Source organism: Paenibacillus sp. FSL R5-0701 (assembly GCF_037973995.1).
Lineage (GTDB): Bacteria > Bacillota > Bacilli > Paenibacillales > Paenibacillaceae > Paenibacillus.
The window spans coordinates 4,150,123-4,265,465 of the sequence record NZ_CP150230.1; the positions used below are offsets into that span (position 1 = coordinate 4,150,123).

The window sequence follows — 115,343 nt, forward strand, 5'->3', positions numbered from 1 at the left end:
AATTGGTTGGGACTTGTTTTGGTGCAGCCCATTCCTGCAGGTGTTCTAATGCAAAATCCAGTTCACCCAAAACAATGCGAATCTCGGAACCGTAAGCTTCCGCCTCAGATTTGTTCAGATCCGCCCGAAGTGCATCTTGAATCCGTTGCTGATACTTTTCAATTCCTTTTCTAAGCTGTTGAAGCGCATTAATCCGATATTCGATATTTTTAGTTTGTCCTGTATAAAAAAATGTACGTTGTTCTGTCACAAGTTGTTTTGCCTGATCCATATTAACATCTCCAATTAATTATTTAAAATTAAATTGCTCAAAATTTAATTAAAGTATACCTCTTCTATATGAAACTTTCAACATACTAATGAAACATCCATTTGTATGTATTTGAACGATGGTTGCAATTTTAAATGAGTGAAAGCTAGTATTCCTTTCTATTTCGTGGCTATCAAGTTGCCTTATGAGGGTGCTATGTAAGTCTTTCGTTCTCTAGACAGTATCAGCTTACTGCGATAGTAGGGGAATTCTGGCTTCCAACTAAACATTCTCATGGAATACATCTATTATCGTAGCAGGTTATTCTAATTTCTGAGTAAAGGATGAATGGCTAAGGAGAAATGACTAAATGTTCAGTCGTTGCCTGATAAGAACAACTGAGATGCCTAAAGATAAGGTGCCGCAAGAAGTTAGAAGTTCGCGACCATCTAGGACAGACTGACTGATACAATGACCTTTATTAAGGTTTATGAGAGGCTATCCCTTACTAGTTGCGACTCCACATGTATTAGCTTTTCCTTATCCACTCATTTACATAGAAAAATATACCTAGGTCTGATAGACTATATGCAGAATACATATATTGGAGGAATCATCTTGAAAAAAGCATCACTTTTATTGTCAGCCTTAATGTTAACAATAGCAATAACAGCATGTGGAAGTGAGACAGAAAAAACAGCCAATACAGTGCCTGTGAAATCAACTGAAACAGAACTAGTTGAAACGAATGTATTAGTAGACACTGAGCAGGCAAAAGAAGAAACTAAGCAAGAGGAAGTAGCAGAAACAGTTGAAGCAATCGAATATGAACTTGATGGTTTAAAAATATCGGAAGTGTCCGTCAAAGATGATAATGGGATGTGGTCTTTAATAGCCTCTATTGAAAACACTGATAAAGAATTCGAAGTTGCTTTGCTCAAAGCGACCATTAACGACAAAGACGGAAAACAAATCGGTACAGCAGACGGTACGGTAGACTTCCTGGGAAAAGGTGAAAGCAAAACGGTTGAGTTTTACTCAATGGATGATCTTACGGGTTACGATTCTTTCAAATTTCAGATTGACAGTAAAATGTAATGAAGATCGGATTGTGAAGCCCAGCCTGAAAGAGCATTTTCCAGCTCAAACCTATATAAATAAGTCATCGTTCATCAAACTGGGATATGGATAACTATGAAATCCGAAATGGGCATTTAATAACTAAGTCTACCATCAGACGATATTCGACATTGTTAAGAAAAGTCTGAATAAATAAAATAAGGCCCTGTCAGCTAAGTGCTGATAAGGCCTTATTTTATTTCTATACGCCTGGAAATATATCGCTTATAAAAATTATCTACATTTAGCGATAAAAGTAGCAATCTTAGCTTTTCAATTACAGAGTAAATCACTCTGAAAAATCTCTTTAATTGACCTTGTTAATAACTATTTTTACCCACTTATTTCGCACAAATAGAAAATTTTGTGGGGATTTTGTGGGCCTTTGGTTTTTCATTAAGTATGTGGAGAGTTACCCACAAAAAGAAAACCTCCTCAGCGCTAGAGCACCCTGGGATTGAGCTATTAGTACAACGTGATATATTGACGCGTTTCCAATGGTAGACTGGGGTGCGGTTTATGTACGATCACTTCATATTATTGTTTCTTTCAATATTTATGCGCTATTTACGCAATCGAATAGGAACTAAAGTTAGTAGTCGATCATACCTTTTTTCGACTTGGGTGATGCCCCACGAACTTTAAATGAACCGTCAGGACAGCTCCAATGGATTATAAATCAAATGTCAGAAACACCCTTATATAATAGTACAACAGCGGTCAGGAGATACCGATTGACACACACAAAAGCATCGACCCAAAAGATTAGCGAGTTTTCTTATTCACTAAAAACCAAAATAGAAACTAAACAACTTAAATTTTTAATTATTGTTTATATTTTCCATATGAGGTATGATAAATTTACCGATCGGGATAAAATAACTAAAGGGAGAATAGATTAAATGAAAAAGAAATTACTTGCTGGATTATTAGCTGTATCTGCATGTTTTTCAATTGGATCCACGTCCTTCGCTGATGCCAATATTTCAACACCTAATTCTTCACCATCGGAAATGTCCCAGGTGATAGCACCTCATGCTTTTTTTGAGCGCGATATTTACCTAAAAGTAGGCCAACCTGGACAATGGTATAGCGGCTACACTTATGATGTGATCTATAGCGATGGCGCTTGTGATATTGGCCCTGACTTTTTAGTTACTCCTATTCAACCTGGACTTACAGTTGTAAGTGCAAACCACGGTACTTATACGATACTTTTCAAATTCCATGTTAGCTATTAGTATCAATGAACAATGACAAAATTTAGTGCACGAATGCCAGGTGCACTAAAATAACAGGCGCTGTCAGGAGTCCCTCCGACAGCGCCTGTTTTAAATCGAACTGGGCCTGCGGTTTAACAATGGCCTTCAGCTCCTCCAACTGTTTCATCCCTTCTATCGTCATAGGCTTCTCCCCTTTCACGGATTTAGTCTTCAGTCCCAGGTATGCCACAACACCATGAACATGACCGTCCATAATCGCATCATCACCGAAGCCTGCTTGAGATGATCCAAAAAGGAAGTCCACTTTATTGATTCCGATGATATACCATTGTTTATGCAAAATTCTCGTCAATATGGTTATGTATACTGGATATTTTCCCAGTGTTAATTGAAACTGGAATGCGAAAAGGCGAAGCAGCTGCTCTAAAATGGATCGATATTGATTTGGATAATCATTTTATTACAATTGATGAAAATCTAGATTTTACAGCGAAAAACAAAGAAGAATTATACAATGACACCAAGACAGAAAAACCAGGAAGAAAAATTAAAATTACTATGAACCTAGTAAATCACATTAAATTTCACAGAGAGTGGCAGGAACATAACAAAGGGATACTTGGGGATAGATACCACCATGACCTTGATCTGGTTCTATGTAGGGAAGATGGAAACTTCATGCCTAAATCATCATTGTTCAATGCCTTCTGCCGCATATTACAACGTTGTGATCTCCCATCCCTCCCCATTCACCCTTTCCGACATACCTGCGCGGTTCTTTTACTTGAGTCCGGGGCAGATATGAAATTCGTTCAAGAACAATTAAGTCACGGAAGTATTCAGATCACATCAGATGTATATGCCCACATCTCTGGCAAGATCCAGAAAAGCAATATAGATAGATTTGAGAAATTCACTGAAGAAATTTTCGAATAAAAAAATATTTTGTGGGCATTTTGATTTTTCTTTAAATATATAGGTACTTGACCACAAAAAGAAAAACCCCTCAGCGCTAGAGCGCCAAGGGATTGAGCTATTAGTACAACGTAATATATTGATCGCGTTCCCATTGGTGGACTTGTGTGCGGTACATATCCCACTCAATTTCTTTCAGCTCATAGAAGTGAGCCAAGGCGTGGTCGCCGAGAGCGTCACAGATGACTTCGCTGCGGATCAATTCATTCAATGCTTCTTTCAGGTCAGCTGGCAAGCTTGGAATGCCTTCTTCCACACGCTCTTCTTCTGACATGATGTAGATGTTACGGTCAATTGGAGCTGGTAAGGAAAGCTCACGTTTGATTCCGTCCAGACCTGCTTTCAACAGAACAGACAGAGCCAGGTAAGGGTTAGCAGCCGGATCCGGGTTACGAACCTCAACACGTGTACTCAGACCACGGGAAGCTGGAATACGAATCATTGGGCTACGGTTACTAGCAGACCATGCTACATAACAAGGTGCTTCATAACCTGGTACAAGACGTTTGTATGAGTTCACAGTTGGGTTAGTAATTGCTGCAAACGCACGTGCGTGCTTCAGAGTTCCAGCCATGAAGTGACGAGCAGTTTTGCTCAGACCCAACTCGTCCGACTCATCAACAAATGCGTTCTCATTGCCTTTAAACAAGGATTGGTTACAGTGCATACCGGATCCGTTCATACCAAACAGCGGTTTCGGCATGAATGTCGCATGTAAACCATGCTGACGTGCAATCGTTTTAACAACGAGTTTGAACGTTTGGATCTGGTCAGCCGCTTTCAGAGCATCAGCATATTTGAAGTCGATCTCATGCTGACCTGGAGCTACCTCATGGTGGGAAGCTTCGATCTCAAAGCCCATTTCTTCAAGTGTGATAACGATGTCACGACGACAGTTTTCACCAAGATCCGTAGGCGCAAGGTCGAAATAACCACCTTGGTCATTCAGTTCGTTAGTTGGGTTTCCTTTTTCGTCTGTTTTGAACAAGAAGAACTCGGGTTCAGGACCAACGTTAAAGGAAGTGAATCCCATATCTTGGGCTTCCTTCAGGTTTCGTTTCAAGATGCCACGTGGATCTCCTGGGAACGGATTACCATCCGGAAGATATACGTCGCAAATCAGACGTGCAACACGGTTCTCTGCAACCCATGGGAAAATAAGCCAAGAATCTAGATCTGGATAGAGGTACATGTCAGACTCTTCAATACGTACATAACCTTCAATGGAAGATCCATCAAACATCATTTTGTTATCCAGAGCTTTAGTCAACTGACTCACAGGAATCTCAACGTTTTTGATAGCTCCAAGCAAATCAGTAAATTGCAATCGAATGAATCGTACGTTTTCTTCTTTCGAAATGCGGAGAATGTCTTCTTTTGTATAACTCACTATAACCTCTCCCTTTCTTATCTGCGTATTTGGCTTGCCTGTTATATTTGTACATTAGAAAGTTCCACGGGTCAAGGAGTCTCACACCAAAAGTGCATGTTTTCCCCTCACTCGCCAAGTTATGCGAATTTAGTTTTTATTAAAGAATCGGGAAAGCTCTCCCTGAATGAGAGATACTTGTCCTGGTCTCTTACCTGATACAAGCTGTTGCTTCAGCAAGCGGTGCAACTGCGTATCGGACAGCTCTCTGCGTTTAACTTCAGTATCCGGCGTGATAACTGTAGCTTCCTCGGATTCTTTTGAAACAGGATTCATCACTTGTTTGATCCCCGCGATGTTAACTCCTTTTTCAATCAAAGCCTTGATCTCTAGCAATCTCTCTACGTCATTAAAAGAGAATAACCGTTGATTACCTGACGTTCTCGCAGGAACGATCAAGCTGTGCTGCTCATAGTAACGAATCTGACGTGCAGACAGATCCGTAAGTTTCATTACAATACCAATCGGGAATAAGGCCATATTTCTGCGGATTTCATCACCCATGTTCATCAACCTTCCAGTCATCTATTCTTCACCCTATTGTACATTTAGTTATTACCAAGTGTCAATGACGTGTTAGATAAACTCACAATAATTTACGATCTTTCATAGTCTGTAACGCCATCAAAACGCCATATTTGACATGAGAGTACGTTAATCCGCCTTGCATATACCCGATATACGGCTCCCGAATAGGCGCATCGGCTGATAATTCCAGACTTCCACCCTGAATGAACGTACCTGCCGCCATAATGACAGGGTGCTCATAACCAGGCATATCCCAGGGTTCAGGAACCACATGACTATCCACAGCTGCTGCACGCTGAATCCCCTGCACGAAGGCGATCAGATGCTCAGCAGAGCTAAACTTAACAGCCTGGATCAGATCTGTGCGAGCTTCATTCCAGGCGGGTTTGGTTACAAATCCGGATTCAGCAAACATCGCAGCAGCAAACGTACTTCCTTTGATAGCTTGTCCTACAATTGTCGGTGCCATGTAAAGTCCTTGGTAGATGCCACGTGTTGTGCCCAGCATTGCTCCAACCTCTCCCCCAATTCCAGGGGCTGTCAGACGATAAGCTGCCAGCTGTACGTATTGTTCCTTCCCACATATGTATCCACCGGTTTCCGCAATACCTCCACCAGGATTCTTGATCAGTGACCCGGCCATCAGATCAACTCCGACTTCTGTCGGTTCATGTTCCTCTGTGAATTCACCGTAACAATTATCTACGAATACGATAACATCTTCCTTCAGTGCTTTAACACGCGTAACCATCTCAGCAATCTCAGCAACACAGAAGGAGGAGCGCCAGTCATAACCACGTGAACGTTGAATCCCAATGACTTTTGTAGCCGGTGTAATGTTTTTTTCAACTGCTGCCCAGTCCACTCCACCTTCATCAGTTAAGGCCGTCTCACGGTAACCGATACCAAAATCGCGTAATGAACCTGTGCCATCACCGGGTTTGCCAATAACTTTATGCAATGTGTCATAAGGCTTACCCGTGATGTACAATAATTCGTCCCCTGGGCGCAGCACTCCAAAAAGAGCTGTACTAATCGTATGTGTACCTGAAGCAAAATGAGGACGTACCAACGCGGCTTCCGCGCCGAAAACATCAGCATATACTTCATCAAGCACTTCACGCCCACGATCGTTATAGGCATAACCTGTTGAACCTGCAAAGTGAAAATCACTTACTTTTCGCTGTTGGAAAGCATTAATCACCTTCCATTGATTGTGATCTGTAATCCGATCAATCTGTTGCAGTTTTCCTTCAATCTGACGCTCCACTTGATGTTGAAGTTCAGATATTTCTGAATCAAAGCTTACCATCTTACTTCATTCCCCTTCATAGCACGAATCTGACGTTAAATATCTATTATCGTGTCAACTTATCACATCAATATGTCATGAGTATTACAATTCGATGAAATCTTCAAGCATATGACCAAATTTCTCATATTCACCTTTTTGTAATTCCACTTCATAAATTACATCATTTTCTTCAAAGCTGGTATCTACTACATCACCAATTTTGTAGAGGACGGACGTAAGATCACCACGTTCTGCCGGAATCCGGAAGCGCTTCGTGTCACCTGTAAGCTCTGTCTGGATCAATTCACGGATTTTAAGCAAATCGTCTGCGTCTAATGCGCTTACTTTGATATGGTCTTTATCCAATGGAAGCATCTCAAGCTGCTCTGGTGTGCACGCATCTTTTTTGTTATACAGGACTAACTGCGGCTTGTCCCCTGAACCAAGTTCTTGCAAAATTGTATTAACCGTCCGCATCTGATCTTCACGCATAGCTGATGAGGCGTCTACAACATGCAGGATCAGGTCTGCTTCATTCACTTCCTCCAGCGTTGCACGGAACGCTGCAATCAGATCATGCGGTAGATTTTGAATAAATCCAACCGTGTCGGTAAGGACGATTTCTTTTCCACTTGGAAGTTCCATCGTACGTGATGTTGGATCCAGAGTAGCGAATAGCTGATCTTGAATATACACATCTGCAGCCGTCAACTGCTTGAGTAAGGTTGATTTGCCAGCATTGGTATAACCAACAAGGGCCACCTGAACAATACCTGTTTTTTTACGGCGTTCACGATGCAACTTGCGATGACGAGTCAATTCTTCCAGATGACGCTTCAGATCATCGATACGACCACGAATGTGACGGCGGTCTGTCTCCAGCTTGCTTTCACCTGGACCCCTTGTTCCGATTCCGCCACCAAGTCTGGACAGGTTCTTGCCATGACCCGACAAACGTGGCAGCAAGTAGCTATGTTGAGCCAATTCCACTTGAATGATACCTTCTCTAGTGTTGGCACGTTGTGCAAAGATGTCCAAAATTAATTGGGTACGGTCAATAATTTTGAGATCGAGGGTTTCTTCCAGATTCCGAACCTGTGCCCCTGACAATTCCTGATCAAAAATAGCTGTAGTTGCTCCGAGTTCCTCTGCAATCGCACGGAGCTCTTCCACCTTACCTTTACCAATGAACCATTTGGTATCACGTTTTTCCCTGTTCTGAGAAAGTACACTTAGCACTTCCACTCCAGCTGTCTCGGCAAGTTTCACCAGTTCCTCTAAAGAGTACTCAGGATTGATACCTGTACGTTTTACATCATCCGTAACAAGACTAACCAAGACGGCGCGATCTTTTTTGACCATATCTGTATCATGTGTGCCATTTGTCATGTATATGTTCACTCCTTCTAATTACTAATCCATTAGTATTCATTACCACGAATATGCCATGGCATGCCTTAAGCCGAACCGGTTGGCCCGGCCGGCTGTTGTAAAAACTATATTATCGCTTACTTTCGCTCAAAGTTCAAATCCTCTGTACGGATTGTCATCAGCTCCAGTTTTCCTGGACTGCCTTCCGAATATTGTTCCAACAAACGAACCGCCTGATGCCTGATCGAACGCTCAATGGCATTACGAACGTATCTGGCGTTACTGAACGCATGCAGCGAATCATTTTTTTCCTGAAGCAAATGCTGCTTTAGTTTGAGTATGGTCTGAGGCATTAAAATATAATCACGCTCTTTGGCCATAATCTCAGAGATTTGAATCAACTGATCAATACTGTAGTCTGGAAACTCCACTTGAATGGGAAAGCGGGAAGGTAATCCAGGGTTCGTCTGAAGAAAAAAATCAATCTCATCTGAATAACCAGCCAATATGAGGATAAATTGGTTTTTATTATCTTCCATTGATTTTACAAGCGTATCAATGGCTTCCTTTCCAAAATCCTTCTCTCCACCGCGGGCCAAACTGTAAGCTTCGTCAATGAACAATATTCCACCGAGTGCCTTCTTGACCAGATCTCTTGTTTTCTGCGCCGTGTGACCAATATATTCTCCAACCAGATCCGCACGCTCTACTTCAATAAGATGCCCTTTACTTAACACACCCATCTTCTGAAAGAGTTTGGCAACGATTCTCGCAACGGTGGTCTTACCAGTCCCCGGATTGCCTTTGAAGATCATATGATACACGTGCGCACCACTAAGTAAACCTGCTTCAGTGCGCATCTGAGCAATCTGTAGGAAAGCATAAATCTCAAATACCAAGTCTTTGATATTTTCAAGTCCAACCAGTTGCTCCAGTTCACCCTGTATCTCCTGGAAGTGAGCATGTTTGGTTATACTCTTGGCTGCCTGTACTGCCGCTGCTTCATCTTTGACCAACATCTGAGGTTCCTGGTTACGCAACACAATATTAATTTGTCTGGATGGTCTGCCTCCTGGTTGCTCTCCTGCAGCCATGACCCGTCCGTTCATTCGCCATCACCTCTATTTTATCGGGCTGAACTCTCCTGATTATTAATGTATTCTATCAGGTGCTCCAATATTAGAAGGATCATGAAGAAGAATTCTACGGCGAAGTACATGCCTCAAATCTGAATGTTTTTTCGAAACTCTCCGTTCTCAAACAAACTCTGCCTATGCTTCAGCGATAACTGAAAGTATGGAAATACATGTGCATCAATGGCATGCAGCAATTCCTTTGCCGTCTTGTTAGCCAAGTCATAATCACCTGTAGTAATATGCTTCCGTGACAATGCATCTTCAAGCTCATCTTCATCCAGCAAAAATACTTCTCCATCTTTCAGCACAACGACATCCAGATACAGGTCATCAAACCAAGGAACACCCTGATCGGTTATCCCCTGACTACGACATGTATCAATGTACCACTCTACAATCCGTTCCTGATCGTCAAACATCGCTGTAACAACAAAATGCTCTCCCTTCGGATAGTATTGCAGCCAGGAATACCCTTTATCTGCGATACAGAAGGTACTGCCTCCATAAGTTTTCCACAGAGGTTCTTTCAAATCCTGTATGGTGTACAACGTAATATAACCTGTGAAAATTTTGGATTGAACGAACCGGCATGTGAATTGTCGGTTCGTAATCCGGCGCCAGTTCGCGCGGTCCCCGAATTTCCGTTTCATACGAACCCCTCTTTGCCGACTACAGGTCCGTGACCTGCTCTGATGTTATTGTGAACAATGTAATAACGTCCGCCTGATGGATTCCAGCGCTCTGGGCCCGCCCTTGCACAACGTATTACGAATAGTTACAGCTTACCATATTTAAGGTTTACACTCAAAATCAAGCTTTGTCCCACCTATTCATCAAATCAGCTTCCATTACAGTTGGTTCCGTATACCAAAAAACTGCTTCACCGGTTTTCCGGGAAGCAGTTTTTTCAATGTAGCTATTTAGTGATTCATTGGCTTAGCCGCCGGTTCCAGCTTGAGAATCTGCAGGTGCATCTGTCCCTCCAGTATCCCCACTTGTTCCGCTGTCCGGAGTTACTACCTCACCTGGCGTTGTTACGGCTCCATCATCGGAACCTTCACCGGTACCGCCCGGATCTGTTGTCCCCTGACCAGGCGGGGTCGTATTTCCTTCCCCAGGTTGACCGTTTCCTTGGCCAGCTCCGCCGTTGTTACCGTTGTTTCCGTTGTTACCATTGTTTCCGTTATTACCATTACCATTTCCGTTGTTGCCATTTTCATTCCCATTACCATTATTACCGTTCGAGTTGCCATTATCCGGTGAACCAATGTCCGGATTCTCTGTACCTGGCTGCTCAGGATCTATCTCTGTTCCAGGGTCTATACCAGGATCAGGTTCCTCCGGCGGCATTTCCTGCGCTTCAATCATCAAGGAAATGGTGTTGGAAGGATCCGTCTCAAGTCCTGATGCCAAGTCGTAAGCTGTCACATAGTACTCATAAGTTAGACCAGGCAACGCACTTAAATCTTGTGCATTGGTCGCTCCTATTGCATCAATAAGATGAGTGAACTGGGCTTCCGATGTTTCTTTCCGATAAATCCGATATTGCGTACTCGCGTCACCCGTTCCAGTCCAACTCAGTGAGACGGTTTGTGCATTTGGATCGTATGATCCACTCAGCCCACTAACGGACAGAGCCGGCTTTTCTGGTTCTTCTACTGGCGGAGGTGCCTGCCCTCCAGCTGGTGCTTTGAATTGCTTCACTGGAACGCCTTTTAAAGCATCTCCCATGACTTTGGCAAAGAAAGCTGCCGACAGCTTACTGCTGTTCTTAAGCATATGATTGGCATCCGGATTGTCATAGCCCATCCAGACTGCGGCAGTCCATTCCGGTGTGTATCCAACAAACCATACATCACGGTTGGCACTGTTGCCAGAGATACCACTTTGAACTGTTCCTGTTTTACCCGCAACCGGACGGTCCAGACGCGCTGAACGTCCCGTACCGTCATTAACGACATTCTGCAGCATCTGTGTAAGCTGATACGCATTTTGCTCACTCATGACACGCGTTGTGTCCGAATTATCGTGTTTGTAGGTGGTTTTGCCTGCGCTATCCTTGATTTCTTTAATCGCATAGGCTTGTCGGTATTCTCCGAGGTTGGCAAATGCACTATAGGCTTGCGCCATCTCCAGTGTATTTGTACCTTTACTTAGACCACCAAGGGCAATCGCCAGGTTTTTGTCTTCATCCGTCAGCTGTATGCCTACACTTTTGGCAAAATTAATGCCTGTGTTAACACCTATTTTATCAAGTAGCCAAACGGCCGGAATATTTTCCGATTTCGTAATGGCTTCCGTCATACTGATCGTTGAAGAATATCCATGCAAGTTACCAGGACAGTAGTTACCAAAACATTGCTTCGCATTACTCAGCGAGGAATTGGCACTGTAATTTCCTGATTCAAGCGCCGGTGCATAAGACACAATCGGTTTAAAAGCTGAACCTGGTTGTCTTCGACTCTGCGTTACACGGCTATAACCTTTAGTCTGATAATCCCGTCCACCCAAGAGGGCAACGAGGCTACCATTCTCATGATTCATGATGACCATGGAGCCTTGGACCTGTTGATCATCTTTGCTTGCCTCGAACAAACTGTCATCTGTGAAGGCCGTTTCCATGGCTGTTTGAGCCTGAGCATCCATGGTTGTATAGATTTTGTATCCGCCGATATTCAGATCATCTTCCGTTTTGCCTGTTACTCGCTCAGCTTCACGAAGTACATAATCTATAAAACCTTGATACTTCCTGTCTTTCTCTGGTCGCTTATAGTTATAGTTAATCTCTTTTGCTTCGTCCATCTCCGCCTTGGTAATGTAGCCTTGTTCATACATCAGCTGCAATACCACACCTCGACGTGCTTTTGAGTCGTTTGGATTGCTCACCGGATTATAGGCAGAAGGCCCTTTCGGCATAGCTGCCAATGTAGCAATTTGCCACAACTTCAACCTCTTGAGATCAGTAACTCCAAAGTAAAATTCAGATGCCGCTTTAATCCCGTAACGCTGATGTCCGAAGAAAATCCGGTTCAGATACATCGTCAGGATTTCGTCTTTTGTGTACTTGCGCTCTAATGCCATGGCAATCGATACTTCCGTTGCTTTACGAAAGAACGTTTTGTCACGGGACAAGAACATGTTCTTGGCAAGCTGTTGGGTTAGTGTACTACCACCTTCCACCATGGAACGAGCCATGACATCCTTAACGGCTGCACGCCCAATGGACCAGATATCCACGCCTTGATGATCGTAGAATCGCTTATCCTCCGTTGCAACAAAGGCTTGCTTCACCAGTTCAGGAATATCATCTTCTTTGACGGGTTCCAGCTTCTGAATGGATAGCTCCCCCATTAATTGGCCATTGCGATCATATACTTTTGAAGTTTCATTAATTGTGGTTTTGTCCTTGTTGGCTTTGAGCAGATTTTCACCACTCACCATAATAAATAAATATCCGCCAAGTGCACAGAATATGGCGATTGCCATCGTGAAAAACAGTGTCCATCCAACGCGTTTACCCGTAATTTTTTTCTTTTTAGAGGTCTTTGGCTTCGCTTTTTTGGGTGACTTGTTATTGTTGTTGCGATTGTTAGACCTCGACAACGGATCGTTTGGCATGTTAACCTCCTGACTCCCTTTCGGTTGCATAATTTCTATTCGTCTATAGGCTCAGGCATATATTAAACATATTTTGCCCGGAATGAAAAGAACAACCCTTTATTCAGGTTGCTCTGTTTCAATACCTATACTTGTAGACGAAATGGTTGGTGAAAAGGTTTCGTAATTTTTTTAAGCTTCGCCGCTGTTATCTTGCTGCATCAGCGATACGCTGCGTTGCGGCGTGAACGTGGAGATGGCATGCTTGTAGACCATTTGCTGGCGTCCGTCGCTGTCAATGACGATCGTAAAATTGTCAAATGCCTTGATCGTCCCGCGGATTTGGAAGCCGTTGGTCAGATAGACCGTAGCAGGAATATTTTCTTTCCGCAGTTGGTTCAAGAACGTATCTTGGATGTTGATGGACTTGTTCATTAGCCGTACCCCCATTGGTTCATTTGAATTCGTGTTCAAGTAATATTCAATATCGCTGAGTAGCTTTCGTGCTATTATATCATGAACAGTTTCATATAATCCACAAAAACCCCTTGTCTGCTATTTTCCCCCCAATCTTGGCGAGGTGAACAAATAGAAGACTTATCCATTATACACCGCTTGTCTGTTTTGCAAAAGAGGGACAAAATTTTCATTTTAAAGCACAGTTATTCGTTGTTTGGAGAATGATTAATCTCTACCATCTGTTCTAGTGATAAATAAAAACCTCTATCCTTTTGATGACTAAAAGGTAGAGGTTTACATATCTTGATCTAATCGATGCCTGTCAGAAGAATACTAATAATCGCTCAAATTAATCAAATTTTCGTGTAATCAATTCACTTATCTGCTTGTATTTCCCTTCAAAATCCTGGGTATCCGTCATGTCAACCCATTCAATATCCTTCATATGGCGGAACCAGGAAAGCTGCCGTTTGGCAAACCGACGTGTATCCCTCTTCAACCACTCAACCGCAGCTTCCCAACTCACTTCCCCTTGCAGGAACGCTGCAATCTCCTTATACCCCAGTCCTTGCATGGAAATATGACCTCTGGCCACTCCGCGTTCCAACAGGGACTTCACTTCATCCACCAGACCTTGTTCGATCATCAGATCAATCCGCTCTTCTACCCGGGCGTACAACTTCTGCCGATCCATTGTCAAACCAACAATAAGAAGGTCATAAGGCGACTCTTTCTTCTGTACTGCCAGCTGATCAGACCACTTCTCGCCTGTGAGATGATGGATCTCAAGCGCACGTACAATTCGCCGCTGGTCATTCGGATGCAGACGATCCGCACTAACGGGGTCAACTTCCCTCAATCGATCATGTAGGGCCTGTGCTCCGTGTTGCTCCGCATAGCTGAATTGTTCCTCTCTGAACGCTTCATCTGAACCACTATCCGAAAATTGGAAGCCGTAACATACTGATTCCACATATAGACCAGTGCCACCTACAATAAAAGGCATTTTACCGCGTTCATGGATTTCACTAATCAATCGTGTACAACTCTCCTGAAACTCGGCCACAGAATACGGATACTCCGGTTCATGGATATCAATGAGATGATGAGGTACACCCTTCATTTCTTCAGAGGTAATCTTGGCAGTTCCGATATCCATTTCACGATATACCTGCATCGAATCGCCTGAGATAATCTCACAATTGAAAGCTTGGGCAAGCTCGATGCTCATTCTTGTTTTGCCTACTGCTGTTGGTCCAACCAGCACAAGCAGTTTAGGTTTTGGTTTAACTTCCACTTTCAACATTAATCACTCCGTACAGGGTTTTTGCATTCGCCCGATCAAGTATTTCAAATCCGAGCCTGTCAAACTCCGCGCTGCCGCGCTTTTCTTTCATGACTACCCGTTTACGGGCGACACGTTTCGCTTCCATAATGCTCTGTTCATTCAGTGCGTGAGCATTTGCATAATCTCTCAAGGGCTGTATAGCACTTGAATCCATCATCGGTTCACGGAACATGGGGTCAAAATATACGGTATCACAGCTTCGATCCGGCATGGAGCGAAGCAACTCAAGATGATCCACATGCCGCAGATCTATGCGCCGGAAAGCCTCATCCACCAAGGGCTGGTTGCTTTTATAATGGGACATGCCCTCCAGCAGCAGGGTATAGAGCGGTTGAGAACTTTCACATGCGATGACTTGTCCACTCTTCCCAGCCGCAACCGAAAATACCAGCGCATCTGAACCGAGTCCAGCGGTACAATCAACAATGGTGTCTCCTTCGATTACCGCACCAGCTTCCAGCATGGGATCGGCTTCCCCTCTTAGAACACGTTTAGCGCGAACAAATCCCATACTGGGGTGAAACTCAAGCTCCGTTGCATCCTTGCGAAACAAGCGTGCTCTGCCATTGAGCACGACCAGTATTTCGTTGATACCATAATGTTCAATCAGTTTGGGTAAAGACGTTCTATTGCGCGGTACGTAGGTACCTCCTGTCGTTTCGGCGAGCTTACGCGCACGCTCCACCTGAGAGGCAATCTCCTTTTCACCGGTTGTAATGTACATAATGTCCCCCTAAATAGCTACATCACTCGTTTAAATAATTTTTCCAGATCATACGTTGAAAATGAAACCACAATCGGCCGCCCATGTGGACAAGTGTAGGGCTGACGACATGAACCCAGACGCTGAATTAACACTTCTGCTTCCTGATCCGTCAGCTTCTGGTTCGCTTTGATGGACGCCTTGCAGGAGCACATAATGGATGCAGCTTCTCGCATCTTGGCCACATCTATGCTGCGTTCACTAAGAACCCACTCGGACATTTCTTCGATAATGTCTTTCTCGTCCCCTTTGGGGAACCAGAACGGGTGGGAACGCACACGAAACGTCTGTCCACCAAAATGCTCCAAATATACACCCGCCTGCTCGAACCAGGCCAGTCTTGTTTTCAGCTTTTCCGTCTCCGAAGGTGTAAATTCGAGCGTAATAGGCAGCAGTAACTCTTGTGAGGCCTGGGCAGGGTTACCAAATTTCTCGTAATAGTATTCATAATTCACGCGTTCATGAGCAGCATGCTGATCAATCAAATATAAACCTTGGTCATTTTGCGCGATTAAATACGTACCATGATGCTGTCCGATCAGACTCAGCTCCGGAAATGCGGGCATGGATGCATCTGATTTGATGGCAGCAGCAAGTTTAGTGGCATCAGGCAGACCTGAAGTTTTCCACGTCCGTTCACTTCTCGGAACTGAAGACGGATTGTAGGTTGACCGAGCTTCCCTAACGGGTGAATTTACGGATTCGAAGCGATACGTAGCCGATTTGACTTCTTCCAGCGGTTTTTCTATTGCTACACGACCTCCACCATCTTGAGAAGACAGGTCAGTTTTGGGAAAAGCCTCGGTAGAACTAGCACTTACATCCTTAGTACCTTCCTGCACGTCAGCGGATGTCTGCACCCCGTCATGACTAGCAATCTTCTGCAAAATATCTCTGTTCCAACTTTCTAACTGCTCCGGGGGGAGTGTAATCTCAGGTGGAGCTTCGGGTAATGGCACTGAGTGACCCTGTTCAGATACCGGCTGTCCTGTGGCCACATCCGCCGGAGCATCCAAATCCAGATCATCATCTTCCGTAGTCAACTTCAGCGATGCACTAGCAGGTTTCCCGAGTGGACCTTGTTGTCCATATCCTTCTGCATCAGATGCATCTTTCAGCGGACCACGTGGAAAGAGGAATTGCTCCTGAATAAAGGAGCTATCGTCCCCACGTCGAATCTGCTGTTTTTTGACCTGTGGAATCAATACCTCCTGCCGGAGTATCCCCCGCAACGTCGTCTCTATGAATTCATATAGTTCTGGTTCCTTGCTGAAGCGAACCTCCAACTTGGCCGGATGCACGTTCACATCCACGAGAGAGGGGTGCATCTCCAACTGCACCACGACAAGTGGGAAGCGATTGATGGGCAGCAAGGTATGGTAGGCTTTGAGAATCGCCTGATTGAGACCGTAATTGCGAACAAATCGCCCATTAACAATCGTCGACATACCACCACGGTTCGCTCGTGTCCATTCTGGCAGGCTGATCAGCCCACTCACCCGGTAATCCAGACTTTCTCCCTGAATGGGAAGCATCGCTTTGGCAGCACTTGTACCATAGATCGCTGCAACCACTTGCAGCAGATCACCGTTGCCCAACGTCTGAAGCAACACATTCTCATTATGGCGCAGTCGGAACGAAATGTTTGGATGAGACATCGCCATCCGGTATAGGACATCTGATATATGTCCCAGTTCCGTCTGGATCGTTTTCATATATTTGAGTCTGGCTGGTGTATTGTAAAATAGTTCTCTCACTGCAAAATCTGTACCTTGGGGTGAGGTTGCATCTTCATGAGAGACAAGGTTCCCGCCTTCAATCACGATGCGGCGCCCCCGCCCATCATTGTCACTTGCCGACAGTACCTCTACCTTGGATACTGCAGCAATACTCGCCAAGGCTTCTCCACGGAATCCAAGACTTGTGATCTGGAACAGATCTCGGCCATGGGCTATTTTGCTGGTCGCATGACGATAAAAGGCCGTTTCCATATCCTCTGGCTCGATACCTGAACCATTGTCTTTGACACGAATACTGAGGAGTCCGCCCTCTTCCACCGTCACTTCAATCTTGGTGGCGCCTGCATCCACCGAGTTTTCGAGCAACTCCTTGACAACTGAAGCAGGCCGTTCGACCACTTCACCCGCCGCGATCTGGTTGGCAATATGTTCATCAAGCACATGTATTTTCGCCACAGGTTTTCCCCTCCCTTATACTCAGGATAATTGCTGTGCCTTCAATTTGAGATCATTCAATATCTGCATCGCCTGAAGAGGCGTCATATTCATGACATCGATATCTTTCATCGTACGGATGAATTCTCGCGCTGGTTTATCCACCGCAACTACATCCGGTTTCGTTGCCACATTCGGCTCATCATCCCCAAAGATGGACAGTTGAACCACATCCGATTGGCTTGCACTGGACTGTGCTTTGCTGTTTGCTTTCTTGGCATGTTGCTTCCCTGCCGAATCTTCAATAGAAGGTGTGTACTCTGCAATATCCACAATCTCGTGTTCCCGGATCAATGGTGCTGAATCCGTGTGCTGGAATTCTTCACCTTTTACATTCAGGCCTGTTTCCTGCTTTTCGCTTCCGATATATTCACTGCCTACAGCTACTTGTGCAGCCGCATGTTCGAACCCATGCAATAGTCCATTCGCCCGCTCAATAATGCTATCAGGCAGACCTGCAAGGCGTGCACAATAGATACCATAACTGCTGCTGGCTGCCCCGGCAATCAATTTGCGCAGGAAATTAACTTTGTCACCACTCTCCTGTACCGCCATCGAGTAGTTGGCCAGCTTGTCCAGACTCTCCTCCAGATGAGCAAGCTCATGGAAATGAGTTGATACAAGAGCTTTACAGCCGATAATATCATGTACATATTCAATAACAGACTGAGCAATCGCCATACCTTCGCTGGTTGATGTCCCACGTCCCAATTCATCGATAATAATCAGACTGCGTGGTGTGGCTTTGTCCGTCATGACCTGAATGTCGGCCATCTCCACCATGAATGTGCTTTGTCCGCCAATGAGATCATCCGCGGCACCGATCCGTGTGAAAATGCGATCCATGATCGGCACTTCCGCCTGACCCGCAGGTACAAAACAACCCACTTGCGCCAAAATGGAGATTAAAGCGACCTGTCGCATATACGTACTCTTACCAGCCATATTTGGACCGGTAATCAGCAGAATACGTGCCTCTTCCTTGGTCATTGCCGTGTGATTGGCAATAAATGCGCCATCTCGCATAACCGCCTCAACGACCGGATGGCGTCCTTCTTCCACAACCAGATCATAGCCGTCGGTCAACGTAGGACGTACAAAGTTTCGCTCAGCACTAATCACCGCAAAAGATTGATACACATCAATTTCGGCTACCTGTTCGGCCAGCTTCTGCAATCTTGCAATCTCTTTGTTCAGCCGCTCGCGCAGCTCTGCGAACAGCCCATACTCAATATCAACCATTTTGTCCTGAGCTTCGAGAATCAGCGTCTCTTTTTCCTTCAACTCCGGCGTAATGTAACGTTCTGCATTGGCAAGTGTCTGTTTACGTTCATAACGTCCCTCTGGCAGCGCGGACAGATTGGACTTGGTGATCTCGATATAATAACCAAATACTTTGTTATATCCAATCTTCAGCGATCGAATGCCTGTCGCCTCACGCTCTCTCGCTTCCAGCTCGGCAATCCACTGTTTCCCGTTAACCGAAGCCTCACGCAATTCATCCAGACGTTCATGGTACCCTTCACGAATCAGACCTCCGTCCCTTACCGATACCGGCGGCTCGTCCACAATAGCTTGCCCGATGGCTTCACGCAGATCATTGCAATCATCCATCGTTTCGGCAATATGCTGCAATGTTGCGGAAGATGATCCTGCGCAATGTTGACGAAGTCCTGGAATTTTCTCCAGCGATGACTTGAGCGCATTCAGGTCACGACCATTGGCATTACCAAACGCGATCCGACCTACCAAACGTTCCAGATCGTAGATGTCTTTGAGTTCTGCCCGAAGGTCCTCACGCAATATAAACTGGTTGTACAGCGTATCCACTGCTTCAAGGCGCTCATTAATCTTCCCTTTTTGCAATAATGGCTTATCGACCCAGCGACGCAACATCCTTGCACCCATGGACGTCTCGGTCCGATCAAGCAACCAGAGTAATGAACCTTTTTTGGAGCGTTCACGCACAGTTTCCACCAATTCCAGGTTTCGGCGGGTAAACGGGTCCAAGATCATATAATGATCTGGTTCATACGTTGAGATTTGTGTTAATTGTCCTAGAGAACGTTTCTGTGTCTCACTCAGATAGGAGAAAAGACGTGCAATGCACGCTTGACGTTCAGGCTCTAATCTGGCCCACACAGCCTCGCCAAACTGCTGACGGACCAGATCTTCCTTATTCTTTGTCCAGGACGTGTAGACCACAGGGCGACCGATTGGAGACGCCTCGGCTTCTACCGTTTCAAGCAGCGCTGCATCCCCCACCAGCTCCGATGGTTCGTAGATGCCGATTTCATCTTTAAGCCACTCCTTGGAATAGGGCACCGATGTCACATACAACTCACCCGTTGACAGATCACAGGCCGCCAGCGCCAACGTATTTTGATTACCTGTAAGACAGACCATGTAGTTGTTGGACTTATCCCCCAGCGTTTTGCCTTCCATCACCGTTCCGGGTGTAACCACACGTACAATTTCACGTCGTACCATGCCTTTCGTTACACTTGCATCTTCCATCTGTTCACATATCGCAACTTTATATCCTTTTTCAATCAGACGCTGTATGTAATTGTCAGCCGAATGATAAGGTACACCGCACATCGGAATTTTATCATCCGTGCCTCCGTTACGTGCGGTCAGCGTGATCTCTAGTTCACGGGAAGCATTAATTGCATCCTCAAAGAACAGTTCATAGAAGTCACCCAGTCTAAAAAATAGAAAAGCATCCTGTGCTTCGGCCTTCACTTGCAAATATTGTTGAATCATTGGCGTATACTGAGCCATGATGAATATCCTCCATCCCGTTCCTATAATGTCAGGAAGAAACGCGTCCTGGAAGGACAATAAGACGGTCAGGCACTGTGTTTGCGCCTCCGCCTTATGTGTTGGCTATTCGCCACTTCCTTCAAGGGTTGCTGCTCCATATCTTCCGTAGCTATCACTTATAAAGGTTGTTCAAAAAGTCCGCTTTTGATTACGAAAAATGCCTAGTGGCATCATCAGCGTCGAATATGGCATTCAGCCGAAATGTCCGTTGCTCACGTAGTTTTCCTACGCTCCGATACTCCATTTCTAGCTTCATCCCATCTTCTCGGTACTGAAAACCGTTCTTTTTGAACACGTACTTAAAAAGACTTGCTTCTTATTATATCAAAAAAACGTCCGTACTTCATGAACCTGCCCGAATATTCCAGAGTTTGCGAATATCGCGGCTCTCATCCCATGTTCTTCCCAGTTTTAATTGAAGGATTAACGGAGACGCATACCGTTCATAACGTGCATATCCATCCAACTTCTTCAGATCATCTACGAGGGCTGGGATGTGTTCCTTAATCATTTCCCGCTTTCCTTCATAAAAAGCGGCATGAACCTCAGCTTTCGCCAACGGTCGCTGCCGTAATTGAGTATACCCGCTCGCGATCAGACCTGCCAAGGCCACAACACCTTTCGCAACAAGGGGTGACACAAGAAAGCTGGGTAACGTACGATACTCAAACCCACCATAGGATTTCAGACGAAAATCACCAAGTGCTCCATAACGGGGTCGCCTTCCCGATCCACGGGGGTCTTGAAGAAATGCCAGTGGCAATGCCAGATAATTGTCCAGTGCACGAAGCAGTTCCCCGGTAAGATTCACCCCGCTAAAATGAATATGACCACCCAAAGGTAACCCCCGTTGTGGCATCCCTCCTGCCTGCCAGATGAGCGAGTGATCACTGATGCTGCGGGAAGCGGCTGCAAATGCCCTCATCAGATGGGCCAGCAGTTCTCGTGGTTCGGAGCTGGGAGCCGGTCTCAGTTCGGCAACCGGATATATGCGCCGTCCACCAATCGTCACGGAATCACAGCCTGCCATTCCTGTACGTTCAAGAAATTTGGAGGCGGGTACGATTTTGGATTCCGGCATCTGCACCAGAAGAAACTCCGGGTCCATGCCGAGTATCGGAGTGGGTCTGTGATTCGCCTCCTCATCCAGTAGTTCCTGATGCTGCTTCCAGCTTTCCCTATAGGTAGCAGCAAGGTTGGTCACCCCTTTCCAGGGACACGAGTCGATCGAAATCACTGCACATCCGCCATTCTCTGAAGATTCCATTCGAACAGCTCCATGATCCAGTCCTAGCGTATACAGCGTTTTGATCGCAAGTCGTTCTATGCGCTTGAACAAGGTTGAACTCGCTTCACGCTCCAACAGAGTTTCCTGTGCCCCTCCCATGCCACTAGTATCCTTGCGCTTGATCCGGATTGCCTGCAGACAACTTATCTCTACGTCATAGCGTACACGCAAGCCTGGTTCACGTTTGCGCCGATCGTGCAGTGACAGTACTTCAATGCCTGCCTGTTTCAGCCGTTCTGCACGTTCTCCGGCAGTCATCCTTTCATATCGGCGCAGCGCTTCCTCCGCTTGTTCCATCACATTCATCACGTCCCCCCTCCCAGATCATGCAACTAAAATAAAAATAACCCCGCAATGCGGAGCCTTCCCGTGAAAGGTATTCCAGGCACATTGCGAGGCTCGTTACCACCCATTTTTCAATATTTAAGAAGAAAGAGGGCTTACGCCCTCTTCACCGCGCCTTCTGGCGCATATGCTACCTTAGGTTATCAAATACAGGCGTCAATCTCACAGCTCATCGTCGAGCAGATCGGGATCGAGATCGTCATAATCTCCATCGCCACTGCCAAAGTCATAGTCCTTGTCTTCGTAATCACCGCATCCATCTGTGCAGACCTTCACACAAACTTTAGTCTCGGCAACGAGTTCCACAGCGAATTCCCGTTCTACCCGGATAATTACACTGCTTCCACCTGCTGATACTGTGGCTTCCACACAGCTAGGTTCCTGCGTTGCATCCGCAGATACCTCTACTGTGGAAGTCCGGTGTTTCGGGTCCAGATAGGACAAAGGCACATGTTCTACATACGAGACCGTTTCTTTGGCTACATCCGTCTGAGAATTTTTGTCGTAGGAATACCAAATGTTGATATCGTAAGTACCAATAACTTCAATTCCGTCACCCGCTGATACGGCTTCATATTGGTGGTTGATAATCCAAGCCCCCAAAATACTTGTCGGACCATTTGGCGGAGTCACGGTATGTGTTACGGTAGAGAACTTACGACCTTTGCCGCAGATCGCCTTCGTGATAATCTCTCTACATTGATGTTTATGACTCAATGACATCTTTAAACCTCCTCCATACAATCATTCACTACAAGTGTATGCAGGGCATTCGTCTAGGGTGACAACTATTTTCTATTATTCGTTTGTAGATTGGGACCGGTCCGAGATTGGGGACGGCGCTTTGTCCTTCTTCGCGACTTTCAGATACAGCGCGAGTTCACGGCACAGCTGGAGAATTGCAGAACGAATCTCGAATTCTTCCCTTGTATCCGGCAGCTCCATACGTTTGAATTCTTCTTGCACATCCGCAAGAAGTTTTTCAGTTCGTCCGGTGTAAGATTCAGTAAGTACATCCTGACTAAGCTGATCGAACAGCTCCGATACCATTTCCGCATGTGGCATCTTCTGATAGATCTGGGACACCAGATGCATCATGTGCTGGATGGAGTCCAGCTGCGTTTTGCGCATATAGAAGTAGACACTCCATTCCTCATTCGGATGAATCACCTGATTCTCCAGAGACCGCTTGGCAGCATCAATACCGCCCAGAATCGCTTGATCTGCTTCAATCAGCTCTCTCCCCGCCCATGCTTCATTGGGATTACGCAGCGTGGCCGCAAATTCCTTGAAAATCTTCGAGAAGAGTTCATCGATTCGTTTCCGAATGCGCAGCATCTGTGGATCTGCTGCCGGCATATAGGCCAGGTTAACCGCCATTGCGGAACCAAGACCAATTAACAGCAAAGCAATTTGTACAAGGACGACATGCACGTCCATCTCCCCGCCGCCGAACACCCGAAACACCACAACAGAACCTGTAACAATACCTTCTTTGAAGCCTACCCGGACAATAGCCGGGAATGCGATCAATATGTATACCCCCAGCACCCAATAATGGAAGCCTAGAAAGTGAAAAAGTACACTTGCAAATAAAAGTCCAACTACGGAAGCAAAGAACCGCGCCGATATGGTGCGAATACTTCGTTTTCTCGTTACATCCACGCCAAGAATGGCAAGCAATCCCGCTGATGTTGGTCCCGGCAAGCGACACCAGTCTGCAATCAATACAGCCATTAATGCGGCAATTGCAGTTTTAATTACTCTAAAACCCATTTAATATTCCATCTCCTCTAAGCTGCAAAAAAATTCTTAGCCAGCTCGTCGCCTCTTTCATTATCATGACTAGTATGTCTCATCCAAAAGTAAACTAGACGACATCAACCGACATGCGCATGCATGCCGGTCACAGCAACACGCCCCGAATGAGGGACGCTGGCAAGTTAGATCGTTGCGACAGAACCTCAAGGCCCTCTTCTCCAATCATCGCATTCATTCCGGATCTGCGCGGAATAATCATACTAAATATGGTACTTGATTTTACGGTATCGGGCAACGTGACACCCCTTGTGAAATTGTATACATATCATCCCCGGTCACATTACGAGTAAAACACTCCGTATCACCTGCGGCCAGCCAGCATTTTGCGTTCTGCATAGACAACAAGTTGGTACATGGCTGTTGCAACTGCAGCAATAATTAACAGACTTGATAATACAAGTGTGAAGTTGAATACCTGGAATCCGTAGATAATCAGATAACCGAGCCCTTGTTTGGCGACCAGAAACTCACCTACAATTACACCAACCCAAGCCATGCCAACGTTCACTTTCAAGGTCGATACAATCGCCGGAAAAGAAGCAGGTAATACAACTTTCGTAAAAATCTCGGAACGGTCTCCACCAAACGTACGAATGACTTTAATATAATTGGGATCCACTTCATTGAAGCTGTTATACACGACCAATGTCGTGATAATGACCGTGATGGACAATGTGGTCATAACAATCGCTGTAAAACCCGCGCCGAACATCACAATAAAGATTGGGCCAAGTGCTACCTTTGGCATACTGTTGAACACAACCATATAGGGGTCCAACACTTTTGACAAAAAAGGAGACCACCAAATTAAAACCGCAAGCAAGGTTCCCACCAGTGTTCCCAGTAAAAAACCAACTGCCGTTTCCCCTACGGTTACCCCGACATGTGCCCACAACTCGCCACTAGCGATGTCCTTGCCAATCTGGGCAAAAACCTTACTCGGATAACTGAATAACAGTACATCAATCCAACGGAGTCTGCCTGCCACTTCCCATAGCAAAAACATACATACTAACATAGATAACTGTACGGCAAGCACTTGATGTCGCCATCTGGCCACCTGCTGAATATGATTCCGATGCAGCTGCCCCATCCATTCGTCACGCTTTTCCTGCTTCGGATTCATTGGATTCACGCGTCTTCCTCACCTCCCCCGGGCTGATCCAGTTCACTCCATAACGCCTGAAACAACGCATTGAATCCTTCTTGTTCCCTGGCATGAAACGGTTGAGCCTTCCGAATTCCATCGGGGATGATAAACTCACGACGGATGCGGCCGGGATTGCGATCAAGCACAATGACGCGGTCACTGACCGCAATGGCTTCAGACAAATCATGGGTGACGAGAACGGATGTTTTGCCAAACTGTTTTAACGTGTCCGAGACCAGATCCTCCAATTGCAGCTTGGTTTGATAATCAAGTGCTGAGAATGGTTCATCCAACAATAAAATCCCTGGGTCGGTTGCCAGCGTGCGCACCAGGGCTACTCGCTGTCTCATGCCTCCTGAAAGCTCTGAAGGGTACTGATTCTCCGTTCCGGCCAACCCCATACTTACCAGCAGTTCCCGTACACGCTCACGGCTCCGTTCATCCAGTCTGCCTGTTAGTTCAAGACCGATCAAAGCATTATCCAGAATGGTCCGCCATGGAAACAGATAGTCCTGTTGAAGCATATAACCAATCTGTGCTGAGGGGCCGCCAACAAGTTTGCCTTTAACCTTAACCTCTCCTCGGGTGGGTGTGAGCAGACCGGCAATGATCGACAACAATGTCGTTTTACCGCATCCACTCGGTCCAACCAGACTGACGAACTCTCCTTTTTGGATCTCCAGACTCAAGTCCTCAATCACCAAGGAAGCTTCCCGCTCGCTGACGTATACTTGAGAGATCCCCTCCAGTCGGATCACACTTTCGGATTCAGGCATTCTGCTCACTTCCTTTCCTGAATACCCCATTACTTTGATTTCGTAGCTTCTTCCGCATAGGCATTATCCACAATGGCATTCAAATCCACGCGTTCTTTCAACTCTCCGGCGGCACTCATGACATCAAGCAGATTGTTCCACTCTTCCTCATCAATGATTGGATCCGTTGCATAGCTGCCCTGTTCCCTATAACGGTTCACACTGCTTACCAAAATGGCTGGATCGATGTCTTTGAAAAAAGGAGAAATGACTTCAGCGATCTCTTCAGCCGTATGGGAATCCACCCATGCCTGCGCTTTGTGTAGACCATTCGTAAACTTCTGTACGATATCCTTATTGTCGTTAAGATAACTCTGTTTCGTCATGAAGACGGTATAAGGCAGAAGACCACCTTCTGTGCCAAAAGATGCAACAACCTTGCCCCGACCTTCTTGTTCAAAGATCGATGCCTGGGGTTCAAACAGTTGAACATAATCACCCGTGCCTGAGGCAAAAGCAGACGCAATGTTGGCAAAGTCCACATTTTGAATCAGCTCCAGATCACTTTGCGGATCAATGCCATGTTTGTTCAGTGCGAACTCCCCTGCCATTTGCGGCATGCCGCCTTTGCGTTGACCGAGAAATGTGGAATCCCTCAGTTGCTCCCAATCGAAGCTATCTTCTGTGTTACGAGCGAACAGAAATGTACCATCCATCTGGGTGAGCTGGGCAAAGTTAATGACCGGATCTTCCGCTCCCTGCTGATAGACATATATGGACGTCTCCGCCCCTACCAGTGCGATATCCACCGAACCTGCGAGTAATGCCGCCATCGTTTTGTCACCACCAGCAGTCGTTTGAATATCCACCTCAAGTCCCTGCTCTTCAAAAAAACCTTGAGCCACAGCGACATACTCCGGTGCGTAAAATACCGAACGAGTCACTTCGCCAATCGTAATCTTGGCTTCATTCTCTTCCTTATTACAGCTGGTGAGTGCCACAATGATAATCAGCAGAATAACGATGCCCCGGACGAACCATGGCGTGTATTTCATGTTGTTTCCCTCCTTCACTGGTTTCAGCAGTTTCTCTCTATTATGGATATGCCGATGCCCAACAAAAGGTTAAGAACTTAAATGCAAAAAAGAGCCGGGCAATGATGCCCGACTCTTCAGCTCTTCGAAATGTTATTCAATATGGTATATATGGGATACCTACAGCTTGTAAATCTCGGCGTATTTGGCTTCCAGATAATCGGCCAGATAATCCGGGTTCAATTCTTCACCCGTTACGGCGACAATCAATTCGGAAGGTGTGCGACTTTTCCCATAACGGTAGATCTTGTCTGTAAGCCATTCCTTAATTGGAATCAGATTACCTTCGGCAATGAAGGTATCAAACTCCGGCATTTCCTTGCGCAATGTATGTAGAATTTGAGCTGCATACATATTACCCAGAGAATACGAAGCAAAGTAACCAAAGTCACCACCAGACCAGTGAACATCCTGAAGAACGCCGTCTCCATCATTCGTTGGCATAATACCGAGGTATTCCTTGTATTTTGCATTCCAGGTCTCCGGCAGGTCTTTCACTTCCAGACCATCGTTGAATAACATTTTCTCAATCTCATATCGGATAATAATATGCAGGTTATAGGTCAGTTCATCCGCTTCAATCCGAATGAGTGAACTCTCCACCCGGTTGATTGCACGATAGAAATCTTCCAGTGCAACATCGCTCAGTTGTGGGAAATGCTGCTGCAAATCTTTGTAATAACGTGTCCAGAATGGCAGGCTGCGCCCAATCATGTTTTCCCAAAGACGGGACTGGGACTCATGAATCCCCATGGACGTACCTTCGGCAAGGAGGGTACCCGCCAGACTGTCATCAATATTTTGCTCGTACAGGGCATGCCCGCCCTCATGCAGGGAACTGAAGACTGCGCTTGCTACATCATCTTGCAGATAATGTGTTGTGATCCGCACATCACCCGGGTTAAGGCCCGTTGCAAAAGGATGAACACTCTCGTCCAATCGTCCAGCTTCAAAGTCATAGCCCATTTGTTCCAAGATGAACAGACTGAATTTTTCCTGCTGTTCGGTGTCAAACAACTGATTCAGGAACTCTGTATTTGGCTTGTTTTCTGAAGCATTAATCTTCTCTTGCAGAGGCACCAAACGTGCTTTGAGGCGGGCGAACACAGCATCCACTTTCTCAACCGTCAGATCCGGTTCATACATGTCAAGCAACGTATCATAACGTGTATCCTTCACACCCCAATAATCAATAAACTCCTGTTTGAGCTTAACGATATCTGTCAGATATGGGGAGAACCCTGCAAAATCACTGTTATGTTTCGCATCTTCCCATGCGGTTTCGGACTTGGCCGTGAGCACGGTATATGCTTGTACTTTTTCCGGTGGTACGGATTGACTGCGATCATATTCTTTCTTGCAATCTTCAACCAGACGACGATCTATATCTTCGAGCTGTTCCAATACCGCCGGAGTCGTTAATGCATCCAGGTAAGTCTTCATGTCAGCCGAGGTTTGCAACTTGAATGCTTCGGTGGACAACATACCCAGCGTCTCCGAACGAGTCGGAACGCCTTTTTTCGGCGCACCTGTGCGCAGATCCCAGTGAAGCAAACCAATGGCTTCATGATAGCTCTTAATTTTACGAGCCAGATTACGGAAGGATTCCAAATGTTCCTGTGTTTGTTTATCCATTGTTATCGTTCACCTCTTCAAAAAAAATGTTATACCCTATTGATGATACTTTTTGCATTGCGTATAATCAACTTTTAACAGATGAAAATTGCATTATTCTCCTTAAGATACGTGTTCAAAAAGTCTGATTTTCATTACCGAGAAGATAGAAATGGCGTTCAACTTCGATGCTGATGATGCCCTCAGGCATGATTCGTAATCAAAAGTGGACTTTTTGAACAACCTCTAAAGGGTTGGAGTAATGCCATCTGCTGACCGTGAAATACTATTAAAGCAAAGGCGCGTAGGACAAGCTGCATCATATGCAAGTGGCCGTGCTCGTCGTATTGGATAACAGGAGGCAATGGACATGAACAACATTCAAGAGATTTTGACTTACAACAAATCATTTGTCGAGACCAAAGAATACGAAAAGTATACGGCTGGCAAGTTTCCAACCAAAAAGATGGTTATCATCACTTGTATGGATACACGTCTGGTGGAATTGCTGCCCAAGGCTATGAACTTGAAAAACGGCGATGTGAAAATCATCAAAAACGCAGGCGCAATTATCTCTCAGCCTTTCGGGAGTGTAATGCGTAGTGTACTTGTCGCCATCTATGAATTGGGTGCAGATGAAGTCCTGGTAGTGGGACATACGGAATGTGGTATGGCTTCCCTTCACGCTGAGACCATGATTGGACATATGGTTGAGCGTGGCGTATCGGAAGAAGTCATGACTACTCTGGAGAATTCGGGCATCCGTTTACAAAAATGGTTGCGTGGGTTTGACAGCGTTGAAGAAGGGGTAAAACATACTGTGGAAGTGATCAAAAAGCATCCATTACTTCCTCCCAATGTACCCGTCCACGGCATGGTTATCGATTCTGCTACAGGTGAACTTGATCTTGTCGCTGAGGGGTATGGACAACAGGCATCTCTCTAAATGGTTTGGAGTGCGGACCTTATGGTTCGCACTTTTTTTGTCTAAATTAAGGCAGTTGTTCTGTCAGGTTGTCAAACCATACAGTTTCAGTGTACACTTTTTATGAAAGCGGTCAAAGAAAGTAAAAACGATTGTTCTCTCTGACCTAGCCCTAATATTAAGGAGACATGTGCATGAACATACTTTCCTACGGATTGCTCGGGCTGCTTACCCGCGAGGAGTCATCGGGCTACGATCTGATGCTGAAAATCCAGCCTCATTGGCAGGCGAAACACAGCCAGATCTACCCACTCCTGTCCAAGATGGAAAACGATGAGTTATTGGCCTCCCGCTGGGTACAACAGTCTGACAAACCGGACAAGAAAATGTACGCAGTTACGGAAAAAGGCATTGAAAAGCTCTTGGAATGGATGATTACTCCTGTTACCGCACCTGTTACACGCGATGAATTTAATTTGCGTATTTTGTGTGTTGGCATAGCGGAAGACGGAAGCATGAGACGCATTCTTAACGAGCGTAAAAGCTGGTTTATGGAACGCATACGTTATTTCGAGGATCTGAAGTCACGTATACCTCAGGATAATCTTCGTGTAGGCAACCGAGATTTTGGAAGCTACATCCTGGTACAAAAAGGGTTAATGCACGCACAAACAGGCCTGGAATGGTGTCATTGGGTTACCCAATTACTTGATGGCCAAGCTGCAATTCAAGACCCAAGTCCAAGCGTTTCAGAAATTTAATAAAATTTGAAACGTTCCTGCAAGTTGACCGTATTACATGAGTAAGGCCCATTTTTGGGCGATTCAAACAAATTAATCGGGGGGTTACGATCTTTACAATGAAGAAAAAATTCGGAGTTAAACATCTAATGATGGTATTTATGGCCTTTACATTATTGTTCGCAACAGTGGGAGTAGCGAATCCGGATTCTGCAGATGCAAGACGCGGTGGCGGATTCAAATCCGGTACGAAAAGTTATAGCAATACACCTAAGAAATCCGACAGCAATGTAAGCAAATCGAATACGAATAACAATTCCAGCAATGGAGCAGCTACAACGAACCGTGGCGGATTCTTCGGCGGTGGCGGCGGATTCATGAAAGGCATGATGCTTGGTGGTCTTGCTGGTATGATGTTTGGCGGATTGTTCGGTGGCATGGGCGCTCTGGGTAACATCCTTGGATTGCTCGTGAACGTTGCAGCAATTATGTTGATTGTTATGCTGGCTATGGCACTCTTCAGAGCCATCTCCAATCGTCGCAAACCTGCAGCGGATGGTCGTTATGACCGTCGCAATGATCGTGATGATGACCGTAACAGAAACGGACGGTACTAATCTCTATGGTTCTGAGCATGGATGAAATTGTGAATGCAATCTGTATTCATATGGCAGAACGTAAGGGTGTACGTCCAACCGATGTAAATGTAGAACTGAGCTGGGAAGAAGATACAGGTTATTCCGCTGAAGTTTGGATTCAAGGCCGTAGTCAATATCTGGTGGAGTCCAATATGATTGAAGCGATTCTTCGTTACCTGCACAGTGAATACAACATCCGGGCGTACCGTGAGAATGTACGACTTGATCTGGATGAAGAAATCACAGCGATCGTTAATCAATAAGATAGGTCACTCACTGGCCTGATATACGAAAGGCCGCCTCACCTCTGTCGCCTGACAGAGATGGAAGGCGGTCTTTTTGTTTCTGTATTTGTAGCTCTATTTGTGCGTCTATTGTAGTCTCTATACGTCTCTGTGTTACGTTCTAATTCTTGGAAACTACGATTGAAGTTTAACCAGGCTGTAGTTCTTCTTACCTTTACGGATAATGATGAATTTACCGCCAATGGCATGCTCTGCCGACACTGTGAATTCAAGCTCCGTGATTTTCTCACCGTTCATGGAGATAGCGCCTTTAGTGACATCCTCACGCGCCTGGCGTTTGGATGGCTCCAACCCCAGATCTACGAGCCAGTCGACGATATTTTTCGCTTCCCCGTCCGTTTCAAATGTTGGCATTTCCTTGAAACCCTGCTCGATTTCATCTGCTGTCAGGGAACGGATATCACCACTGAACAGCGCCGCTGTAATACGCTTAGCCTGTTCGAGCATTTCTTCGCCGTGAACGAATTTTGTCATTTCTTCCGCGAGTGCTTTCTGTGCTTCACGTCTGTGCGGCTCTGTCTCTACCTTTTCAGCCAAAGCTTCGATTTGTTCTTTGCTGAGGAAAGTAAAGTATTTCAAGTATTTAATGACATCACGGTCATCTGTATTCGCCCAGAACTGGTAGAACTCAAATGGTGTTGTTTTGTTCGGGTCAAGCCAGATTGCGCCGCCAGCTGTTTTACCAAATTTGGTACCGTCGGATTTGAGCATGAGTGGAATGGTCAGACCGTACGCCTTCGCTTCAGATCCTTCTTTTTTACGAATCAGATCAAGACCACTTGTGATGTTACCCCATTGATCCGAACCACCGATTTGAAGCTGTACATCTTCGTTCTGGAACAGGTGCAGGTAGTCGAGTGATTGAAGGATCTGGTAGGAAAACTCGGTGAACGAGATTCCGCCTTCCAATCTGCTCGCAACCACATCCTTAGCCAACATTGTGTTAAGGTTAAAGTTTTTGCCGTAGTCACGCAAGAATTCAATCACATTGATTTTGTGTGTCCAATCGTAGTTGTTCACCATGCGAACCTGATTATCACCGTCTGTTACGAACAACTTCTTCATCTGCGCTGTCAGTGCATCCACATTCTCCTGCACTTGCTCCATCGTTTGCAAAGAACGCTCAGCCTGCCGACCACTTGGATCACCAATCGTTCCTGTAGCTCCACCAATCAGAATGACTGGACGGTGTCCTGCCAGTTGAAAACGTTTCAGCATCATGAATGGAATGAGATGTCCGATATGCATGCTGTCCCCCGTAGGGTCAACGCCGCAGTACAATGAGATTGATTTGGTTTCGGTCAACTCACGCAGTCCCTCTGCATCTGTCTGCTGGTTAATGGCGTCACGCCACTGTAGTTCATCAATAATATTCATGTGTATAACCCCTTTTCTATCCTCAAGATTCAGTCATGATCTACGTTAAAATACGAAATTACACGCTGGAACGGCTTTTTTGGACACAAAAAAATCGCCTCCTTGTCTTCATTAGACACAGGGACGATTATCATAACCGTGGTACCACCCAAATTGCATGGACAACACGTGAGCTTAACACGTTATCCATACCACTTTTGGCAATATATCGTTTGCCCATCCGCTTGGCATTACCCAAGTACTCCAGAGTGTAATTCGCAGCCCTTGTATGTATCAGGTTCCATCAACCCCTGACTTTCTGTAACAGGGACAAAGCCGCTACTGCGCTCTATCAACGTGATTCATGTATTCAATTTATAGCAAGTATAGCCGAACGTTTCAGTCATTGCAAGACCAAGTATACAATCTTTGAACTGAACCACGGATGCACAGTTGAAACCAGATTATATAATCATCATGTTCAATTTTCCGTGATAATAACCATACGCTTTCTCCGCGACCTGATCCTCATTGTTCCAAAACTGCAGATCTAACGCATCTAACTGCTGCTCTTGTTCCTTTGTCAGGAATTTAGGTATATCCCATAGTTCAGTAAGCCTTTCATCCTCTTTCAAGTGCTCAATGCAGCCATATGCTGACGTTATAATCTCCACGACTTGAGTCGCATCAATGATATGTAATGCCCGCAACGCGTAACGGTATACCTCTTCCCCCCAGTTGCAGAAAAACTGTATAAAACCGCCATTAAAGACATCCGCCTCTAACAGCCATAAAGCAGCAATGTCCTGCTCGTTCGAAGTCAACGAAGCCCAGCCCTGTTCAAATTCATTCTTTTTTTCGACAAATAACACAGCAAAGTCATACCATACATCATTAATATCTTGCTCGCTCATGTAACACACCTCACTTTTCTTTATGCATGCTCTCCAACTCCTGACGTTTACCCGCCTGATGCCAATGTGAATACGGATCACCGATCTGCTGGAAGGCTTCCTGAACACCCCTGTTCAGGTCCTTCATCACTTCATTTGTATAGTTCAAATGCGTCTCTTTATTATCCACGCCATTTCGTTCCAACAATCCTACATGCGTCGCGGTGAAAATAATATCCTCCAGCACCCAATAGATGACTTCATCCGGCTGTTTCACCCGTTTCTCCAATGAAACGAGACCACGTTCGTATATTCGAACGATATACGCATCTTCTTCAGCCTCTACATAAGGCACCCCATCCCACTTAAAGCTCTCAAACAAGCGGTTAACATAGTTCTGCATCTGTTCCCTAGGGAAAGATGTACGCTCTAAAAGCTGTAAAAGGATGTCTGCCAATTGTTGTTTGCTTAACATGTTGGACATGAATGCACCTGCCTCTATAAAGTAACGTCGATGACAGAATGAAAAAATGAAAAAGCTGCCCAAGGCAGCCTCTTCATTCCATACTGTTCAATCAGGTCCCACAAAAAGTCTGATACGAAGTATTGCATTGTGCAGGTAGTTCGGCATATTCAGCCTGCTCAGGTGAGTGCGCAAACGGATCTGAAAGAACTGCCAAAAGCTTCTGCATCACGCTAAGATCTCCGTGGTTCTCCGCTTGCTCAAGGGCTTCCTCAACCCGATGATTGCGGGGAATGACGGCTGGATTGTTCGTTCTCATCAACTCCCGAGAGACTTCCTTCGCCCCTTGCTGTCTGTCCAATCTTGCTTGCCACCGCTCATTCCATTCAGCAAATTCTGCCGTGCCAAACAAAGCTGTCCCTTCCAACCTATCAAAGGTCAATGCCAGGAACGTATTGGTGTAATCTGCACTATGCTTTTCCATGAGTTCAAGAAGCTCCTTGATCAACGCTTCATCTTCGGCCTCTTCATCGGACAAGCCCAGTTTGGCACGCATTCCCTTGAGCCAATGATGATGGTACAATTCAGAAAATTGTGCGATAGCATCCTGAGCGAGTTGCACGGCCTGTTCTTCATCTTCATGCAGCAACGGCAGAAGCGTCTCGGCAAAACGAGCCAAATTCCACCCCGCAATATACGGTTGATTACCATAAGCATAGCGACCTTGCCTGTCAATGGAGCTAAATACGGTTGAAGGATTGTAAGCATCCATAAAGGCGCACGGACCATAATCGATGGTCTCACCACTGATCGCCATGTTATCCGTGTTCATCACGCCATGAATGAAACCAACACGCTGCCATTGGGCAATGAGTGCCGCCTGCCGTTTAATTACTTCCTGAAGGAGCAAAAGATAGCGATTCTCAGCTTGGGCAACATCAGGAAAATGTCGATGCAACGTATAATCAGCCAACGCCCGAAGATCGTCGATAGATCCCCATCTGGCTGCATACTGGAAGGTTGCTACCCGGATATGACTGGAAGCCACCCGGGTTAAAATGGCACCCGGCCGCTCTGTTTCACGGATAATGTTTTCTCCTGTTGATACCACCGCCAGACTGCGTGTCGTTGGAATACCCAGTGCATACATCGCTTCACTAATAATATACTCACGCAACATGGGCCCTACAGCAGCACGTCCATCTCCCCCACGGGAGTAGGGTGTTCTTCCTGATCCTTTGAGCTGGATATCCACTCGCTCGCCCTGTGGCGTAATCTGTTCACCCAGCAGCAAAGCACGTCCATCTCCAAGCATGTTAAAATTGCCAAATTGATGTCCTGCATAGGCCTGAGCCAAAGGCTCGGCTCCTTCCGGAATCGAATTACCTGCAAAAATTTGCGCTCCTTCATCACTGTCAAGAGACTCCACATCCAGTCCTAGGCTGGATGCAAGCAGTCGATTGAAAATGATCAGCTTTGGTGATTCAACAGGCACTGCGCCCTGACTTGTAAAAAAGGGTTGCGGTAACTTCGCATAACTATTCTCCAAGTTCCACCCTTTGTTCAATGTTTCTTGTTGCATGGTGATCACAACTCCTTTTCTGTACCCCAGGGATATCCCTTGGTTATATTGTAGCCTTGTGAACCAATGCTCATTTATGTAGTCGCATGGAAATTCAATGTAAGATGTTGTTGACTTAAACGAACATCTAAAATGTTCTTGATGAAACTTTAGCATATTTGCATGCCTTTTGCATTCCTCATGAATCGTAAGCACAAAAAAATCCAAGAGATTTCTTTGCCAAGTGGAATCAGTGTCTTTCACTCCACTTCCCAGAAAACCCTCTTGGATCTATTCCTCTTACTACCAGATGACACATCAGTTATTACAAAGATTACGTGTGTGCTTCTTGAGCCTGTACAGGCTGTACTGGCAAGCTCTCTTTTTTCAAAGCAAGGTTAAAGAAGACATTAAGCAGGATCGCTGACAGGCTTCCCGTGATAATACCATCGCTAACAATAATCCGAATACTTTGAGGAAGCTGGGCAAACAGGTCGGGTACAGCAGTAACGCCGAGCCCAAGTGAAACGGAGCAAGCCACGATCAATAGATTGGATTGTTTGCCAAAGTCGACGTTTTGCAGCATTTTGATCCCGGATGAGACGACCATTCCAAACAGGACAACAGTCGCTCCTCCGAGGACAGCACTTGGAATAATGGTTGCAAAAGCAGCTACCTTCGGAATGAGTCCCAGAAAGATTAGAATACCTCCGGCTGCAACCACCACATTGGTCGTTTTCACCTTGGAGAGCTGAACCAAACCGACATTCTGAGCAAATGTATTGTATGGAAAGGCATTGAATATGCCACCTAGAACAAACGCGAGACCTTCTGCGCGATATCCCCGTGCCAGATCTTTTTCGTTGATCGGTTGATCACAGATTTTGCTCAAAGCCATAAATACACCTGTTGATTCGATGATAACCACCGTACCTACAATAATCATTGTTATGATTGGGCCTATTTCGAAGGTAGGCCATCCAAAGTAAAAGGGTTGAGGCAAATGGAACCAGGAGGCTTCCTGTACAGAGGCAAAATTCACTTTTCCCATGATAGCTGCGATGAGGGTTCCCACAATAATACCAAGGAGAACAGCCAGGGATTTAACAAAACCACGAGCATATCGATTCAGGATTAGAATGAACAGTAATACACCAAATGAAAGCGCCAAATTGTCCAAACTTCCGAAATTCTCGCTGTTTGCTCCACCCGCCATGTTTTTAATGCCGGTTGGGATTAGCGCAAGACCGATAATGGTTACCACTGTACCGATCACAACTGGCGGAAACAATTTGACGATTTTGCTAAAAAATACGGCAAAGATGACGATAAACAACCCCGTTGCGATGATCGACCCATATATGGCAGGAATTCCGTATTGCGATCCTATCGCAATCATGGGTGTCACTGCTACAAAAGAACTTCCGAGCACCGCTGGCAAACCAATACCCAAATACTTCCCTTTTCGAGCCTGAAGCCATGTTGCAATCCCACACGTTAACAGATCAATGGATACCAGATACGCCAACTGCTCTGCAGTCAGATTTAGTGCTCTGCCCACAAGCAAAGGCACCAGAATTGCTCCCGCATACATCGCGAGTACGTGCTGAATTCCCAGTGAAAAAACTCTCATCTTTTTGGTTTCTTTCATCCCACGTTGCCCCCCTGAAATTAGAATCAACAGAACCGTTGCAAAATCATGTTATGTTGATTCACATTATATAAACTATTCAGGGAAGTTCCATGATTCATAACATAGAATTGTGATAAGAGACAAAGAGCCCAACTAAAATTGGGCGTGTTATACAAAAGGTACTCTCAGACCGTTTATATTGTGTTATATTAGTTGACGTGGAAAATTTAAATAATTCTTTACACTCAGAAGCAATGAAACATGAACTTTGGATATAACTTCAGTGATTCATGTAAATTCATGTTAATGCATAATGTCAGAACATCATTTCTTTCATATTCTCAGCTTGTCGTGTTAAGAGGTTTGATGTTAAAACGTTGCTCCATTACCTCTCCGTTCTGGTGAACCCTCTCCGTAAAAAACACTTCTTCTCTGTTCATCAGAACAACGGATGAAGCTCTGGTCCCATAGTCGAATTTCTCACTTCTAACAAAGATGGGAGAAAGCAAACGTTCCCATTCCAATGGAACACCTGTATGGGGTAAAAGCTCATCCACTGAAGGGTCTGCCACTTGCAGCAAACCTAATATTTGTTCTGTCAGGGTTGCTTCGTCCTTCCCTTGGATGATTTTCTCCAGTCCTTCTTTCCCACGTTTCACCTTGGGCCAATCTGTATTAATCAAGTGATTACTAATCCCGTATATTCCAGGTTTCAACTTCATCACAACATTACCCTCATTAGAATAATAATAGAGGTCGTCAGGATCACCCACTAACAAATTGTAGCCAGGATAATCATTGCGACTTCTCTCCGCGTGTTGTATATATTGCTCAGGTGTGGACGTTCCCTTTAAAAAATCAGCAACCAGATCTCCTCTTGAGCCCTTGGCATGTATATCTTCATTTGGATCACGATAATTCGTAACAGCAGCCAGACGCCCACCTTTGGTTACGCCCATCCAGGTTCCCATTTTCGACAAATCCCGGCCAGCCAATATATGAGGATGGTCTTCCCAATAGTGTGCTTGAGCCGTAGGTCTGTGATAGAATTCATCCCTATTTGATCCCAATATAAGCGGATACTTTGGATGCATGTTGTAAGCAAATAAAATTAAACACATGGGAATCTTCAACTCCTATATTCGTTAAACCTCTGATTTCGCGCCTTTAAATGGCATAATCAACCACAATTACATCTTTCACCCAACCATCGAGGGAAGCTACAAATGCCTGATGAGCAGGATGTGGACCATAGGCGCGTAATGCCCCCTGATCTTCAAACGTCACTCTCAATCCAATCGTGTAACCTTGAATACGGTCCGTTTCTTCCGTTGCATTAATTCCTGCGGTCAGCCCGACAATCCCCGGGATTTGTTCCTGTAACGCGAGTAATTGATCCACCAATTCCTGCTGTTTGGCTAACGTGGTTTTATCGTTAAATTTAAAAACAACCAAATGTTCAAACATCTTGTTATTCCTCCCATGTCCATTCGAATAGTCATGCACTTTCGTTAAATGAAGTTAATTCAACAATTCCAATCCGCCCATCATATAGGGTACCACTCTGTTGGCTAATTCAGCCGGGGATTCCTGCCCGCCTTCAATATTCCATCGATATGTCATCCCATAGATCGACCAGCTTAGCATGGTTGCCGTAATTTTCAGTGTTTTGGGATCTACATCTCCCGCTACTTTGCTCATTAATTCAAGAAGGAATTGCTCCAGCTGTGTCTTGATGTTTTCTTCAATAATTGGCGCAACTATCTCATATTTTTTGATGCAACCATTACTTGAGACGTGATAATCACATAATGAAAATATAAGCTGCTGTATGGTTTCGGCTGATAACCGGGCATCCGGTTCCACCCTTTTCGTTACATATTCCATAAAAGCATCCGATAACAAGGCTTCAAGCAATGCATATTTATCCTGAAAATGGGCGTAGAATGTAGCCCTGTTAATTGTGGCTTGTTCCGTAATGTTTTGAATCGTAATGCTGTTGAAATTTTTAAGATTCAATTGGTTTAAAAACGCATCAAGAATTAATTGACGCGTGCGGATTACACGCGGATCATTCGAGTTTGGAGACAATACACCAGACATGCCCCAATCCTCCTTTGTACACAAAATATTTGGCTAGACTCCTTCATTATAGATAAGTGTTATTTGTTCAACAAGTGAAAGTAAGTGCACAGACACCATACAATAATCAGTGTCTTTCGCTTAAGCAACAAAATGCTCCGATTGTTGGTTGAGCATGCCTATAGACCTTGTTAAGATTGCACTCGTACCCGCTTGAAGGTGCAACATAATGGAGGTGCTTAGTTTGAGTGATCAACAACATAACGTTATTTCTACGGAGTTTCTGTTTCAACCATACACCGTTTCAAAGTTAACCCTGTCCTCGCGCATCGTCATGTCCCCCATGGCTCGTGCCTTCTCCCCGGATGGTATCCCGGGCCCCGATGTAGCTGCATATTATCGTCGGCGTGCCGAGCATGGTGTTGGACTCATTATTACCGAAGGTGCGACCATTGAGCATCCATCTGCATCAAGTGAGCCTAGAATCCCTCATATGTATGGAGAAGCAGCTCTTCAAGGCTGGGCTGAAGTGGTCGAACATGTCCATGAAGCGGGCGGCAAGATTTTTCCGCAGATTTTACACATGGGAATCGTTCGTCCTTCAGGATCTAACCCACACCCGGAAGCTGCCTCACTGAGTCCATCGGGAGTTGATATGGAAGGTACTCAAGTAGGTGAGCCAATGACGGAGGCGGAGATCGCAACTGTGATTCAAGCTTATGCAGATGCAGCAGCCAATGCGCAAAGTATTGGTTTTGACGGAATTGAACTTCACGGTGCACATGGTTTTCTAATCGATCAGTTTTTCTGGAAAACAACGAATAGGAGAACGGACCGCTATGGTGGTGACCTTCAGAAACGAACTCAATTCGCGGTTGAACTTGTAATGGCAGTTCGGGCTGCGGTAGGTCCTGATTTCCCTATTGCGATGCGGATCTCCCAATGGAAGATGAATGATTATCAAGCCAGACTGTTCGACACACCCGAACAACTGGGACAATTCCTCAGCTTGTTGGTTGACGCAGGTGTAGATATCTTCCACTGCTCGACACGACGCTTCTGGGAGCCCGAGTTCGAAGGATCTAATCTTGGATTTGCAGGTTGGGTAAGAAAACTGAGTGGCCAAACCACAATTACCGTTGGTTCTGTGGGTATGCCAGATGAGTCTGAAGCAGGAGCAGATAAAGCAACACATCCAGGTATGGGCGAACTCATGAAGCGATATGAGCAACAGGAATTTGATCTGGTAGCTGTGGGACGTGCACTCCTTGGTGATCCGGCATGGGCTGCCAAAATACGCGAAGGACGTGTATCCGAGATACAGGCTTTTACACCTGAAGCACTCGCTACGTTACACTAAGAACAATTACTAATTGTTCAAGACATTTTTTCTCCCATATATATAGGCTTGAACTCATGAATCAACTTTTAGCAAAGGGCTCGCTTTCCTTCCGGGATTGCGGGTATTTTGTTTTTAGAGATATCTGTCTGTTCAAACACTTCGAGCAATAGCAATATCGTTCAAGAAAATTCCTTCTTTGCAACCTATAATGATCTTAACTTACCAGAAAGAAGGTGCATCATGACACGGGAAGTCCGGACTGTAGTATTTGATACCGACTTACAGCTAGAAGCTTATCAATTTGAAGGCATTATGCAGAAGTTTCCCAATCATTTTCATGACTATTACGTCATTGGATTCATTGAACAAGGCAAGCGACACCTCGTCTGCAACAACGAAGAATACATTCTGAATAGCGGAGACATGATTGTTTTTAATCCACATGATCCTCATGCCTGCGAACAGGTGGATGGAAGAACCCTCGATTATCGCTGTATCAATGTCCAGCCTGAGGTTATGCGAGAGTATGTGAGAGAGATTACTGGACAAGCTTACTTGCCACGGTTTACAACCCCCGTTCTCTACCAAAGTGAACTTGTAGGTTCCCTGCACGAGCTGCATCAGATGATTCTGGAAGAGCAATCGGATTTCTGCAAAGAAGAATTGTTACTCTTACTACTGGATCAATTGCTGCGAGATTATTCGGATGCTGAACCACCTGTTTCCACACAGGATGTTACCTTGGAGATCAGACGCATATGTGATTACATAGAAGCTCATTACATGGAAAGCATCTCGCTGAACGAGTTAGCCGACTTGACGGAGATCAGTAAATACCACCTGCTGCGTTTATTCACTCGCCAGAAAGGGATATCACCTTACCGCTACCTGGAAACGATTCGCATTAATCAAGCCAAACGGCTGTTGGAACAAGGTCTGCTTCCAATTGAAGTAGCTGCACAGACAGGATTCAGTGACCAGAGCCACTTCACGAATTTTTTCAAAAAACTGATCGGCCTGACACCCAAGCAATATAGACGTATCTTCAATCATGATTCGGAGTTGAAACGAATCACCACTAACATCGTATGACACGTCATCTTGGTCATCAAAACACTAAAGCATCTACCGGACATTTACTCGCTTTGTTTACTATACTGATCTGGGGAACTACCTTTGTCTCGACGAAGGTTCTACTGATTGACTTTACTCCAGTGGAGATTCTATTTTTCCGTTTCATGATCGGGTATTTGGTACTGTTATTGATCTATCCACGTTCACTGCGGATCGCCTCATTCAGAGAAGAATGGTTATTTATCGGAGCAGGTTTATGCGGGGTGACGTTATATTTTCTCATTGAAAACATTGCTCTGGTGTACACCACTGCTTCCAATGTGGGTGTTATTGTCTCCATTGCCCCTTTCTTCACTGCCGTACTCGCACACTTCTTCTTAGATGGTGAGAAGTTAACTCGCCGCTTCATTATCGGATTCGGGATTGCCTTGAGCGGCATCCTACTCATCGCACTGAACGGCAGTTTCATTCTGCAACTGAATCCGATAGGTGATCTGCTTGCTTTCATAGCACCTGCGGTATGGGCGATCTACTCTGTGTTAATGCGGAAAATTGGTGAGCTTCGTTATCACACCATTAGCGCGACTCGCAAAGTATTCTTCTATGGCTTGATCTTTATGCTGCCAGCTCTTTTCCTGTTTGAATTCCATTGGGAACTCGGGCGCTTCACGAGCGTGACCAATCTTTCCAATTTTCTATACCTCGGTCTGGGTGCCTCCGCGCTGTGTTTCGTGACCTGGAACCGGGCTGTGAATCTTCTCGGAGCTATCCAAACGAGCGTATATATCTATCTGGTGCCTGTCATTACTGTTGTGTCATCTGCACTGATTCTTCAAGAGCAGATAACCTGGGTGATTGTACTCGGTGCGTTCTTAACCCTATTTGGCTCTTACATTTCAGAACGAAAAGGACACAAGCTTAACAACAAAAACACTAATCCACATAGGGGTTAGTGTTTGCTTCATTTTTTACTGATATGACTGGACATCATGGTTGACCACCGTTGACATGCAGCAGAAGTCATTCATTTTATCTCATTTAATTGAGACAGCAGAATCTCCAGTTCCTCTTGCTCCAGATGACGCCATTGCCCCCGCTCCAGTTGATCCAGCGTAATATTCATAATTCGCACACGCTCCAGCTTGAGGACTCGGTACCCCAAGGCTTTGCACATTCTCCGGATTTGCAGGTTGAGACCTTGTGTCAGAATAATACGAAATACATTGTCACTTTGCTTATACACTTCGCAGGGCTTGGTCACCACGTCCAGAATTTCAACGCCATCCGACATGGACTTTACGAATTCGTCAGTTATGGGTTTGTCTACAGTCACTACATATTCTTTATCATGATTATGCTCCGAACGCATCATCTTGTTCACAATACCTCCGTCATTCGTAAGCAAAATCAACCCCTCAGATGCCTTATCCAGCCTGCCTATCGCAAATATGCGAGAAGGATAATTCATATATTGAATGATGTTCCCCTTCACATGTTCTGCTGCTGTGCAGACAATACCGATGGGTTTGTTCAAAGCAATATAGACAGGTTCGCTGTCATTACGAGGGATCTCCTTCCCATCAATGAGTACCACATCGCGAGTTTCAATTTCCGCCCCTTTTTCACATACCCTGCCATTGATCGTTATGCGCCCAGCTGCAATTAAACGGTTCGTTTCTCTGCGGGAGCAGAATCCCGTTTCACTTATGTATTTGTTAATTAGCATATGTCACCACTTCTCATCTATAGTATTGCCACTGGTTCTTAGAGTGCTGGTACGTTCATTCGCATCGTGCAATGAGTTAGTACCTTGTACTGATTTTCATTCCACATCATCTCATTTATACTGAAACGAAGCAATGAATGGTTATATAAAAACACATACACCGTTACATAGGAAAGCCCAAATACACTCTGGAAGGAGTTTCTCATGTACAAAGTTACTCGATTTACAGTTGACCCCGATGATCCCAACCAAGACTCTGGCATGTGGATTGGTGGAGAAACTGCATACGTTTCCGACTGGCCACTCAACCCTGATGGTCAGCCTTTATTGCATCTGTTCTCCATCAATTGTAATACACTTTCACAGCAGGTCCATATCCCATCTTTACCACAAGATAAATATATCTCGGTCTTCTCGACCTACTCCGCCTCCGAATATTTTCTGGATCAGGTAATCTATACGGGAGATGAGCTGGAATGGAACGAGAATATTCTTGCCGGAAGCACTTATGTCTCGGTATCTTCGCATCCACTTACTTCCGTATGTCCCGTTCCACCCATTCCGTTAAGCGGCGTACGTTTGATTGAAACGGAGTTAGACGATGAGGCGTTCCCTGCATTTTCATTTTTCTCTCCCACTTTACCAAACGGTGTGAAAGGAATTGACCATTTGCTAGAGGAACATCAACTGGTGTGTCAAATATATTCCGGAGATTTTCCTGAGCCTTATCGGGATATATTGGGTCTTCCCGATGCAAATGGTTATTTATTTTTGCGAAAGGGTCCCGCGTCTGCTTACGCACCATTCGATGGAATTTTCTTTGTACAGACTGCTTAATAGCGATACGTGGAAGTCAGGTATCATCATATAAAACGGTTAATCAGAACGTTTCCCGTCTACTCAGACAGGGAACTTTTTTTATATATGCACGTTTTACTATTCTCGATCAATACAGATGCCAAACCCTGTTAAACGGTCATATGAATTGGATCATATTTATCCTTTCGACACGAAATCGTTTTACATGAAACTTAGCACGAGAAATATTTCTCTTCATCAAAATTTAACATTATTTTACAACAAAAAGCATGTACATTTGTGCATTTATGGTATAAGTTATATATGAAATAAACATTAATTACATAATATAAAATTTTTATCCAACTAGGAGGCGAGCTTTTGAAAAGAATATTCGCTCTAAGCTGCGGTTTTTATCTGTTAATCGGCATAACCAGCGTTGTGCTCGGTGCACTTCTCCCTGTTTTATTGTCACATTATGAGCGCGGTTACAGTGATGGCGGATTTTTGTTATTTCTGCAGTTTCTTGGATTTCTTGTCGGTGTAATCGCAGCTCCTGCCCTGACAGCCCGTATCGGAAGAAAAGCGATGCTGACCCTTGCACTGATCTGTATTGTAGCCGCCTATATATTACTCGGTTTTCTGCCATCCTGGTCTGTAGTTCTTCTTCTAACGATTATCGTAGGTTTCGGTTCAGGTATCATCGAACCCTCTGTAGGTGCTTTCACGATCGAATTCACTGAGAATCAGAAGGCGGTCGCCATGTCCAAGCTGGATGTCTTCTTTGCTCTTGGAGCACTTCTCATCCCGGCTGTTGCTGCTTTATTCATCTGGATGGAGCTGTGGCATCTTACTTTTTATACGGTCGCCGTGTTGTCACTGATTCTCATGCTGCTGTGGATCACAATGCCCCGGCCAGCCGCACTGTATCTGGAACAGGCTGGCGAGAATACAGTGGCACATGCAGCAGGTAAAGCCCAATATTCGAGAAAACATCTGGGTCTGCTGACAATCTTCGTCATCTTCTTTTTCATCTACATGGGATTGGAACTGGGATTGATGAACTTCCTGCCCTCCATTCTCGTAGAACGACTGCACCTTCAGGAATCTGTTGCATCGCTGAGTGTCTCCATCCTGTGGATTGCGATGATCATCGGTCGTCTTTTCTCCGGAAAAATAGCGGAAGCCGTCAACTATATGCCTTTCCTGATCTGGAGTACGGTTGGCACGCTTTTGTTTACGGTCGCTATGGTATTTGTAACTGGACAGTGGGCAACGTATGTGCTCATCTTCGGAACCGGTCTGTTCATGTCAGGGCTGTTCTGTATCGCACTTGTCTATGCAAATGTTCTGATTCCCGGCATGACCGAGCGGACAACCAGTATCCTGATCGCATCGGGGGGGATTGGAGGTGCCATCTTGCAGTATGTGACTGGATGGAGTATGAGCACAGGTCCTGTCGTGAATACGATCTGGATTTTGGCCGGATTCTGTCTGATCTTGCTTGTTACTTTGATGGTCTCTCATCTATGGACTGTAAAAAATAATGCAGTACGTGCTGCTCTCGCACAACATAGCAAGGAAATGTAAACATCGTTTCTTAAGGGAGGTGATGCCCGCATCATCCGGGATTTTTTGAGCTTCGTTCGAGCTAGTACACCATTACAATTGGAGGAAATCGTATGCAAACTTTAACCAACAACCGCTTCATAGCCGGAAAAGGGATTAAGTTGATTGACGATTCAGGTGTTGAATACCTGGACGGCGTGTCGGGAACATTCAATCTGTCACTGGGCTATAATCACCCACATGTAGTCAGCAAAATTCAGGAACAAGTCGGCAATCTGACGCATATGTCTTCCTCCTTCACTGAACCGTACGTAAATGAAGTACTTGATCACTTAATCGAATATGCTCCAAACGACATTAATGCCGGATGGATGCGGGATATCACTGGTTCAACTGCCAACGAATGTGCAACCAAAATTGCACAGAAGTATACCGAATCGACAGACATCATCAGCCTGTATCTATCCCATCATGGGCAGACCCAATTTGCCACCGGGATTTCAGGGAATGCCTTCCGGCGGAAACGCTTCCCCAATTCGGCTGTGGCTAACGCGGTCCATGTACCTGCCCCATACTGTTTTCGTTGCCCATTCAAATCCTCAAATGGAGACTGCGCCTATCAATGCGTTGAAGCTATATCTGATGCGATAGAATATGCAAGTTCCGGCTCAGTCGCCTGCATGATCATCGAGCCCATTCTCGGGAATGGCGGCAATATCATTCCTCCTGCCGGATATTTCAAACGTCTGCGTAAACTGTGTGATGAGTACAATATTATTCTTATTGCCGACGAAGTGCAGACAGGAATCGGTCGTACCGGAACCATGTTTGCCAGCGAACTGTTTGATATCCAGCCTGACATGATTACCCTTGCGAAAGGTCTTGGCGGGATCGGCGTACCTGTTGCTGCGGTGTTAATGCAATCCCGGCTGAACGTGCTCGAAAAGCACGAACACTCCTTCACCTCAGGAAGCAATCTGATCTCCGTAACCGCTGCCAAATCCACATTGGAAGTGGTATCCGAACCCGGCTTCCTGGATGCGGTGAAACGCAAAGGTGAAATTTTGGGTGAATTGCTGCATGAATTGGCTATGAAATACCCAAGTATCGGTGAAGCTCGTGGTGTCGGGTTAATGTGGGGGCTCGAGATTGTAGGTGACGGTAATGAACCGGATACGCTCAAAACCAATGCCATTGTTGACCGTGCTTTTACAGATGAGCATCTAATCTTGAGAAGTTCAAGATATGGATTTGGCAACGTTGTTAAGGTCCGGCCTTCCCTTACTACAACCGAAGACGAACTGGTAGAGATCGTGGAGCGACTGGATTCAGTGCTCGCCAGCGTTAATTAAAACATTTCAATGCAACTGTTCGAAGTGGTCGTTTCGGTTACGAATCGTTCTTATGATCGCTGTTATCCACGGATTTTCTTGATTTCCCTTTCCCAAGGGAAAAATCCGTTGATAGCGTATGCTTTCGAAGCAGCTTTCTTTCAGAAAACTTTGAGGCGAACGCTTCGCTTCTCCAGAATCGATTTCGTCCCCTTCACTACTTTCGTATCTTGAAAAAACTGTTTAAGATGAATCGCTATATTTATATTTTATATAATTATAAGGAGGTTATATCATGCTTGCATTGGTATACAAATCGGCTTGGGATGTGGCGCTTGAGGAACGGCCTGTCCCGGAAATTACAAGAGATAATCAGGTGTTGGTTCGTATTCGGGCGACAGGTGTATGTGGTACCGATCTCGGTATTGTCAGCGGCAAATATCATGCAGTTCCTTCTGTCATTCTCGGTCATGAGTCTGCCGGGGAAGTCATTGATGTTGGCTCTGCGGTAACGACATTACAACCGGGCGACCGTGTTGTGATCGATCCTACCTACTATTGCGGACAATGTGACATGTGCAGAACAGGCAGACAAAATCATTGCACACACAAGTCTGTTACCGAGACAGGTGTGAGTGCTGACGGAACATTTACAGATTATTATGTGACCGAGGATCGTTTTTTGTACAAATTGAAGGACCATGTGAGCTATGAAGAAGCAACTTTGACGGAACCACTCAGCTGTATGCTGACGGGGATTAATCAGATTCATCTACTGCCGAATTTCAGAACAATCATCCTCGGCGCAGGCCCGATTGGCATTCTGTACAGCTACGCGCTCGCTTCCAAAGGGGTCACCGGCTGTCTCGTCGACATCTCCGAAGAACGCTTAGCCATTGCTGGCTCCATTGCACCTGATCGTTGGGAAGTTCATTCATCCTTCGAAAATGCAATAGAATCACTGTCACCCGCAACCCAACAGGTCGATATGATTGTGGATACAACTGGCGTTGTGGGCACACAAGTGCTATCCCAGCTCGCCAGCGGCGGTTACCTGATGCTGGTTGGTCTGAGAGATGGAAACACATCCTTCAATCCCAAGGAAGTTGTGGACCGCAGTCTAAAAATTATTGGTTCCATTGATTCTCTGGGAACATTTGCAACCGCACATTATATGATTGAACAAGGGATTATTCCGGCAAAAAAAATCATCACCCACTCCTTCCCGTTGGAGGATTACGAAGAAGCATTCCGCACACTTGGCTGCGATATTCAGGGACGCACACTTCAAGCCTCTTCACATGCCATTAAAGTTGTGCTGCAATCCAGCGGTTCCAGTTTCTAAAGTGGAACGTCAACCATGAATGGACTACATTAGAGATATATGTATACACAATCCTGGAGGAGGAATACACATGGCAGCGAACAAAGAATCTAACGGACTGGGAGCCCCCAATGATGACATCATTCAAGCGGTCATTTTTGACATGGATGGTGTACTGATTGACAGCGAACCGATTTATTTTGAGATTGAGCGCAGCTCCTTTGCCCATTTTGGAGCAAAGGTGACTGATGAAGAACATCATACCTATGTTGGAGTTACACTGGAATCCATGTGGCAGCAGGTATTGGACAAACATCAGCTGACAGCTACGCTGGAAGAAATATATGCTTATCATCAGCATAATGTGATGCAAACCATGCTTGCCCATCCGAATCTGACGGCGATGCCTTCCGTGGAACGCTGGTTAAGCTGGTTACATGAACAACATGTACCCATAGCCGTTGCTTCTTCCTCTCCACGTGCACTGATTGATTTGATCATGGACAAAACCGGACTTGGACAATACTTTGAGGTGCGAATGACAGGTGAGGAAGTTACAAACGGCAAGCCGGCACCAGACATTTTCCTGACCACAGCTGAGATGATCGGTGCATCCCCTTCGAATTGTCTGGTGATCGAGGACTCGCTTAATGGTGTTCAGGCCGCCAAAAGTGCAGGCATGCGCTGTATCGGATATCGCAATCCGGGATCAGGCAATCAGGACTTGTCCAAAGCCGATCTTCAGATTTCCAGTTACGATGAGTTATGGACATTGAAGAATACACTGCCCTTTGAAGGCCGATTGCCAAGCTTGTCAAAGCTTCGCTGAGAAGATCGTAATAAAAAGATCGTAATTTCGGAATGAATATTCAGAAAAAAAACGACCCAAACGGCTTCAATTCATTCGAATTGGAGCTGTTTGGGTTTTGCTTGCTGCAATGGGTGTTACATGAGGACACATGCTGTAATTTCAACTAAACCGAAAGATCGAGACTTCCACCCAGATTGGGGTGAGGAGCAGGCACTGACTTCAACATTTCCGCCATCTGCTGGCCTTGCTGCTGTGCCATGTCTTTTGTAATCGACATCACTTGCAAGCTTGCCGACTGCACTACTGAAGCTTGGCTCATCGCCATTGATAATGCTGCAATATCCATGTTCTACACTCCTTTCACTTTCTGGTTACATAGATGTACTTATTATATATTCGTCAGAAGGGAGGAAATGTTGAACAACTCGGATCAAGCAAATAATTACCTGTTATGGCTGTTAGCTTCATGCTATAGTTTTAAGGTAAAAAAATAAAAGGAGAATCTGTAATGAAAAGTCTTAAGAGATTAATCTGTATTTTTATTAGTTTTAGTTTACTGTTCGTATTACTTCCGCCTCACATGTTTGCGGCTAGTAATCCTCTAGCTGAGTCTTACCGAGATATTGAATACACTATATTCATTGATGGAAAGCTTGCGAGTTTCAACGATCAAGCATACCTAGCGGATAACGGTACCGTCTACATTCCTATCAAAATGTTCAAACAAATCGGTTCACTTATTGCTGTAGGAAATGGATTTGAAGTCAAAACCAAATTAAATAAAGAACAAGTAAGTAAGAAAGACACCATTTTGTACAAAGGAATAACCTACATATCATTCGAGAAGTTTCTAAAGGTTTCCGGTTACTCAGGCAGGAATGAAGATAATTTAATGGTAGCATTTATATGGGGAGACGAGGACGGAGCAACACGGACTAAGAAATTAATGAACGGAGTCCTTAGTGTTCCCAAAGCATATCGTTCCGCTTTTGGATCAAAAGTATACTCTTATGCACTAGATCAACCTGGCTGGATCGTCAGCATGACCCAACTTTATCAACTCACGGAAGTAACTATACAATCAGCAAATGGAAAGACCGTCACAGAATACATATATAAGGACATTGGATTTTCGAATTTTTGTTATTATTTTGATTACGAATATTTCATACATATCGCTTTTAAGGGGGGCGAATATTGGGCTAACAAAAATAGTTTACCTTCTTCAAATCCGCTTTATCATTTAGAAAAAATAAAAATTATTTCCGTTGATATTAAGAAAAATAATGTAATTGTGAAAGCCAAAAGAGCTAGTGGGAAGTCGATTACGTTCAAGTTGCCTGTTACAGACGATCCAAATGAATTTATTAATGGGTTGTTCTATGACAGTGACCCTAAAAAAGATTACCCAGGCTGGTCTTCAAACGTCTGGAAACTTATTAGTCAGCAAAAGATCAAATTAGGGATGACGTTTAATCAAGTGTTACTTTCTTGGGGGAGTCCAAATAGCACCAGTAACTCTACTAGTTCATTAGGTTCTATTGATATTTGGGTCTATGGAAATACCTACGTAACCTTCTACAATGGACAGATATATTCATGGTCCGATTACTAAAATTCGAGAGCAACTAGGTTGCTCTCTTTTTATTAGCTGTTCATTAGTGAATCAACTTACCCTTCAATCAATCCATACTTCACAAAACTATGATACAATCCATCTTCCTCTACTGTTCCAGTAATAACATCTGCAATAGCTTTCAGTCCAGGCTTTGCATTCCCCATGGCAATTCCGATATTACAAAATTCCAACATCTCGGCATCATTCATGCCATCACCGATGGCGCATGTATCTTCTTGGGACATGCCTAAATGCTTCAGCAGATCGGCGATCGCAAATCGCTTTGTGAATGCCAGGGATCATTAGTTCACCACTTCCTTCACCAAAGATCGGCACAGTGCACTGAATGACTTCGAATTTTCCTTCAAACTCTTGCTTGATCCGCTCAAACGGGATGGCTGAGCTCTCCAAGAAACATACCTTGTTCACATCATCCTTATACAGGTCGGCCTCTCCATACGTTAATCCGGCAATAAACGGGTGCGATTTCAGCTCCTTCTTCTCTCTGGCTACAGGGTCATTCTCCACATCACCATAGATGCGGCTTTCCAGGTGAGGTTGAAGATTGCTACTCGCATACAGAGCCGAATTGGATTCAAGGTAGAAGTCAATGCCGTTTTTATTTCGAGATTGAGCGCAGCTCTTTTACCCATTTTGGAGCCAGGGTGACTGATGAAGAACATCATTCCTATGTTGGAGTTACGCTGGAATCCATGTGGCAGCAAGTACTGGACAAACATCAGCTGACAGCTACGCTGGAAGAAATATTTGCTTATCATCAGCACAATGTGATGCAAACCATGCTTGCCCATTCGAATCTGACGGCGATGCCTTCCGTGGAACGCTGGTTAAGCTGGCTCCATGAGCAACACATTCCCATAGCGGTAGCTTCTTCCTCTCCACGTGCACTGATTGATCTGATCATGGACAAAACCGGACTTGGGCTATACTTTGAGGTGCGAATGACAGGTGAGGAAGTTACGAACGGCAAGCCGGCACCAGATATTTTCCTGACCACCGCTGAGATGATCGGTGCATCCCCTTCGAATTGTCTGGTGATCGAGGACTCGCGTAATGGTGTTCAGGCCGCCAAAAGTGCAGGCATGCGCTGTATCGGATATCGCAATCCGGGATCAGGCAACCAGGACTTGTCCAAAGCCGATCTTCAGATTTCCAGTTACGATGAGTTATGGACATTGAAGAATACACTGCCCTTTGAAGGCCGATTGCCAAGCTTGTCAAAGCTTCGCTGAGAAGATCGTAATAAAAAGATCGTAATTTAGGAATGAGTATTCAGAAAAAAACAACCCAAACGGCTTCAATTCATTCGAATTGGAGCTGTTTGGGTTTTGCTTGCTGCAATGGGTGTTACATAAGAATACATGCTGTAATTTCAACTAAACCGAAAGATCGAGACTTCTCCCCAGATTGGGATGAGGAGCAGGCATTGACTTCAACATTTCCGCCATCTGCTGGCCTTGCTGCTGTGCCATGTCTTTTGTAATCGACATCACTTGCAAGCTTGCCGACTGCACTACTGAAGCTTGGCTCATCGCCATTGATAATGCTGCAATATCCATGTTCTACACTCCTTTCACTTTCTGGTTACATAGATGTACTTATTATATATCGGTTAGAAGGGAGCAAATGTTAAAAGGTCGATCAAAATGAATAGGGGAATCCATTCCATTCAATCATAACCGCCCTCAGCTTGGGGTAGTTCTTTGTAGACTTCTACCGTTTCCACGATCTGTTGAATGAACATCCGCAATTTCAATAGCTGATATGCAACGTTGGTGACATCACAATGTTGATCCGATCACGTAAAAAGCTTTTTTCTCCATCTACAGTAATTTTCCAGCTATCATCATTAACGGAGCATAAAAAGGGGATGCCTTAAGTCATTAGCATGACTGAGGACACCCCTTATTAAGGTTTATTTTAATCTAATGAACCTGGCACACGCTATTCGCTCTGATTTGCACAGGTCTGTGGTGTAACGAATCACAGAGACGTTATTTCGTCGATTGGGTCGTTTTTTAGGTTCTGACACCCTGATATGATGAAATAACGTTACTGAGGTTTGTTTAAGTTTGCCTTTCACGTCGATCTACCTCTTAAGACGCGTCAGATTCGTTAGCGCTTTGAGTGAGGAGGAAACTCACTTCTGGAGCGGCCCCTTACTTGTGCATTAATAACTGTTCGACGTACTCAACGCAAGTTCGTTTATTTTAACTTCCGGGTTACTTACCACCTGTTGAATCATGGAAATAAAGTGTTTTTGAATCTGTTCTACGGTAGATGGGTCATACACATTGGCATTGTACATCAAAATGATCTTCATATTTTCATGGGGTTTGACAATCAAGGTAAAATCAAAACTATTATGTTCTGTACCCCCAACATTCATAATTTCAAGCGGTGTTTCACCTTTCTGACCCAGACTCTCCATTCGGTTCTCTACCGGGAAGTTCTGATACACAACAACATGATTAATCAGAGATTGTTTTTGCTTGGTCAGATTTTGAATATCGTATAACGAATACGTATCATACGCATGTGAATCCACAGCTTGTGCTTGATTCCTTTTCATTAAAGATATAAATGACTCATCGGCCTGAGCCTGGATACGAACAGGAATTGCATTAATAAATAATCCGATCATACTTTCGATCCCAGGAATGACAGGTGGTCTGCCCGATACCACACTTCCGAATACTACATCATTGCTTTCATTGTATTGCTGCAACAATACACCCCAAGCAGTCTGCACTAACGTATGGAGAGTTACACGCTGCTGTTCTGCAATCTGTTTCATTTGTTCGACCAGTACATCATCCAAATAACAGTTTAGCGTTCTGGAATCCTGTCTTTCATGCTTCGATTTGATTTTTTCTCCAGGCAATTTCGTTTGTCCTTCATAACCCTCTAGGTAATGACTCCAGTAGGTTATGGCACCTTGATGATCTTGCTGTTCCAGCCATTCAATGAATTGACTATAAGGTGTTAATAGAGTCACTTGAGGCTTTCTATTCTCCCGAATCGCAAAGTAATTCTCGAATATTTCCTTGCTTACCAGAGACATACACCAGCCATCCATCAAAATATGGTGAAAACTCCATATGACGCGGTATTCATCTTTCTTTGTTCGTAAAACAGACATACGTATTAGTGAATCTCGTTGTAAGTCAAATCCTCTTGCCTTGTCCTGCTCGATATACTCGTCAACATACGTTTTACGTTGCAGCTCACTTGTGCCAGCTACAACTTCATAGTTAAATTCAAATTTCTTCTCTTGATACACGATTTGAAGAGGGATATCCACGAAATCACTGTAAAAATTAGTTCTTAATATCGCATGCCTTTGCATTAATTGATCCAAACTTTGCGCAAAAGAGGTAGCATCCAAATCTCCACGCATGTCAAACATGATTTGTACAAAGTAAGCGCCCGAAATTGGATTCCGTTCACTTTCGTACAGCATTTCCTTCTGTAATGGTGTAAGTGGGTACACATTTTCGATTCGACCGATGTGCCCAGTTTGTTCCACGATTTGATCCAATTGATCAATGGTTAATGACTTGCATGAAATATCACTTGGCGTCAGCTCGGTTTGTTCCTTCGTTACACAATGTTCAACGACTCTATTAAGACCTTCCTTATAGAGACAAGCCAATTGCTCCATCGTTTCCCGGCGATATTGTTTTAAACTATAGTTGATGGACAGCGACAACCGCCCCTCTGTAACAATGCCATTGATATTCAGCACAAATGGTCTCTTGTTGTTTTCACTTACGGATGGCCCGCTGGAATAAGACGAGAATTTAATGCCATCCTGGCCCGAATCCTGATTCACCTGTCCCATATAGTTGAAACTAATTTCGGGGTTTTTCTCTAACTTGAATCCTTCATTTCCATGTGACAAATACCTCGAAATCCCGTAACCAATGCCCTTGGTTGGGATCTGGCGTAGTTCTTCCTTGACCGTCTTAATCTTCCTTGATAAGTCAGCCCCGGACTCCATCGTAATCATAACGGGGTACATGCTCGTAAACCATCCCACTGTACGCGTAATGTCCAGCTCTGGCAGGATGTCTTCTCTACCATGCCCTTCCAGATTCACGAGGATTTCTCCCATGCCTGTCCAATCGTGAACAGCCATTCCTAATGCCGTTAGCAATATATCATTAATTTCCGTATGGTACGCATGATGTGTTCGCTTTAATAATTGCTCGGTTTCCTCTGCTGTCCAATGAATGGTGATCGTTTCACTATCTTTGCCAATCGTCTCATCACAATCCATATCTTTAGGCAGCGGGCTTAGCTGGGCCTGCTCCACACGACTCCAGTATGGATTCTCTTGCTTCATCGCCGGGCTGTCTGCAAACGTAGACAATTGTTCTGCCCATTGTTTAAACGAGGTCGTTTTTTGAGGAAGCCGAATTTCTTCACCTCTCAAGAACTGGTCTTGCCCTGTCTGAATATCTTCATATAAAATACGCCATGATACCCCGTCTACCAACAAATGATGAATGGCAATAAGCAGGTGGTCCCCTTCAGCACATTGGAACAACCCAAGTTTGATCAAAGGTCCGTGAGACAGATCCATACCACTCTGAATTTCTTTTGCTTTATTTTCAATGAACGATGCAGGATCTGCTTCTGTTTTGAGGTCAACGATTTCAAGACTGTATAATCCATCTTCGTCTGCCCCTCGATTCCACGCTTCATATCCGCCTTCAGGCGCTTGTCGATAAAGGATGCGGAGAGCATCATGCTGATTCACGATCTTATCCATGATGATGTGAATGAAGCGGACATCAAACCCTTTTTCACGAAAGAACATCATTTCCTGATTGTAATGATGTGCGTCCACCATATTTTGATCAAAGAACCAGCGCTGAACAGGTGTCAGCATCACTTGTCCCTTAACTTCCCCTTGGTCAGAAATAGTGCTCACGGAAGTAACGTGTTCACTCAACTCTGCTACTGTCGGATAGGTGAAGAAATGCTTCATTTCCACTTTATACCCCGCTTGAAGCAGTCGTGAGGAAACTTGAATACATTTAATCGAATCGCCCCCGAGTTCAAAGAAATGATCTGATGTGCTAATCTTTTGAACACCAAGCACAGCTTCCCAGGAAGAGACGATCGCTTGTTCTACAGCGTTCTGCGGCGCCATATACTCGGTCCCTTTTTGCATATGTTCTTGTGGAGATGGTAATGCCTTACGGTCAACCTTCCCATTGGAAGTTAACGGTATATGCTCTAATTGAACAAAATAAGACGGGATCATATAATCCGGAATTTCATGAGATAATGCCATTCTGATTTTCTTCGCTGTCAGTGAGCTGTCGCCTTTCCAATACGCACACAACTGCTTCGAACCATCCTCATGCTCACGGGCAATAACGACCGCTTCCTGAATGGAGTCTATTTGCAAAAGCGCAGTTTCCACTTCGCCCAGCTCAATTCGGTAACCTCGAATTTTCACTTGATGATCGATTCGTCCCAAATATTCAATATTTCCATCCGGCAGCCATCTTGCGGCATCTCCTGTGCGATACATTTTCCCTTTTGTAATCCAGGGATGATCAACAAATTTCTCTGCGGTTAAATCAGGCCGGTTCAGATAACCTCTGGCAAGGCCCTCACCTGCTACAACTAATTCTCCCTGAACACCGATCGGTTGAATGCGTTGGTGTTTATCCAGAATATAGGTCTGCAACGTCGGGATTGGTTTTCCAATATTGCTCTTTCCAGCATGTATTTCAATGTCGGTTATTTCCTTATACGTTACATGAACCGTTGTTTCGGTTATCCCATACATATTAATTAACTGGGTAAATGGATATTTCAGCTTCCATTCCTTCAATAACACGGGATTGAGGGCTTCTCCGCCAAAAATCACTTTTCTTAATTTCAGATCTGCTGCATGACCCGCCAGTTCTTCCTGAAGAAGATGATAGAAATACGTTGGCGTTTGATTCAATATCGTCACTTGCTCGTTTTTTAACAATTGTAGAAATTGTTCCGGACTTTTTGCCGTCATTTGAGGTACGATAACCAGTTTTCCGCCATAGAGCAATGCTCCGTACATTTCCCATACCGAAAAATCAAAACAAAAGGAATGGAATAAGGTCCATGTATCTGATGCATTAAAATCAAACAAATTTTTACTGTTGAACAACAATCGCACCACATTTTTATGTTCAATACATGTCCCTTTTGGTTTACCTGTCGTTCCTGAGGTATAAATTACATATGCCAGGCCTGTTGGTGCAGCAGTCATTCCCAAATTGGAATGATCTTCATGATAGGACTCAGGTAGATCCAGGCAAACGACCTCTCCTCCAAAAGAGATGCGTTCTTGCAAATGACTTTGCATTAATAATACATGTACACCCGAATCCTCAAGCATGTAGTTTATACGATCCTCCGGATATTCAGGATCAATCGGCACGTATGCGCCACCCGCTTTCAAAATCGCCAGGATTCCTACAACCATGTCTAGCGAACGATCAGCGATGATCCCGATTAACTGATCATTTTGAATGCCTTTAGCCTTCAGCGTTCTTGCCAATTGGTTGGCTTTCTCGTTCAGCCCTTGATAGGTCAAAAGTTGAGCCTCAAATACAACCGCAACGTGTTCAGGAGTCCTTGCCGCCTGTTCCTCAAACAGTCCATGAATCGTCTTGTTCATTGGATATTCAGCCATGGAATCATTAAACTGTTCCAAAATTTGCGTTTTCTCCTGTGTTGTCGTCAAGTCAATGTCATGGATCGGAATATTCGGATTGTTGACCACTTGCTCCAACATCTGAATCAAGTGACCTTGAATGCGTTCTACGCTTGCCCGATCATAGACGTTAGCATTGTAATAGAACATACATTTCATGGATTGGCCTGGTTTAATAATCAGGTTAAAGTCATAGTTCGTTTGTTCATCTGCTTCTACATTCGTAATCCGAAGAGCTGTCTCCTCCTGATCCCCAAACTGTTCCATAATGCCCTGTACAGGATAATTCTCGAATATCAGGATATGGTCAATCAAATGTTGCTTTTGCGATGTTTCCGCTTGAATCTCGTATAACGGATACGTGTCATGTGGATGCGAAGCGACAGCATGTTCCTGATTCCGCTTCATAACCGCTGCAAATGTCTCGTTACCTTGAGTCTGAATGCGTACAGGAATGGTATTGATGAATAAACCAATGATTCGCTCAACTCCAACAATCGCCGCAGGTCTGCCCGACACCACGCTTCCGAATACAACATCCTCACTGCCGTTATATATCTGTAGCAACATTCCCCAGGCTGTCTGCATGAACGTATTCAGTGTCACCTGATTCTGACTGGCCACTTGTGCGATTTGTCCGGTTAATTCCTGACTGAGTGTACAAATTATATGCTCTGAATGATATTCATCACTCTTCGTAATTGAATGTTCTTTTGGCAAAGTGGTCTGCTCATCATAACCTTGCAAATAGTCACGCCAGTATTTCAGGGACTCTTCATGATCTTGGTTGTCCAGCCATTCAATATAGTGTTTGTATGGAATCGTACTCTTTGCCTCCGGTTTTCGTTGTTCCTGAATAGCAAAGTATCCATCAAACAACTCCTGGATTACAAGAGACAGGCACCAGCCATCCATCAAAATATGATGATAATTCCAAATGAAACGATAGGTTTGGTCATGCGTTTGCAAGATCGAAATACGCATTAACACATCCTGAGACAGGTCGAAACCTTTTATTTTATCTGCTCTTGTATATTCTGCCACGTATGCTTCACGATCTTTTTCATTCATCTCACGCAAATCTTCGTATATTAGCCCATTCCGTTTATGACGGTATACCACTTGCAGAGGTCCATTATTCCATTTGCTATGAAAATTTGTTCTGAGAATCGAATTACGCTGCATCAACTGATCCAGACTCTTCGTAAATGCTTCCACGTCTAACGGACCATGAAGATCCAGCGTAGTTTGAAGGAAATACGCTTCAGATTTTGAATGAAGCAAATGATGAAAGAACATTCCATTTTGCATCGGTGACAAAGCATATATATCTTCGATTTCACCAATGTGTTCCGATTCTTGAACAAATCCTTCTAATTCTTCAATGGTAATTCCTTTTAACGTTAGATCACTTGGTGTACATTCCGGCTTCTCTTTTGTCACACAATGCATCACGATTTCTTGCAGATGATCTCTAAAATATGTTGCCACTCGCTCTATCGTTTCTTTTTGATATTGTGTGCGACTATACCGAAGTGACAACGTCAATTTGCCTTCTACAATTAAGGCATTCATATCGATAAGAACATTTCTTCTGTGATTGTCGCTTGCTGTTGCTCCGCCTGGATAGGGAGAGATCTGCATCCCGCTATTCTGAAGATCCTGATCAAATTGACCCAAATAGTTAAAACTAATTTCAGGATTCAAGGTAAAGGGCGTTTCTTGCTGATGTGCACTTAAATATCGTAAAATTCCATAACCAATCCCTTTTTTAGGGATTTGACGAATCATTTCTTTGTTTGTTTTGATGAAAAGAGACATATTTGAACTTGCTTCCATATCAAGTACAACCGGATACTGGCTCGTAAACCATCCGATCGTTCGTGTAATATCGAGATCCGGTAAAATTTGTTCTCTTCCATGTCCCTCCAGATTGACCAGCACTTTATCCATGCCCGTCCATTGGTGAATAGACATGCCTAATGCATGGAGCAGCAAATCGCTAATCTCCGTTTTATACGCACGATTCGCTTGTTTTAATAATTGCTCCGTTTCTGCCGCTGACCATTCCATCGTGATTTCTTCACTGTCTTTTTCCAGTGCATGATCCGCTTCGAAATCTGTAGGTAACGGCTTATAGCTTGCTTGTTCAATTTCATTCCAATATGCAATTTCTTTCGTTACCGCATCACTGTTCGCATACAACTGAAGCTGTTCTGCCCATAATTGGAATGAAGCCGTTTTTTGCGGTAGTTGAATCGATTCTCCATCACTTAATTGTTTATATCCCCTTGATAGGTCTTCAATCAAAATTCGCCATGAAACCCCGTCGATGACGAGGTGATGAATAACGATGAGTAGATGATCTCCATCTGCACATTGAAACACGCCCAGCTTCAACAAAGGTCCACGATCCAAAGTGAACGTGCTTTGCATTTCATTTGCCTTCTTCTCGATTTCTTGAGACGGATCTGCTAATGACTTGAAGTCCATCACTTCAAGTGTATATAAGGATTCCCTTGCCAACCCTTCATTCCACGCTTCATAACCCTGTTCTGTAAGGCGATATACCGTACGAAGTGCATCATGATGCTCACTCAGTTTATCGAATACACCGCGAAGTGTGGCTTCGTGAAAACCTTCTTTCCGATACAACATCACGGACTGATTATAATGATGGGCGTCCACCTTGTATTGCTCAAAAAACCAATGCTGGATTGGAGTCAGCATCACTTTTCCAGTGATGATTCCCTGTTCTGACAGGGTACTTATGGGTTGAACATAGGGAATCAAGCTTGCTATGGTTGGATTTTTAAACAGATGATCCATCTGCACCTGGTAACCTGCTTGATATAACCTCGAAGAAACTTGAATGGATTTAATCGAATCTCCTCCAAGCTCGAAGAAATTATCCAAAATCCCAATGTTCTCTACCCCAAGTACCTCTTCCCAGATCGATACAAGTTGTTGTTCCACCATCGTTCGGGGTGCTTCGTACTCCATGCCCTTCAACATATGTTCTTTGGGAGCAGGCAAAGCTTTGCGATCGATTTTCCCGTTAGACGTGAGCGGCATCTGATCCAGCTGTACAAAATAGGACGGAATCATGTAGTTTGGTAGCTGCTGGGACAGCGTCTCCCGCAGTTCCCCGATCGTGATTGCATCCTCTCCTACCAGGTACGCACATAATTGTTTGGTTCCCGTTTCATCTTCTCTGGCTATGACGATGGCCTCTTTTATCTGGGTACTATTTAGAAGAGCCGTCTCCACTTCACCAAGTTCAATCCGGTGTCCACGAATTTTCTCTTGATGATCTACCCTTCCTATATACTCTATGTTCCCATCGGGCAGCCATCTTGCGAAGTCACCTGTCTTGTACATTTTTGCTCCCGAAACAAATGGATCATCCACGAATTTCTCCGCAGTCAGATCTGGACGGTTCAAGTAACCTCTGGATAGCCCTGCTCCGGCTACACATAATTCTCCCTGAACTCCAATAGGCTGTAATTCATTCCTTTCTCCTAAAATGTAGACTCTATTGTTCGCAATAGGCTTCCCGATTGAGATATTTTGATCTGCCGACTTGATCGACAGAACTGTGGATACAACACTATTTTCAGTTGGACCGTATTCATTACACACTTCGATGCGTGGATTGATGCGCTGCAATTTGTGTATTAAGGCAGGAACAATCTTCTCTCCCGCAGCCACCACATTTTTCATGGATGTCCAATCTTCCGCGCTTACTTGTTCCAACAGTGTCATCAAGAAACTTGGTGGACTTTGGATATGAGTGATTTGCTGTTTTTTGACCATCGTATTGATGGCTATAGCATCTTTACACTGTTGCTGGTTTAACAAATACACTGTCGAGCCAGATATCATCGGACCAAAGAAATGAGTAATAAATGAATCAAAAACGAAAGGATTCAGCATTAATACCCGATCATCTCCGGTAAAATGATAAAAATCCGATTTCCATTGCAGGGAATTCACAATGCTGGCATGTTCAATCATTACGCCTTTGGGATGACCTGTTGTTCCAGACGTGTAGATCATGTATGCCAAATCACTGGAGATCGCTCCATCTACCCAATTTAAATGATCATCATGGTGATTTATTTCAGAATCCAGAATGACACATGTCCCTGCATAATGTTCCGGCTTCTGTATATGACTTTGATGCAGCAACCAAGCCACTTTTGAATCCTCAAGGATATAGTGAATACGATCTGCCGGATATTCCGGATCGATTGGGACATATGCCCCGCCAGCTTTTAGAATACCGAATAAACCTATGATCATCTCAAGTGAGCGCTCTGCCATAATGCCAACGAACTGACCCGCCTGCACCCCCTTAGCTTGAAGCAATCGGGCCAATTGGTTGGATTTTTGATTTAACTCTCTGTACGTTAACTGTCTATTCTCAAATACGACTGCCGGATGGTCCGGTGTTCGTTCCACCTGTTCTTCAAATAATTGATGCATCGTTTTGTTCTGTGGATACCCAACCCTTGTATCGTTAAAGTCATATAACAGCTTGTTTCGATGAAACTCTGATAACATATCAACTTGACTTAACTCCAGATCAGGCTGGTTTAGAACTACGGAAAACAATTGGTCAAGATGCTCTACAATCTGAACCATATAATCGCGATCATAACGATCATCATCATAAACTAATCTTAATTGAATGGAGTCGTTCTCCAGATCAAAGTGGAACATCGTCGCCACTTTTACGTTATTTTCATCAAGGGCAGGATGAATTTCATTCAACGAAACCAAGGTATGAATCAGAGGTACATGGTTCGAATCATACTGAACATTTAAACGTTCAACCATTTTTCTGAAAGGGATTCGTTGATGCTGAATGGCTTCGGTTAAACTGGTCTTCACTTGATTAAATAAGGATTTGAATGGCATCGCATGATTGATATTATTTTTTAAGACAAGTACCTTATTCGAGAGCGATAGATCATTGTTCTTTTCTTCCATCGTTGGTATACCAATAATCATCTTGGTTTCATTCGTGTATTTATATAACAGACACTGAACTCCCGTTAATAAGATCGTATATATCGCCATAGGAGCATTTCGCGACATGGACTTGATTTTATATGAAACATCGGCTGACAAAGACTTATATATATCATTCTGGTGCTGCGTATCGTCTGGGTGTTTGGAGGTTGTCTTGCAATAAGGCAAATGAACAAGATGATCATCATCTTCAAATCGGCTTGCCCAATACGATTCCTGTTTCTTAAAAATAGACATACGGCACCCCGATCACTTTATATTTTTAGGTTAGCTTAGAAGAAATCTACTTCAATTAGATCAGCCAGTGTGTCCCCATCTATTAATTCTTCAATCAATTGAATCTTCTTGATTTCAATATGAGGGTCGTTGGCAATGGTTGTTAATATGACCAATAGATTTTGTGACATCGCTTCAATCGTTGTTTTCTCAAATAAAATCGTACTGTATTCAAAGGCCACTTCTAACTTGTGTTGCAATTCGGTAACATACAGCGTTAAATCGAATTTGGATACTCTCGTATTTGGAGCATAAGGCTTGCAGGTTACTCCATCCATCTGAATCTCTGAAGCATCTGTATTCTGCAATACAAACATGGTGTCAAACAACGGATTCCGCCGAGCATCTTTGGTTATATTTACTTTCTCAATCAATTCTTCAAACGGATAATCCTGATTCTCATAAGCGTTCAACATATTTTCTTTCACTTCCAGCAGATACTCCGTGAATGTTTTATCCGCGGCAGGATAATTTCGAATAGCCAGTGTATTCACAAACATCCCCATGACCGGCTCCAGCTCAGCATGTGTCCTGCCTGCAATCGGCGTGCCTACAATGATATCTTCTTGCCCGCTGTATTCAGATAATAGAATCGTATAGGCGGCTAATAGAATCATATATAACGTTGTTCCTGTCCGTGCTTCCATGTTCCTTAAGCCTGGAAGGATGTCTTCCTGCAAAACAATGTCCAATACATCTCCCGCATAGCTTAGCGTTTCAGGTCTTTCGTAGTCTGTTGGCAGATCCAATAGCGGGATACTCTCACCAAACACAGTAAGCCAATACTTCTCCTGCTTTTTCATCCGCTCACTATGAAGCTGCATTTGCTGCCATTCAGCATAGTCCTTATACTGAATTCGAAGAGGAGATAGCTCCTCTCCCTTATAGAACTGGCTAAGTTCAGTCATCAGAAGATGCACGGATAGTCCGTCTGCAATGATATGGTGGAGATCTACCAGCAATACATGACGCTCCTGCTGAAGTTCAATAAGTCCCACCCTCATAAGAGGTGCTTGCCCGAGATCAAATGTGTGAACAAACTGTTCAATTCGATCTTCGATCTCTTCTTCCGTTGAATCGATCAATTCAATTCCAAAGTTCACTTTAGGGTATACGATCTGTTTCGGTTCTCCGTGTATGACTTTGAATCCAGTCCGAAGCGATTCATGACGATGAATCAATTGTTGGAATGCTTCTTCCAATCTGATCCGATCGAGCGATCCTTCCAACATAAACATACCTGACATGTTGTACATGAGTTCCTTGCCAGCTTTGATGCTCATAATGAACATTCTCATTTGCGCCGAAGAAATAGGATAATATTCTTTTTCCTCCACTTGAGGAATGGACACTGATACTTCCTGTTCCATTTGTTCAATAGATTGAGCCATCTGTTCAATGGTCTGCCATTCAAAAACGTTTCTTACCGATATGTGGATATTCAGCTTTTGATTGATTTTGGCGGCCAGCTTGGTCGCACGTAAAGAGTTGCCTCCTACATCAAAAAAACTGTCTTTTACACTGATTTTTTTCACGGCAAGCACATCTTGCCAAATAGGCAGCAACTGTTTTTCCACCCCAGTTTGGGGTTCTATATATTCACTTCCCGTTTGTATGTTTTCTTCTGGACTCGGAAGCGATTTGCGATCGATTTTCCCGTTCGATGTCAGAGGCATGTGATCCAATTGTATAAAGTAGGCTGGAACCATGTAATTCGGCAACACCTTAGAGAGGTTTTGTTTTAACTCTCCCACCGTCAGCGTGGAATCCGCTGTAAAGTATGCACATAACGATTTGTCCCCGTGGTCATCCTTATGTGCAATGACGATAACTTCTTTCACACACTCTAGATCTAACAGTGCTGCTTCGACTTCTCCTACTTCGATCCGGTATCCGCGAATTTTAATCTGGTGATCCATTCTTCCCAAATACTCGATATGGCCATCGGGAAGCCATTTCACCAAATCTCCCGTTTTGTACATTGTCGCTCCCTGGACATACGGATCACTTACAAATTTTTCTGCTGTCAGCTCAGGTAAATTCAAGTATCCCCTACCAACCCCATCGCCAGAGATACATAATTCCCCTACGACGCCTACAGGCTGAACTTTGCCATGTTTGTTCAATACATACAGGCGATTATTTCCTAATGTTCGACCAATCGGTAGGTGAGCTCGTTGATTCGCTGTATCCAGGTGTTCTGGAAGTACACGGTATGTCGCAACATCCACACAACATTCTGTTGGACCGTACACATTAACTATGGCTGGCGGCGTGATCTGATTGAGAGCAAATAATGATGTGATTTCATTTACACTTTGCTGAGAAAGAGCTTCACCGCCAATGAGCATATATTTTAGCGATATGCCTTGAACGTTTTTTGCCTTCGATAGTAATTTCAGGTGTGCAGGCGTACCGTCTGTCAAATCAATGTGGTGATGCTGATAATAATTCATTAAATCTTGTCCATCCACTACCGTTTCCTTGTCCACAATAAACAAGGCATGTCCTGAAAGCAGTGCGCCAAAAATCTGCTTCACAGATGCATCGAAATAGTAAGGTGCAAGTAGAGCAACATGTAAACCGCTACGCTGATCATCTATAACCTGGCTATACAACGATTTAACCAAGTGATGAACCTGCCGATGTTCGATCATCACACCTTTTGGCATGCCTGTTGTACCTGAAGTATAGATCACATAAGCCAACTGCTCGGAATTCCCTGCGGGTTCCAGATTCGACAGATTAGCTGCATAGGTTTCTTCATCGTTCAAATCCATGATTTGGCCATTGAATGATATCAACTGCTTGAGATGGGTTTGCGTGACTAATAGTGTTGCCCCCGAATCATGCAGGATGTACCGGATACGCTCTTCAGGAGAATCCGGATCAATCGGTACATACGCCCCACCTGCTTTTAGAATGCCAAAGATGCCAACGATCATATCAATCGAACGATCTGTCAGAATACCTACAAATTGATCCTGCTGCACTCCCTCAGCTCTAAGCGTATATGCCAACTGATTCGCCCGTTCATTCAATTGACGATACGTCCATTGCTCATCTCCAAAAGCCACGGCTAATTGATCGGGTGTACGTTCCACCTGTGCTTCGAATAACTCCTGGATGGTCTGATCCCGGGAATATTCTATGTTGGTATCATTAAAGTCATATAAAAGAACGTTCTGCTCATGTTCAGACAGCATTTGAATATCGGACAAGGCTATATCAGGTTCGATCACAATGTCTCTGAGGATGTTGAACAGATGTGTTTTCATCCTGTCGATGGTATCCCGTTCAAACAGCTCCGTCTTGTAATTAAAGTGCATTTCCAGACACTCGTTATCATCCTCAACGATGAACATCAGATCATACAACGATACACCGACATTTAATTCTCTAACTTTAAAGCTGCAATCCTGTTCTTGCCGTTGATTTAACGCGGTATTTAAAAAGATATACATTGTATTAAAAAGTGCTGTCCCGGTGGTATCCCGATGTGTGTTTAATTTCTCTACAAGATTGTCAAAAAGATAGTCCTGGTTATCCAATGCATCCAGGGATTGTTTTTTTATTTCCTCGAGATAGGATCGAAATGACTTATTCCCCACCGGCTGTGATCGAATCGCTACCGTCTGGATAAAGACTCCTATCATATTCTCGACATCCGGATGGTTTCTTCCTGATGTTGGCGTGCCTACAATCATATCTTCTTGATCCGTATATTGATGAAGCAGCACATTATACGCTGCCAATAACACCATAAACATCGTAGTTCCCGTTTGTTTCGCAAGCTTCTCCAGCGACTGCTTCAAGTGCGCGTCCAACACAAATGACAATCTTGAACCTGCCGAAGTCAAATGAGGTGTCCGAACAAAATCAGTAGGCAGATTAAGGTTCGGGAGTTCTCCTTTGAATTGATCCAGCCAATATTTTTCTTGCTGCTTATAAAACTCTCCCGCCAGAAATTCTTTCTGCCAAGCTGCAAAGTCTTTGTACTCAACCTCAATTTCTGACATGCTTCTTCCGTCATACGCATCAATCAGTTCATTCGCAAGAATGCCAACGGAATATCCGTCCGATATAATATGATGCATCTCAATGAGGATCTCTGCATGATCATCGCCTATACGAATGAATTCGGCACGTATTAACGGCGCTTTGGAGCAATCAAATGGTTTGGCAAACGTCTTAACATGTTGTTCGAATGAATCAGGGCTTTTCTGAGTTCGTTTCACTTCAAAATCAATCGTTGGGGCGATACTTTGGTACAGCTCTCCATCTATGAGTTGGAAACTGGTGCGAAAAGCTTCGTGACGGTGCACGATTTGTTCCAATGACGAAATCAATTTAGCTTCATCGATATATCCTGTGACCGTGATATGACCGCACATGTTCTGAAACACACTATTCGGCTCAAATTGATCCAGAAAGTAGATCCGTTGTTGTGCAGATGACGTCTCATAAAATTCCTTGACGTCCAATGCCTTAATCGGAATGAATGTTTCCTCGTTCTCGCCTGTAATCAGACTGGCAAGCTGCTTCATACGTTGGTTTTGGAAGAACTGAACGATTGAAATTTTATGGTTAAGCTGCTCATGTACCTTGGAAAGCATGACTGTCGCCTTGAGCGAGTTTCCTCCGAGATCAAAGAAGTGATCATTTCTCCCCACTTGATCGAGGGATAATACGTCCTCCCAGATCAAGGCCAGCTTTTTCTCCACGTCATTGACTGGAGACTCGAATATGGCTGCATGATTAACGTGAGGAAGACGCTCCGTAACATACCGATTGTACATCTCTTGTAATTGATCCTGTTGCTCGGATGAGAACAACGTCAAAGACGAGATTTCAGCCTCTGGATGACTCACCATATGTTGCAGCAAACCTTTAAATCCTTCAGACCACAGTTTCATCATCTCAGGTCCAATGAGATCGGTATTGTAATCAAAATCCAGGTACAATTCATGGCTAACATCCGTAATATTAAGAAACAAATCGTAAGAAATATGTTTGATCGGATACGACATGAATTCAGTCTTGATATTTTCAAATTGAAGATGATGAATCGTTCTGTCCATATTGAATAAAATCCGGGTATCCGGTGCAGTCATATGAGCAAGCTGTTCGGATACGAGGGTCAATGGAACATGCTGATGCTTCATGACAAGAGCCAGCGTTTCCTTGAGCTGAAGAACATGCTCTACAACGGACTGCTTCGTTAACAAAGCATGATGAACAGGTACAATGTTGACACAGTTGCCAATCAGCGCATTTTTTCGCATGTGAGACTGACCCGCTGTAGGCACGCCGATGACAAGGTGACACTGCCCTGTTAGTTGATGCAAATATAAATGAAACGCTGCAAACATCGTTACAAACAAACTGCTCTTATTATTGATGCTTAACGTTCGCAAAGACTCTGTTAATTGATGATCCAGCTTGATGGAATATCTTTCACCGTCATATCCCTTGGGCACATCATCGGACGGTGCCGTTGGAAGTGTAATGTTGGGATAGGATAAGGAAAATTGTTCTTTCCAGAACTGGACTCCTTCGGTAAATGACCCTTTTTCATGTTCAAGTCGTTGCCAGCTTAAATACTCACGGAATGGAGTGGCTTCAGGTAATTGAACCGGAACTCCTCGGACCAGAGCAGAATAGGTATGTTCCAACTCTTGAATGAATACAGCAATCGACCAGCCATCTACAACAATATGATGAAATGTCAGCACCATAAGGTATTGATCAGTTGCCTTTTTAAGCAAGGTGATTCTAAATAGAGGTTCCCCAGACTGTAAATTGAAGGCTTCATTTGCATCGGCAGATAACCAATTGGAAATTTCCCGTTCTTGATCCTCACCCGCATATGCCGAGAAATCCAACCATGTACATTGAAATTCCATTACGGATCTGATTTGTTGTGTTTCACGATCGGCATGAATGACTGTTCTCAGGGCTTCATGACGCTGTGCGATTTGATTCACGGCCTGATCTAGTGCAGAAAGCTTTATGTCGCCTGTCATTTTTAAAATAACACTCTGGTTTAATGCAGCATTCGCATCTTTCCCATGTAATGAAGTTAACAATAATTGTTTTTGCTCTAAAGAGAGCGGATATTCCGACATGGGCGATTCACCAGGGATAAAACCCCACTCGCGAAGTTCATGGATCGTCTCTTTCACAATTCTGATTATCGTATCCATGTCACCTATGGAATGCACCGTTGATATAAAACAGTTACGACCTTCCCAAATATATAAACCTTTATAAATTAAATGGTAGAAGAATAATTCCATATCTCCAAATGATATAAATCGAAATAAAGATCCATAGTTCACCATTTGCATCGGTACATTCGCTGTTTTGAAAAACGTATTTAATTCTTTAACAAGATAATCTGTTTTTTCATTTAGTTCCTTATATAAAGTTCCTGTTTCGGATTGAAGATACTGCAGTACCGTTAACATCACTCTCATCGTAAGAGGGTGTGTACAGAAGGTTCCACCGACAAACGTTTTCTTATCTGCATCGGAAGGGTAAGAATCATCACCAAAGTTCCAGGTTCCACCATCTACCGGATTCATAAATTCAGCTTTACCCGCGACTATGCCAATAGGCAGCCCGCCACCGACCACTTTTCCATACGTAACCAAATCTGCTTGAACCCCAAACCAATCCTGTGCTCCACCCAGACCAATTCTAAATCCAGTGATGACTTCATCGAAAATAAGTGCAGTCCCAGTTTGATTTGTTATTTCTCTAAGTTTCCGTAAGAATTGTGTTGGCTGTACATCAGGTCTTCGACTTTGCACCGGCTCTACAAGCACAGCAGCCAATTCATCACCCAGGTTCTGAATCATATCCAGGGATTGCGGATGGTTATAATTAAGAATAATCAAATCTTCCATAGCGCTATTTACAATACCAGGAGCCATAGGCAGTGCAGACGATAAAGCATCCCCAGGATTCGCTACACCCAACACGCCGTCATGTGTACCATGATACGATCCGGAAAATAATACAACTTTCGAACGCCCCGTTGCCGCCCGCGCTAAACGAAGTGCAACCATGACAGCTTCTGTTCCTGAATTATAAAATGCGACACGTTCTACACCTGTTAGCTCGGAAATTTTAGCTGCAACATCTCCTGCCAAGTCTGACATAGGGCCCAATGGAGGCAATTGTTCCTTGAGGCTGTCTGCTATTACATTTTGAATAAACGCTGGATTATGGCCAAATAGATTTACACCAAATCCCATCGTCAGATCCAAATACTCGTTCCCATCCAGATCCCATAACTTAGCTCCCTCTGCACGCGTTGAAATAACGGGATATACCATTTCCTTCCAATACGAACGAAATCCGGACACATTGCGATTATTCGCATGAACCAAACGTGTTTGGCCTGTTTTTAATTTGGAGCCTTTGGTTCTTGCGGTATACTTGGCTATAAATTGTTCAACATACTGGTTCTGAAGCGGTGATAATCCGCTCTCTTCATGAATCTTCAACGATTGATACGGTATAAAAGGTTTTTTTTCTTCCTTCGATTCCGAATAGGGTTGGATCTCTTGGGTTGGTTTGGTTTCATGATGTTTCATCTCCAAAAGAGGCGATTGAACAGTATTCATTTGCTCGCCTAACAGCACATTCAAACTTTTTAATTGGGACTCCATAAGCTGAATTGCAGACATCACAATTTGTTCCGACACATTCCCTGAGGATTTTGCCGTGTTTATATTGTTCACAGATGCCAGATTTTGTTGTTCAGCATGCTCCTGAACTGTTTGATTATTTATATTTTCAGATACATCATGATGCTTTATATTCTCTGACACATATTTAACTAAGGAATTAATATTAGTAAGGGTTTCAAAAAACATTTCCATCGGGATATCCAAACGGAACAGCTCTGAGATCTCCTTCTGAATTTGCACAAGAATGATGGAATCCAATCCCATCTGGAGAAAATGAGCTTGATGATCCAGCTCTTCCAACTTCAAACCAGATGCACGACTGATGCTTGTTTTAATCTTTAATTCAATATCGTTTGTATTCATCTCTATTTGAACCTCATTCCTCTCTGAACTATGTCCCGCTGGTATCGTATGTTTGACTTCAATCCAACACCGCTTCTGCTCAAATGGATATAGAGGCAATGGAATTTTCCGAATGACTTCATGATTATAAAATCTTTCCCAATCCATCACTGCCCCCAGTGTATATAACTGACCGAGTTCATTTAAAGATTCTGCCTTTCCCTGAACATAGAGATGATCGGTATCCAGCGTCTTGTCCTTCTTGGCGTAACCAAAATAGACATTGGGCAGCTTGTCCTTTCCCATTGCAATGTGATGCAATTTTTCATGTAATTCTTGTGTACTCGTTATTACAATGGCAAGTCGATAATCCAGATTAGCCCTTCCCGTACTGGCTGTATAACAGATTTGTTGAATGGAAACATCCGTGTGATCGGTTAGATATTCATGGTACGTTCTGACCAATTCATCCAGCGCCCGTTCCGTAGCAGCAGACAGAACAAATAGATGAGGTTCATGGGACACCCTTTTATCTACTGTTTTGGCAGGAACATATTCTTCGAGAACCACATGCGCATTGGTACCACTGAAACCAAAAGAACTAACCCCGCATCGTAAGGGACTCTCTTTTTCACCAAAAGTCATTAATTCCTGATTCACATAAAAAGGTGAAGCTTCAAACTTAAGCAGGGGATTAGGCTTGTCAAAGTGAACCAACGGTGGGATCTTTCTATGTTGAAACATAAGAATAGATTTAATTAATCCAGCGATCCCCGCCGCTTCAAAGCCATGTCCAATGTTAGCTTTGGCAGATCCGATTGCACAAAATTGTTTCCGATCCGTATATTTCTCAAAAGCTTTACGCAAAGCATTGAACTCAACCGGATCACCTAATTTGGTCCCTGTTCCATGTGCTTCAATAAAGTTAAGCGTATCAGGAGAAATGCCGGCTTCTTTCCATGCCTGTTCGATCACATTGGTCTGTGACTCCGGGCTAGGTGCTGTAATTCCTACCGTCTTGCCATCCTGATTAATCGCACTTCCCTTAATCACACCATAGATATGATCCCCGTCCTTAATCGCTTGCTGCATTGGCTTCAACATGACCGACCCAACACCTTCGCCAAATCCCGTGCCGTTGGCATCTTCGCTAAATGTTCTCGTGAATGCATCTGGAGATTCCATATCCAGTCCGATACTTATCGGTAATAATGCCGTTCGAATGCCTCCTGCGATTGCCATTTCACAGTCTCCAGCGAGCAATCCTTTACATGCCATGTGAACAGCAACAAGTGAGGAGGAACAAGCGGTATCAATTGTTAAGGCCGGGCCTTTTAAATTCAGGAAATATGCAATTCTGCTCGCCAGTACAGATGGTAAATTTCCAATGATATAATTTTTGAGTTCTGCGGGGTAACTCGCCGTCACGAGCCGTTCGTAATCATACCCAACTTTGGAATACCCCACGTACACGCCCACATTTCTTCCATTGATTCCTTCCCCTGCATACCCAGCATCTTCAATCGTATGCCATGCCGTTTGCAAAAACATCCTTTGATTCGGGTCCATAAATTGTGCAGTTTTTGGGGTTATGCCAAAGAAAGAATAGTCGAATTGATCAATCTGATCCAAGTAACCACCTTTGATCCATTGAACTTCGCTCAATTCACTTCGCATGGATTGTATATAATCCGCAGCGTCTTTCATCCGACTTTCAGGGTAGTCCCGAATGTTATGCGTTCCATTTTCCAAAACACGCCAAAAATCGCTTGCATTTGATGCACCAGGGAGATTCAAAGACATACCGATAATAGCAATATCTTTGGATGGCGTATGATCCTCTTGAGTTTTGTTGACTTGCATGGTCTCGCTGTAACCTCTAGCCAGATATGCTGCCAATTCAGTTATTGAGGGATAGGTAAAGAGATCCGTAACAACAAGCTCTTCTCCGTATTTTTGTTCTATACGTTCAGCAATTTGGGCCAGCTGTAATGAAGTTGCACCCATGTCAAAATAGCTATCCTCAAGTTCAACCTTTTTCCCAACCAGCACTTCAGAAAATAGTGAAGTTAATTCACGTTCTATGACTCGAACCGAAACAGCAACCTCTTCTTTTGCCTTGTCATTGTCATTCTTGATCCAGTCATGGATGAATGCAGATTCTGTTGAGAATTTGCCTGCTTCATACTGCTTGGCTAACTGATACCGCTGGATTTTCCCACTTGTTGTTTTGGGTAATTTTTTGATGGGCAGTACCTCTTTGACACTCCATCCCCCATGTTTATATAGGTGTTTTTTGATTTCTTTAACAAGCGGCAGGAAGTGTTCGATCTTTTTTTTGTACACAACAAACACAATAATTTCTTCACTTTGACTATTCGAATTATACACACCACAAGCAGCAACTCTTCCAAGTTCAATATCATCTAATTGGATGGCGACACGTTCGATGTCATGGGGATATACATTTTTACCATTGATAAATATAATGTCTTTTTCCCGCCCTGTTACAACCAGTTTTCCGTTCATGATGAAACCCAGATCTCCTGTATTCACCCATCCGTCGTGCTTCAATAACTTCTCCGTTGCTAGTGAATTGTTATAATAACCTTGGGTGACGTTATCCCCCTTGATTTGAATTTTTCCAATAACCAAATCGGGAACACTGTTCATTTCCTCATCGCAAATTCTAACATGGCAATAATCAATTGCTTCGCCAACGGCAACAAATGATGCCACATGTTCAGCATGTTTTTCGACTTCGATGACACGCTCCCCTAAGTTCAGATGATCCCGGTGAACGTACACCGCAGTAAACTCTTCTTCTACCTTGGGAAAGGAGACGGCAACAGAGGCCTCTGCTAATCCATATACGGTAAACATGGCTGTTTTCTTTAAGTGATATGCTGACAATACATTTAGGAATTCATCACACACTTCGGGTAATATAGGTTCCGCCCCATTATAGATAACTCGGACAGATGACAGATCCCATCCCTCCGCTTTGTCTTCGCGAAAGAAATTCAGAAAGTATTTATAACCAAAGTTAGGGGAAGACAGTATGGTTGCTTTGTGTTCATTTACTTTTTTCATCCATAGAATCGGTTTGCGAATAAATAGTTCCGTTGGGAGCAAATATTGATGAATTCCTGCCACGAGGGGTACGAGATGAAATCCAATCAAACCCATATCATGGGTAAGGGGCATCCAGGAGAGAAAACTATCGTTTGAACTAATTTGTGTGCCATTAATAGCAGCACAAGTATTATAAATCAGGTTTCGATGGGTGAGCATCACGCCTTTGGGATCACCGGTTGATCCAGAAGAGAATTGAATAAATGCCAAGTCATCAGACTGAGGTTCAACTATATTATTAATAGATTCATAATTGTATATGGTGTCTTGGATCAGATCTGTTCTGACTTCTAATTGATGATGGAAATCAAGCATGTCATGTTCCAAAACAAATCTCTTCATTTTATCCAGCACCTTCTCAGATGCAATCATGAAAGGGTTATTTAGCAAATTCCAAATACGGCATACTTTCAAGTTTTGTTCTTCATCTTCACCAATACTTACAGGGATAGGGATCATTCCACCGAGTATACAAGCCCAGAATGCGACTAAAAACCGTTTGTTTTCTTGGATCTGAAAAATAATTTCTTGTTTAGGTTTAATTCTGATGGCTTGTAGATAACCTAAATACCCTTGTGCCTCAGTAAATAATTGATGATAAGATATAAAAGTTTCTCGTTTGTCCGCATCGATAAAACGAATACCGCGGTCCGTTATTTTACCTCTGTCACGGATAACATCCACTAGTGTTTGAAACTGATTAGTATACATATCTCTCCTCCAAATGAATCATCTCTAACATGCTTATCTAATTATTTACACATATTTCAAGCAAAATTTTACCATAGAAATATATGTAAAATCAATCAATTTATTGTTACTATATGGTAAAAAATAGAGATTGATTCGTGAGTTATTGACATATTTAATACCAAACATCTGAAGTTTCAACAAGTTTAGATGCATTAAAAGACAAAAAGACTACCTTATAAAAAGGCAGTCTGTCGCTGTAATATAGATCTTGCAAAAGAACAGTTCGGGTACTAGATTGTATCAATCAACGCGGTTCCATCCAATGGAATTTTTTTTGCTATAATAATGGAATGACATACCTGTAGAGCATCATTTATCTCTTCTTCACCGAGTTCGTATCCATTCTTGTGTATTTGTTCCTGTACCCGTTGTAAATGATGAAATAATGGCTCAACCATTTTGGCATATGATATCGAATCTTGGTTATAATTCCGTGAAGTGAGTGCGGTTACCATTAGTTCTGATAACAACTTTTTACGAATCGTTAACCGTTTATTTTTCCTTTCTTGTATATTTGTAAGCATTAGTAAATCGGAAGGTTGACTTAGCGAGTAAGGTACAATACGCTTCGTTATTTTACTCATAAGACTAACTAACACATGTTTAGAACCCAACTCTATAACTTCACTAACCCCATTTGCAACCAGATAGCGCATAGACTCTGACCATCTTACAGGCATCGTCATCTGCATGTTTAAGTAATCCACGACAGATCGATCAGACTCATAGGCTGCTGCTGTAACATTGGAAATAATCGGGTATTTTGCATGAGCATATTGATGTTGATCCAATTCAACTTTGAATTGTTCTGCTGCGGTTTGCATCATGGGTGAATGATAGGGACCACTTACATTGATATAAGAATGTTTCGTTCCCAGGGTTTCTGTCCTTTTAATAATTTCTTGTATAGAGTGCCGGTGTCCCGAAATGACAAACTGCTGGTTAGCGTTCATACAAGCCACACAGGCAGGGCGTTCTTTTGTTGAAACTTCTTTGCATATGTTTTGAAGTGTATCTAAATGAACACCTGAAATGGCGGCCATGATACCTTTCTGATCCGGGTCTGCATTGTGCATAATGATCCCTCGTTGTCTCACAAGTTTAATAGCTTCACGAAAAGATAGAACACCAGCGCATACCAGAGCCGAATATTCTCCCAAACTATGCCCAGCCAAATAAGCGGGTTCCATCCCTATTTCTTGCATATACACCTGATATGCTATGACACTAACAGTCAAAAGTGCAGGCTGAGTATTCATCGTCATTGTCAAATCAGCCATGCTACCTTCAAAACATAACTTTCTCAAATCGAAAGAAATGGCATCACTGGCTTCTTCAAATAACTTCTTAGCCACATCAAAGTTATTCCAAAAGTCTCTACCCATCCCAACCATCTGAGAACCTTGTCCAGGAAACAACAGAGCTACATTACTCATCCAGCATCCTCCATGTATCAACTTTATATTTTATGCACTTCGATAACTGAAAACCAATAAATTCCTTGTTTTCAAAATTTATAATAAACTTTCATTGGGAGTTATGCAAATAAAGCCAAAAGGAGGGTCATCTATTTCTATGAACGGAAAAAAATACGTGATTCTTTTTGACTTCTTTTTGGACTCTGTGTCGGGGCATTTAGTGTAGTTCTATACTGGATATTAACTGAAGCCTGAACATGACAAATAGACATCTCCAATACGGAGATGCCTGTTTTGTTCTGATCTGATCATTCGATTCTTATTATTCCTCATTATCTTAAGTATCTGAATACACTAATTTCAAGTTCAACGACAATTCCTTCAGATATGTGTGTTACCATCTTTTTCGTGTGAATCGGATTATCTTACCCCTCAATCAATCCATACTTCACAAAACTATGATACAATCCATCTTCCTCAACTGTTCCAGTAATATCATCTGCAATGGCTTTGAGACCTGGCTTTGCATTACCCATGGCAATTCCGATGTTACAATATTCCAACATCTCGGCATCATTCATGCCATCACCGATGGCAAAAGTATCTTCTTGGGACATGCCCAGATGCTTCAGCAGATCGGCGATCGCAATGGCTTTGTGAATGCCAGGGATCATCAGTTCACCACTTCCTTCACCAAAGATCGGCACAGTGCACTGAATGACTTCGAATTTCCCTTCAAACTCTTGCTTGATCCGCTCAAACGGGATGGCTGAGCTCTCCAAGAAACATACCTTGTTCACATCTTCCTTATACAGGTCGGCCTCTCCATACGTTAATCCGGCAATAAACGGGTGCGGTTTCAGCTCCTTCTTCTCTCTGGCTACAGGGTCATTCTCCACATCGCCATAGATACGGCGTTCCAGGTGAGGTTGAAGATTGTTACTCGCATACAATGCCGAATTGGATTCAAGGTAGAAGTCAATGCCGTTTTCATTGAAAAAATCGACCATATGTCGAACATCTTCCGCTGTTACCCTTTTGTGATATAACACGTCCTTGCCAAACTCCACATAACCCCCACCTGCACCAATCAGACCATCGAATCCGACATCCCAGATGGAATCATAAATTTCTGCTTTGGATCGGCCTGTACATAAATAGAGCAGATGTCCGTTCTCTCTGGCCTGTTTACAAGCCTTCTGTGCTGACAACGGAATGTTTCCATCATCGTCAACCAATGTGCCATCAATATCAATAAAAACAATCTTTCGCTTCGTTTCGTTCATCTGCCTAGCCCCCATCATGTATGTTGTCTATGTCTAACCGAGCGAGTGCCGACAGGCATTTTCCTTATACAAAATTACCTATTCCGTGGTGTTCGCTGATCGATCAACTTCTCCAAAAATTCGGCAAAAGAATCCGCGTATCAAAATAGTAATATTCATCCTCGTCCGGTACAAACAGCTCCAGCTTCCCATTATCATCGCAATGTCATTTTCCTTCAATAAATTCCAAAGGTCACTTACAAGCCAACTTGTCCATATGTACAGTTTGCCAGTCATCATCCTGCTCAGCAATAACCGTAAACCCTTGGCGTTTCCAGAAATCTACGGCACCTGGCAAGAAGCGATGTGTATGCAAATACAGCGTCGTATAGTGCATATCCTTTACCACGCTCTCCAGTTCCTTTAACATCATCGAACCAATGCCGTATCTGCGATACGCAGGATCTACATAACATTTTACTATTTCGGCTGCAGACTGGGCTGCATATCGACCATCCACAGCTTCAATACGTCCATCATATGGTAATATCCCAATAGAACCGACGATCCCCGCATCCCCCATCATTGCAACAAGAAAGATCGAACCATCGGAGTCCAGATAATGTTCTTTGAACTGCTCGAAGTCCACAGGCAATTTCGTATGATCCATCATCGGAAACACTTCTCTGCGCACACGCATGGCAAAATCAATGGCATCATGAATCTGGTGTGCCTGAACTGGTGTGACTGTCGGTATACCCTGAAGTTGTGTCAATAAATCCACATTCCTTATCCTCTGTATTAGGAGCTGCTTCTTGCCCCTTCCTTAAAGCTTGTTCATGCCAATATCTGCTCTCTTCATCTCATCTTACCGAACTTATCCCTTCCTATCAACCTATCTACACTACTAACCAAATTGCAAGAGTGCCCACGCCGTCTGATAGAGTTCGCATACGATAAGGCGTGTCACAATTCATATTGGAGGGATAAACGCTCATGTGGTTATGGTTAGGTGTTTTTGCTTTCATTTTGCTAGCAATCGTGTTCGTCTATCGTTATCTGGACCAACTTGCTGAGAGCAGGTTTCACCCTCACGCTCCCAAGCAGCTCTTAGTCCAATTCAAGGAGGGTACAACAGATGATGAGATGCACACACTTCACAAAAAAGGGAGATGTAAGGTCGCTGAGACCTATGAAGATTTAGGATGGTACCGTGTGGAATCCCGCAAAAAAATGCACCGGATGCTGGAACATTACAAAGATCATGAGCTTATTGAACATGCAGAGCCGAATTACCTCGTTGAGGCATCCTTCACTCCCAATGATCCTTTCTTTCCTTATCAGTATAACCTGTCCAAAATCAATGCACCCGCTGCATGGGATATTACACAGAGTAACAGCTCTGTCAAAATCGCCATTATCGATACTGGTGTACAGTTGAACCATCCAGAATTGGCCTCCAAGCTCCTCCCCGGTTATGATTATGTTGATTATGATAACATCCCTGAGGACGGGAACGGCCACGGCACCCATGTAGCCGGAATCGCTGCCTCCGTAACCAACAATGGTGTGGGCATCGCCGGCGCTGCACCACTCGCATCCATCGTTCCGCTCCGGGTACTGGATAACAACGGGCAAGGAACGATAGGTAATGTCGGTAACGGGCTTGTCTTTGCTGCCAACAACGGTGTACAGGTTGTTAACCTGAGCCTTGGTGGGCCAATGGGAAATGCTTTCCTTCAAGCTGCCGTACAGTATGCTTGGGATCGAGGAGCTGTGATTATTGCCGCAGCCGGTAACGACAACACTTCATTCCCAATCGTACCCGCATCGTATCCCAATGTGATTGCTGTCGCTTCAACCAACCCTTCCGATCTCAAATCCAATTTCTCCAACTACGGTTCCTGGGTCGATATGGCTGCACCGGGTGATACCATTCTATCCACATACCTGGGAGGTTCCTATGCCTACCTTAGCGGGACGTCCATGGCTGCCCCACATGTGGCTGGAGTGGCTGCACTTCTCGCTGCACAAGGGAAAACAAATGCCCAGATTCGGGATGCGCTGTGTTTCGCTTCTGATCCGGTATCAGGCTCCGGGATCTACTGGACATATGGTCGACTGAATGCTTATCAGAGCTTGCAGGTGCCATAATACACCTACTATCGCTCATGATTGCACACAGGGCATATCCTTTCCATTTTTCACAAATTAAAAAACGAAGGGGCATCTGTAAGTTAGATGCTCCTTCGTTTGGTTAAAAAGTATTCGATGTTACACTTTTGCTGCCCAAAGCTCTATTTCAATTTTAATCTCTGGTAGACCTAACGCCGTAATGTATCCAATCGTCATTGCAGGATAATCCGTACTAAATAATTGTCCCCACTCGGCATATAAGAAATCCCAATCGATTTCCTCGGTTGCCCATACGTTCACTTTGATAATATGTTCAGCATCTAAGCGCTCAGATTCGAGCACTGTTTTAATATTATTAAATGTATTAGTGACTTGCTCATTCAAACTCTCTGGAAAGAGTCCATTATGATCTGCTCCAATTTGCCCTGAAGTCACAAATAACTCTGCATTTCTCGGGATTCTTGTAATATGCGTGTACTGACCTACAGGAGCTGGCATATTTGCTGGATTTTTTCTAGTAATTTTGTCAATATTCATTTGGATTACCTCGTCATTCTTAAGATTTTTCTGCGATATTTTCTAGTTTTCTTCCGATTTTGGGCAGACTTCACCCTTGGAATAGATTCTAGAAAAAGACAGCAGTGGAGTATCCATATCCCGAAGATATAAACGCAAGTGATTTTTTCTTCATGAGTGGATGCTCCCCTTTCTTAAGTGACAAGATTCTCTTCATTTCTTTATTATATCTGAAAGCCACATCATGGGTCAAATTCATCCCCTCATAAACAAAGAGCAATCCCGTAATAACGAGACTGCTCTTTGTTTATTCTATAGCATTGGACACCTTGTATCAGAAATATTGTGCGCCATTACTCGCAATGACATCTTGGTACCAGTGAAAACTCTTCTTTTTCACTCTGCGAAGTGTGCCCGTACCATCATTATTTCTATCTACATAGATATAGCCATAACGTTTCTTCATCTCTCCAGTACCCGCACTGACCAGGTCAATCGGTCCCCAGCTTGTGTAACCTATGAGCTCTACACCATCTTGAATCGCTTCAGCCATCTCGGCAAAATGACTATTCAAATATTCGATGCGATAGTCATCTTCTACGGAGTCATTGTCTAACAACACATCGGTTGCTCCAAGTCCATTTTCTACGATAAACAAAGGTTTGCCATAGCGGTCATGCAGCTGATTAAGCGTAATTCGAAGCCCCTTAGGATCAATGGTCCACCCCCACTCGGAAGCTTGCAGATAAGGGTTCTTCACCGAACCAAATACATTGCCTTCTGTCGAATCTTTCAAAATCTCAGGGTCTGTACTGGTGCATCGGCTTGCGTAATAGCTAAAACCGATATAATCGACCGTGTTCTGCATCAAGATCTCTGCGTCTTCCGGTTGCATGTCAATCCGAATGTCATTTTCCCTGAAAAATCTTTTTGTATAACCCGGATATGCTCCCTTCGATTGCACGTCGATGAAGAAGAATGATTCGCGATCTTTCTCCATGGCTTTCCATACATCATCTGGATTAGAGCTGTATGGATACACCATTCCAGCGGCTAACATACATCCAATCTGTGCATCCGGAATGATCTCATGACAAGCCTTAACAGCAAGTGCACTCGCTACCAATTCATGATGTGCTGCCTGATACAGAACCTGATCTTTGTTTTCACCATCCTGAAGGACAATGCCCGCTCCAATATACGGAAGATGCAGCAACATGTTGATCTCGTTAAACGTCATCCAGTATTTCACTTTATTCTTATATCGATTGAACAAAGTCGTCGCATATTTCTCAAAGAAACCAATCATCTTACGATTCTTCCAGCCGCCGTAAGTCTCGACCAGATGTACAGGTACATCGAAATGGCAGATCGTCACCACAGGTTCAATGTTGTATTTTAATAACTCATCAAAGACATCATCATAAAATTGCAAGCCTGCTTCGTTTGGCTCCGCTTCATCACCTTTAGGGAAAATCCGTGCCCAGGCTATAGAAAGCCTGAAGCACTTAAATCCCATTTCTGCAAATAACGCAATATCTTCCTTATATCGATGATAGAAGTCAATAGCTTCATGCGAAGGATAGAATTCCCCTGTTTTGGGCTCATACGAACCCAGGTTACCCAGAGCGATATTCCATCGATTGGCACCAATCGGAATGAGATCTACCGTTGTTAAACCTTTGCCACCTTCCAGATAAGCACCTTCCAATTGATTCGCTGCGGTTGCTCCTCCCCAGAGAAAATTCTCCGGGAAGGCTGTAAACTTTTCATTCATTGAGGAGCCCCTCCTAAACAATCTGTAATTTCAATTAGCTTAATACCGTGATCAATTTATCTTTCTCATGAACGGATGCATCTTTTGTTCCTACAACGTCCAGATAATTTGAAGTATTAGTAACAATGATCGGTGTAACCGTCTCATACCCTGCATCTTTAATCGCTTGCAGATCAAACTCAACAATCAGGTCACCTGCGTTAACACGGTCTCCGTCTTTCACATGAGTTGTAAAATGTTCACCTTTCAGCTTGACCGTATCCTGTCCAATATGGATCAGCATCTCTACACCATCATCGCTGACAAGACCAATGGCGTGTTTGGTACGATATACGGTTTGAACAACACCGGTGATTGGAGATACCACTCTACCACTTGTTGGACGAATTGCAATCCCTTTACCCATGTGCTCACCTGCAAACGTTACGTCATTAATTTCGTTCAATGCAACGACTTCACCAGCCATTGGGCTTACAATTTCGTATCTGCTGTTCGGATTTGGATCAAGTACTGGTGCTGGAGTAGCCACTTTTTCCACCGGATCTTTGAATCCAACCACATACGTCAATACGAAACCAAGAACGAATGCAATCAATGAAGCAACTATAGCCATGTAGAACGCGAAGTCTAATCCTGTTTCTTTATTAATAAAAGTTGGATAACCGAATACGCCAAGTCCGCCAATCATGTATATCTTCGAACCTGCATAACCGAGAATACCGCCTCCGATCCCCCCAGCAATACAACTCATAATAAACGGTTTTTTCAATGGAAGCGTAACACCATAGATCGCAGGCTCTGTTACTCCAAATATACCGGAGATAAATGCTGGTACACTGAGTGTTTTTATTTTCGTATTTTTTGTTTTGAGTAATACGGCAAGTACAGCACCGATTTGAGCAAAAGAAGCAGCAAATGACATTGCGATAACCGGATCAGCGCCTGACGTACTAAGATTCAATAATGCAACCGGAACCAGTCCCCAGTGAAGTCCGAATAATACAAACACTTGCCATAGTCCACCGATAATCAATCCTGTAACAATAGGACTTAATTCATAAATATTAGTAGCTCCCGCGCCAATCAATTGTCCTGCCCATGTGGAGATTGGACCAATGACCAAAAAAGTCGCTGGAACAATTACAAGCAAGGTGAAAAAGGGAACAAGGAATGTGCTTACCACTTTCGGAATAACGTTCTTGAAGAATCTTTCTAATTTTACAGCTACAAATGTCGCTATAATGATTGGGATAACCGATGAAGCGTAGTCCATCAAGATAACCGGCATACCCAGGAACGTAATGTGGATAGGTGATTCAAACAATGTACCTGTAAACAAGGTGTACAGTGGATCTCCTGCCTTAAGACCGCCCAATGTCGGATAAACAAGAGATGCACCTATCGCCATACCCAGGAACGGTGAACCGCCAAACTTCTTGATTGCAGTGTAACCCAGGAAGATCGGGAAGAAGTAGAACAGACAGTCCCCCGTTGCTTTCAATAATTGATACGTACCGGAATCCTGAGTTATCCAGCCAAAGGCTACAAACATCTCATTAAAACCCTTGATCATCCCTGTTGCAGCTAACAGTCCCAACAATGGAGTGAACACACCGGAGATCATATCGATAAATCGGCTGAACAACCCTACTTTTTTGCCTGAGTTATCCGTTTCCTCTTCAACTTGTCCTTCACTTGGGAAATTCCCTACCTTAACCACTGCTTTATATACATCCGGCACTTCGTTGCCGATAACAACTTGATATTGTCCACCACTTTGCATGACGGTAATAACACCTGGCAGATTTTTAAGTTCTTCCGTTTTGGCTACGCTTTCATCTTTCAGTTTAAACCGCAGTCTTGTTACGCAATGGAATACACTGTTTACGTTCTCGCGACCACCTACACGTGACAGAATGTCCTTAGCTAATTGATCGTAGTTGCTCATTGTAATTCTCCCTCTCTAAGTAGACTCCCCATGACTTTTGAAACAAATAAAACCTGAACCACTGAACATACACAACATACCGGATCGTCCGGAAATCAGTCGTGTTATTCAGCAATTCAGGTTTTGCCCTTAACGGTTGCAACCCTGTAAGGCTGTACACATTGGTATTTAATTATTTGGATAACGAGAGTAAGTTACATTCCATACCCTCTGAACTGAGGATGGTCGGCATTGCCTGATTGAACAGTTACAATCCGATTGATGTATGCGCTTACTTCTTGAACTCATCATAGTACATCTGAACTACGTTTGCAACACTTATTTTTATTAATTTCACAAATACATTGGAGTGACCGAAAATAAAAAAAAGTGACCACTTCGAAAACATCAAAGTGGTCTCTATAGAGCTAATGCCCAGATTAATAAAATACGCACTAAAGCAGAATTAACCTATAACCGTAACCAATTTATCCTTTTCTTTCACTTCACGACTTGTTGTAGCAACCACGTCCAAATAATCAGCCGTATTCGTTACAATAATCGGTGTTACGGTCTCATATCCCGCCTCAATAATGGCCTGCAGATCGAATTCAACGATCAGATCGCCAACACTCACACGATCTCCATCTTTCACATGTGCAGTGAAATGTTGACCTTTGAGCTGTACTGTATCCTGACCGATATGGATCAGAATCTCTACACCTTGATCATCTACCAGACCAATTGCATGTTTGGTACGGTATATCGTCTGTACCACACCATTAATCGGGGATACAACTCTCCCACTGGTTGGGCGAATAGCAATCCCTTTACCCATATGTTCACCAGCAAATGTAGCATCATTAATTTCTTGCAAAGGAACCACCTCACCCGTCATCGGGCTGGCAATTTCGTAGCGATTGTTTGGATTGGGCTCAAGCGTAGCCTTCTCTTCTTTTACTGGCTCTGGAGCCTGTTTGGCAGTCTCTGGATTAGCAGGATCTTTGAATCCTACAAAATAAACGAGAACAAAACCTAATACAAAAGCAATGATAGTTGCAATCATGGCCATCCAGAATTCATAGTTGATCCCCTCTGTGGGACTAATCAGCGCTGGAACACCAAAGATTCCTGAAGCAAATACAAACATTTTGGAACCTGCAAATCCAATAATACCCCCAGCGGTTGCAGAAGCAATACAACTCATAATAAATGGTTTTTTCAGTGGTAAAGTAAGACCATAAATAGCAGGCTCAGTTACACCAAAAATCCCGGACACAAAGGCAGGAACACCCAGTGATTTGAGTTTGGTATTTTTCGTTCTAAGCATAACGCCAAGAACAGCACCAATCTGAGCAAAGGAAGCAGCAAACATCATCGCCAGAATCGGATCTGCTTTCAGTGTGGACAGATTAAGCAGCATGATTGGTACGATACCCCAGTGTAACCCGAAGATGACCAATACTTGCCACAATCCACCAACAACAATACCGGTTACCAACGGACTCAAGTCATAGATGCCCGATACCCCGGCACCAATCAGTTGACTTGCCCATGTCGCGATTGGACCAATCAAGAGGAATGTTACAGGGACAACAATCAGAATTGTAAAGAATGGCGTGAGGAACGTTCTCACAACAGAAGGAATGATCTTTTTGAAGAATGCTTCTACCTTTGCTCCAAAATAAGCAGCAATAATAATCGGAATGACGGATGAGGAATAACTCATCAAGATAACGGGAATACCCAGGAACGTGATATGAATCGGTGATTCGAACAATGTGCCTGCAAACAGCGTATAGAGCGGTTCCCCACCACTAAGACCGGATAAGGTCGGATATACTAGTGATGCTCCGATGGCCATCCCGAGGAATGGAGATCCACCGAATTTTTTCATAGCTGTGTAACCCAGGAAGATCGGGAAGAAGTAGAACAGACAGTCACCTGCAGCATTCAACAATTGATATGTTCCTGAAGACGGGTCCAGCCATTCGAGAGAAGTGAACATGGACAGGAAACCTTTGATCATCCCTGTTGCAGCAAGCAATCCGAGAATGGGTGTAAATACACCTGAGATCAAGTCGATAAACTGACCCAAGAGACTCTCTTTTTTACCGGAAGATTCTGACTCATCACTTGAGACCGGTTCATCCGCATTCATATTACCCACATGTAACAAGGCTTTATACACATCAGACACTTCGTTACCCACAACTACCTGGTATTGTCCCCCGCTTTGCATTACCGTTATGACTCCAGGCAGATTTTTGAGTTCGTCTGTTTTGGCATTATTGTCATTTTTTAATTTGAAACGAAGTCTGGTCGCGCAGTGCACCACGCTGTTAATGTTCTGTTTACCACCAACACCAGACAGAATGTCTTTGGCTAATTGCTCGTGTTTCATGAAGTCTTTTCTTCCTTTCTGGCTAGACACGGATTCGGAGCATATTGGAGAGAATAAAAAAACCTGAACATCTGAATGTATGGAACATCCGGTTAACGGTATGTTCTGTCATTCAAGCGTTCAGGTTTTGCCCTAGTGGTTGCAACCCTGCAAGCTGATCTATGGGATTATTCAGAAGTTGCATTCACAACTCTCTCAATATGAATCGTTAAGTACATCAATTCTTCGTCAGTTAGTTGATACGTGTAGTTGCTTTCAATGAATTTCTTGATTTTCTCCGAGCACTTGTGCGCTGCCGGATACTTTTTCTGAATCATCAGGAACAGTTCATCGTCGTTGTTGCTCTTGTAATGTTTTCCCTTCACCAAACGTTGGGCGAAAAACTTCAAATGTGTCACAAAGCGATAAAATGTCAGTGAGTTCTCATCAAAATCAATCTTGAAATGATACTTGATGATTGTCAAGATTTCCTGCATGACCTGCGTCATACTCTTGATGTTCGGCATTTCCTCGTTCAAAGCTGCATTGACAAAGTGAAGTGCCATAAAACCGGCTTCGTCCTCGGGCAAGATTACACCAAACTGATCACAGATCATATTGAGCGCTTCCATTCCGACTTCATATTCCTCTTTGTATAACTGCTTTGTCTCCCAGATTAAACCGTTGCGTATGGGCAGATTCTTGCGATACCGCTCAATGGCAAAGTGAATATGGTCTGTGAGATGTAAGTAAATGCTCTCATTTAATTTCTTGCCAAGTTTTAATTTGGCGTAAGCGATGATTTCCTCGGATACTTTCATGTATTCCAGAGGAATGCTTGAGATTAATGCCTTGAAGTTTTCCTGAATATCTTCATTCTGTAAAGTAAATATCTTGTCGATATGCTGCTCGGAAACCATATCACCCGCCCGCTTCTGATAAGCAATCCCCCGGCCAATGATAATAACTTCCTGTTCGTCATTCATTGCAACTACAGCATTATTGTTCAGCACCTTCTCGATTTTCACTTTATCACTCCAATATACAGAAAAAGACAAACCAATCCCTTTTCTCAAGGTATACGGCTTTGCCTGATTCAACAGTTACAACCCGATATGTTGTACGCGCTTCCCTCATAATATTACAAACTTCTACACAGTGCAACAAAAAGTTAATATCGAATTAGCATGACTCCCGATCTAGGTAAATATACTCACAGGAGTAAGCAAATCAAGAATTTTTTTACAAGGATTTACGGTTTATTGTTTTTTGCTGTCTTTCTCCAGTTCCGCTTCAATTCTTCGATTAATCATGTTCATTTCTTCTGAGCTCAATTGATCAACTTGCGTATATTCTTTATCCAACTCGTACTCTTTTGCCTCATTATTGTTCATTAGGCCCAGATGATTCTTGATATCCCGGATATCTTCACGCATATGCATCGTCTGACGGTATTGGTCTACAACAAGTGCAAAAATAATGCCCCCGGCCACTATTGGACCAAATGGGATCAGAAAACATAAAACAAGTCCTATGAGCAAAAATATAACAAAGTACATGATGTAGTGCCCCTCTCATAGAAAGCATCTACTTTGCTAAAATAGATGTTTCTCAGATTACAAATTAAATCGTTCCTGAATTAACTTTGCCACCTCGTCCGGGCTCTTGTGTGTGTTATCAATCCTTATGTAGTGTTCATGCGTGATTTCTCCCGCTTCCGAGTTCACTCGGTATTGCTTCATCGTATCAAGTAAATCTCGCTCAGACCACGCGATGTTACGCTTTGTTGGTTTATGTAACAGGCGATGCGGACTTTTATTGCGCTCTAGTCTCTCCGATGCATCCGCTTCCAATTCCACATAACAGACCTGACCTCCATTAGATGCAAACAATTCGCTAACCTTACGGATGTATTCTCCATCTTGCTCCTGATCAAACGCCCATACAAAAGTAAAAATCAGACCCGGCAGATCACTCTTTGCCACTTCTTCAAAAATCTCCTGACGGAACAGATTAACCAGTCGTTTGCCTTGTGGTGTACCATAGCTGAAATAAGGAGACACCAATTCAATGGTCATATGGTTATGAAACAATTTAAGCTTTGTTATCTTCTCCAGTTCTTGCCCAACCGTCATTTTGCCCACAGCCTGCGGACCAAAAATAATCACCAATTTCATTTGATCACTCCTGACGAGGTAGTCTCATTCCATTAATTCAATTTTATGGACATTAAACTCTATGATACCTTCTTTAGGGCAAATAAAAAAGAGGTTTCAAGTGATTCCCTCAACACGTGAGGGCTTGAAAACTCTTATCTTAAATGGCATATGTTTAATTTAATTTAACGTCCAATCAGTACCCATCCCCACTTCATCCGGCGCAATCCCATTGCGCAGATCCATGAGAATAGGAGCGCCACAACATAAGATAGAATGATGCCTACGCTAAAGTGCCGAGCCAGTTCATCTGTGAATTCACGTCTCCAGAAGAGCAGTACAAGTGGATGCATTAAAAATACTCCGAACGCAACTGTACCCAAGGAGTCCAGAATACGTGTAGCTTTTCGAACCTCGGTATGTTTTCCTGTGCCGATTCGTTCACTAAAGATCAGCAGAAGCAGGCAGGCTGACAAGGTAAACTGATTTCGGAACAGGAACAGCACGGTATAGGTAATAACCGGGTATGCAGCAAAAGCGGTTTTGATATAAGCATTACCATAAATAAAAATGGCACCTCCACCTAACAACGCAGCTATGAGCATATAACGGTGAGTATACAGTTTGTTCAATGCCCACTCAAAGTTCAACCCAACCCATGCGCCAAATCCAATCACGATCAGATAACTGGGTAACAAACTTCCTGTCCGTTCGAAGTGAAACTGCAAATGTAGTGCATAGAAGATCGCTTGGCCCGCAATAAAGAATAATGGCAAGTACCGATTAAACAAACGATGGCGTGTAAGGGACAGAAGCCATGGAAAAACGATATAGAATTGAAGAATAATCAGAAAAAAGTACAAGTGCGTATGAGCGGTTCCCATCACTAATTGTTTGGCAAATTGAACACTATGGGTCAAAGGTTCTTTGCCCGCAAGCAATTGTTTAATGGCAAAGTAAATAAGGGACCACACCAAATAAGGTACAAATACATTAAATAAGCGCTTCTTATAAAAAGCGAGCATCCAACCCTTCTCATTCACCTTGGAGCTGTAGTTGTAGAACAAGACCAGGGATGACAGGAACAGAAACGCTGGAACGGCAAATTGCAAAAACGTGTTCCAGAAGTAATACACATCATGATCTAATGTATTCTTGGGGTAATGCGCAACTGCTGTTGAAGTTGCATGAATAGCTACCACTGCCATGATGGCAAAAGCACGAAAGAGATCCAGATACTCAATTCGCCGGGGCCGATTAACCGGTTGATTCATAAAGATAACCTCACTTGTGCCTGATATGGGATGATAGTTTCCGGCCGCAATCCAGATTCTATGCTTCATTTTAATCAGCACACGAGAGTAATACAATCATAATCCATATTATTTTCGTTATATTACATCATTATTCTGCATTATTCGACATTTTTCATCCAGAATCGTTCAACAACGTTGCCATTGGACTCCACATAGTCTTCATCCCGAATGCCACCATTTCGAAGGATAACCCTTCTGGAAGGATCATTAACCGCATCACATACGACCAATACTTTGGAAATTCCAAGCTCTCTCGTTTTCTCCAAAGAAAGCCTGAGAATTTCGGAACCATAGCCATTGTGCCGCTCGCCCGGACGAATACCATAACCAATATGTCCTCCACTATTGAACAATTTATCGTTAAGCTCATGCCTTATATTCACAGCACCCACGATTTGTTGACTCTCCGTGACCAGCCAGTATGTACTGTCTTTGACCCAGCCCTCCGGGATGTCGATCCCTTGTTCATTACGCTGCAAAAACGCCAACATCTCATCAAACGCATAAGGATCTTTGGAAATGACCCAAGGTACCATCAATTCTCCACTTCTGACCCAGTCTTCATAAAATGCCAAATACGCATCCTTATAGGCTTTTGATGGTTTAATTAATCTAACTTGTTCTTTCCCCATGATCATTACATCCTCCCAACAGATATTGATATTGCCACGTTCTCTCTTCCATGACACGACGTTCTTGCTCTTCCTTCAAAGAGTCATAAAAGATAGCTTTCACTGCATACGTTGCGGCATGAACCGCATGGTCTTTCACATGGGCCGTTGCAGCTGCGTGTCCCGCCGCACGAGATGCAGCAGAGGCAGCGACATTGTCGGCTTCCCTTGCAGCAGCATGAGCTGCAAAAGCTGCCTTTCGAGCGTCAACCATGGAAATCTCTCCACGAATCCAACCTCTTCCTGCATCAATGGCATCACGGGCGCGGATATCCTCCGTCTTCTTCTCAGATATATACAAGACACGTGCCGCACACTCCGCAGCCCAACAGGCCAATGTATGGTGATCCTTTTGCTTAGCCAGATCCTCAATCTCACGACGTAAAGGTGCATCTTTGAATGCAGGTTTTGCCATGGTCATGCTCCTTTCATTGTTCAAATACTACAAATTCACTTTCAGACAAGTTCGAAAAAGGACCTGCGTGTGTGCAGATCCTCTTCAAGTGTACCTCTTACAGCTTATTCTATCATTATACGGACTCTGTCAATGCAGCCTCCTGAACATCCCGATCCTTTTTCGCATCCGTGTCTTTGTACGTGAATTGGTAACTCCCAGATCCAAGTGTGACTTCAACATCGCCTCCAATGTTTTGAATATCCTGAACTCCACTTATCTGATCCAACTGATCCAACGGTTTCCCTTGCTCCAGAACGATCTGTGCACCTGCTCCAGGAAGAAGTACCGTACCTCTCGTGTTGGCGGGAATATGCACCCGAATCTCCATTTCACCCTCCGCCAGCCGGTGCCAGCTTGAAGCAACTTGACCATACATCGTCTCCAGACTCGCTTCCACCCAATCCAGTCCAGGTCCGGGTTGCGGCTCGATATGCACCATTCGGAATCCTGGCTGATGTTCATCGGACCGAATGCCAGCAACATAACGATACAACCATTCTCCAATCGCCCCGTACGCATAGTGGTTAAATGAGTTCATATCAGCACTCCAGAGACTGCCATCCTCTTTTATCCCATCCCAATGTTCCCAGACGGTCGTTGCGCCTTGAGTCACCTGATATAGCCAGGACGGATAATCCTCTTGAAAAAGTAATGTATAAGCCAGGTCGTGAAGACCTGCATCACTCAATACCGGATTCAGATAAGGTGTGCCCACGAAACCTGTAGTAAGATGATTTCCCGCCTCTTTCACGAGTTTCGCCAATTGTTCAACAGCACGAGATCGGGCAGTCGCTTCCAGCAGGTCAAATTGGAGCGCAAGAACATGTGCTGTTTGCGTCGGAACAGCAATTTTGCCGGCTAGAGTCACGAATTCATTTCGAAACGCATGAACAATGTTTGTATGCAACTGCTTGTAATATTCAGCATCATCTGTCTTTCCAAGTGCCTCAGCTGCCTTTTGAGTTAACGACACCGAATAGGCATAAAATGCAGTTGCCACATACTCCGTGTCCGTTGCACCGACATAACTATCGGGCTTGGAGTCCAGTCCCAGCCAATCGCCAAAATGGAATCCCGTGTTCCACAGATACGGATTCTCACCCTGCACGTGAATGTATTCAACCCACCGCTTCATACTCTCATATTGCTCGGCCAGTAATCTGGCATCCCCATACATCTCATAGATGGTCCAAGGACAGATGACTGCAGCATCCCCCCAAGCGGCGGAGGAATGACTGGTATCTCCCCATCCTTCTGACGTGGAACTTCTCAGATCCGGAACGAAGAATGGAATACCTCCATCTTCTCCCTGATCCGCTTCCAGATCCCGCAGCCATTTGGTGTAGAAGGGAGCCGTATTCATCAGGTAGGAGGACGTTCGGACAAACATCTGTGCATCCCCGGTCCACCCGAGCCGTTCATCCCTCTGTGGACAGTCTGTCGGCACATCAAGGAAATTCCCCTTTTGCCCCCACAATATATTGTGATGCAGTTGGTTCACCAGTGGACTGGAGCATGAGAACTGACCTGTTGGCTCCATATTCGAGTGCAGCACTATTCCGGTGAATTCATCCAGACAAACGTGTTCCGGGAAGTTAACCAGCTTCACATAGCGGAACCCTTGGAACGTAAAATGCGGTTCAAATGTTTCCACTCCATCCCCCTTGCAGGTGTAGCGAATACACTGCTTGGCGGCGCGAAGATTATCGGTGTAGAAGTTGCCTTCATGATCCAATATCTCAGCGTGGTGCAGCTCAACCGTATGACCCGCCTCACCTTGAATGCTGAATCTCACCCATCCCACCATATTCTGCCCCATGTCTATTACACGATCTCCCTGTGGGGTTGTTAACAATGCGATTGGCTGTAGCTGTTCGACTTGGGTAACGGGTACGTTCTCCTGCGCAACGATGATATCTTTGGGATGCTCCAGTACGTTCACGGGTGACCAATTCGTCTGAGATGAATCCAACCAATCGGACTCCATTCGTGCATCATACGTCTCCCCCATATAGATGTCCGACATGCGAATGGCACTAGGAGCAGCCGTCCACTCCCCATTGGATAGAATACATTCCTCCGAACCATCTGCATATTTCATATGCAGTTCCAGCAGCAATGCGGACGTTGGACCAAATATCTCCCGCTCTTTGTTCCAGCCGAGATACCCTCGATACCAGCCATCACCCAGATAAGCGCCTAATATGTTCTGCCCATCCTGAAGTAGATGAGTTACATCATAGGTTTGATATTGTAATCGCTTACGATAAGAGGTCCAACCAGGTGTAAAATAATCTTCTCCTACTCTTGTGTTGTTCATATGCAACTCGTATAATCCAAGTGCTGTCACATATATTCTGGCAGACGTAACAGGTTGTTTCACATTAAAATGCTTGCGCATACGTGGGCATGACGTATCTCCATCATCTGATGGTTGAGCTGTGATCCATACTGCTTGCCACTTGTTATGACTATCCATAAGTCCCATCTCGAAATAAGCCGTTTCGGACCAACCGGAATCACTTCCTGCATCATCCCATGCCTGAATTCGGTAGTAGTATCGCGTTTGCGGAGAAGGCTGAAAATGGTTTAATTCCACATGTATGGACTGATCCGTGCTTATCTTGCCAGAATCCCATTCAATCCCATCAAAATCTTCTGAAATGGACAGCTGGATCTGGTATGCGGATTGCACGCAGTTCCGACGATCAGACTGTAACTGCCAGCTTAATCTCGGTGATTGGACATCAAGGCCTATCGGATTGATTCTATACTCACAGCGAAGGTGACTCACGTTGAACATTAGCAGATCGTCCTTTCCATCTTGGCTTCCCATTCGGGGTTACGATATAATTATATCGATCCTGTTGCCCTAAATACCCGGTAATCAGGACTATTTCATCCGGTGATCCAGCCATCTGTGCGAGGAGGTTGCTTGTGAATTCATCTGTACAACTCATGAAAAGCGAATACTTTCTGCATAATCATCTGCAACTTTTTGTCAATCGTTGCTCTGAAGATTTTGTACTCCCTTTTCACGCACATGATTTTATTGAGTATAGTTATGTCGCCGAAGGAAAGGGCTTTCATCATATCGGTGAAGATGTCATTCCGGTGAGGAAGGGGATGCTGTTTGTCATTCCTGTCGGCGTTCCTCATGTATTTCGTCCTGTCAGCACCAACGTAACCGAGCATCCGTTAATTATATATAATTGCTTATTTAATGCTGAATTGATCCACACGCTGACAGCAATCATTCAGGAAAAAGAAATCATTCAACATCTGATGGATCTGGCACAAAATCAGGTTCCTTATATTTCCGTTGTGGATCACAACGACCGGATTGAAGAAGTAATGGTGAAGCTATATCGTGAATCATCCGTTCAGGGAATCGGTTCGTCTACCATGTTATACACCCTGGTGAGCCAGTTGGTATTGATGACCTACAGACAACTTTATCAAAAGGATCATGATGAAGAGAATCATTCCACCGGTCTTGATTACATCCTTCACTATATCAAGGAACACTTAGGCAATCGTATTCGGATGTCTGATCTGGTACGTGTATCGGGCTTTAGCGAAAAACAGATTGGCCGAATGTTTCTGCGACATACCGGTCAGACCTTTAGCAGCTACCTGCAACACCTCCGTATACAAAAAAGCTGCGAACTTCTAAAGAGTTCACAGCACAAAGTCAGTCTGATTGCCGAGCTGGTCGGATATCGGGATATGGATTCATTCTATGCTGCATTCAAAAAAATAACAGGTGAAACACCTCTCGCCTATCGCAAAAAATCCAGAGCACAGCACTCTGGACAATAAGGTTAACTTTCAGACACCAACAACCTGTAACACTTCATCTATGTATGCCTTGGCCTCTTTCCATGAAGACATTAACGGAAAGTTGTATTGCTCACGCTCCTGTATATTCCATGGATGCGGGATACAGATGACCTTTTTGCCATCCTCATGCGCTGGAATCAAATTATGTGCCCCATCATCAATAAGCAAATCAAAAGCGAGCAGGTTTTTTCTTTTGCATGTAATAAACTGTTCTGCAGTTATAAAAGGCATGTGCTGCTGAAGCCAGTTCCACTTCTCAACAACTGTTCTTGGTTCCGCTGCCGTTACAACAATAACATCATAAGCATCGTTCAGCTTTCGCATCTCATCTACTACATACTCGTCGTATAATTCCAATTCCTCGAACAGACCCGGCCGACCATAAAATACATCGTGCGTGCTCTCTGGATGACGCAAATGGGACGTATCCCAATGAATCATATCCTCATAGCGAAGCGGATGGGTCGGGAAGTTGAGGTTGTTGTGATATATAGCCCGCTTGACCAGATGACATATCGTGTCATCCATATCTACAGCAATAATAGGCTTCTTCATGGTTACCCCTCCCCCAATACGATCACAGTATACCATCCAGAATGTTATGTAGTCATCTTTTTTACCTTGAAATGCCAATAGCGTTGATGAGAATACTACAGGATCATATAAAAAAGGCGCCCCGGCGCCGTAATACCAGCTACGCTCGGGGTGCCTATATAGATTAATCTATTCCAAGTTCTCGCCATTCGAGGCAATGACTTTTTGGTACCAGCCAAAGCTTTTTTTCTTATACCGATTCAATGTGCCTTGTCCGTTGTCATCCTGATCCACGTAGATTACGCCATAACGCTTGGACATTTCCGAAGTGGATGCACTGATGATATCAATCGCTCCCCAGTTGGTATATCCCATCAGGTCCACACCATCCATAACGGCTTCTTTCATTTGTGTGATATGTTTTCTCAGGTAATCAATACGGTAATCATCGTTGATAGAACCGTCTGCTTCAACGGTATCTTTGGCACCAAGGCCATTCTCTACCACAAACAATGGCAGTTGATAACGGTCATACAGTTCTTTCAATGCCACGCGCAGGCCGATCGGATCAAGCTGCCAGCCCCACTCTGTACGCTCCAGATTCGGGTTCTTGATCGTACTGTACAGGTTACCACCCGTCACTCCATATTCCTCTGGGTTCACTGCGGACACCAAGGATGTGTAATAACTGAACGAAATGAAATCAACCGTGTGCTCACGCAGGATCTGCTCATCTCCCGGTTCCATGACAATTGTAATCCCGTTCTCTGCCCAGTACCGAGCCATGAACGTTGGATAACTGCCACGAACTTGTACATCCGTATGCAGCAGGTTCAGCTGATTATCGATCTGTGCTTGCAGCACATCCTCTGGCTTCGATGTCGCCGGGTAGTGAATCATACGCGCAAGCATACATCCGATCTGGAAGTTCGGGTTAATCTGACGTGCCTTTTCTGTTACCAGGCTGCTGGCTACAAATTGATGATGAAGTGCCTGATAAGAAGCCTGCATCGTGTTCTCAACTCGGTCTTCAATAATACCGCCGCCTGTGAACGGTTCAATGATGGTTGTGTTAATCTCATTAAACGTCAACCAGTACTTGACCTTGTCCTTGTATCGGTTCATCACGGTTTCCGCATATCTTACAAAATGTCCAATCACTTCGCGACCAGCCCAGCCATTATATTTCAGGACAAGTGCCATAGGCATCTCATAATGCGAGAGGGTTACAAGTGGTTCGATATCGTATTTCCGGAGTTCATCGAACACTTCGTCATAGAAACGCAGTCCCTCTTCATTGGGCTCGGCATCATAACCATTCGGGAAAATACGCGGCCAGTTGATGGACAGACGGAATGTCTTGAAGCCCAGTTCTGCGAACAGCGCAATATCTTCTTTGAAACGATGGTAAAAATCAATCCCGTAACGCTTCGGATAACCTTCTGCACTGTGATGTGCCATTGCTTTCTCAACCGTTGCACTGGTGACATGCATCAGTTCTCTAAGGTTGGTGTAGTCCTTTTTCTCAAAATAAGGAACCATGTCGGCTGTCGACCATCCTTTGCCGCCAGCGTCGAATCCACCTTCAGCCTGGTTGGCAGCAATAGCGCCGCCCCATAGAAAACCTTCCGGGAACCCTTGTCGATTAATCATTCGAATCTCTCCTTCTTTGGTTGATATTGTTAGTCCTAAGAGAACAGTTTAGATCTCAGCTTTCAAGACGTATTCACCCATCGTGATTTCGCCCAATCTCACTGGTAGAACCTGCTTGTAATCAGCCGTATTGGTAACAACCATAGCGGTTGTGATATCGTATTCTTTTGCAATCTCGGCCAGTTCAAACGTGAGTAACTTGTCTCCAGCCTGTACACGTGCTCCAGTAGCAACATGTGCATCAAAATACTGTCCACGCAGCTTCACCGTGTTAATTCCAACATGAATCAACAATTCCATTCCGTTATCACTGCGGACAACGATCGCATGTTTTGTTTTGAACACATTCATGATGGTACCTGTCACTGGAGAAACCAATTCGCCCACCGTTGGAACAAATGCCACACCTTTACCCATCAATTCATCACCAAATGTTGGATCGTTGACTTCTTTGAGTGGGATGGATTTACCTGTCATCGGTGCAACTGCTATTGCATCACTCGTTGGTGTTGGATCGCCCATGTCGTCCACATTTACGGTTGCAGCGTCATTGGAAGTTACTTTCGCTGGTGCAGTAGAAGCACCCGGTGAGAATTGAGCTAACGCCTCTGCGTCTCCCTCTTCTTCCTTGATACCAAATATCGTAGACATGATCGCACCCACGATAAAGGCCAAAATCATACCCCCAAAGGAATACCAGAAGGTCTGTCCAATCAGGGAAGGAAGTCCTGGGAGACCCCCATTACCCGCAAGTACATACGCTTTCGCGCCAAAAGCAAGGGCGAATCCGCCACCCACTGCGCTACCAATCATGGCTGCGGCAAATGGTTTTTTGTATTTCATATTTACACCGTACATAGCTGGCTCCGTTACACCCATCAGCGCTGTAAAGCTCGTGGACAATGCCACGGTTTTGAGTTTTTTATCTTTTGCCCGGAAGAATACGCCGAGTGTTGCACCCGCCTGACCCATATTGGAGATAAAGGTCAACGGCAAGAATTTATCAAAGCCCAGTGTAGCGATATTACTCAGGATGATCGGCACAAGTGCATAGTGCATTCCTGTCATAATAATGAGCGCCATCGCGCCGCCAAGAACAATACCTGCAACCAATCCGCCTTCATTCAGCAGCCAGTTGATACCACCAGACAATCCGCTACCTACAAATGTACCCAAAGGACCGATCGCAATCAGTGTCACCGGAACCATAACAAGCAAGGTAATCAGCGGCACAAGCAGCAGCTTGAGTGCAGCAGGGATAACGCGGTCAACCCATTTCTCAACATAGGACATCAACCATACTGCAAGAAGAATCGGGATAACCGATGAAGCATAACTTACAGCCGTAACCGGGATTCCCAAGAATCCAACCGATTCACCGCTAGATAACAATGCTGTCATGTCTGGATACATGAGTGCCGTACCTAGTGCAATCGCAACAAACGGGTTACTGCCGAATTTACGAGCAGCGCTAACTGCAATCAGTAAAGGCAGGTAATGGAATACGCCGTCACCGATGGCTGAAAGAATACGATACGTATCCGTTCCGGCAGACATCCAACCTACGGACACGAATAGTGCAAGTAATCCTTTGAGCATACCTGCCGCAGTAATCGCTGGAAGCATCGGAGCAAAGACACCTGCGATTGTTTCAAAAATTTTCAGCACAACATTTTGTTTTTTATCCGACTTTGGCTCTTTGTTTTCTGTACTTTGCTGGATTGCCGGATTTTCCTTCACCATGGCATCAAATACTTTTGCCACATCATTACCGATAATGACTTGGAATTGATCCCCGGAAATATTCGTTCCCATGACCTTATCCAGTTTCTTGAGTGAGCCGTTGTCAACTTTCTCGTTATCTTTCAGATCAAAGCGCAAACGTGTGACGCAGTGATAAACTGAGTTAATATTGTTTGTTCCCCCAACGGCTTTAATGATTTCCTGCGCCGTTTCCTGATGTTTCATGATGTTTTCCTCCTCATTTTTCCAATAAAAAATACCCGAACGAATCTAGCGCATATGGATGGCGCCATCTCATTCGGGTATTGCCTGATTGAACAGTAACAAGCCCATAGGATATCCAGTTGTGATTTGATTCTATTGCGTGGACTTCTCGTCCCGCTTGGTTTTCATCAAACGTTCCAGATGGAGCGTTAGATATAACTGCTCAGAGTGAGTCATGTCATACTGATAGTTTTTATGGATAAAAGTCTCGATCTTGCCAATACATTTGAATGTCTCCGGATAGTTTTTCCGAACCACTTCATATAAATACTCCTCAGCATCATCATGTGAAGAATGTGTAATGACACGCTGACAGAAATATTTCAAATGGGTGATGAAGCGGAAATAATTGACGCTATCTTCATCCAATTCGACGTTGAAGTGATATTTGATGATATTCATAATCTCCTGCAACAGCTGCATCAGATGGGTGACATCGTTCATGGAATCATTGACTTCCGCATTGATGAAATGTAAGGCAATATTACAGATTTCATCTTTGGGAAACTCAATATCCAGTCTTTCCTTCAGCAAGGTCAGTGCTTCTCTGGCCACATCATACTCCGCCTTATAGAAATGCTGAACTTCCCAAGAAAGTGGATTACGAGTAATCATTCCTTTTTCCAAGCGTTGAACAGCAAAGTGAATGTGATCAGACAGCGAGACATAGATCCCGTCACTGATGGTTTTGTTCAATTGTGTTCGTGCGAGTGTCACAATATCATCTGTTGCCTGCAAAATCTCAATCGGCACTTCAGCTACGATGGATTTGAATTTCTCATAAATCGATGCATCCTGAAGACGAAATACCTTCTCAATCCGCTCTTCATCAATCTCATCGCCAGCTTTGAACTTAAATCCGATACCCCGGCCGAGGATCAGTAGTTCCTGATTTTTGTCATCCACGGTACTGACAATATTGTTATTAAATATCTGTTTAATAATCATTATGGACCCACCTGGTTTTTTTTGAGGAATAAAAAAGGGCAAAACCAAAACAGAAATAATAAAATCATTTCCATCGTGGTTTTGCCCGCATTACCGGTAACAAGCCTCGGAACTAATTTATCATAACCTGAAAACGGTGTCAACCAAAAAAATAGTAATGCTGCTATCCGGTTCTTTCCCTTATACTGAGTCATTTCCCTACGCTTCCACGTTTAAGGGGTTCATATGTTTTAATATTCACATTTTGATGCAGATTCAAACGGCGTCACCACCAATTTATCACTTGCTTCAAACAAACTAAAGGCCCTTCTTTCGAAGGGCCTTTCATCATTGCTGGAACGTCACATTAATCTGTACAATCTCCGAACGACTGCTTGTGCGAATCGGAGGTCCCCAGAATCCAAATCCTGACGTTACGATGGAGTGCATGGAGCCTTTTTGCAGATAACCCCAATCATTCTCGTATATCGCCTGTGTGATGAACTGAGCAGGCGCAATCTGACCACGGTGGGTGTGGCCGGATACCACCAGATCTATATTGTTTTGCTGCGCAATATCCAGATCATACGGCTGGTGATCCATCATAAGTACAGGTTGGCTCAAGTCCGTATCTTGCATTAGTGCAGCTACTTCTGCCCGATCCTTCTCTGTCCGGTCTTTCCGTCCAATCAGGGTAATCTTGTCATCCAAAACGATCTTGTCATCGTACAAAACTTGCATGTTGCTCTTCTCCAGTGCAGCAATCAGATCTTCAATGGGACCATCGAACTTGTCGTGATTCCCGAGAGAAGCATAGACACCATATGGAGCCTGAATGTCACTGATAATATCGGCAATTCCGCTATTGAGGTACATATCCAGATTGTCATCAATAATATCTCCAGGATACAGCACCAGATCCGGCTTCAGTGCATTAATTTCCTCCACCATGCGTTTGGCATGTGCAGGGCCAGATAGAAGTCCGAAGTGCATATCAGCAGCCATGACAATGTTGAGCTTGTCTACACCTTCTACTTTTTTATCAATCTGAATATTATATGTTCTCACTACCGGGCTATAGGCGTTGAAAATTCCGTAACCCATTGTGGACACTAACAGCACCAGCGTAACGACCCCCGCCCATTTCTGGGTGTGATGTCTAGGAATACGGGTTAATCTCAGCAACCACATCGTGAGGTGAACGACGGGCAGGATCAACAATAACAACGAGAAGATCGCTAGCCAGTAAGAACCGATAATACCGAGGAACGAAATGCTTCCAAATAATCGTGCCAATATGAAGGAAATGGCAAGGAATACAAGCCCTATAATATACAACCACCGAAATCTGGCGGACACGACAGGTTTCATCCAACTCCAACCGCTCCAGCCTATGTAGAACACTAATAAACCATATACAACCAAAAACAATATACCCGCTAATACAAACATGCCCGGTCTAACCTCCACGTCAATAAGTTGTATTCTGAATTTTCATCACGGACACAAGTCCGTCTGAACAAGTATAACGTAGTTGAAGGGTCAGATCACCTGTTTGCAAAAGCCAGATAGGTACATTTTATTACAATTTGATGATATTCAAATTCGTACCATAAACCAGAAAAAGCATTCCTGCAGTCGCCCTGAATAGTTAAATTCAAAGACAACCGCAGGAATGCTTTATTTTCGGAATTAAAATTACTCGTTTGTGTCCATCCACTGGAAGTGGAATGAACCTTCTTTGTCCACACGTTTGAATGTGTGAGCACCGAAGTAGTCACGTTGAGCTTGCAGCAAGTTTGCTGGCAAACGCTCTGTACGGTAGCTGTCGTAGTAAGACAGTGCACTGGAGAAGCCAGGTACTGGAATACCTTGTTTTACAGCAGCCGCTATAACTTCACGCCATGCGCCTTGATAAGATTCAACGATGTTTTGGAAGTAAGGATCCAAGAGCAGGTTTTTGAGTTCTGCATCTTTGTCATATGCTTCTTTAATGTTTTGCAAGAACTGCGAACGGATGATGCAGCCGCCACGGAAGATCATGGCAATGTTACCATATTTCAGATCCCAGCCGTATTCATCGGAAGCTGCACGCATTTGTGCAAATCCTTGTGCATAAGATACGATTTTACTTGCAAACAATGCTTTACGCACGTTCTCGATAAACGCTTTTTTGTCGCCAGAGAATGCTTCAGTTGCTGGTCCACTTAGGATTTTGCTAGCTGCTATACGCTCGTCCTTCATCGCAGAGAGGAAACGGGAGAATACGGATTCCGTAATCATGGACAATGGAACGCCGAGATCCAGCGCACTTTGGCTTGTCCATTTCCCTGTTCCTTTTTGTCCAGCTGCGTCCAGAATAACGTCAACCATTGGTTTGCCTGTTTCTGGATCGTATTTGGAGAAGATATCTGCCGTGATTTCGATCAGGTAACTGTCCAATTCCCCTTGATTCCACTCAGTGAAGATCTCATGCAACTCTTCAACGGAAACGTTCAATACGGATTTGAGCAAGTGATAAGCTTCACCAATCAACTGCATATCTCCGTACTCGATACCGTTATGCACCATTTTTACATAGTGTCCGGCCCCGTCTGGTCCGATATATGTGCTGCAAGCGTCATCGCCAACTTTAGCGGAGATCGCTGTCAGGATCGGTTCTACCAACTGATAAGCACTTTCCTGACCGCCTGGCATGATTGCCGGGCCTTTCAGTGCGCCTTCTTCACCACCGGATACACCTGCTCCGATGAAGCGGAAACCTTTTTCTTCCAGTTCTTTACTGCGACGTTGTGTGTCAGGGAAGTAAGCATTACCTCCATCGATAATAATGTCGCCTTGATCCAGATGAGGAAGCAGTTGCTCGATCGTTGCATCTGTTGCTTTACCTGCTTGCACCATGATCAGAATTTTACGCGGAGACTCCAGGGATTCCACGAATTCTTCAATGGTGAACGCACCTGTCAGGTTTTTACCTTCTGCTTCTTTCAGAAGATCGTTCGTTTTCTCCGGGGAACGGTTAAATACCGATACCGAGAAACCTTTGCTTTCAATATTCAAAGCCAGGTTTTTACCCATTACTGCCAATCCAATAACACCAATCTGTTGTTTACTCATTATGTCCTCCCAATACTCCATTATTTATATAGTAAGTTGAAACGAATGAATGGTTATAGATTATTGTACTGTTTTTTTCCAGTCCGCTGCAAATTTGTCCATACCTTGATCTGTCAGCGGGTGTTTGGAGATTTGTTCAATGACGGAGAATGGAACAGTAGCAATATGTGCTCCAGCCATCGCAACACGTGTAACGTGATCCGGATGTCTTACAGAAGCAGCAATAATCTGTGCATCCAGGTTATGTGTACGGAACAATTCGGCAACTTTGGCAACCAATTGTACGCCATCTTCGGAGATATCATCAAGACGTCCCAGGAATGGGGATACATATGTCGCACCAGCACGAGCAGCCAAAAGCGCCTGGTTCACAGTGAAGATCAACGTTACGTTGGTTTTCACGCCTTTTTTGGTCAAGTAACGGCAAGCTTCCAGTCCTGCAAGTGTCATTGGCAATTTGATCGTAATGTTTTTGTCGCTGTTGTTTATTTTGATCAATTCGTCTGCTTGCGCGATCATTTCTTCAGCAGTAAGGGCATCTGGTGTCACTTCCGCAGAAACGGACTCCACTTCAGGTACCAAACGCAAGATTTCTTCAATACGATCTTCGAATTTCACGCCTTCTTTGGCTACCAAAGATGGGTTTGTTGTTACACCAGACAATACGCCGATTTTGTATGCTTTTTGGATATCTTCCACGTTAGCTGTATCGATAAAAAATTTCATGATTTAATTACCTCCAGATATATTTTTTATTTTGGTTTAGAGATTTGCATTAACTGCCAAGGGGATGTTATCTGTAACTACAGACTCCTGATCCGTCGGCTCATCAAACCACCAGTGGTGGCCTTCTTCTTCAAGCATAATATCTGATTCAGCCGGTCCATAGCTACCCGCAGGATACAGGTGAAGTGGTAACAGATTTTCCTGGAATGCATCCAGAATTGGCTGCACCCACGCCCATGACAATTCTACTTCATCCCAGTGGGCAAAGAAAGTTGGATCACCCAGCAAGGCATCACGAATCAGATTCTCGTAAGCTTCCGCGAGGTCACCTTTATCCGGAGAAAGATCGATATGAACCGGTTTGAATTCACCTTTATTCTCAGGATCACTTGCATTCAGTTGCAATGTCATGCTCTGATCTGGACTCATCTCAATGACGAGCAGGTTTGGCTTGGAACCCTTGTTTTTCAGCACATTTGTCTGTCCTGAAGGTTCTTTGAATTCAATCACGATACGTGTTGATTTCTCCTTCATTCTTTTACCCGTGCGAATGTAAAACGGAACACCGCGCCAGAAGAAATCATCAATTTGCAATTTGGCAGCAATGAATGTGTCATTCATCGTATTCTCGGCTACACCCGGTTCAGCAGCATACGCATTTACCGGTTTACCTTGAATGTTGCCTTCTGCATACTGTCCACGGATGATGTTTGCACCCACAGTTTGTTTTTGTAACGGCTGAATTGACTCCATAATGTGTTTTTTCTTCAATCCAACTTTTTCGGAAGTACTGTTGTATGGAAGCTGAATCGCCATCATCATGAGCAATTGCAACATATGATTCTGGAACATGTCTCGCACTGCACCAACATGATCGTAATAGGATGCACGTTCTTCAACACCTACAGTCTCATTCGCTGTAATTTGCACATTGGAGATGTAACGGTTGTTCCATAATGCCTTCATGATTGGGTTACTCTGATGCAACGTCTCCAGACGCTGTACCATCGGTTTGCCCAAATAGTGGTCAATCCGATAAATCTCTTCCTCCGTGAACGATTCGCTTAATTTGCGATTAAGGTCTCTGGCAGACTGCAGGTCGTGACCAAATGGCTTCTCGATGACGAGACGTTTCCAGCCCTCTGTGGAACCCAGTCCACTTTCTTGAATATTCTCGGCAATCGGTTCGAAAAATTCCGGACCAACCGAGAGATAAAACAAGCGATTGGACGGAATGCCAAGCTCAGCTTCTCTTTGTTCAACTAATCCCAACAGCTTTATATAATCTTCCTTATGGCTTATATTCAATACACTGTAGCGGAAAGCTTTCACAAATGACTTCACAACTTCAGGATCAGCCTGGCGTCTGGAAAATTCATTTAATGATTTTTCCACTTGTGCCTGAAAGAATTCATCAGACCACTCTCTACGCCCCAGACCAATCAATGAGAAGGTTTCAGGAAGCTTCTGCTCAAGATATAAGTTATATAAGGCAGGATATATTTTTCTTTTGGCTAAATCGCCAGTAGCACCAAATAAAACAATGGTAGTTGGTTCCATCTTACCGTTCTCCTTCCAAGTAACTCTGGTTTCTTTGTTGTAGTTACACTATAATACGTTTTATAGTCATACAAGTAATTAATATATTTCACAGGAGCTATAGACCACATCTATGACGACAAATTACGAACTATATAAAGTCTTTTATTGGGCCGCCAAAACGGGAAGTTTGACACAGGCTGCGAAAGCACTGTATATCACTCAACCCAGCGTCAGTCATGCCATTAAGCAATTGGAAGAGAGCTTTGGTCTTACCTTGTTTTATCGAAATTCCAAGGGTGTAGCATTAACACAGGAAGGTGCCAGTCTATACTCCTATATTGAACAATCCCAGATTCTGATCTCACTTGCGGAAGAAAAAATGGCCGCACTGAAGAATCTCGACAATGGTGAACTCCGGATTGGTGGCAGTGACTCCCTGTTCAAGCATTACATGCTGGCATATCTAGAGGAATTCCACACCTTGTACCCTAACATCAAGCTACATCTGAGTCATGGAACCACACCGGAAGTCATTACGTTTCTGAAAGAAGGCAAGATCGACCTTGGTGTAGTTCGGATGCCCATTGTTGATCCACAGCTAGAAGTCAGGGAAAGTATTCAGTTGAAGGACTGTTTTGTAGCTGGGGAACGTTATGCTCAGTTGAAGGGTAAAGTCATGACACTTGAGATGCTTCTGGAGCATCAACTGATCCTCTTCTCCCGGAACAGCCGGGTTCGGATGGCTATTACCGAGTTGTTTAACAGCTATAATTACACGTTGAAACCTGAGATTGAGGTTGGTAGCGTTGATCTGTTGATTGAGTTTGCGCGTCGAGGACTGGGGATCTCCTATGTCACACGTGAGTTCATCTCCAAAGAGCTGGAGGAAGGTTCTCTCTTCGAAATTCAGCTTGATGTCCCGCTCCCCCCTTCCCATGTGGGGATTATGACCAAACGTAATATGCCAATTTCTCTGGCTGCCAACCGGTTTATGGATCTCATTTTCAAATCCTGAGTGATCACAATGTCAAAAGGTACAACAAAGAGCCCCACCGTCCAGTTATGGATGATGAGGCTCTTTGGCTTGCATAATGTATGTGTTTATCTAACGATTAAAGACTCACCAGATAGGACGCGTCCAATATAAGGGCAACCTTACCATTACCGAGAATCGTTGCGCCAGATAGATGGTTCATTGCTCCCAGATACGTACCTAGCGTCTTAATAACGACTTCCTGATTTCCTATAATCTCATCTACTGCGTAAGCTGCAATTTTATCAACGGAACGCACGATCACCAGTGGAATGGTTTTGGATTTACGGTCCGTTCGTGGATAGTTGAGCCTGTCGCACAATCGGTGAAAAGGTACAATTCGTCCATGATTCAGGATCGCTTGCTGTCCCTGGATCATCTGAATATCTTCAGGTGAAATTCGAACAATCTCAGCAACATTATACATCGGCAAGATCAGAACACGACCCGACACTTTGACTAACAGACCTTTAATAATCGCCAAAGTAAGTGGTAGACGAATCGTAAACGTGGTGCCAACACCAACCTCCGTATCAATATCAATGATACCGTTGAGCCGCCCGATCTGGCTACGCACGATGTCCATTCCAACGCCGCGCCCCGATACTTCACTGACAGAAGAAGCTGTGGAGAAACCGGGCTCAAATATGAGATGGACAGCTTCCTGTGTTGTTAGACGTGCAGCCTGTTCCTCACTAATGATACCTTTGCCCAAAGCGGAAGCTTTGATCTTCTCACCATCGATACCTTTGCCATCATCCGAATAACGAATGACAACATGATTTTCTTCATGAAACGAAGTTAATGTAATACGTCCTTTGAACGGTTTACCGTTCTCCGCCCGAATCTCTGCACTTTCAATGCCATGATCTGCACTGTTGCGGATGAGATGGATCAGCGGGTCACTCAATTCTTCAATAATCATCCGGTCAAGCTCAGTCTCTCCACCTTGGATAACCAGTTCCAGATCCTTACCCAGCTTCTGAGAAAGGTCACGAACCAATCTCGGGAAGCGACTGAATAGTTGATCAATGGGTAACATCCGTGTCTTCATTACACCTTCTTGAAGTTCCTTGATCACCCTGCCCATATGATCGGATACACCACTAATACTCTGTATGAGTGTTGCAGACTCCTTACGCGCACCCGATCCACTCAGATCCGCAAGGGATGTTTGATCAATTAACAGTTCACCGACCAAATTCATCAAATGGTCCAGACGCTCAACATTCACACGAACTGTAGGTTGAGCAGCTTTCACTTTCTCATCCGGGCCAGTTGTATTCACGGTAGGCAAGCTTGGTTTCGTTTGCTCTGTTTCAGAGATTAATTCAAGTGGTGCAGAAGTCGCTGCAACCTCATTGGATTCCAGCAGATATGGATCAATCTCCAGCCTATGAATATCCGAGTCTGAAGACAGCTCTGTCTTAAGCTGCTGTGGGTCCTTCGATGTTGCTACGATGATGATGAACTGACCATAATGATCATCTTCATTCTGCGCGCCCGGTTGGCTCTCCATGAGCGAAGTAGCGACAACCGTACCACAGATGTCCTCAATACGTTGTCGCAAAATATGATATCTGGCCGCTTTCATCATGCACTTCTGCTCCAGCACAATATGAAGGGACAATAACTGCTTGCCTGATACAATAGCCACCTGTGCCATAACCGATTCTGCTGGTTGCAATTGAGGTACTTTAAGTTGCCCGACTACTGCCGGGGTCTGAATTAAATCCTTTATTTCTCGTACTACCGCTCGAAAGTCCGCATAGGCTTCCCCACGGATATACTGATCACGAAGCACCTTCATGGCGTCCAAAGAGCGGAACAACGTATCAATCAGCTCCGAAGTCATCTCCGGTTTTTTCTCCCGGACCCATTCAAGAGCATACTCCACTTCATGCGTGAGGTCGCTTAATTCACGAAAATCCATTGTGGATGCCGATCCCTTGATGGTATGGGCTGCCCGAAACAGCGTCTGAACCAGCTCTACAGAAGGCGTAAGCTCCAATGCCAATAAAGACTGATCCATACGTTCCAGTTGATCATTCAGTTCTTCGATAAAGATGTCACGGTAGGCAGACAAATCCATCATTCGTATATACCTCCCTAACCGCCCAATATTTCGTCCAGTTTCAAAATGCCCACAAGCTTGTCTTCCTGTTGACCCACACCATGGAATAAATCTTCACGGTTACGACCATATCCGCCAGTTGGCGGATGTATGTCCGAATATGTGGTTACCTTGTTCACGCGATCCACGATCAAGCCAATATATTCTTCCTGATGTCGAACCACGATAATACGTGTGGCTCTGGTGTCCGGTTCATCCGGCATACCCAGCAAGTTCCGCAGACTCATCACACATACAACCTTGCCACGCAGGTTTACTACCCCTTTGATCTCTGGGCGGCTGAATGGGATATCTGTAATGCTGAGCATTTTAATAATTTCGTGAATTTCTTCAATTCGAATGGCACAGGTCTCTGCACCTACAGACAGTTCAATATATTGTTCCTTCTGAAGTGAAGACATCAATTCACCCTCAATTCAATTTTATTAATTTGTTTTGAAGGCCGCTGCCGAATCTGCCAGCTCTTCCGCCAGATGTGCCAAAGACTGGCACGTTGCCGCAGTCTCTTCCGATGCAGCCGCAGATTCTTCACTGGAAGCCGAGATGGATTCAACAGAGCTCATCACCTCTGCGGCTTGGGCTGCTTCTTCTTCACATGCAGCAGCAATTTCGTTTACTTTCTGTGAAGAGTTATTGACCATATCAATGATCTGATCAAAAGCCTGTCCAGTCATGGAAGACTGCTCAACACTGGCTGCTACGGCTTGCACACTTTGTCTCGTATTTTCCTGCATTGCTTTGATGATGGCTGTAATTTCTTTGGTCGCCTCTCCGCTTCGTTCGGCAAGCTTCCGGACTTCATCTGCGACTACAGCGAATCCTCGTCCTTGTTCTCCGGCACGTGCCGCTTCAATAGCAGCATTCAGCGCGAGCAGATTGGTCTGCTCAGCGATATCGTCAATCACTTCAATGATGTCACCGATTTTACGAGAATCATCTTCAAGTTTGGTCATTTTTGTATTAACAGCTTGCATACCTTCCAATGAAGTCTGTACAACAAGTCCACCTTCACGAGCAGTCTTCACCGTATCGTTGGACAGTTCAGCCGCTTCTTCCGCACTTGCAGCGACGGAGTTAATGGCAAGTGAAAGCTCCTTGAACAATTCGGAGATATTTCCTGCCTCACTGGATTGGCTTGTGCTGGTACTCGCAATTTCCTGTGTGCTTGCTGAGATCTGTTCCGAAGAAGCGGCAACGCTTTGGGAGTTCATCACGATATTGTTGACTAACCCTTTCAGATTGTCGACCATACGATTCAGAGCTGCGGCCAGTTGACCCACTTCATCTTTGCTGGAGATGTCTGACTGGAGAGTCAGATTTCCGTTAGCGACTTCCGTTGCCAGACCCAACATGGCCATGAGTGGCTTGGAAATGGAACGAGAGATAATGTAACCGATCAGAATACTGAAGAGTACAGATGCAACAACCATAACAATTGTAACGGTAAAGGCCGTTGTGTAGGCTTCTTCAGACTTCGTGTTAGCCTGATCTGCCAACGTTACATTAAGATTCACCAGGTCCGCGAGTGTTTTTACAATCTCATCACCAGGTGATTTCAATGTCGATTTCAGGAATTCAATAAAAGCTGCATCATCCTCTGATAGCGCCATAGTGACGCCTTGATCATAAAGTTTCATATAGCTACTGTATTGGGTATCTAACTTACGAAGCAATTCCGTTTCTTCCGGGGTAGTCGCAAGAGGACGGTACGTAGCAAGTCGCTCCTCCATGGATTGACGAATCGTGGCAATATTTTCTGTAATTCTGGTCTGTTCTGCTGCTACAGTTTCGAAATTCAAATCACGTACGTTAACTCGTAATCTCTGATAATCAACCTGAGCTGAAGAGAGCTCACGAACTGAGATTAGATTGTTGTTATACATCTCTTGCATTCGTTCATTCGTACTTCTCAATGTTACTACAGAGTAGACGCCAAGCGCCGCAAGGATTATCGACACAATTAAAAACGCTGAGATAATCTTTGTTGCTGTTTTCAAATTCCCAAACCACTTCATGTAATCTCCTCCTAGGCATCGTAGTGTCCAGTTATGTATATAACGCTTGGTAAACCCTTCTCTAGGTCGCGCTCCAGACAACTTACGATCTATTTCGACATAAATATATTAAAACTGAATAGGAGATTTTTATTTCTATAAATTTGCACTATTATGAATTTTTATTTCAGATATAAAGAATCTTCTTTTTAATATAAATTATACTTTTTACCTATTAAATTTCATTTTTTATTTACATATATACGTATAATCCAAATTCTGCATCGACTTACACATACATCTCCATACAAAATTTCATGTGATATGATCTTCTTATATTTACATAAGAAGTTATATAGTTCATACGTATAACAAATATCATTTTCCATGCAAAAAAATGATGTATTTCTCTGTACACACTCAATACTTCAAGACTTAAGTCTAATAATAGCTCACCCATTCTGAGTCTATTTTCCCATAAAAAAAACCAAACCCGAATCAACAAAGTTTGGTTTTGAAGCGAAAAAAATATACTTTAAATTAATATAAAACCCGTTTAAAATTAATTACTTATGTGTTATATAACTGCTCCAGTTCAATTAAGCGGTCCTTGATCCTGTGCGGAATAATACCAAACAGATTATCCCACGTCATAAACATCTCCGGTTTTAGTAGATATTCTTCGAACTCCATGGTAGGTACAAATGCTTTGGTCGACAGATAACGCTCTACCTGAGCATTGATCTGTTCATTCGTTTCAAAATAATCTTGAAACAACTCATTCACAAGTAGCCCATCACATCCAGCTTCGGCACCTGCTGCACTATACAGGTTTGGCAGTAACTCAAATACAACCGGAAGTGGCGAGAAAGCATGTTTGCCAGGCTGCGAGTACAGACATACATGACGTCCAATCACATTGACCCGTTCCTTCAACAATCCGCGCAGCACCTTCCCATGAAAGCTGGCTTCACAGTCTACTACCTCTCCGTCATGACCCACATAAACCCATACATGTTCCATTTCATACAGATGTCCAATCTCATAATCCCACCAGATTGCATATTCAATTACATATTGTACTGCCTCGGTCGGAAACTTAATGTCTCTTCTGAACGATGGTGAAGGCCCAGATTGATGCAACACAGAAATGCCAACAAAATCAGGATAAAAGGGTTCGGCTCTGTCAAACATCAAAATCGGTGCATAACTCATTGCAGTTTCAAGCGTATTCAGTTCTGATATGTTCATTCATGAGTCCTCCGTTTTGTTGGATGTTCATACTATATTAACAGAGAACGTAACACACTGACTCAGGCTTTTAAATTATTTTCTAATATAATGTCAATCCCCTGGACTTCATACAATTATTACATCGACACATCAAAAAGCCTGCAACTGTTATTCTCCAGTTACAGGCTTTGTACTTTGATCATGAATAAGGAAGCTTGAATTAAGACTCCTGTTTATTGGATGGTGACACGGACGTCTTGGAGGGTGAAGTCGATTGATCAGAAACCTGCGTATCACACCCTATTGGAGGGCCCAGAATCGCATCATTTTTAATAGAAGCAACAGCTCTCGCATATGCCTCCTCATCCAAACAGTACGCACGGTGAGCCACCTCCGGCGGTGTAGCTGCCAAGAAATCCGCTCCAAACACAATATCAGGCGTTGGTTGATCGAAGATTGTTAATAAATATACATCATCTGTCTCAGCGACAAACCAGTGAAACCAGCCTTTCGGAAATACCACAACCTGCCCTGGTTTCAGACGATATGTCAATCGTTCACGCGTAAACGGATTAAAGACTGATGCTGTAACTTCACCGGTGATGACAACAACCATCTCCGTGACATTGGTGTGCCAGTGCGGCTGCACGATGATTCCTTTGCTTAAGTACACGTTGAAGAACCCATTCGCAATGGTCGGCAGCTGTTCTCCAAACAACTGGGTTACATAGTTGCGTGAATCCCTCTGATAATTGACAACCGCATTGGAATCGGCTGCCAGCGGAACATTCGGGGCTTGCAAAATCGGATTTATCATACGATCATTTCTCCTCCTTGGGCATACATCTCATTGTTGTACTGTATGCCGGAGAATAGAAAGATAATACCGTTGACACATGTTATATAGTGTTTTAATCCTGAACTTTAGGTTGCTTGGCATCATGTATAAACAAACTAGACTTGACCAGGGAATCTGCCTCCAGCTGCAATGCCCTGAGGTGATATGTGATCGATCTGGTTCATCTCATCATCCGTAAGCGAAACCTGCAGCGCTCCTAAGTTCTCATGAACTCTATCCAGGTTGCGAGTCCCCGGGATCGGAACGATATGTTCTCCCTTTCCAAGCAACCAGGCCAGAGCAAGTTGAGAGACTGTACATCCTTTTTGCTTAGCCATCTCTTGAATCAAGCCAACTACCTCCAGGTTTTTCTGAAAGTTCTCACCTTGGAAACGCGGATAGTGACGACGATAATCATCTTCCGGCAGATCTTCTATTGAACGGATCTGACCTGTCAGGAAGCCACGTCCCAATGGGCTGTATGGAACCAAGCCAATGTTCAATTCATGCAGGATAGGCATAATCTCATCCTCAAGCTCTCGACTCCATAATGAATATTCGGTCTGCAACGCTGTAATCGGATGAACAGCATGTGCACGCCGAATGATCTCTACTGGCGCTTCGGACAAACCAATATATCGAATCTTCCCCTGTTGAACCAGATCAGAAAGTGTGCCTACCGTCTCTTCAATGGGTGTATTCGGATCAGGACGATGTTGATAATACAGATCGATATAATCCATTCCCAGATTGTAGAGACTCGCATCTACTGATTTTTTGATGTAGGCTGGATCTCCCTTGGGGCCCTGCGTGTGTGTTATACCAAATTTGGTGGCAACGATTGCCTTGGATCTTCGACCTTGAAGCGCGCGCCCAAGCAGTTTTTCATTCCCTCCAAATTGCTGTTTTTCATACGCTCCGTACAGATCCGCCGTATCAAACATGGTAACTCCTGCATCTAGCGCGCCCTGAATGGTATGTACCGATTCGTCATTATCTGGCATCATCATCACACCCAGGCCGAGCGAAGATATTTGTAATTTATCATTTCCCAGTGTTCTTGTTTTGAGCATGTGGCTCCCTCTTTTCATCTTGAAATAGAAACGTCAACTAGATACGTATGAACTTGAGTTCATTCTATTTCACTCCCGAGATCCCAACCACACTCTGTTTATGCTAGTAAAGAAATTACCAGTTTGATCAATTTTCTATATGGCAACAGGAACGTAAATACAACAATGAATGCCTGATTGACTGTTCAGATTATTCATGGAAAAGATATCGTATGCATGCACAACGCCATCTGCCCGATCTGTCGTTTCAAGCAGCACACGATTGACTTGTTTGAACTCAACTTGGTGCAGGTTCCAGATCGTTCGGAAGTCCACGCTTTCTTCACTTAATTGTTTCACGATTCTGCTAAATTCGGGGTCGCTCGTATACTTGTCATAATAAGTACGGAATACCGCTACCGAGTGCCGCGCGAATTCCTCCCAGTTGTGCATACGCTCCCTGAGCGCTGTATCCAGAAATAAAATCCGCATCATTAAACGCTCATTCACATTCATCGACGAGAAGTTGAAGAGGTTCGTATCTGCAGCTTCATTCCAGGCAAGTACCTCAGAACGTTCATTGGTAATAAAGGAAGGATGGGTCAACTGACCAATAATACTCTGCCAACCTGGCTCCAGTTGCGAATACGAAGCAAGGAATTCATGTTCCGTATTAGGGTCCCATAAGTCAAACAGATGACTCTTCTCTTCCAGGGTTAAACGGAGCGCATCCGCTATACTCTGCATCACTTCACGTGAAGCCGCCAACTCCCTACCCTGTTCGAGCCACGTGTAATACGTCGCACTGACACCAGCCAATACCGCTACTTCTTCCCGCCGTAGACCGGGTGTTCTTCGCTGTCCATAAGATCCTGACAATCCAACTTGTTCCGGTTGAATGCGGCTTCTCCGTGATTTCAAAAACTCACCCAGTTTTTTGTTACGGCTCATACCTGTATCCATAGACATCGTTCCTTTTTATAAAAGTATTCAAGCCTTTTCGACTCTATCCCAAAATGGCAGTCTCTGAATGACTTTGATATAATTCATCTATTATTAGTTCTACAGAGTACTTGGTTTACAAGTAGCTTATCATCGAATGGTGCAGCACGAAAGGAGCATCCATGATCCCCGAAGTTGGTGATGTGTACTGTGTGGACGGTCACGGAGCAGGAATGCGAACATTTGCTGTTTATTTACCTCTCCAATCCGTATTGTCTTCAAGTTTTGATGACTATTTCATCAAGTGAATGGCAAGCCATTGCGCTATGATTGTCCAATTAACTTTAAAAAGGCCCGATGGTCGACAAATGCAAATGGAACGAAGCAGAAAACACGCTGCTTCGTTCCATTTGAACAATCGGTATGACAAGTTCTCCTCTCCTTCATTGGATGGAAAACACTTCCTTTTTCAATAATTCTTCTGGCGTCTGCCCTATCACATCACTGTGAAAATAATCGCGGATAACGCCATCTTGAAGATAATTGGCGATCGACACCATAATCATCCCTTGATCCAGTGCCAGATAAGCTTTTGCAAGTTCTCCCGTTTCAACATTGACTGAGTCATAGAACCCATGTTTGCCAAACATTTTGAAGCTCTTTAAAGCTTTAATGTTCTTTCGAACAGCTTCAGGGGCATAATCCAGGGCAAGGAATGTTGCGTGTGCTGTTACCGTTGCTCCATCTTTATAACCCGAGGTACCTAACGGCGTTGCTGCAAACTCACTGTAACCTGTCGGAGTTGCAGAAGGTGAGAAGCCCCATGCGGCATACCCTTTTTCTTTGGCATATTCGATTTGCAATTCGACATGACGCTCGTTGTTCAATCCCAAAGCTTGAGTACCCAACTCTTTTTCCTTTATAACCATACCGGGCATAAGAGCTTCAAACATGCT

General features: G+C 44.1%; 84 protein-coding genes, 1 pseudogene and 1 other annotated feature (2 of these 86 only partly in view). Of the genes and pseudogenes, 20 read left to right on the plus strand and 65 right to left on the minus strand.

What is annotated here, in order from left to right:
* On the minus strand, positions 1-271 hold the start of the coding sequence (locus MKZ13_RS18255) for an aldehyde dehydrogenase (protein ID WP_339177167.1). 1,031 nt of this gene lie to the left of the window's left edge; only the first 271 of its 1,302 coding nucleotides appear in the window; the start codon lies at positions 269-271; the stop codon falls past the left edge of the window.
* 597 nt (positions 272-868) lie between these two features.
* Between MKZ13_RS18255 and MKZ13_RS18260 the strand changes: the two genes are divergently transcribed.
* Positions 869-1,348 carry a hypothetical protein gene (locus tag MKZ13_RS18260; protein WP_339177168.1) on the plus strand — a complete coding sequence of 160 codons (480 nt, stop codon included), beginning with the start codon at positions 869-871 and terminating at the stop codon, positions 1,346-1,348.
* Between the two features lie 923 nt (positions 1,349-2,271).
* On the plus strand, positions 2,272-2,610 hold the full coding sequence (locus tag MKZ13_RS18265) for a hypothetical protein (RefSeq protein WP_047843403.1): 339 nt from the start codon (positions 2,272-2,274) through the stop codon (positions 2,608-2,610).
* Positions 2,611-2,632: 22 nt separating this feature from the next.
* On the opposite strand, the gene MKZ13_RS18270 is transcribed toward MKZ13_RS18265, so the two are convergent.
* Positions 2,633-2,932 carry a hypothetical protein gene (locus tag MKZ13_RS18270; protein ID WP_339177169.1) on the minus strand — a complete coding sequence of 100 codons (300 nt, stop codon included), beginning with the start codon at positions 2,930-2,932 and terminating at the stop codon, positions 2,633-2,635.
* Between the two features lie 41 nt (positions 2,933-2,973).
* Here MKZ13_RS18270 and MKZ13_RS18275 point away from each other — a divergent pair, with 41 nt between their 5' ends.
* Positions 2,974-3,528: a site-specific integrase gene (locus MKZ13_RS18275; RefSeq protein ID WP_339177172.1), complete on the plus strand. Its 555-nt coding sequence runs from the start codon at positions 2,974-2,976 to the stop codon at positions 3,526-3,528.
* Between the two features lie 100 nt (positions 3,529-3,628).
* On the opposite strand, the gene glnA is transcribed toward MKZ13_RS18275, so the two are convergent.
* The 19 genes from glnA to MKZ13_RS18370 form a co-directional block, all read right to left on the minus strand.
* Positions 3,629-4,957 carry a type I glutamate--ammonia ligase gene (gene glnA, locus MKZ13_RS18280; RefSeq protein ID WP_076210082.1) on the minus strand — a complete coding sequence of 443 codons (1,329 nt, stop codon included), beginning with the start codon at positions 4,955-4,957 and terminating at the stop codon, positions 3,629-3,631.
* A 129-nt stretch (positions 4,958-5,086) separates the two neighbouring features.
* Positions 5,087-5,500, minus strand: a complete 414-nt coding sequence (locus MKZ13_RS18285; protein WP_017687924.1) for a MerR family transcriptional regulator — start codon at positions 5,498-5,500, stop codon at positions 5,087-5,089.
* Positions 5,501-5,582: 82 nt separating this feature from the next.
* Positions 5,583-6,836: a methionine gamma-lyase family protein gene (locus tag MKZ13_RS18290; protein ID WP_339177174.1), complete on the minus strand. Its 1,254-nt coding sequence runs from the start codon at positions 6,834-6,836 to the stop codon at positions 5,583-5,585.
* An 84-nt stretch (positions 6,837-6,920) separates the two neighbouring features.
* On the minus strand, positions 6,921-8,207 hold the full coding sequence (hflX, locus tag MKZ13_RS18295) for a GTPase HflX (RefSeq protein ID WP_076210080.1): 1,287 nt from the start codon (positions 8,205-8,207) through the stop codon (positions 6,921-6,923).
* Positions 8,208-8,326: 119 nt separating this feature from the next.
* Entirely contained in the window at positions 8,327-9,298 is a 972-nt protein-coding gene (locus MKZ13_RS18300) for an AAA family ATPase (RefSeq protein ID WP_036613563.1), read from the minus strand.
* Between the two features lie 113 nt (positions 9,299-9,411).
* Positions 9,412-9,975 carry a DUF402 domain-containing protein gene (locus MKZ13_RS18305; protein WP_062835000.1) on the minus strand — a complete coding sequence of 188 codons (564 nt, stop codon included), beginning with the start codon at positions 9,973-9,975 and terminating at the stop codon, positions 9,412-9,414.
* 286 nt (positions 9,976-10,261) lie between these two features.
* Complete coding sequence (locus tag MKZ13_RS18310) at positions 10,262-12,943, minus strand: PBP1A family penicillin-binding protein (RefSeq protein ID WP_221821693.1); 2,682 nt, start codon at positions 12,941-12,943, stop codon at positions 10,262-10,264.
* A 171-nt stretch (positions 12,944-13,114) separates the two neighbouring features.
* The gene (hfq, locus tag MKZ13_RS18315) at positions 13,115-13,357 is read right to left on the minus strand and encodes an RNA chaperone Hfq (RefSeq protein ID WP_017687918.1); all 243 of its coding nucleotides are present in this window, start codon (positions 13,355-13,357) and stop codon (positions 13,115-13,117) included.
* A 373-nt stretch (positions 13,358-13,730) separates the two neighbouring features.
* Positions 13,731-14,687, minus strand: a complete 957-nt coding sequence (gene miaA / locus MKZ13_RS18320; RefSeq protein WP_260632777.1) for a tRNA (adenosine(37)-N6)-dimethylallyltransferase MiaA — start codon at positions 14,685-14,687, stop codon at positions 13,731-13,733.
* Positions 14,668-15,453, minus strand: a complete 786-nt coding sequence (locus MKZ13_RS18325; RefSeq protein ID WP_339177181.1) for a class I SAM-dependent methyltransferase — start codon at positions 15,451-15,453, stop codon at positions 14,668-14,670. The genes miaA and MKZ13_RS18325 overlap by 20 nt, the downstream gene beginning before the upstream one ends.
* A 17-nt stretch (positions 15,454-15,470) precedes the next feature.
* Positions 15,471-17,687, minus strand: a complete 2,217-nt coding sequence (mutL, locus tag MKZ13_RS18330) for a DNA mismatch repair endonuclease MutL (RefSeq protein WP_339177183.1) — start codon at positions 17,685-17,687, stop codon at positions 15,471-15,473.
* A gap of 21 nt (positions 17,688-17,708) precedes the next feature.
* Entirely contained in the window at positions 17,709-20,510 is a 2,802-nt protein-coding gene (gene mutS / locus MKZ13_RS18335; RefSeq protein ID WP_339177185.1) for a DNA mismatch repair protein MutS, read from the minus strand.
* 385 nt (positions 20,511-20,895) lie between these two features.
* Complete coding sequence (locus tag MKZ13_RS18340) at positions 20,896-22,146, minus strand: hypothetical protein (protein WP_339177187.1); 1,251 nt, start codon at positions 22,144-22,146, stop codon at positions 20,896-20,898.
* A gap of 201 nt (positions 22,147-22,347) precedes the next feature.
* Positions 22,348-22,908, minus strand: a complete 561-nt coding sequence (locus tag MKZ13_RS18345; RefSeq protein WP_062835006.1) for an outer spore coat protein CotE — start codon at positions 22,906-22,908, stop codon at positions 22,348-22,350.
* Positions 22,909-22,983: 75 nt separating this feature from the next.
* The gene (locus MKZ13_RS18350; protein ID WP_339177189.1) at positions 22,984-23,961 is read right to left on the minus strand and encodes an aromatic acid exporter family protein; all 978 of its coding nucleotides are present in this window, start codon (positions 23,959-23,961) and stop codon (positions 22,984-22,986) included.
* Positions 23,962-24,307: 346 nt separating this feature from the next.
* Positions 24,308-25,132, minus strand: coding sequence for an ABC transporter permease (locus tag MKZ13_RS18355; protein ID WP_074096946.1), 825 nt, complete (start codon positions 25,130-25,132; stop codon positions 24,308-24,310).
* A 5-nt stretch (positions 25,133-25,137) separates the two neighbouring features.
* Positions 25,138-25,932 carry an ABC transporter ATP-binding protein gene (locus tag MKZ13_RS18360; protein ID WP_076210074.1) on the minus strand — a complete coding sequence of 265 codons (795 nt, stop codon included), beginning with the start codon at positions 25,930-25,932 and terminating at the stop codon, positions 25,138-25,140.
* Between the two features lie 29 nt (positions 25,933-25,961).
* Positions 25,962-26,966: an ABC transporter substrate-binding protein gene (locus tag MKZ13_RS18365; protein ID WP_339177192.1), complete on the minus strand. Its 1,005-nt coding sequence runs from the start codon at positions 26,964-26,966 to the stop codon at positions 25,962-25,964.
* A 159-nt stretch (positions 26,967-27,125) separates the two neighbouring features.
* Entirely contained in the window at positions 27,126-28,640 is a 1,515-nt protein-coding gene (locus tag MKZ13_RS18370; protein ID WP_339177194.1) for a carboxypeptidase M32, read from the minus strand.
* Positions 28,641-28,989: 349 nt separating this feature from the next.
* On the opposite strand from MKZ13_RS18370, the gene MKZ13_RS18375 reads away from it, so the two are divergent.
* From MKZ13_RS18375 to MKZ13_RS18390, 4 genes are all read left to right on the plus strand, one after another.
* Positions 28,990-29,565, plus strand: a complete 576-nt coding sequence (locus tag MKZ13_RS18375) for a carbonic anhydrase (protein ID WP_036613541.1) — start codon at positions 28,990-28,992, stop codon at positions 29,563-29,565.
* 173 nt (positions 29,566-29,738) lie between these two features.
* Positions 29,739-30,305, plus strand: a complete 567-nt coding sequence (locus MKZ13_RS18380) for a PadR family transcriptional regulator (RefSeq protein ID WP_036613540.1) — start codon at positions 29,739-29,741, stop codon at positions 30,303-30,305.
* A gap of 98 nt (positions 30,306-30,403) precedes the next feature.
* Positions 30,404-30,901: a hypothetical protein gene (locus MKZ13_RS18385; RefSeq protein ID WP_339177198.1), complete on the plus strand. Its 498-nt coding sequence runs from the start codon at positions 30,404-30,406 to the stop codon at positions 30,899-30,901.
* Positions 30,902-30,906: 5 nt separating this feature from the next.
* Positions 30,907-31,185 (plus strand): YxcD family protein, encoded by a 279-nt coding sequence (locus tag MKZ13_RS18390; RefSeq protein ID WP_017687903.1) that lies wholly within the window; start codon positions 30,907-30,909, stop codon positions 31,183-31,185.
* 156 nt (positions 31,186-31,341) lie between these two features.
* Here MKZ13_RS18390 and tyrS read toward each other — a convergent pair whose 3' ends face one another.
* The 8 genes from tyrS to MKZ13_RS18430 form a co-directional block, all read right to left on the minus strand.
* Positions 31,342-32,604 carry a tyrosine--tRNA ligase gene (tyrS, locus tag MKZ13_RS18395; protein ID WP_036672932.1) on the minus strand — a complete coding sequence of 421 codons (1,263 nt, stop codon included), beginning with the start codon at positions 32,602-32,604 and terminating at the stop codon, positions 31,342-31,344.
* 116 nt (positions 32,605-32,720) lie between these two features.
* Positions 32,721-32,948: a binding site (T-box leader), on the minus strand.
* A 99-nt stretch (positions 32,949-33,047) separates the two neighbouring features.
* On the minus strand, positions 33,048-33,497 hold the full coding sequence (locus MKZ13_RS18400) for a DUF4375 domain-containing protein (protein WP_221821711.1): 450 nt from the start codon (positions 33,495-33,497) through the stop codon (positions 33,048-33,050).
* 10 nt (positions 33,498-33,507) lie between these two features.
* Complete coding sequence (locus tag MKZ13_RS18405) at positions 33,508-33,960, minus strand: Imm63 family immunity protein (RefSeq protein ID WP_221821712.1); 453 nt, start codon at positions 33,958-33,960, stop codon at positions 33,508-33,510.
* A gap of 91 nt (positions 33,961-34,051) precedes the next feature.
* Positions 34,052-35,521 (minus strand): YdiU family protein, encoded by a 1,470-nt coding sequence (locus MKZ13_RS18410; RefSeq protein WP_221821713.1) that lies wholly within the window; start codon positions 35,519-35,521, stop codon positions 34,052-34,054.
* Positions 35,522-35,834: 313 nt separating this feature from the next.
* Positions 35,835-37,151, minus strand: coding sequence for a nucleobase:cation symporter-2 family protein (locus tag MKZ13_RS18415; protein WP_339177204.1), 1,317 nt, complete (start codon positions 37,149-37,151; stop codon positions 35,835-35,837).
* A 323-nt stretch (positions 37,152-37,474) separates the two neighbouring features.
* A complete protein-coding gene (locus MKZ13_RS18420; protein WP_339177206.1) occupies positions 37,475-38,254 on the minus strand; it encodes an NRDE family protein in 780 nt (259 codons plus the stop codon).
* A gap of 46 nt (positions 38,255-38,300) precedes the next feature.
* Complete coding sequence (locus MKZ13_RS18425) at positions 38,301-38,600, minus strand: Dabb family protein (RefSeq protein WP_339177208.1); 300 nt, start codon at positions 38,598-38,600, stop codon at positions 38,301-38,303.
* Between the two features lie 54 nt (positions 38,601-38,654).
* Entirely contained in the window at positions 38,655-39,236 is a 582-nt protein-coding gene (locus MKZ13_RS18430) for a TetR/AcrR family transcriptional regulator (RefSeq protein WP_339177210.1), read from the minus strand.
* Positions 39,237-39,459: 223 nt separating this feature from the next.
* Between MKZ13_RS18430 and MKZ13_RS18435 the strand changes: the two genes are divergently transcribed.
* The 3 genes from MKZ13_RS18435 (at position 39,460) to MKZ13_RS18445 (ending at position 42,584) form a co-directional block, all read left to right on the plus strand.
* Positions 39,460-40,575 (plus strand): NADH:flavin oxidoreductase, encoded by a 1,116-nt coding sequence (locus MKZ13_RS18435; RefSeq protein WP_237174832.1) that lies wholly within the window; start codon positions 39,460-39,462, stop codon positions 40,573-40,575.
* 222 nt (positions 40,576-40,797) lie between these two features.
* Entirely contained in the window at positions 40,798-41,649 is an 852-nt protein-coding gene (locus tag MKZ13_RS18440; RefSeq protein ID WP_339177212.1) for an AraC family transcriptional regulator, read from the plus strand.
* Positions 41,646-42,584 (plus strand): DMT family transporter, encoded by a 939-nt coding sequence (locus tag MKZ13_RS18445; RefSeq protein WP_339177213.1) that lies wholly within the window; start codon positions 41,646-41,648, stop codon positions 42,582-42,584. Before MKZ13_RS18440 ends, MKZ13_RS18445 begins: the two co-directional genes overlap by 4 nt.
* Positions 42,585-42,655: 71 nt before the next feature.
* Here MKZ13_RS18445 and MKZ13_RS18450 read toward each other — a convergent pair whose 3' ends face one another.
* Complete coding sequence (locus tag MKZ13_RS18450) at positions 42,656-43,357, minus strand: pseudouridine synthase (RefSeq protein WP_339177215.1); 702 nt, start codon at positions 43,355-43,357, stop codon at positions 42,656-42,658.
* Positions 43,358-43,561: 204 nt separating this feature from the next.
* Here MKZ13_RS18450 and MKZ13_RS18455 point away from each other — a divergent pair, with 204 nt between their 5' ends.
* The 5 genes from MKZ13_RS18455 (at position 43,562) to MKZ13_RS18475 (ending at position 49,208) form a co-directional block, all read left to right on the plus strand.
* Positions 43,562-44,194 carry a DUF1963 domain-containing protein gene (locus tag MKZ13_RS18455; RefSeq protein WP_339177217.1) on the plus strand — a complete coding sequence of 211 codons (633 nt, stop codon included), beginning with the start codon at positions 43,562-43,564 and terminating at the stop codon, positions 44,192-44,194.
* 342 nt (positions 44,195-44,536) lie between these two features.
* Positions 44,537-45,745 (plus strand): MFS transporter, encoded by a 1,209-nt coding sequence (locus MKZ13_RS18460; protein ID WP_076210059.1) that lies wholly within the window; start codon positions 44,537-44,539, stop codon positions 45,743-45,745.
* Positions 45,746-45,837: 92 nt separating this feature from the next.
* Positions 45,838-47,076 carry an aspartate aminotransferase family protein gene (locus MKZ13_RS18465; protein ID WP_339177219.1) on the plus strand — a complete coding sequence of 413 codons (1,239 nt, stop codon included), beginning with the start codon at positions 45,838-45,840 and terminating at the stop codon, positions 47,074-47,076.
* Between the two features lie 274 nt (positions 47,077-47,350).
* Positions 47,351-48,400 carry an alcohol dehydrogenase catalytic domain-containing protein gene (locus MKZ13_RS18470; protein WP_339177221.1) on the plus strand — a complete coding sequence of 350 codons (1,050 nt, stop codon included), beginning with the start codon at positions 47,351-47,353 and terminating at the stop codon, positions 48,398-48,400.
* A gap of 70 nt (positions 48,401-48,470) precedes the next feature.
* Positions 48,471-49,208 carry an HAD family hydrolase gene (locus tag MKZ13_RS18475; RefSeq protein WP_339177224.1) on the plus strand — a complete coding sequence of 246 codons (738 nt, stop codon included), beginning with the start codon at positions 48,471-48,473 and terminating at the stop codon, positions 49,206-49,208.
* Positions 49,209-49,353: 145 nt separating this feature from the next.
* Here MKZ13_RS18475 and MKZ13_RS18480 read toward each other — a convergent pair whose 3' ends face one another.
* Positions 49,354-49,536: a YjfB family protein gene (locus MKZ13_RS18480; RefSeq protein ID WP_017687882.1), complete on the minus strand. Its 183-nt coding sequence runs from the start codon at positions 49,534-49,536 to the stop codon at positions 49,354-49,356.
* Positions 49,537-49,698: 162 nt separating this feature from the next.
* Here MKZ13_RS18480 and MKZ13_RS18485 point away from each other — a divergent pair, with 162 nt between their 5' ends.
* A complete protein-coding gene (locus tag MKZ13_RS18485) occupies positions 49,699-50,805 on the plus strand; it encodes a hypothetical protein (RefSeq protein WP_339177225.1) in 1,107 nt (368 codons plus the stop codon).
* 56 nt (positions 50,806-50,861) lie between these two features.
* Here the strand turns inward: MKZ13_RS18485 and MKZ13_RS18490 are convergent.
* Positions 50,862-51,432: pseudogene (locus MKZ13_RS18490) on the minus strand (HAD hydrolase family protein); the annotation flags it as partial.
* A gap of 5 nt (positions 51,433-51,437) precedes the next feature.
* On the opposite strand from MKZ13_RS18490, the gene MKZ13_RS18495 reads away from it, so the two are divergent.
* On the plus strand, positions 51,438-52,061 hold the full coding sequence (locus MKZ13_RS18495; protein ID WP_339185414.1) for an HAD-IA family hydrolase: 624 nt from the start codon (positions 51,438-51,440) through the stop codon (positions 52,059-52,061).
* A gap of 144 nt (positions 52,062-52,205) precedes the next feature.
* Here the strand turns inward: MKZ13_RS18495 and MKZ13_RS18500 are convergent, their stop codons facing one another.
* The 6 genes from MKZ13_RS18500 to MKZ13_RS18525 form a co-directional block, all read right to left on the minus strand.
* Positions 52,206-52,388, minus strand: a complete 183-nt coding sequence (locus MKZ13_RS18500) for a YjfB family protein (protein WP_036613510.1) — start codon at positions 52,386-52,388, stop codon at positions 52,206-52,208.
* Positions 52,389-52,999: 611 nt separating this feature from the next.
* Positions 53,000-62,821: an amino acid adenylation domain-containing protein gene (locus tag MKZ13_RS18505; protein ID WP_339177226.1), complete on the minus strand. Its 9,822-nt coding sequence runs from the start codon at positions 62,819-62,821 to the stop codon at positions 53,000-53,002.
* Positions 62,822-62,856: 35 nt separating this feature from the next.
* Complete coding sequence (locus MKZ13_RS18510; RefSeq protein WP_339177228.1) at positions 62,857-74,748, minus strand: amino acid adenylation domain-containing protein; 11,892 nt, start codon at positions 74,746-74,748, stop codon at positions 62,857-62,859.
* Positions 74,749-75,020: 272 nt separating this feature from the next.
* Positions 75,021-76,226, minus strand: a complete 1,206-nt coding sequence (gene fabD, locus MKZ13_RS18515; protein WP_339177230.1) for an ACP S-malonyltransferase — start codon at positions 76,224-76,226, stop codon at positions 75,021-75,023.
* Positions 76,227-76,633: 407 nt separating this feature from the next.
* Entirely contained in the window at positions 76,634-77,494 is an 861-nt protein-coding gene (locus MKZ13_RS18520) for a Cof-type HAD-IIB family hydrolase (RefSeq protein WP_339177232.1), read from the minus strand.
* A gap of 232 nt (positions 77,495-77,726) precedes the next feature.
* Entirely contained in the window at positions 77,727-78,257 is a 531-nt protein-coding gene (locus MKZ13_RS18525; RefSeq protein ID WP_339177234.1) for a GNAT family N-acetyltransferase, read from the minus strand.
* Between the two features lie 212 nt (positions 78,258-78,469).
* Between MKZ13_RS18525 and MKZ13_RS18530 the strand changes: the two genes are divergently transcribed.
* Entirely contained in the window at positions 78,470-79,627 is a 1,158-nt protein-coding gene (locus MKZ13_RS18530) for a S8 family peptidase (RefSeq protein ID WP_339177235.1), read from the plus strand.
* Positions 79,628-79,747: 120 nt separating this feature from the next.
* Here the strand turns inward: MKZ13_RS18530 and MKZ13_RS18535 are convergent, their stop codons facing one another.
* The 11 genes from MKZ13_RS18535 to MKZ13_RS18585 form a co-directional block, all read right to left on the minus strand.
* On the minus strand, positions 79,748-80,146 hold the full coding sequence (locus MKZ13_RS18535) for a RidA family protein (RefSeq protein WP_339177236.1): 399 nt from the start codon (positions 80,144-80,146) through the stop codon (positions 79,748-79,750).
* A 313-nt stretch (positions 80,147-80,459) separates the two neighbouring features.
* Complete coding sequence (locus tag MKZ13_RS18540) at positions 80,460-81,902, minus strand: 6-phospho-beta-glucosidase (RefSeq protein ID WP_339177238.1); 1,443 nt, start codon at positions 81,900-81,902, stop codon at positions 80,460-80,462.
* Between the two features lie 34 nt (positions 81,903-81,936).
* Positions 81,937-83,850, minus strand: coding sequence for a beta-glucoside-specific PTS transporter subunit IIABC (locus MKZ13_RS18545; RefSeq protein WP_339177240.1), 1,914 nt, complete (start codon positions 83,848-83,850; stop codon positions 81,937-81,939).
* Between the two features lie 445 nt (positions 83,851-84,295).
* Positions 84,296-86,233 carry a beta-glucoside-specific PTS transporter subunit IIABC gene (locus MKZ13_RS18550; protein ID WP_339177242.1) on the minus strand — a complete coding sequence of 646 codons (1,938 nt, stop codon included), beginning with the start codon at positions 86,231-86,233 and terminating at the stop codon, positions 84,296-84,298.
* A 167-nt stretch (positions 86,234-86,400) separates the two neighbouring features.
* A complete protein-coding gene (locus MKZ13_RS18555; protein ID WP_036613486.1) occupies positions 86,401-87,240 on the minus strand; it encodes a PRD domain-containing protein in 840 nt (279 codons plus the stop codon).
* A gap of 231 nt (positions 87,241-87,471) precedes the next feature.
* Complete coding sequence (locus MKZ13_RS18560; protein WP_237174816.1) at positions 87,472-87,771, minus strand: hypothetical protein; 300 nt, start codon at positions 87,769-87,771, stop codon at positions 87,472-87,474.
* Between the two features lie 57 nt (positions 87,772-87,828).
* Entirely contained in the window at positions 87,829-88,389 is a 561-nt protein-coding gene (locus tag MKZ13_RS18565; RefSeq protein WP_339177245.1) for an AAA family ATPase, read from the minus strand.
* A gap of 164 nt (positions 88,390-88,553) precedes the next feature.
* The gene (locus MKZ13_RS18570; protein WP_339177247.1) at positions 88,554-89,711 is read right to left on the minus strand and encodes an acyltransferase; all 1,158 of its coding nucleotides are present in this window, start codon (positions 89,709-89,711) and stop codon (positions 88,554-88,556) included.
* A 71-nt stretch (positions 89,712-89,782) separates the two neighbouring features.
* Entirely contained in the window at positions 89,783-90,322 is a 540-nt protein-coding gene (locus MKZ13_RS18575) for a GNAT family N-acetyltransferase (RefSeq protein WP_339177249.1), read from the minus strand.
* Complete coding sequence (locus MKZ13_RS18580; protein WP_339177252.1) at positions 90,297-90,770, minus strand: putative immunity protein; 474 nt, start codon at positions 90,768-90,770, stop codon at positions 90,297-90,299. The genes MKZ13_RS18575 and MKZ13_RS18580 overlap by 26 nt, the downstream gene beginning before the upstream one ends.
* A 115-nt stretch (positions 90,771-90,885) precedes the next feature.
* Positions 90,886-93,507 (minus strand): family 78 glycoside hydrolase catalytic domain, encoded by a 2,622-nt coding sequence (locus tag MKZ13_RS18585; protein WP_339177254.1) that lies wholly within the window; start codon positions 93,505-93,507, stop codon positions 90,886-90,888.
* Between the two features lie 242 nt (positions 93,508-93,749).
* Here MKZ13_RS18585 and MKZ13_RS18590 point away from each other — a divergent pair, with 242 nt between their 5' ends.
* Positions 93,750-94,634: an AraC family transcriptional regulator gene (locus MKZ13_RS18590; RefSeq protein WP_339177256.1), complete on the plus strand. Its 885-nt coding sequence runs from the start codon at positions 93,750-93,752 to the stop codon at positions 94,632-94,634.
* A 9-nt stretch (positions 94,635-94,643) separates the two neighbouring features.
* Here the strand turns inward: MKZ13_RS18590 and MKZ13_RS18595 are convergent, their stop codons facing one another.
* The 8 genes from MKZ13_RS18595 to zwf form a co-directional block, all read right to left on the minus strand.
* Positions 94,644-95,210 carry a hypothetical protein gene (locus MKZ13_RS18595; protein ID WP_221820522.1) on the minus strand — a complete coding sequence of 189 codons (567 nt, stop codon included), beginning with the start codon at positions 95,208-95,210 and terminating at the stop codon, positions 94,644-94,646.
* Between the two features lie 168 nt (positions 95,211-95,378).
* On the minus strand, positions 95,379-96,842 hold the full coding sequence (gene ascB / locus MKZ13_RS18600) for a 6-phospho-beta-glucosidase (RefSeq protein ID WP_339177258.1): 1,464 nt from the start codon (positions 96,840-96,842) through the stop codon (positions 95,379-95,381).
* A gap of 48 nt (positions 96,843-96,890) precedes the next feature.
* The gene (locus tag MKZ13_RS18605; protein ID WP_339177259.1) at positions 96,891-98,810 is read right to left on the minus strand and encodes a beta-glucoside-specific PTS transporter subunit IIABC; all 1,920 of its coding nucleotides are present in this window, start codon (positions 98,808-98,810) and stop codon (positions 96,891-96,893) included.
* 132 nt (positions 98,811-98,942) lie between these two features.
* A complete protein-coding gene (locus MKZ13_RS18610) occupies positions 98,943-99,797 on the minus strand; it encodes a PRD domain-containing protein (RefSeq protein ID WP_036613466.1) in 855 nt (284 codons plus the stop codon).
* 327 nt (positions 99,798-100,124) lie between these two features.
* Positions 100,125-101,228: a metallophosphoesterase gene (locus MKZ13_RS18615; RefSeq protein WP_339177262.1), complete on the minus strand. Its 1,104-nt coding sequence runs from the start codon at positions 101,226-101,228 to the stop codon at positions 100,125-100,127.
* 246 nt (positions 101,229-101,474) lie between these two features.
* On the minus strand, positions 101,475-102,893 hold the full coding sequence (gene gndA, locus MKZ13_RS18620) for an NADP-dependent phosphogluconate dehydrogenase (protein ID WP_339177263.1): 1,419 nt from the start codon (positions 102,891-102,893) through the stop codon (positions 101,475-101,477).
* Positions 102,894-102,953: 60 nt separating this feature from the next.
* The gene (fsa, locus tag MKZ13_RS18625; protein ID WP_076210039.1) at positions 102,954-103,619 is read right to left on the minus strand and encodes a fructose-6-phosphate aldolase; all 666 of its coding nucleotides are present in this window, start codon (positions 103,617-103,619) and stop codon (positions 102,954-102,956) included.
* A 36-nt stretch (positions 103,620-103,655) separates the two neighbouring features.
* Positions 103,656-105,179, minus strand: coding sequence for a glucose-6-phosphate dehydrogenase (gene zwf, locus MKZ13_RS18630; protein WP_339177265.1), 1,524 nt, complete (start codon positions 105,177-105,179; stop codon positions 103,656-103,658).
* 112 nt (positions 105,180-105,291) lie between these two features.
* Between zwf and MKZ13_RS18635 the strand changes: the two genes are divergently transcribed.
* The gene (locus MKZ13_RS18635) at positions 105,292-106,176 is read left to right on the plus strand and encodes a LysR family transcriptional regulator (protein ID WP_036672843.1); all 885 of its coding nucleotides are present in this window, start codon (positions 105,292-105,294) and stop codon (positions 106,174-106,176) included.
* A gap of 97 nt (positions 106,177-106,273) precedes the next feature.
* Here MKZ13_RS18635 and MKZ13_RS18640 read toward each other — a convergent pair whose 3' ends face one another.
* The 8 genes from MKZ13_RS18640 to MKZ13_RS18675 form a co-directional block, all read right to left on the minus strand.
* Positions 106,274-108,289: a chemotaxis protein CheA gene (locus tag MKZ13_RS18640; RefSeq protein ID WP_339177267.1), complete on the minus strand. Its 2,016-nt coding sequence runs from the start codon at positions 108,287-108,289 to the stop codon at positions 106,274-106,276.
* Between the two features lie 14 nt (positions 108,290-108,303).
* A complete protein-coding gene (locus MKZ13_RS18645; protein WP_221820509.1) occupies positions 108,304-108,729 on the minus strand; it encodes a chemotaxis protein CheW in 426 nt (141 codons plus the stop codon).
* Positions 108,730-108,753: 24 nt separating this feature from the next.
* Positions 108,754-110,343, minus strand: a complete 1,590-nt coding sequence (locus MKZ13_RS18650; protein WP_339177270.1) for a methyl-accepting chemotaxis protein — start codon at positions 110,341-110,343, stop codon at positions 108,754-108,756.
* Between the two features lie 549 nt (positions 110,344-110,892).
* Positions 110,893-111,573: a hypothetical protein gene (locus tag MKZ13_RS18655; protein WP_339177272.1), complete on the minus strand. Its 681-nt coding sequence runs from the start codon at positions 111,571-111,573 to the stop codon at positions 110,893-110,895.
* A 202-nt stretch (positions 111,574-111,775) separates the two neighbouring features.
* On the minus strand, positions 111,776-112,372 hold the full coding sequence (locus tag MKZ13_RS18660) for a cupin domain-containing protein (RefSeq protein WP_237174803.1): 597 nt from the start codon (positions 112,370-112,372) through the stop codon (positions 111,776-111,778).
* Positions 112,373-112,509: 137 nt separating this feature from the next.
* Entirely contained in the window at positions 112,510-113,466 is a 957-nt protein-coding gene (locus MKZ13_RS18665) for an aldo/keto reductase (protein WP_339177276.1), read from the minus strand.
* Between the two features lie 135 nt (positions 113,467-113,601).
* Positions 113,602-114,414 carry a helix-turn-helix transcriptional regulator gene (locus tag MKZ13_RS18670; RefSeq protein WP_339177279.1) on the minus strand — a complete coding sequence of 271 codons (813 nt, stop codon included), beginning with the start codon at positions 114,412-114,414 and terminating at the stop codon, positions 113,602-113,604.
* Positions 114,415-114,830: 416 nt separating this feature from the next.
* Positions 114,831-115,343, minus strand: the final stretch of a protein-coding gene (locus tag MKZ13_RS18675; protein ID WP_339177281.1) for a glucoamylase family protein. The gene runs 840 nt beyond the window's last position; only the last 513 of its 1,353 coding nucleotides appear in the window; its start codon lies beyond the right edge, outside the window; the stop codon is at positions 114,831-114,833.

Coding starts and splice junctions, on each gene's coding strand:
- MKZ13_RS18655 (WP_339177272.1), bottom strand. CDS start 111,573: ATGAACATATCAGAACTGAATACGCTTGAAACTGCAATGAGTTATGCA.
- MKZ13_RS18540 (WP_339177238.1), bottom strand. CDS start 81,902: ATGAATGAAAAGTTTACAGCCTTCCCGGAGAATTTTCTCTGGGGAGGA.
- MKZ13_RS18365 (WP_339177192.1), bottom strand. CDS start 26,966: ATGAAATACACGCCATGGTTCGTCCGGGGCATCGTTATTCTGCTGATT.
- MKZ13_RS18370 (WP_339177194.1), bottom strand. CDS start 28,640: ATGGATAAACAAACACAGGAACATTTGGAATCCTTCCGTAATCTGGCT.
- MKZ13_RS18610 (WP_036613466.1), bottom strand. CDS start 99,797: ATGATTATTAAACAGATATTTAATAACAATATTGTCAGTACCGTGGAT.
- MKZ13_RS18500 (WP_036613510.1), bottom strand. CDS start 52,388: ATGGATATTGCAGCATTATCAATGGCGATGAGCCAAGCTTCAGTAGTG.
- hflX (WP_076210080.1), bottom strand. CDS start 8,207: ATGACAAATGGCACACATGATACAGATATGGTCAAAAAAGATCGCGCC.
- MKZ13_RS18350 (WP_339177189.1), bottom strand. CDS start 23,961: ATGGGTTTTAGAGTAATTAAAACTGCAATTGCCGCATTAATGGCTGTA.
- MKZ13_RS18530 (WP_339177235.1), top strand. CDS start 78,470: ATGTGGTTATGGTTAGGTGTTTTTGCTTTCATTTTGCTAGCAATCGTG.
- MKZ13_RS18665 (WP_339177276.1), bottom strand. CDS start 113,466: ATGCTCAAAACAAGAACACTGGGAAATGATAAATTACAAATATCTTCG.
- ascB (WP_339177258.1), bottom strand. CDS start 96,842: ATGATTAATCGACAAGGGTTCCCGGAAGGTTTTCTATGGGGCGGCGCT.
- MKZ13_RS18550 (WP_339177242.1), bottom strand. CDS start 86,233: ATGAAACACGAGCAATTAGCCAAAGACATTCTGTCTGGTGTTGGTGGT.
- MKZ13_RS18375 (WP_036613541.1), top strand. CDS start 28,990: ATGAACAACATTCAAGAGATTTTGACTTACAACAAATCATTTGTCGAG.
- MKZ13_RS18400 (WP_221821711.1), bottom strand. CDS start 33,497: ATGAGCGAGCAAGATATTAATGATGTATGGTATGACTTTGCTGTGTTA.
- fsa (WP_076210039.1), bottom strand. CDS start 103,619: ATGAAATTTTTTATCGATACAGCTAACGTGGAAGATATCCAAAAAGCA.
- MKZ13_RS18265 (WP_047843403.1), top strand. CDS start 2,272: ATGAAAAAGAAATTACTTGCTGGATTATTAGCTGTATCTGCATGTTTT.
- MKZ13_RS18465 (WP_339177219.1), top strand. CDS start 45,838: ATGCAAACTTTAACCAACAACCGCTTCATAGCCGGAAAAGGGATTAAG.
- MKZ13_RS18405 (WP_221821712.1), bottom strand. CDS start 33,960: ATGTCCAACATGTTAAGCAAACAACAATTGGCAGACATCCTTTTACAG.
- MKZ13_RS18420 (WP_339177206.1), bottom strand. CDS start 38,254: ATGTGTTTAATTTTATTTGCTTACAACATGCATCCAAAGTATCCGCTT.
- MKZ13_RS18650 (WP_339177270.1), bottom strand. CDS start 110,343: ATGAAGTGGTTTGGGAATTTGAAAACAGCAACAAAGATTATCTCAGCG.
- MKZ13_RS18285 (WP_017687924.1), bottom strand. CDS start 5,500: ATGGGTGATGAAATCCGCAGAAATATGGCCTTATTCCCGATTGGTATT.
- MKZ13_RS18670 (WP_339177279.1), bottom strand. CDS start 114,414: ATGTCTATGGATACAGGTATGAGCCGTAACAAAAAACTGGGTGAGTTT.
- MKZ13_RS18570 (WP_339177247.1), bottom strand. CDS start 89,711: ATGAAGCATAGAATCTGGATTGCGGCCGGAAACTATCATCCCATATCA.
- mutS (WP_339177185.1), bottom strand. CDS start 20,510: ATGGCTCAGTATACGCCAATGATTCAACAATATTTGCAAGTGAAGGCC.
- miaA (WP_260632777.1), bottom strand. CDS start 14,687: ATGTTGAAAGTGGAAGTTAAACCAAAACCTAAACTGCTTGTGCTGGTT.
- MKZ13_RS18510 (WP_339177228.1), bottom strand. CDS start 74,748: ATGTATACTAATCAGTTTCAAACACTAGTGGATGTTATCCGTGACAGA.
- MKZ13_RS18605 (WP_339177259.1), bottom strand. CDS start 98,810: ATGAAACATCAGGAAACGGCGCAGGAAATCATTAAAGCCGTTGGGGGA.
- MKZ13_RS18445 (WP_339177213.1), top strand. CDS start 41,646: ATGACACGTCATCTTGGTCATCAAAACACTAAAGCATCTACCGGACAT.
- MKZ13_RS18355 (WP_074096946.1), bottom strand. CDS start 25,132: ATGAATCCGAAGCAGGAAAAGCGTGACGAATGGATGGGGCAGCTGCAT.
- MKZ13_RS18430 (WP_339177210.1), bottom strand. CDS start 39,236: ATGTCTGGTGTATTGTCTCCAAACTCGAATGATCCGCGTGTAATCCGC.
- MKZ13_RS18410 (WP_221821713.1), bottom strand. CDS start 35,521: ATGCAACAAGAAACATTGAACAAAGGGTGGAACTTGGAGAATAGTTAT.
- MKZ13_RS18595 (WP_221820522.1), bottom strand. CDS start 95,210: ATGAAGAAGCCTATTATTGCTGTAGATATGGATGACACGATATGTCAT.
- MKZ13_RS18325 (WP_339177181.1), bottom strand. CDS start 15,453: ATGTACATTACAACCGGTGAAAAGGAGATTGCCTCTCAGGTGGAGCGT.
- MKZ13_RS18470 (WP_339177221.1), top strand. CDS start 47,351: ATGCTTGCATTGGTATACAAATCGGCTTGGGATGTGGCGCTTGAGGAA.
- MKZ13_RS18380 (WP_036613540.1), top strand. CDS start 29,739: ATGAACATACTTTCCTACGGATTGCTCGGGCTGCTTACCCGCGAGGAG.
- MKZ13_RS18415 (WP_339177204.1), bottom strand. CDS start 37,151: ATGAAAGAAACCAAAAAGATGAGAGTTTTTTCACTGGGAATTCAGCAC.
- MKZ13_RS18340 (WP_339177187.1), bottom strand. CDS start 22,146: ATGAATGTGATGGAACAAGCGGAGGAAGCGCTGCGCCGATATGAAAGG.
- MKZ13_RS18300 (WP_036613563.1), bottom strand. CDS start 9,298: ATGAACGGACGGGTCATGGCTGCAGGAGAGCAACCAGGAGGCAGACCA.
- MKZ13_RS18615 (WP_339177262.1), bottom strand. CDS start 101,228: ATGTTTGTATTAGCGGGTATATTGTTTTTGGTTGTATATGGTTTATTA.
- MKZ13_RS18640 (WP_339177267.1), bottom strand. CDS start 108,289: ATGATGGATTTGTCTGCCTACCGTGACATCTTTATCGAAGAACTGAAT.
- MKZ13_RS18475 (WP_339177224.1), top strand. CDS start 48,471: ATGGCAGCGAACAAAGAATCTAACGGACTGGGAGCCCCCAATGATGAC.
- MKZ13_RS18440 (WP_339177212.1), top strand. CDS start 40,798: ATGACACGGGAAGTCCGGACTGTAGTATTTGATACCGACTTACAGCTA.
- MKZ13_RS18450 (WP_339177215.1), bottom strand. CDS start 43,357: ATGCTAATTAACAAATACATAAGTGAAACGGGATTCTGCTCCCGCAGA.
- MKZ13_RS18660 (WP_237174803.1), bottom strand. CDS start 112,372: ATGATAAATCCGATTTTGCAAGCCCCGAATGTTCCGCTGGCAGCCGAT.
- MKZ13_RS18635 (WP_036672843.1), top strand. CDS start 105,292: ATGACGACAAATTACGAACTATATAAAGTCTTTTATTGGGCCGCCAAA.
- MKZ13_RS18485 (WP_339177225.1), top strand. CDS start 49,699: ATGAAAAGTCTTAAGAGATTAATCTGTATTTTTATTAGTTTTAGTTTA.
- MKZ13_RS18290 (WP_339177174.1), bottom strand. CDS start 6,836: ATGGTAAGCTTTGATTCAGAAATATCTGAACTTCAACATCAAGTGGAG.
- MKZ13_RS18645 (WP_221820509.1), bottom strand. CDS start 108,729: ATGTCTTCACTTCAGAAGGAACAATATATTGAACTGTCTGTAGGTGCA.
- MKZ13_RS18535 (WP_339177236.1), bottom strand. CDS start 80,146: ATGAATATTGACAAAATTACTAGAAAAAATCCAGCAAATATGCCAGCT.
- MKZ13_RS18505 (WP_339177226.1), bottom strand. CDS start 62,821: ATGTCTATTTTTAAGAAACAGGAATCGTATTGGGCAAGCCGATTTGAA.
- MKZ13_RS18545 (WP_339177240.1), bottom strand. CDS start 83,850: ATGAGCAACTACGATCAATTAGCTAAGGACATTCTGTCACGTGTAGGT.
- MKZ13_RS18360 (WP_076210074.1), bottom strand. CDS start 25,932: ATGCCTGAATCCGAAAGTGTGATCCGACTGGAGGGGATCTCTCAAGTA.
- tyrS (WP_036672932.1), bottom strand. CDS start 32,604: ATGAATATTATTGATGAACTACAGTGGCGTGACGCCATTAACCAGCAG.
- fabD (WP_339177230.1), bottom strand. CDS start 76,226: ATGAGTAATGTAGCTCTGTTGTTTCCTGGACAAGGTTCTCAGATGGTT.
- MKZ13_RS18390 (WP_017687903.1), top strand. CDS start 30,907: ATGGTTCTGAGCATGGATGAAATTGTGAATGCAATCTGTATTCATATG.
- MKZ13_RS18580 (WP_339177252.1), bottom strand. CDS start 90,770: ATGGCAAAACCTGCATTCAAAGATGCACCTTTACGTCGTGAGATTGAG.
- MKZ13_RS18565 (WP_339177245.1), bottom strand. CDS start 88,389: ATGAAATTGGTGATTATTTTTGGTCCGCAGGCTGTGGGCAAAATGACG.
- MKZ13_RS18480 (WP_017687882.1), bottom strand. CDS start 49,536: ATGGATATTGCAGCATTATCAATGGCGATGAGCCAAGCTTCAGTAGTG.
- gndA (WP_339177263.1), bottom strand. CDS start 102,893: ATGAGTAAACAACAGATTGGTGTTATTGGATTGGCAGTAATGGGTAAA.
- MKZ13_RS18455 (WP_339177217.1), top strand. CDS start 43,562: ATGTACAAAGTTACTCGATTTACAGTTGACCCCGATGATCCCAACCAA.
- MKZ13_RS18345 (WP_062835006.1), bottom strand. CDS start 22,908: ATGTCATTGAGTCATAAACATCAATGTAGAGAGATTATCACGAAGGCG.
- MKZ13_RS18310 (WP_221821693.1), bottom strand. CDS start 12,943: ATGCCAAACGATCCGTTGTCGAGGTCTAACAATCGCAACAACAATAAC.
- zwf (WP_339177265.1), bottom strand. CDS start 105,179: ATGGAACCAACTACCATTGTTTTATTTGGTGCTACTGGCGATTTAGCC.
- MKZ13_RS18560 (WP_237174816.1), bottom strand. CDS start 87,771: ATGTACTTTGTTATATTTTTGCTCATAGGACTTGTTTTATGTTTTCTG.
- MKZ13_RS18575 (WP_339177249.1), bottom strand. CDS start 90,322: ATGATCATGGGGAAAGAACAAGTTAGATTAATTAAACCATCAAAAGCC.
- MKZ13_RS18385 (WP_339177198.1), top strand. CDS start 30,404: ATGAAGAAAAAATTCGGAGTTAAACATCTAATGATGGTATTTATGGCC.
- MKZ13_RS18425 (WP_339177208.1), bottom strand. CDS start 38,600: ATGTTTGAACATTTGGTTGTTTTTAAATTTAACGATAAAACCACGTTA.
- MKZ13_RS18520 (WP_339177232.1), bottom strand. CDS start 77,494: ATGAACGAAACGAAGCGAAAGATTGTTTTTATTGATATTGATGGCACA.
- hfq (WP_017687918.1), bottom strand. CDS start 13,357: ATGAACAAGTCCATCAACATCCAAGATACGTTCTTGAACCAACTGCGG.
- MKZ13_RS18305 (WP_062835000.1), bottom strand. CDS start 9,975: ATGAAACGGAAATTCGGGGACCGCGCGAACTGGCGCCGGATTACGAAC.